General features: G+C 67.6%; 101 protein-coding genes, 1 tRNA gene and 1 other RNA gene (2 of these 103 cut by a window edge). 55 read left to right on the top strand and 48 right to left on the bottom strand.

The genetic code is table 11. The features are described 5' to 3' along the window. The 8 genes from C7416_RS10215 to groL all read left to right on the top strand — a co-directional run. Positions 1-239, top strand: the 3' end of a protein-coding gene (locus C7416_RS10215; protein ID WP_111518763.1) for a branched-chain amino acid ABC transporter permease. The gene continues 751 nt to the left of window position 1, outside the view; only the last 239 of its 990 coding nucleotides appear in the window; its start codon lies off the left edge, out of view; the stop codon is at positions 237-239. Continuing rightward, the gene (locus C7416_RS10220; RefSeq protein WP_111518765.1) at positions 236-1,042 is read left to right on the top strand and encodes an ABC transporter ATP-binding protein; all 807 of its coding nucleotides are present in this window, start codon (positions 236-238) and stop codon (positions 1,040-1,042) included. The genes C7416_RS10215 and C7416_RS10220 overlap by 4 nt, the downstream gene beginning before the upstream one ends. A 2-nt stretch (positions 1,043-1,044) precedes the next feature. Then, on the top strand, positions 1,045-1,764 hold the full coding sequence (locus C7416_RS10225; RefSeq protein WP_111518767.1) for an ABC transporter ATP-binding protein: 720 nt from the start codon (positions 1,045-1,047) through the stop codon (positions 1,762-1,764). Further along, complete coding sequence (locus tag C7416_RS10230; RefSeq protein ID WP_240988146.1) at positions 1,757-2,212, top strand: nuclear transport factor 2 family protein; 456 nt, start codon at positions 1,757-1,759, stop codon at positions 2,210-2,212. Before C7416_RS10225 ends, C7416_RS10230 begins: the two co-directional genes overlap by 8 nt. Before the next feature lie 11 nt (positions 2,213-2,223). Continuing rightward, positions 2,224-2,529, top strand: a complete 306-nt coding sequence (locus C7416_RS10235) for a YciI family protein (RefSeq protein ID WP_111518769.1) — start codon at positions 2,224-2,226, stop codon at positions 2,527-2,529. A gap of 104 nt (positions 2,530-2,633) precedes the next feature. Continuing rightward, on the top strand, positions 2,634-3,260 hold the full coding sequence (gene ycaC / locus C7416_RS10240; protein WP_111518771.1) for an isochorismate family cysteine hydrolase YcaC: 627 nt from the start codon (positions 2,634-2,636) through the stop codon (positions 3,258-3,260). A 362-nt stretch (positions 3,261-3,622) separates the two neighbouring features. Then, positions 3,623-3,913 (top strand): co-chaperone GroES, encoded by a 291-nt coding sequence (gene groES / locus C7416_RS10245; RefSeq protein WP_008644494.1) that lies wholly within the window; start codon positions 3,623-3,625, stop codon positions 3,911-3,913. A 47-nt stretch (positions 3,914-3,960) separates the two neighbouring features. Next, complete coding sequence (groL, locus tag C7416_RS10250; protein WP_012352004.1) at positions 3,961-5,604, top strand: chaperonin GroEL; 1,644 nt, start codon at positions 3,961-3,963, stop codon at positions 5,602-5,604. Between the two features lie 117 nt (positions 5,605-5,721). Here the strand turns inward: groL and C7416_RS10255 are convergent, their stop codons facing one another. The 16 genes from C7416_RS10255 to C7416_RS10330 all read right to left on the bottom strand — a co-directional run bounded on the left by C7416_RS10255 (position 5,722) and on the right by C7416_RS10330 (position 22,242). Continuing rightward, on the bottom strand, positions 5,722-6,495 hold the full coding sequence (locus C7416_RS10255) for a metallophosphoesterase (RefSeq protein WP_111518773.1): 774 nt from the start codon (positions 6,493-6,495) through the stop codon (positions 5,722-5,724). Positions 6,496-6,706: 211 nt separating this feature from the next. After that, positions 6,707-7,681 carry a type II secretion system F family protein gene (locus C7416_RS10260; RefSeq protein WP_062797207.1) on the bottom strand — a complete coding sequence of 325 codons (975 nt, stop codon included), beginning with the start codon at positions 7,679-7,681 and terminating at the stop codon, positions 6,707-6,709. A gap of 74 nt (positions 7,682-7,755) precedes the next feature. Next, on the bottom strand, positions 7,756-8,733 hold the full coding sequence (locus tag C7416_RS10265; protein ID WP_111518775.1) for a type II secretion system F family protein: 978 nt from the start codon (positions 8,731-8,733) through the stop codon (positions 7,756-7,758). A gap of 45 nt (positions 8,734-8,778) precedes the next feature. Beyond that, the gene (locus C7416_RS10270; RefSeq protein ID WP_062797211.1) at positions 8,779-10,149 is read right to left on the bottom strand and encodes a TadA family conjugal transfer-associated ATPase; all 1,371 of its coding nucleotides are present in this window, start codon (positions 10,147-10,149) and stop codon (positions 8,779-8,781) included. A gap of 59 nt (positions 10,150-10,208) precedes the next feature. Continuing rightward, positions 10,209-11,402, bottom strand: a complete 1,194-nt coding sequence (locus C7416_RS10275) for a CpaE/TadZ family protein (protein WP_111519055.1) — start codon at positions 11,400-11,402, stop codon at positions 10,209-10,211. Positions 11,403-11,425: 23 nt separating this feature from the next. Beyond that, complete coding sequence (locus tag C7416_RS10280) at positions 11,426-11,884, bottom strand: TadE/TadG family type IV pilus assembly protein (protein WP_111518777.1); 459 nt, start codon at positions 11,882-11,884, stop codon at positions 11,426-11,428. After that, a complete protein-coding gene (locus tag C7416_RS10285) occupies positions 11,881-12,390 on the bottom strand; it encodes a TadE/TadG family type IV pilus assembly protein (RefSeq protein WP_062797215.1) in 510 nt (169 codons plus the stop codon). The genes C7416_RS10280 and C7416_RS10285 overlap by 4 nt, the downstream gene beginning before the upstream one ends. A 9-nt stretch (positions 12,391-12,399) precedes the next feature. Further along, a complete protein-coding gene (locus C7416_RS10290) occupies positions 12,400-13,656 on the bottom strand; it encodes a pilus assembly protein TadG-related protein (RefSeq protein WP_111518779.1) in 1,257 nt (418 codons plus the stop codon). Positions 13,657-13,679: 23 nt separating this feature from the next. After that, positions 13,680-14,015 carry a hypothetical protein gene (locus C7416_RS10295; protein WP_111518781.1) on the bottom strand — a complete coding sequence of 112 codons (336 nt, stop codon included), beginning with the start codon at positions 14,013-14,015 and terminating at the stop codon, positions 13,680-13,682. Between the two features lie 34 nt (positions 14,016-14,049). Then, the gene (locus C7416_RS10300) at positions 14,050-15,933 is read right to left on the bottom strand and encodes a type II and III secretion system protein family protein (protein WP_111518783.1); all 1,884 of its coding nucleotides are present in this window, start codon (positions 15,931-15,933) and stop codon (positions 14,050-14,052) included. 66 nt (positions 15,934-15,999) lie between these two features. Beyond that, positions 16,000-16,839: a Flp pilus assembly protein CpaB gene (cpaB, locus tag C7416_RS10305; protein ID WP_111518785.1), complete on the bottom strand. Its 840-nt coding sequence runs from the start codon at positions 16,837-16,839 to the stop codon at positions 16,000-16,002. A 44-nt stretch (positions 16,840-16,883) separates the two neighbouring features. Further along, positions 16,884-18,302, bottom strand: a complete 1,419-nt coding sequence (locus C7416_RS10310; protein ID WP_111518794.1) for a P-loop NTPase family protein — start codon at positions 18,300-18,302, stop codon at positions 16,884-16,886. A gap of 77 nt (positions 18,303-18,379) precedes the next feature. Beyond that, positions 18,380-18,913, bottom strand: coding sequence for an A24 family peptidase (locus tag C7416_RS10315; RefSeq protein WP_111518796.1), 534 nt, complete (start codon positions 18,911-18,913; stop codon positions 18,380-18,382). A gap of 56 nt (positions 18,914-18,969) precedes the next feature. Further along, entirely contained in the window at positions 18,970-19,143 is a 174-nt protein-coding gene (locus tag C7416_RS10320; RefSeq protein WP_111518798.1) for a Flp family type IVb pilin, read from the bottom strand. A 92-nt stretch (positions 19,144-19,235) separates the two neighbouring features. Further along, complete coding sequence (locus tag C7416_RS10325) at positions 19,236-19,424, bottom strand: Flp family type IVb pilin (protein ID WP_111518802.1); 189 nt, start codon at positions 19,422-19,424, stop codon at positions 19,236-19,238. Positions 19,425-20,772: 1,348 nt separating this feature from the next. Beyond that, a complete protein-coding gene (locus tag C7416_RS10330) occupies positions 20,773-22,242 on the bottom strand; it encodes a hypothetical protein (protein WP_111518804.1) in 1,470 nt (489 codons plus the stop codon). A gap of 769 nt (positions 22,243-23,011) precedes the next feature. On the opposite strand from C7416_RS10330, the gene C7416_RS10335 reads away from it, so the two are divergent. Further along, positions 23,012-24,034: a glycosyltransferase family 2 protein gene (locus C7416_RS10335; protein WP_111518806.1), complete on the top strand. Its 1,023-nt coding sequence runs from the start codon at positions 23,012-23,014 to the stop codon at positions 24,032-24,034. A gap of 28 nt (positions 24,035-24,062) precedes the next feature. Here the strand turns inward: C7416_RS10335 and C7416_RS10340 are convergent, their stop codons facing one another. From C7416_RS10340 to C7416_RS10355, 4 genes are all read right to left on the bottom strand, one after another. Further along, positions 24,063-24,452, bottom strand: a complete 390-nt coding sequence (locus C7416_RS10340; RefSeq protein ID WP_111518808.1) for a GtrA family protein — start codon at positions 24,450-24,452, stop codon at positions 24,063-24,065. Further along, positions 24,449-25,183 carry a class I SAM-dependent methyltransferase gene (locus tag C7416_RS10345; protein WP_111518810.1) on the bottom strand — a complete coding sequence of 245 codons (735 nt, stop codon included), beginning with the start codon at positions 25,181-25,183 and terminating at the stop codon, positions 24,449-24,451. The genes C7416_RS10340 and C7416_RS10345 overlap by 4 nt, the downstream gene beginning before the upstream one ends. Positions 25,184-25,214: 31 nt before the next feature. Beyond that, entirely contained in the window at positions 25,215-26,591 is a 1,377-nt protein-coding gene (locus tag C7416_RS10350; protein WP_111518812.1) for a sigma-54 dependent transcriptional regulator, read from the bottom strand. 1,119 nt (positions 26,592-27,710) lie between these two features. Continuing rightward, the gene (locus C7416_RS10355; RefSeq protein ID WP_111518814.1) at positions 27,711-28,691 is read right to left on the bottom strand and encodes a LysR substrate-binding domain-containing protein; all 981 of its coding nucleotides are present in this window, start codon (positions 28,689-28,691) and stop codon (positions 27,711-27,713) included. 81 nt (positions 28,692-28,772) lie between these two features. Between C7416_RS10355 and C7416_RS10360 the strand changes: the two genes are divergently transcribed. Beyond that, positions 28,773-30,071 carry an MFS transporter gene (locus C7416_RS10360; protein ID WP_111519056.1) on the top strand — a complete coding sequence of 433 codons (1,299 nt, stop codon included), beginning with the start codon at positions 28,773-28,775 and terminating at the stop codon, positions 30,069-30,071. A gap of 18 nt (positions 30,072-30,089) precedes the next feature. Here C7416_RS10360 and C7416_RS10365 read toward each other — a convergent pair whose 3' ends face one another. The 4 genes from C7416_RS10365 to hemL form a co-directional block, all read right to left on the bottom strand. After that, positions 30,090-30,593, bottom strand: a complete 504-nt coding sequence (locus tag C7416_RS10365; protein ID WP_111518816.1) for a TPM domain-containing protein — start codon at positions 30,591-30,593, stop codon at positions 30,090-30,092. A gap of 20 nt (positions 30,594-30,613) precedes the next feature. After that, positions 30,614-31,477, bottom strand: coding sequence for a TPM domain-containing protein (locus C7416_RS10370; RefSeq protein ID WP_111518818.1), 864 nt, complete (start codon positions 31,475-31,477; stop codon positions 30,614-30,616). A 13-nt stretch (positions 31,478-31,490) separates the two neighbouring features. Then, positions 31,491-32,117, bottom strand: coding sequence for a LemA family protein (locus C7416_RS10375; RefSeq protein ID WP_025582727.1), 627 nt, complete (start codon positions 32,115-32,117; stop codon positions 31,491-31,493). Between the two features lie 101 nt (positions 32,118-32,218). Beyond that, on the bottom strand, positions 32,219-33,511 hold the full coding sequence (gene hemL / locus C7416_RS10380; protein ID WP_111518820.1) for a glutamate-1-semialdehyde 2,1-aminomutase: 1,293 nt from the start codon (positions 33,509-33,511) through the stop codon (positions 32,219-32,221). 243 nt (positions 33,512-33,754) lie between these two features. On the opposite strand from hemL, the gene C7416_RS10385 reads away from it, so the two are divergent. From C7416_RS10385 to C7416_RS10410, 6 genes are all read left to right on the top strand, one after another. Further along, positions 33,755-33,925: a rubredoxin gene (locus C7416_RS10385; RefSeq protein ID WP_010813017.1), complete on the top strand. Its 171-nt coding sequence runs from the start codon at positions 33,755-33,757 to the stop codon at positions 33,923-33,925. Positions 33,926-34,263: 338 nt separating this feature from the next. Beyond that, a complete protein-coding gene (locus C7416_RS10390) occupies positions 34,264-34,791 on the top strand; it encodes a response regulator (protein WP_111518822.1) in 528 nt (175 codons plus the stop codon). A 38-nt stretch (positions 34,792-34,829) separates the two neighbouring features. Continuing rightward, a complete protein-coding gene (locus tag C7416_RS10395; protein WP_012352035.1) occupies positions 34,830-35,201 on the top strand; it encodes a response regulator in 372 nt (123 codons plus the stop codon). A 63-nt stretch (positions 35,202-35,264) separates the two neighbouring features. Next, on the top strand, positions 35,265-35,828 hold the full coding sequence (locus C7416_RS10400; RefSeq protein WP_111518824.1) for a chemotaxis protein CheW: 564 nt from the start codon (positions 35,265-35,267) through the stop codon (positions 35,826-35,828). Between the two features lie 111 nt (positions 35,829-35,939). Next, positions 35,940-38,162 carry a methyl-accepting chemotaxis protein gene (locus C7416_RS10405; RefSeq protein WP_111518826.1) on the top strand — a complete coding sequence of 741 codons (2,223 nt, stop codon included), beginning with the start codon at positions 35,940-35,942 and terminating at the stop codon, positions 38,160-38,162. A 127-nt stretch (positions 38,163-38,289) separates the two neighbouring features. Beyond that, positions 38,290-44,229: a hybrid sensor histidine kinase/response regulator gene (locus C7416_RS10410; RefSeq protein WP_111518828.1), complete on the top strand. Its 5,940-nt coding sequence runs from the start codon at positions 38,290-38,292 to the stop codon at positions 44,227-44,229. 208 nt (positions 44,230-44,437) lie between these two features. Here the strand turns inward: C7416_RS10410 and C7416_RS29400 are convergent, their stop codons facing one another. From C7416_RS29400 to C7416_RS10435, 5 genes are all read right to left on the bottom strand, one after another. Next, a complete protein-coding gene (locus tag C7416_RS29400) occupies positions 44,438-44,869 on the bottom strand; it encodes a hypothetical protein (RefSeq protein ID WP_373424996.1) in 432 nt (143 codons plus the stop codon). A 560-nt stretch (positions 44,870-45,429) separates the two neighbouring features. After that, positions 45,430-46,737, bottom strand: a complete 1,308-nt coding sequence (locus C7416_RS10420) for an MFS transporter (RefSeq protein ID WP_111518832.1) — start codon at positions 46,735-46,737, stop codon at positions 45,430-45,432. A gap of 89 nt (positions 46,738-46,826) precedes the next feature. After that, a complete protein-coding gene (locus C7416_RS10425) occupies positions 46,827-47,585 on the bottom strand; it encodes an SDR family oxidoreductase (RefSeq protein ID WP_111518834.1) in 759 nt (252 codons plus the stop codon). Positions 47,586-47,630: 45 nt separating this feature from the next. Beyond that, positions 47,631-47,873, bottom strand: coding sequence for a hypothetical protein (locus tag C7416_RS10430; RefSeq protein ID WP_010813008.1), 243 nt, complete (start codon positions 47,871-47,873; stop codon positions 47,631-47,633). Beyond that, entirely contained in the window at positions 47,866-49,302 is a 1,437-nt protein-coding gene (locus C7416_RS10435) for an aldehyde dehydrogenase family protein (protein ID WP_111518836.1), read from the bottom strand. The genes C7416_RS10430 and C7416_RS10435 overlap by 8 nt, the downstream gene beginning before the upstream one ends. Before the next feature lie 225 nt (positions 49,303-49,527). Between C7416_RS10435 and ppa the strand changes: the two genes are divergently transcribed. Then, positions 49,528-50,055, top strand: coding sequence for an inorganic diphosphatase (gene ppa / locus C7416_RS10440; protein WP_012352043.1), 528 nt, complete (start codon positions 49,528-49,530; stop codon positions 50,053-50,055). 124 nt (positions 50,056-50,179) lie between these two features. Beyond that, the gene (locus C7416_RS10445; protein ID WP_111518838.1) at positions 50,180-50,752 is read left to right on the top strand and encodes a cytochrome b; all 573 of its coding nucleotides are present in this window, start codon (positions 50,180-50,182) and stop codon (positions 50,750-50,752) included. A 12-nt stretch (positions 50,753-50,764) separates the two neighbouring features. Here C7416_RS10445 and C7416_RS10450 read toward each other — a convergent pair whose 3' ends face one another. Then, on the bottom strand, positions 50,765-52,006 hold the full coding sequence (locus C7416_RS10450) for a GNAT family N-acetyltransferase (protein WP_111518840.1): 1,242 nt from the start codon (positions 52,004-52,006) through the stop codon (positions 50,765-50,767). A 182-nt stretch (positions 52,007-52,188) separates the two neighbouring features. Here C7416_RS10450 and C7416_RS10455 point away from each other — a divergent pair, with 182 nt between their 5' ends. Continuing rightward, positions 52,189-54,237 carry an NAD(+) synthase gene (locus tag C7416_RS10455; protein ID WP_111518842.1) on the top strand — a complete coding sequence of 683 codons (2,049 nt, stop codon included), beginning with the start codon at positions 52,189-52,191 and terminating at the stop codon, positions 54,235-54,237. Between the two features lie 247 nt (positions 54,238-54,484). Further along, positions 54,485-54,823 carry a P-II family nitrogen regulator gene (glnK, locus tag C7416_RS10460; protein WP_006162803.1) on the top strand — a complete coding sequence of 113 codons (339 nt, stop codon included), beginning with the start codon at positions 54,485-54,487 and terminating at the stop codon, positions 54,821-54,823. Positions 54,824-54,896: 73 nt separating this feature from the next. Here the strand turns inward: glnK and C7416_RS10465 are convergent, their stop codons facing one another. The 3 genes from C7416_RS10465 to trxB all read right to left on the bottom strand — a co-directional run bounded on the left by C7416_RS10465 (position 54,897) and on the right by trxB (position 57,317). After that, a complete protein-coding gene (locus tag C7416_RS10465; RefSeq protein WP_111518844.1) occupies positions 54,897-55,538 on the bottom strand; it encodes a trimeric intracellular cation channel family protein in 642 nt (213 codons plus the stop codon). 12 nt (positions 55,539-55,550) lie between these two features. Then, on the bottom strand, positions 55,551-56,225 hold the full coding sequence (locus C7416_RS10470; protein ID WP_092308121.1) for a Smr/MutS family protein: 675 nt from the start codon (positions 56,223-56,225) through the stop codon (positions 55,551-55,553). A 126-nt stretch (positions 56,226-56,351) separates the two neighbouring features. Further along, on the bottom strand, positions 56,352-57,317 hold the full coding sequence (gene trxB / locus C7416_RS10475) for a thioredoxin-disulfide reductase (protein ID WP_111519057.1): 966 nt from the start codon (positions 57,315-57,317) through the stop codon (positions 56,352-56,354). Positions 57,318-57,551: 234 nt separating this feature from the next. On the opposite strand from trxB, the gene C7416_RS10480 reads away from it, so the two are divergent. Continuing rightward, complete coding sequence (locus tag C7416_RS10480) at positions 57,552-59,888, top strand: DNA translocase FtsK (RefSeq protein WP_111518846.1); 2,337 nt, start codon at positions 57,552-57,554, stop codon at positions 59,886-59,888. A 49-nt stretch (positions 59,889-59,937) separates the two neighbouring features. On the opposite strand, the gene C7416_RS10485 is transcribed toward C7416_RS10480, so the two are convergent. Next, complete coding sequence (locus tag C7416_RS10485; protein WP_111518848.1) at positions 59,938-60,405, bottom strand: hypothetical protein; 468 nt, start codon at positions 60,403-60,405, stop codon at positions 59,938-59,940. 339 nt (positions 60,406-60,744) lie between these two features. On the opposite strand from C7416_RS10485, the gene lolA reads away from it, so the two are divergent. Both lolA and C7416_RS10495 read left to right on the top strand, forming a co-directional pair. Then, the gene (gene lolA, locus C7416_RS10490; protein ID WP_012352052.1) at positions 60,745-61,380 is read left to right on the top strand and encodes an outer membrane lipoprotein chaperone LolA; all 636 of its coding nucleotides are present in this window, start codon (positions 60,745-60,747) and stop codon (positions 61,378-61,380) included. An 8-nt stretch (positions 61,381-61,388) separates the two neighbouring features. Then, on the top strand, positions 61,389-61,826 hold the full coding sequence (locus C7416_RS10495; protein ID WP_111518850.1) for a hypothetical protein: 438 nt from the start codon (positions 61,389-61,391) through the stop codon (positions 61,824-61,826). A gap of 49 nt (positions 61,827-61,875) precedes the next feature. Here the strand turns inward: C7416_RS10495 and C7416_RS10500 are convergent, their stop codons facing one another. Then, positions 61,876-62,976: an NAD(P)-dependent alcohol dehydrogenase gene (locus C7416_RS10500; protein WP_111518852.1), complete on the bottom strand. Its 1,101-nt coding sequence runs from the start codon at positions 62,974-62,976 to the stop codon at positions 61,876-61,878. Positions 62,977-63,221: 245 nt separating this feature from the next. On the opposite strand from C7416_RS10500, the gene C7416_RS10505 reads away from it, so the two are divergent. Continuing rightward, complete coding sequence (locus tag C7416_RS10505) at positions 63,222-63,575, top strand: hypothetical protein (protein WP_111518854.1); 354 nt, start codon at positions 63,222-63,224, stop codon at positions 63,573-63,575. 184 nt (positions 63,576-63,759) lie between these two features. Then, positions 63,760-64,797, top strand: a complete 1,038-nt coding sequence (locus tag C7416_RS10510; protein ID WP_111518856.1) for a Fe(3+) ABC transporter substrate-binding protein — start codon at positions 63,760-63,762, stop codon at positions 64,795-64,797. 96 nt (positions 64,798-64,893) lie between these two features. Here C7416_RS10510 and C7416_RS10515 read toward each other — a convergent pair whose 3' ends face one another. Both C7416_RS10515 and C7416_RS10520 read right to left on the bottom strand, forming a co-directional pair. Continuing rightward, the gene (locus C7416_RS10515; protein ID WP_111518858.1) at positions 64,894-65,565 is read right to left on the bottom strand and encodes a hypothetical protein; all 672 of its coding nucleotides are present in this window, start codon (positions 65,563-65,565) and stop codon (positions 64,894-64,896) included. 105 nt (positions 65,566-65,670) lie between these two features. Continuing rightward, positions 65,671-67,314, bottom strand: coding sequence for an ABC transporter permease (locus tag C7416_RS10520; RefSeq protein WP_111518860.1), 1,644 nt, complete (start codon positions 67,312-67,314; stop codon positions 65,671-65,673). 153 nt (positions 67,315-67,467) lie between these two features. On the opposite strand from C7416_RS10520, the gene C7416_RS10525 reads away from it, so the two are divergent. The 6 genes from C7416_RS10525 (at position 67,468) to C7416_RS10550 (ending at position 73,849) form a co-directional block, all read left to right on the top strand. Next, positions 67,468-68,601, top strand: a complete 1,134-nt coding sequence (locus C7416_RS10525) for an ABC transporter ATP-binding protein (RefSeq protein ID WP_111518862.1) — start codon at positions 67,468-67,470, stop codon at positions 68,599-68,601. 64 nt (positions 68,602-68,665) lie between these two features. Further along, entirely contained in the window at positions 68,666-70,048 is a 1,383-nt protein-coding gene (locus tag C7416_RS10530; RefSeq protein WP_111518864.1) for a replication-associated recombination protein A, read from the top strand. Between the two features lie 75 nt (positions 70,049-70,123). Next, positions 70,124-71,428: a serine--tRNA ligase gene (gene serS / locus C7416_RS10535; RefSeq protein WP_111518866.1), complete on the top strand. Its 1,305-nt coding sequence runs from the start codon at positions 70,124-70,126 to the stop codon at positions 71,426-71,428. A gap of 101 nt (positions 71,429-71,529) precedes the next feature. Continuing rightward, positions 71,530-71,619, top strand: a tRNA-Ser gene (locus tag C7416_RS10540). A 198-nt stretch (positions 71,620-71,817) separates the two neighbouring features. Continuing rightward, positions 71,818-72,726 (top strand): DUF1653 domain-containing protein, encoded by a 909-nt coding sequence (locus C7416_RS10545; RefSeq protein WP_181461197.1) that lies wholly within the window; start codon positions 71,818-71,820, stop codon positions 72,724-72,726. Beyond that, complete coding sequence (locus tag C7416_RS10550) at positions 72,719-73,849, top strand: phosphatase PAP2 family protein (protein ID WP_116327991.1); 1,131 nt, start codon at positions 72,719-72,721, stop codon at positions 73,847-73,849. The genes C7416_RS10545 and C7416_RS10550 overlap by 8 nt, the downstream gene beginning before the upstream one ends. Here the strand turns inward: C7416_RS10550 and paeA are convergent. Together paeA and C7416_RS10560 are read right to left on the bottom strand one after the other, a co-directional pair. After that, positions 73,731-75,050 carry a polyamine export protein PaeA gene (paeA, locus tag C7416_RS10555; protein ID WP_111518870.1) on the bottom strand — a complete coding sequence of 440 codons (1,320 nt, stop codon included), beginning with the start codon at positions 75,048-75,050 and terminating at the stop codon, positions 73,731-73,733. The two genes, C7416_RS10550 and paeA, sit on opposite strands and share 119 nt — an antisense overlap. 83 nt (positions 75,051-75,133) lie before the next feature. Then, positions 75,134-76,099: a LysR family transcriptional regulator gene (locus tag C7416_RS10560; protein ID WP_111518872.1), complete on the bottom strand. Its 966-nt coding sequence runs from the start codon at positions 76,097-76,099 to the stop codon at positions 75,134-75,136. 157 nt (positions 76,100-76,256) lie between these two features. On the opposite strand from C7416_RS10560, the gene C7416_RS10565 reads away from it, so the two are divergent. From C7416_RS10565 to C7416_RS10580, 4 genes are all read left to right on the top strand, one after another. Next, entirely contained in the window at positions 76,257-77,540 is a 1,284-nt protein-coding gene (locus tag C7416_RS10565; RefSeq protein WP_111518874.1) for a D-amino acid dehydrogenase, read from the top strand. A gap of 105 nt (positions 77,541-77,645) precedes the next feature. Beyond that, a complete protein-coding gene (locus tag C7416_RS10570; protein WP_111519058.1) occupies positions 77,646-78,557 on the top strand; it encodes a glutamate/aspartate ABC transporter substrate-binding protein in 912 nt (303 codons plus the stop codon). 194 nt (positions 78,558-78,751) lie between these two features. After that, complete coding sequence (locus C7416_RS10575) at positions 78,752-79,573, top strand: transporter substrate-binding domain-containing protein (protein WP_111518876.1); 822 nt, start codon at positions 78,752-78,754, stop codon at positions 79,571-79,573. Between the two features lie 105 nt (positions 79,574-79,678). Next, entirely contained in the window at positions 79,679-80,338 is a 660-nt protein-coding gene (locus C7416_RS10580) for an amino acid ABC transporter permease (RefSeq protein ID WP_111518878.1), read from the top strand. A gap of 231 nt (positions 80,339-80,569) precedes the next feature. Here C7416_RS10580 and cphA (C7416_RS10585) read toward each other — a convergent pair whose 3' ends face one another. Beyond that, on the bottom strand, positions 80,570-83,140 hold the full coding sequence (gene cphA / locus C7416_RS10585) for a cyanophycin synthetase (protein ID WP_111518880.1): 2,571 nt from the start codon (positions 83,138-83,140) through the stop codon (positions 80,570-80,572). Positions 83,141-83,183: 43 nt separating this feature from the next. Then, positions 83,184-85,817: a cyanophycin synthetase gene (gene cphA / locus C7416_RS10590; protein WP_111518882.1), complete on the bottom strand. Its 2,634-nt coding sequence runs from the start codon at positions 85,815-85,817 to the stop codon at positions 83,184-83,186. A 239-nt stretch (positions 85,818-86,056) separates the two neighbouring features. Between cphA (C7416_RS10590) and C7416_RS10595 the strand changes: the two genes are divergently transcribed. Both C7416_RS10595 and C7416_RS10600 read left to right on the top strand, forming a co-directional pair. Continuing rightward, complete coding sequence (locus tag C7416_RS10595) at positions 86,057-88,351, top strand: cyanophycin metabolism-associated ABC transporter (protein WP_111518884.1); 2,295 nt, start codon at positions 86,057-86,059, stop codon at positions 88,349-88,351. Beyond that, complete coding sequence (locus C7416_RS10600) at positions 88,341-88,835, top strand: cyanophycin metabolism-associated DUF1854 family protein (RefSeq protein WP_111518886.1); 495 nt, start codon at positions 88,341-88,343, stop codon at positions 88,833-88,835. Before C7416_RS10595 ends, C7416_RS10600 begins: the two co-directional genes overlap by 11 nt. A gap of 15 nt (positions 88,836-88,850) precedes the next feature. On the opposite strand, the gene C7416_RS10605 is transcribed toward C7416_RS10600, so the two are convergent. The 6 genes from C7416_RS10605 to ompA form a co-directional block, all read right to left on the bottom strand. After that, positions 88,851-89,252, bottom strand: a complete 402-nt coding sequence (locus tag C7416_RS10605) for a hypothetical protein (protein WP_062802065.1) — start codon at positions 89,250-89,252, stop codon at positions 88,851-88,853. Between the two features lie 99 nt (positions 89,253-89,351). Beyond that, positions 89,352-90,449: a fimbrial protein gene (locus C7416_RS10610; RefSeq protein ID WP_181461199.1), complete on the bottom strand. Its 1,098-nt coding sequence runs from the start codon at positions 90,447-90,449 to the stop codon at positions 89,352-89,354. Between the two features lie 331 nt (positions 90,450-90,780). Next, positions 90,781-91,139: a transfer-messenger RNA gene (ssrA, locus tag C7416_RS10615) on the bottom strand. Between the two features lie 85 nt (positions 91,140-91,224). Continuing rightward, a complete protein-coding gene (gene gph / locus C7416_RS10620; protein WP_111518888.1) occupies positions 91,225-91,899 on the bottom strand; it encodes a phosphoglycolate phosphatase in 675 nt (224 codons plus the stop codon). Then, positions 91,896-92,654: a bifunctional 2-polyprenyl-6-hydroxyphenol methylase/3-demethylubiquinol 3-O-methyltransferase UbiG gene (ubiG, locus tag C7416_RS10625; RefSeq protein ID WP_111518890.1), complete on the bottom strand. Its 759-nt coding sequence runs from the start codon at positions 92,652-92,654 to the stop codon at positions 91,896-91,898. The genes gph and ubiG overlap by 4 nt, the downstream gene beginning before the upstream one ends. Positions 92,655-92,769: 115 nt before the next feature. Continuing rightward, positions 92,770-93,423, bottom strand: coding sequence for an outer membrane protein OmpA (gene ompA, locus C7416_RS10630; protein ID WP_012352078.1), 654 nt, complete (start codon positions 93,421-93,423; stop codon positions 92,770-92,772). A gap of 433 nt (positions 93,424-93,856) precedes the next feature. On the opposite strand from ompA, the gene gyrA reads away from it, so the two are divergent. The 7 genes from gyrA to aroA all read left to right on the top strand — a co-directional run bounded on the left by gyrA (position 93,857) and on the right by aroA (position 103,306). After that, a complete protein-coding gene (gyrA, locus tag C7416_RS10635; RefSeq protein WP_111518892.1) occupies positions 93,857-96,553 on the top strand; it encodes a DNA gyrase subunit A in 2,697 nt (898 codons plus the stop codon). A gap of 94 nt (positions 96,554-96,647) precedes the next feature. Further along, entirely contained in the window at positions 96,648-97,211 is a 564-nt protein-coding gene (locus C7416_RS10640; RefSeq protein ID WP_092308167.1) for a DUF2059 domain-containing protein, read from the top strand. Positions 97,212-97,371: 160 nt separating this feature from the next. Then, positions 97,372-98,529 carry a 3-phosphoserine/phosphohydroxythreonine transaminase gene (gene serC / locus C7416_RS10645; protein ID WP_111518894.1) on the top strand — a complete coding sequence of 386 codons (1,158 nt, stop codon included), beginning with the start codon at positions 97,372-97,374 and terminating at the stop codon, positions 98,527-98,529. 105 nt (positions 98,530-98,634) lie between these two features. Continuing rightward, positions 98,635-99,798 (top strand): prephenate dehydratase, encoded by a 1,164-nt coding sequence (pheA, locus tag C7416_RS10650; RefSeq protein WP_111518896.1) that lies wholly within the window; start codon positions 98,635-98,637, stop codon positions 99,796-99,798. Positions 99,799-99,825: 27 nt separating this feature from the next. Then, positions 99,826-100,956: a histidinol-phosphate transaminase gene (gene hisC, locus C7416_RS10655; RefSeq protein WP_111518898.1), complete on the top strand. Its 1,131-nt coding sequence runs from the start codon at positions 99,826-99,828 to the stop codon at positions 100,954-100,956. A gap of 96 nt (positions 100,957-101,052) precedes the next feature. Then, positions 101,053-101,952, top strand: a complete 900-nt coding sequence (locus C7416_RS10660; RefSeq protein ID WP_111519060.1) for a prephenate dehydrogenase — start codon at positions 101,053-101,055, stop codon at positions 101,950-101,952. 49 nt (positions 101,953-102,001) lie between these two features. Beyond that, complete coding sequence (gene aroA / locus C7416_RS10665) at positions 102,002-103,306, top strand: 3-phosphoshikimate 1-carboxyvinyltransferase (RefSeq protein ID WP_111518900.1); 1,305 nt, start codon at positions 102,002-102,004, stop codon at positions 103,304-103,306. Here the strand turns inward: aroA and C7416_RS10670 are convergent. Next, the gene (locus C7416_RS10670) at positions 103,296-103,550 is read right to left on the bottom strand and encodes a DUF2061 domain-containing protein (protein ID WP_111518902.1); all 255 of its coding nucleotides are present in this window, start codon (positions 103,548-103,550) and stop codon (positions 103,296-103,298) included. The genes aroA and C7416_RS10670 overlap by 11 nt on opposite strands. A 124-nt stretch (positions 103,551-103,674) precedes the next feature. Between C7416_RS10670 and cmk the strand changes: the two genes are divergently transcribed. The 11 genes from cmk to cysM all read left to right on the top strand — a co-directional run. Beyond that, the gene (gene cmk / locus C7416_RS10675) at positions 103,675-104,343 is read left to right on the top strand and encodes a (d)CMP kinase (protein ID WP_111518904.1); all 669 of its coding nucleotides are present in this window, start codon (positions 103,675-103,677) and stop codon (positions 104,341-104,343) included. A gap of 165 nt (positions 104,344-104,508) precedes the next feature. Then, positions 104,509-106,203, top strand: a complete 1,695-nt coding sequence (gene rpsA, locus C7416_RS10680) for a 30S ribosomal protein S1 (protein WP_012352088.1) — start codon at positions 104,509-104,511, stop codon at positions 106,201-106,203. A gap of 30 nt (positions 106,204-106,233) precedes the next feature. Beyond that, the gene (locus C7416_RS10685; RefSeq protein ID WP_111518906.1) at positions 106,234-106,653 is read left to right on the top strand and encodes an integration host factor subunit beta; all 420 of its coding nucleotides are present in this window, start codon (positions 106,234-106,236) and stop codon (positions 106,651-106,653) included. A 281-nt stretch (positions 106,654-106,934) separates the two neighbouring features. Continuing rightward, a complete protein-coding gene (locus C7416_RS10690; protein WP_111518908.1) occupies positions 106,935-107,285 on the top strand; it encodes a lipopolysaccharide assembly protein LapA domain-containing protein in 351 nt (116 codons plus the stop codon). 3 nt (positions 107,286-107,288) lie between these two features. Beyond that, positions 107,289-108,518, top strand: a complete 1,230-nt coding sequence (lapB, locus tag C7416_RS10695) for a lipopolysaccharide assembly protein LapB (protein WP_111518910.1) — start codon at positions 107,289-107,291, stop codon at positions 108,516-108,518. A gap of 36 nt (positions 108,519-108,554) precedes the next feature. After that, entirely contained in the window at positions 108,555-109,946 is a 1,392-nt protein-coding gene (locus tag C7416_RS10700; RefSeq protein WP_111518912.1) for a UDP-glucose dehydrogenase family protein, read from the top strand. Between the two features lie 81 nt (positions 109,947-110,027). Beyond that, on the top strand, positions 110,028-110,975 hold the full coding sequence (gene rfaE1 / locus C7416_RS10705; RefSeq protein WP_111518914.1) for a D-glycero-beta-D-manno-heptose-7-phosphate kinase: 948 nt from the start codon (positions 110,028-110,030) through the stop codon (positions 110,973-110,975). A 27-nt stretch (positions 110,976-111,002) separates the two neighbouring features. Then, a complete protein-coding gene (rfaD, locus tag C7416_RS10710; protein ID WP_111518916.1) occupies positions 111,003-111,998 on the top strand; it encodes an ADP-glyceromanno-heptose 6-epimerase in 996 nt (331 codons plus the stop codon). 164 nt (positions 111,999-112,162) lie between these two features. Next, positions 112,163-112,570 (top strand): ComEA family DNA-binding protein, encoded by a 408-nt coding sequence (locus C7416_RS10715; protein ID WP_111518918.1) that lies wholly within the window; start codon positions 112,163-112,165, stop codon positions 112,568-112,570. 237 nt (positions 112,571-112,807) lie between these two features. Next, the gene (locus tag C7416_RS10720) at positions 112,808-114,109 is read left to right on the top strand and encodes a solute carrier family 23 protein (protein WP_111518920.1); all 1,302 of its coding nucleotides are present in this window, start codon (positions 112,808-112,810) and stop codon (positions 114,107-114,109) included. 134 nt (positions 114,110-114,243) lie between these two features. Further along, a protein-coding gene (gene cysM, locus C7416_RS10725) for a cysteine synthase CysM (protein WP_111518922.1) crosses the window boundary here: on the top strand, positions 114,244-114,355 show its beginning. 791 nt of this gene lie beyond the right edge of the window; 112 of the gene's 903 nt are visible here — the first part of the coding sequence; it begins with the start codon at positions 114,244-114,246; its stop codon lies off the right edge, out of view.

Consider the following 114,355-nt stretch of genomic DNA (forward strand, 5'->3'; position numbering starts at 1 on the left):
TGGTGGCAGGCGCGCGCTCCACCTACGGCGTGGTGATTGGCGCATTGTTTGTGTCGCTGGTCCCGGAGCTGCTTAGCGGACTGGGAGACTTCCACCAGGTGCTGTTTGGCGCGGCGCTGGTGCTGGTGGTCACGTTGATGCCCGGCGGGATCATGGGTGGGCTCGCGGGCGTGATTAGCCGCATGCATCGCCGCACCGTCGGCCGCACGCAGAACCCCGCATTGAAGGAGGTCCGATGAATTCCGCCATCGCTGAATTCGGCGCCAGTGCCGCGGGCGCGGCACAAGCGCAAGCCCTGCTGCGGGTCGAAGCGGTCGCGCACAGCTTTGGCGGGCTTGACGTGCTGCGCAATGTTGCGTTCGATGTGCCGGCCGGCAGCATCGTCGGCCTGATCGGCCCCAACGGCAGTGGCAAGACCACCTGCTTCAACATCATCTCCGGCTTTCTGCGCCCCAAGGGCGGCAAGGTGCTGCTGGCAGGGCGCGACATCACCGCCGACAGCGTGCAGCAGCGCAGCCGCGCCGGACTGGTGCGCACATTCCAGACGCCGCAGGTGTTCGAGCACATGACGGTGCTGGAAAACCTGATGGCCGGCTGCCACAAGGCCACGCGCTCGGGCGTGGTGCATGCGATGCTGCGCTCGCCGCTGTCGCGCCGCGAACTGCAGGCGATGCACGAGGCCGCGCTGGCATGCGCACGGAAGTTCGGCCTGGAAGGCCTGCTGCAGCACCGCGCCGGCGCGCTGCCCGCGGGCCAGCGGCGCATCGTGGAACTGGCGCGCGCCTGCATCGGCGAACCCAGCCTGCTGTTGCTGGATGAACCGTCCTCGGGGCTGAACAGCGAGGAAATCGAATTGCTGCGCGCGTGGATCCTGCGCCTGAACGGCGAAGGCATGACCATCCTGCTGGTGTCGCACGACATGGGGCTGATGACGATCTGCGGCAGCGCCCACGTGCTGTATTACGGGGAAATCATCGCCAGCGGCACGCTGCAAGCCGTGCAGGCCGACCCGCGCGTGCGCGAAGCCTATATGGGAGTCTGACCATGCTGAAAGTGAAAGGCCTGCACGCCGGCTACAGCCCGGTGCCAGTGCTGCATGACATCAACATCGAGGTCGGGCCGGGCGAGGCGGTGGCCGTGGTCGGTGCCAATGGCGCGGGCAAGACGGCGCTGGTGCGCACGCTGTCCGGGCTGGTGCGGCCGATGGCGGGCAGCATCGTCAAGGATGGGGTGGAAATCGGCCACGTGCCGGGGCATCGCCGCTTCGAGCATGGCATTGCCGTGGTGCTGGAGAACCGCAACCTGTTCGGCGAGCTGTCGGTGCGTGACAACCTGCGGCTTGCCGAGCAAGCCGGCAGGCGCGCGCGTGGCGGCGCGATGCGCTTCACGCACGACGAAGTCTGCGAACTGTTCCCGCTGCTGCGCGAGCGCGGCAGCGGCCAGGTTGGCCTGCTCTCGGGCGGGCAGCAGCAGATGGTGGCGATCGCCCGCGCGCTGCTGCTGCAGCCCGACCTGCTGATCATGGACGAGCTGACCACGGGCCTGGCGCCGCGCATTGTCAAGGAAATCCTGGCCGTGCTCAACCGGCTGCGCGAGCGCGGGCTGAGCATCGTGCTGGTGGAACAGAGCGTGGCGATTGCCGCGGAGATGACCGACCGCGCCTACGTGCTTTCGGTGGGACGGGTTATCCACGAAGTGCGGCGCGGAGAGTGGCAGGCGCTGCTGAACGACAAGACGCTGGTGAAGGCGTATCTGCATGGCTGAGGGCACCGACATGGGCAAGACGGACACGACGACCGGAGGGTATATGGAAGATCTCGCTGCGCTCAGGCAGGCGGATGCCGCGCGATACCGCGCAATGCTCGCCGGCGATATCGCGGGGCTGGAAGACCTGCTTGCGGATGAACTCAGCTACACGCACTCCTCGGCGTTGCGCGAAGACAAGCAGGCATACCTGGCATCGCTGCGCAGCGGGCGGGTGCGCTACCTGCGGGCCTCGGTACAGGAGGTGGGGCAGGAAATCTACAACGACATCGCCGTGATGCAGGGCAAGGCCCTGCTGGTTGCCGTGGTCGACGGCGTGGAACGCACGCTGGACAACCGCTTCCTCAGCGTGTGGAAGCGGCGGGAGGGCGCGTGGCAGATGCTGGCGTGGGCCTCGACGCCGATCCCCGCGCCGGCTGCTGCGGCCCCAGGCCAGGCATTTCAATAGGTATATGGGATATGGACTTCATCATTCATTGCCTTGACCACGCCGATGCCTTGCAGCGCCGGCTCGACAGCTACGACGCCCATCGCGCCTACCTGGCAACCGCAGAGGTCCGGTGCGTAATGTGCGGGCCGTTGATGTCCGACGACGGCGCGCGCATGATCGGCAGCTTGTTCCTTGTGCGTGCGCAGGACAAACAGCAGGTCATCGACTTCAACCGGGCCGATCCCTTCCAGCAGGCGGGCGTGTGGAAAGAGATCCATATCCATCCGTTCCTGCTGCGGGTGGACAACCACCCAGGCGCACAGCGCCCGCTTTAGTTCACCGGTAGTGAGCAGGCAGCCGTGCATGGATTGCAGCGCCATGCAGAAGATTTCACCACGCGTGTCCAACCGAACCGGACGCGCATTCACAGGAGCGGAAGATGAGCAAGACCTACAAGCGTTTGGACAAGAGCCAGGCAGCGGTGCTGATGGTGGATCATCAGGCCGGCCTGCTGTCGCTGGTGCGCGACATCGAGCCGGACAAGTTCAAGAACAACGTGCTCGCCATGGCGGATCTGGCCAGGTATTTCGAGCTGCCGACGATCCTGACCACCAGCTTCGAGGACGGACCCAACGGGCCGCTGGTGCCGGAGCTCAAGGCCATGTTCCCCGATGCGCCGTTTATTCCGCGCCCCGGGCAGATCAATGCGTGGGACAACGAGGATTTCGTCAAGGCGGTCAAGGCAACCGGCAAGAAGCAACTGCTGATCGCCGGGGTGGTGACCGAGGTCTGCGTGGCGTTTCCGGCATTGTCGGCGATCGAAGAGGGCTACGATGTGTTCGTGGTGACCGATGCATCCGGGACCTTCAATGAGGTGACGCGGGAATCCGCGTGGCACCGCATGGCCGAGGCCGGCGCCCAGCTGATGACGTGGTTCGGCGTTGCCTGCGAGCTTCATCGCGACTGGCGCAACGACATCGAGGGGCTGGGGACCTTGTTCTCCAACCATATTCCCGACTATCGGAACCTGATTACGGCGTACACCACCGTGAAGGGCGGCAAATAAACATCGCGGCAGCGCGGGGCCACCCGGCACCGCGCTGGCCGTCGGCCTGGCAACCAGGAATATTCTGCAGGCGATGCGGGGCGAGTTCCGATTCGTGCCGCATCGTCGACGTTATCGCGATGATCCAAGGCATCGCTTCCGGCGCAATCCTTAGCCCCGGCTCTCCATGTGCGCTGCGCCCGTCCCCCGGGAAAACCCGCATCCAGCGCCTGTCTTGAAATGCCCCTACCCCGTCCCTATAATTAGCACTCGTCAGGGGTGAGTGCTAACAGCCTCTGCGACACCTGAACATTTCTGACGGCCGTCGCCTCGGTAGCCGGCCGATTTGTGATCAAAAACTCACTTTGTATCTAGGAGTCCGTATGAATCTGCGTCCTCTGCACGACCGCGTGATCGTGAAGCGTCTGGACAACGAAACCAAGACCGCGTCCGGTATCGTGATTCCCGACAACGCTGCCGAGAAGCCCGATCAAGGCGAAGTGCTGGCAATCGGTCCCGGCAAGAAGGATGACAAGGGCAACAACATCGCCCTGGACGTCAAGGTCGGCGATCGCGTGCTGTTCGGCAAGTATGCCGGCCAGGGCGTGAAGGTGGATGGCCAGGAACTGCTGGTCATGCGCGAAGAAGACATCATGGCCGTGGTCAACAAGTAATCCGTTACTTGTAGCCCCACCCGTACAGATTTCAGGAGATTCAGAACATGGCAGCAAAAGACGTAGTGTTCGGCGACGCCGCCCGTGCCAAGATGGTCGAAGGCGTGAACATCCTCGCCAACGCCGTTAAAGTGACGCTGGGCCCGAAGGGCCGCAACGTGGTGCTGGAGCGCAGCTTCGGCGGCCCGACCGTGACCAAGGACGGCGTGTCCGTGGCCAAGGAAATCGAGCTGAAGGACAAGCTGCAGAACATGGGCGCGCAGATGGTCAAGGAAGTGGCTTCCAAGACCAGCGACAACGCCGGTGACGGTACCACCACCGCAACCGTGCTGGCCCAGTCGATCGTGCGCGAAGGCATGAAGTTCGTCGCCGCCGGCATGAACCCGATGGACCTGAAGCGCGGCATCGACAAGGCTGTCGGCGCCGCCGTGGAAGAGCTGAAGAAGATCAGCAAGCCCACCACCACCAGCAAGGAAATCGCCCAGGTTGGCGCGATCTCGGCCAACAGCGACGCCTCGATCGGCGAGCGCATCGCCGAAGCCATGGACAAGGTCGGCAAGGAAGGCGTGATCACCGTCGAAGACGGCAAGTCGCTGGCCGACGAGCTGGAAGTCGTGGAAGGCATGCAGTTCGACCGCGGCTACCTGTCGCCGTACTTCATCAACAACCCGGAAAAGCAGGTTGTTGCCCTGGACAACCCGTTCGTGCTGCTGTTCGACAAGAAGATCAGCAACATCCGCGACCTGCTGCCGGTGCTGGAGCAAGTGGCCAAGGCCGGCCGTCCGCTGCTGATCATCGCTGAAGACGTCGAGGGCGAAGCCCTGGCGACCCTGGTGGTCAACAACATCCGTGGCATCCTGAAGACCGCCGCCGTCAAGGCCCCGGGCTTCGGCGACCGCCGCAAGGCCATGCTGGAAGACATCGCCATCCTGACCGGCGGCACCGTCATCGCCGAGGAAGTCGGCCTGACGCTGGAAAAGGCCACCCTGAACGACCTGGGCCAGGCCAAGCGCATCGAGATCGGCAAGGAAAACACCATCATCATCGATGGCGCCGGTGACGCTGCTGGCATCGAAGGCCGCGTGAAGCAGATCCGCGCCCAGATCGAAGAAGCGACCTCGGACTACGACCGCGAGAAGCTGCAAGAGCGCGTGGCCAAGCTGGCCGGCGGTGTTGCCGTGATCAAGGTTGGCGCTGCCACCGAAGTCGAAATGAAGGAAAAGAAGGCCCGCGTGGAAGACGCCCTGCACGCCACCCGCGCTGCGGTGGAAGAAGGCATCGTCCCCGGCGGTGGTGTGGCCCTGCTGCGCGCCCGCGCTGCGATCTCGGCTCTGCAAGGCGACAACGCCGACCAGAACGCCGGTATCAAGATCGTGCTGCGTGCGATGGAAGAGCCGCTGCGCCAGATCGTGCTGAACGCCGGTGAAGAAGCTTCGGTGGTCGTTGCCAAGGTCATCGAAGGCAAGGGCAACTATGGCTACAACGCCGCTTCGGGCGAGTACGGCGACCTGGTCGAAATGGGCGTGCTGGACCCGACCAAGGTCACCCGCACCGCACTGCAGAACGCCGCTTCGGTGGCTTCGCTGATGCTGACCACCGACTGCGCCGTGGCCGAAACGCCGAAGGAAGAGTCGGCTCCGGCAATGCCGGGCGGCATGGGCGGCATGGGCGGCATGGAAGGCATGATGTAATCCATCCCCCAGCCCACTGCCCGTGAGGGCAGGCTGCGATGAAAAAACCCCCGCGGGCGCGAGTCCGCGGGGGTTTTTGTTTGGAGGGCCGGCGCGGTTGCGCGGGGGGGCGTTGCGTCAGACTTCGACCACGCAGCACCAGTCGAAGGACTTGTTCTCCAGCTCGCCGGTACGGCGGCTGACATAGCCGCGCGGATTGCACACCACGCGCGAGTTGTCGACGCAGTAGTCGAAGCTGGTGTGGGTATGGCCGTGGATCCACAGGTCTGCCTGCGCCACCAGGTCGGGGCGGCGGGACAGGAAGCCGCCGGAGACCAGGTCGTGCGAGAAGCGCGGGTCCAGGCTGCCGAGGTCCGGGCCGTGGTGCGTGACCACGACGGTCTTGCCGGCGTAAGGCAGCGCGAGTTGCGCCTGCAGCCAGTCAGACGCGGCCAGGTGGCGCGCCAGGGCATCCTGTGGCGTGAACTGGCGCATGTGGCCGTCGTCGCCGCGGATCTCGATCAGCCGGTGGTCGTACATCGCTTTCGCGCATGCCTGCATCGCCTCGTCGCGTCGGTCGGTGCCGAACAGCGTGTAGTCGGTCCACCACGTCGTGCCTATGATGCGCGCGCCGTCGAACTCCGCCACCTCGCCATTGAGCAGGCGCACTTGGGGATGCGCTGCCGCGGCCTCGGCCATCTGCTGGTCGACGGTGTCGAAATTGCTCTCGTAGTACTCGTGGTTGCCCGGCACATAGACCACCGGCTGGCTGAACGTGCCGACGGCCCAGTCGATGCCGTCGCGGCCGTTGGCGATGTCGCCGGCCAGTATCACGAGGTCGGCGTCGCATGCCGGTACGGACTGCGGCAGGTTGTGTTCGATGTGGAGGTCGCTCAGGATGCGTAGCTTCATCGGGACTCCAGGCGGGTAGGGCGCGCGCTGGGTGGCCACGGCGCCTGCAGGGGGATTGCCTGCATTCTTCAGAAGCCAGCCCGTCCGGTCAAGCCCCGGTATTCGCCCGGCAAAGCAAAAAAGCCCGGAACCTGGGTTCCGGGCAAGTGACTGTCTTGCCGGCATTGCACCGGGAGACAGCCGGGGGAAACTGTCGCGGTTTCCCGGGGGGTTATCCTCCTTGTCCCGCCATGGTTGGCAGCAGCACGCGATAGATCTGGATGAAGGCCGGCCCGAGCAACACCAGCAGCAAGGACGGGAAGATGGTGAAGATCAGCGGGAACAGCAGCTTCAGCGCAATCTTGGCGGCCTGCTCCTCGGCACGCATGCGGCGCTTGGTGCGCAGCATGTCGGACAGCACGCGCAGCGACTCGCCCAGGCTGGTGCCGAAGCGGTCGGCCTGGACCAGCATCGACGCAAACTTGTCGACGTCCTCGACGCCGGTGCGCAGCGACAGGTTGGTTAGCGCCTTTTCCTTCGAAAAACCCGAGCGCAGTTCCAGCAGCATCAGCTGGAGTTCATCGGCCAGTACCGGGCAGCGCAGGGCCAGCTCGTCGGCCACACGCATCAGCGCCGCGTCCAGGCCGAGGCCGGCTTCGACGCAGACGGTCAGCAGGTCGATCACGTCGGGGAATTCTTCGAAGACGGTGCGCTGGCGCTGGGACACTTTGCGGGCGAGGACTAGATTCGGCAGGTAATAGCCAATCGCGCCCAGCACCGCCAACAGCACGAACATCAGCTGCTGGCTTTGCTGGCCGGGCTGGCTGCTGACGGCCAGCAGTCCAAGCATCGGCAGGCCGACGGCCAGTACCGTCTTGGCGCCGAAGTACAGCGGCGCCGCGCTTGCACTGCGCCAGCCGGCATTCATGAAACGCACGCGCAGCTGTGAATTCTCCCAGCCTTCCTTGGGCAGCGACAGCCGCGATACCGGCTGCGCCCACTTCACCAGCTGTTCGATCAGTGCCTGCTGGCGACCCGAGTCGGGCTGGAATGGCCCGGCCTGGCCGGCGATCTGCTCGGCCCGACCACGCAGCCGGTGGGGCGCAAGTACATAGAGCACGCCGAACACCGTGCCGAACGCGGCCACGAAGATCAGCACGAGCACGATCATCTGGTCGCCCTGGAACCCCTGGAAAATCTCTTGCATGATGGACTCCCGTCAGTATGGCTGTCCAAGCCCTGCTTCTTATGGCACTGCGCCGAGGCAATCGCAATTGGATCTCAGACCCGGATCCGGATGATCTTGCGCATCCACAGCACGCCGAAGCTCATCGACACCAGCGCTCCGCCGATCATGCGCAAGCCCAGCGGATCTTCCCACAGCACATTCATGAAGCCCGGATTGACCACCAGGATCAGGCCGGCGGTGCAGAAGGGCAGCAGTCCCAGCACCCATGCCGACATCTTGCCTTCGGCCGACAGCACACGGATCTTGTCGAACAGCTTCAGGCGTTCGCGCACCATGGTGCCGATCGTGTCGAGGATCTCGGCGAGGTTGCCGCCGCTTTCGCGCTGGATCAGTACCGCGATGACAAAGTAGCGCAGGTCGGCCACCGGCACGCGCATGGCCAGGTTGGTCATGGCCTCGTCGAGCGCCACGCCGTAGTTGATTTCCTCGAAGGTGGTGCGGAACTCCGGCCCGATTGGTGCTTTCATTTCCTGCCCGACCATGCTGAGCGCTCCGCTGAACGAGTGTCCGGCGCGCAGTGCGCGGCTGATCATGTCGACTGCATCGGGCAGTTGCGCCTCAAGCTGCTTGAGCCGTTTGGCACGCAGGCGCATGACATGCAACAGCGGCAGCATGGCGGTCAGCACCGCTCCCAACAGCACAAGTGAAGCAGGCAGGGGTAGCAGCGGAATCAGCGCGACCGTGCACAGCACCACCATTGCGCAATATCCCAGCAACTGCGCCACTGACCATGTACTGCCGGACTGCTCGAGCCAGCGGTCGAGCGCTCCGATGCGCGGCACCCGCATCAGCCACTGCTGCACCCGCGGCGAGTCGGCCAGCAGGCGCTTCTTCAGGATCGAGAGCTGCTCGGCACCGACGTGCCCGCCGGCCGAAAGCGCCCGCAGCCGCGCTTCGATACGCTTGGCCGCGGGCCCGTGGGCATTGTTCCACCACAGGTAGATGCCCTCGACGCAGAGCACCACGGCGACGAACAGCAGGATGCCGAAGGCGTAGAAGATCGTGCTCATGTGTAGCTCCCCCGTATGGATCGTATTGGTATGTGCCCTGGGCGGTCAGACTTCGTAGCGCTTGGCGGGGTCGTAGGTATCGTCAGGCAGTCCCACGCCGAACACGCGCAGCCGCTCGGCAAACTTGGGATACACCCCGGTGGCGCGGAAGTTGCCTCGCACGGTGCCGTCCTTGTCCACCCCGGTGCGCTGGAACGTGAAGATCTCCTGCATGTTGATGATGTCGCCCTCCATGCCGGTGATCTCCTGGATGCTGATGATCTTGCGGCGGCCATCGGTCATGCGCGCGGCCTGCACGATCACCGTGATGGCCGAGGCGATTTGCTGCCGCATGGCCTTGGCCGGCATGGTCAGGCCCGCCATGCTGACCATGTTTTCCAGCCGCGTCAGCGCATCGCGCGGAGTGTTGGCGTGGATGGTGGTGAGCGAGCCTTCATGGCCGGTGTTCATCGCGTTGAGCATGTCCAGCGCCTCGCCGCCGCGCACTTCGCCCAGGATGATGCGGTCCGGGCGCATGCGCAGTGCGTTGCGCACCAGCGCGCGCTGCGTGATCTCGCCCTTGCCTTCGATATTGGGTGGGCGCGTTTCCAGGCGCAGCACATGGGGCTGGCGCAGCTGCAGTTCCGCGGCGTCTTCGATCGTGACCACGCGCTCGTCTTCCGGGATAAAGCCGGACAGGATGTTCAGCAGCGTGGTCTTGCCGCTGCCAGTGCCGCCCGACACCAGCACGTTGACCTTGGCCTGCGACAGCGCCTGCAGCAGTTGCGCCATCGGCGGCGTCAGGCTGCGCAGGTTGACCAGGTCGGCCACCTGCAGCGGGTTCACGGCAAAGCGGCGGATCGACAGCAGCGGCCCGTCGATGGCCGAGGGCGGAATGATGGCGTTGACGCGCGAGCCGTCCGGCAGGCGCGCGTCGACCATCGGGCTGGTTTCATCGATGCGGCGCCCGACGCGCGACACGATTTTTTCGATCACCTTCATCAGGTGTGCGTCGTCATAGAACAGGACGTCGGTAAGCTCCAGCTTGCCGCGTCGTTCCACGTAGGTCTGGCGCGCGGTGTTGACCAGGATGTCCGACACCGTCGGATCCTTCAGCAGCGGCTCGAGCGGGCCGAAGCCGAACATCTCGTCGTAGATCTCGACTGTCAGCTGGCGGCGCTCATTGTCGTTGAGCAGCACCTTCTGTTCGTCGACGATCAGGTTGACCAGCGCGGTGATCTCCTGGCGCACCTGCTCCTGCGGATAGCGTGCCAGGCGCTCCAGCTCGACGCGGTCGAGCACCGTTTCGTGCACGTCGCGCTTGAGCTGGTGGTAGCCGCCCGATACGGAGGCTGCCGAGGTCGCAAACTGGATCGCAGCGTGACCGTTGACGGTGAAGGCTGGCTCGGCATTGGCCAGTTGTTCTCGGATCGACATGATGGACTCCTCGTTAGCGTGCGCGGATGACCGTGGCCGGTCGGCTGCAAGCGGTGAAATCAGGTGCTCTTCGCGCGCAGCATCAGGCGGCGCAGCGGCGATGCGGTTTCGGTACGGCTGCGCCGCTCGGCCTCGGCCGGCGTGCACAGCTGCGTGGCCATTGCCTGCAGCGCGCGCGTCATGGCGCTGCGCCGGCTCAGCTTGGCCACCGGCTCGCCGTGGCTGATGGCCTCGTCCACCGCGGCCGGGTCGTCAGGCAGCGTGAACGCGGCCTTCATGCCGAAGATCTCTTCCATGGTCGCGCGCGGCATCTCGTGCTTGCGGCCGGTGCGGTTGAGCACCAGGCGAACCTTGTCGGCGGGGTAGTGCAGGGCGCTCAGGATATCGAGCAGCCTGCGTCCCGGACGGCCGAAGGAGATGGCGGGTTCAGCCACCACGCAGATGCGGTCGCTGTGGTCCAGCACACCGATCGACAGCGGGTCGATGCTCTGGCCCAGGTCGAAGATCACGAAGTCGTAGGCTGGCTGCACCACCGAGAGGATCCACTCGAGCTTGTCCTTCTGGATCTGGCTGGCCTTGACCGGGTCGGACGCGCCCGCCAGCATGTCGAAGTTGTTGTCGACATGCACCAGGCAGGCCTCGAGGAAGGCGCTGTCCATGCGGTCGATCTGGCTGCAGATCTCGGGCAGCGTCGAGGGCGGGATCTTGTCGCTGACGATATAGGTCAGGTCGCCGAAGTGCCGGTTCAGGTCGACCACCAGCACGCGCTTGCCCAGATGCCGCGCCAGCGCGTCGCCCAGGTTGGCTGCGATGAAGCTGGTGCCGGAGCCGCCTTTGCACGAGATCACGGAAATCACCTGCCCGTTGTCCTGAGCGCGCGGCACGTGCGTGGCTTCGACGCGCCTGAGCGCCTCGGCCAGCTGCGCCTTGTCCAGCGGCCATGGCAGGACGTCGCGGATACCGGCGCGCATCGCCTTGATCAGCACCTCCGAACTGGGCGCCGGCGTGACCAGGATGCACGGCAACTCGGGATGCTGCTGGCGCAGCAGCTCGACCGCCTGCATCTGCTGGGCGCCGATGACGGGCAGCTCCAGTATCAGCAGGTCGGCCATGCGCAGCCGGCTGGCATGCACGGGAAAGCGGCCCAGTCCCTCCTGCAGCGTCAGGACCTGGAAGTTGCCCACCGCGGCGCTGACCCGGTGGATCTCGGCCAGCCGGTCGGCGTCTTCGGAAACGATCAGAATTCTGAGCATGGTGTGCTCCTGGTTCATGCGCGCTAGTTGCAGATCTTGCCGCCGGTGGAAGAGTCGAGGCTCTCCCGCGGCAGCGTGGTCGAGAACGGGGGCAGCGACACCGTGATCGGCACCACCGGAATAAAGGTCTTGACTGTGACGTCGGCGACGCTGACGGTGACAGAGCGGCAAGAACTGCGCGCCGAATCGTCGTCGGCGTCGCAACCGCTGGGCTCGAAGGCGACCTGGATATTGCTGGCCTTCAGCAAAGGCATCAGATGCGTCATCCGGTCCTTGATGGCGGTGTCGGTGACGTCGCACACCACCGCGATGCGGGCACCCAGCCGGGTGGCTTCGCCGGCGGTGTTCCAGTAGAACAGCACGCGCGAGAACTCGGCAATGCCGATCAGCAGCATGAAGAAGATGCTGGCGACCAGGGCGAATTCGATCGCGGCCGCGCCGCTCTGGCGCGAACGTAAGCGCGGGGTGCGGATCGGGTTCATAGCACCTGCCTCATTACCGTTGCGATATCGGAGAACGCCAGCGCCCCCACATTGAGGTAGCTCTGCATGGGCGAGTAGGTGAAGCCCGAGATCTTCACCTCCACCAGGTTGATGGTCCCCGCCGGCGTGCCGGAACTGCCGCCGCCTTCGTAGATGGCGACATTGGCAAACTGCTTGCCGGCGCAACCGGTGGAGTCGACGCGGTCGCAGACCACCACCATGGAAGTGCTGAGGCCTTTCACCAGTACCGTGCCCCCGCAAGTGGTCTTGCCATACACGGCGACACATTTCGCCTGCTCCACCGGGTAATTCGGCTCGCTGGGCGCGTATTGCGACAGGAAGCGCGCCGCGTCGCGCGTGGCCTTGGCCAGGGCGTTGTACTGGTAGATGGCGCGCCCGAACTCGGCCACGCCGGTCACCAGCATCAGCAAGGGCACCAGCACCAGCGCGAACTCCACGGCGACCGCGCCGCGTCGCTTGCACCTGCGTTGCGAGCATCGCTTCATGATCGGCTCCTATTGCACCAGCACCGGCACGCGCGGGCCATTGCCCGTGCTGGAACCGGGTACCCCCTGGGTTGCGCAGGGGCTGGTCGGGTCCTTCGAATCGCCGAGGTACTCGATGTAGGTCACGTCCTTTGCGCTGGGTTCCTGCATCGGCTGCACCAGCAGCATGCAGGCCCAGGAGGCCACCGTGGCCTGCTTGGACGAGGCCAGCTCGTTGCAGTCCACTACCGGCACCTGTACCAGCCTGCGGTCGGCGCCAGCCTGGTGGACCTGCCTGGTCGACGGTGTGCCCTTGGTGACCAGTCCGGCGTTGGCATCGGTCTGGTAAGGCTCGTTGGCGGCGCGCTTCTGGATGAAATCGGGGTAGGCGTTGCCGCCGTTCGGCGGGTTCCATGAATTGACGCTGTAGGCATAGCCGGCAAAGTCGGGCGCACCATGCTCCGGTCCCTTGTAAGAGCCGGTATAGAGCCCAAAGCGGGTATTCCATGCGGGTATCAGCGCGGAGATGCTGCCCGGCTGGCCGACCTTGGACCCCACCACCGACATGTCGCATTGTCCGGAGCCGGCAAGGAGGTCCGCCAGCTCGGAGGCACCGCCTCCCGGGGGCGACAGGTCGGCCCAGCCAAAGCTGCCCGGGCCGTATGGATCCTTCTCGTCCTTCGATCTGATCCAGTCGCCGCGGTTGTAGGCGGTCCTGACCGGGTTCGCCGTTTGCGGCGTGCAGATGTAGACCGGGATGGCACAGGCAGTCTGTGCGCTGGTGGTGGTGGCGACCGCCATGGCATTGACAGTGCTGGGCTGGATATTCATCCCCGGCAACGCATTGAGAACCTGGATGAACCAGTGGGCAATCCCTGTGCGCTCGGCCGTGCATTTGACGTACTTGATCTTGTCGAGCGCGTAGGGAACCTTGTCCTTGGTATAGAAGGTGTTGTCAGGGGTATCGCTGTACGAGACGTTGAGGTTCTCGAACATCTCTACCGCCTTGCCCTGGAACAGGGCAGCGTTGCTCGAGCCGGTGGTCAGGCCCGCCGCCTCTGACACCAGCAACGGCGTGGCGCCGGTGACGTCGCGCGCCGCCGCCAGCGCGCAGGCATCGACGCTGTTCTGCAGCTCGCTCTTGGTCACATAAAGCTTGCCCAGGTCGAGCGCCAGCCCGACAAAGCCGATCAGCACGGCCAGCGACAGCCCCACGATGATGGCCACTGCGCCACGCTGGCGCCTGCGCCGCGTCAGCGTGGGTCGTGCGAAGCCCGATGTAGACATGATCGCCTCCCCGGTTCCGGTGCTCAGCGGCCGCCGCCGCCCATGCCGATGCCGCCATAGCCGCCGGCGCCGAAGTCGATGGTCATCGACGGCGATCCACCTTGCTGGCCCTTCGACAGCGATCGGTCGAAGTTCTTCATCGCCGCCACGGCGGTCTTGCCGTCGGTGCCGGTGACGGTAGGCAGGCCTGCCGGCGCGTCGGGATTGATGATCTGCATTTGCGTGACGGTGGCCAATGCCACGCCGCGCTGGCCGTCCCATACCGGCGTGGAGGTCATGCACGCCGACAGGCCGAGGCAGGCCAGGCCGCCCAGCACCACCAGGGTGGTGCCGCGCGAAAACTTCGGGGTCTTGTTCATGGTCGTTCTCCTGTTCTGCGGTGGGCGCGGCGGGTCAGTTGCCGCCCGATGACGTGCGGCCGGTGGTGGCCGCGGCCGCGGCCCTGGCTTGCGCCAGCCGGGCGGCGGTCGCCTCGATGCGGGCAATGCGCGCGGCGGTGTCTTCGGCGGGCGCCGGCGCTACCGCGATGCTGCGCGCAGGGGCCGCCGGCGCGGGCAGGGGCGGGCGAGGGCTGGCTGCGGCCAATGCTTGCGGTGCCGCCGGCGCCGGTTCGTCCAGCGGCCTGCCGGTCGGCATGGCCGAGACCGCGGTGGCCGGCGCCCCTTCGCTGCGCGGTGCTGCCGGCGGTGCGGCGGGTACTGCGGCCGGCGCGGCGGGCTGCGACGGTGCCGGGGCCGGTTGGGTCGGACGCTTGCCGTCGCCTTCCATATTGCCCATGAAGTACAGCGACAGCGGGTTGGGCGTGGAGAAGCTGTCGGTCGGCAGCGGGTAGTTGCTGGTCTGCATCGGCTTGACCAGGCGCGGCGTGATGATGAACACCAGCTCGGACAGGTCCTGCTGGTATTGCGTGCTGCGGAACAGCGTGCCCAGCACCGGCACTTCGCCGGCACCCGGCAGCGCCTTGAGCGAGCCGCGCGCGCTGTCGGTCAGCAAGCCGCCGATGGCGAAGCTCTCGCCGTCGCGCATCTGCACCGTGGTGGAGGCGCGGCGGGTGGTGATCACCGGCAGCACGGTCTGGCCGGTCAGGGTGCCGCCACGGATGGTGGCGCCGGTCGGCGACAGCTCGGATACTTCCGGCGCGACCTTCAGGTGGATGCGGCCATTGGCCAGCACCGTGGGCGTGAACTTCAGGCCCACGCCGAACTCTTCTTCCTGCAGCGTGACGGTGCCGGCCCCGTTCAGCACGTTGGCCTGCGCCACCGGGATATAGATCTTGCCGCCCGCCAGGAAGCTGGCTTCCTGCCCGCTGATGGTGACCAGGTTCGGCTCGGCCAGGATTTTGACCAGGCTGTCGTTCTTCTGTGCATCGATGGCGAACTCGAACGGCAAGTTGTTGGCCTTGCTGCCGAAAAAGGCTGCCGACGCGCCAGTCAGCAGCGACGTCACCAGGCCACCGGTCCAGGAGCCGAAGCCGCCCTGCAGGTTCACTGCGGAACCGAGCTGGTTCAGCAGCGTCTTGGACACCTCGGCCACCTTCACTTCCAGCATCACCTGCTGCGGGGTATCGACCGACAACATGTTCAGCACGTTGCCCTTCTTGTTGCCGCCGTTGCCGTTGCCCTCGCCATTGTGCGCAGCGTTGGCGTAAGCCTGGGCAATTTCCATCGCCTGCTGCGCCGCCTGCGCGTTGGTGACACTGCCGGTCAGCACCAGGTTGTCCGCGGCGGTGGTCACGCGGATGCCGGGCTCGCCGGGCAGCAACTGGCCGAGCGAGGTCTGCAGCCCGCCGGCATCGGCGTTGACCACCACGTTGATGATGCTGCAGCTGCCGCTGCGGCCCTGTACGATCATGTTGGTGGTTCCCACCGTACGGCCCAGCACATAGAGCGTCTGCGGCGACACCATGGTGGCCTGCACCACGCCCGGGTTGCCCAGGGTACGGTTGCGTACCGGCTCCTGCAGCGTGATCAGCTGCGACTTGCCGACCGCCACAATCACGCTGGATTCACTGCGGATGGCGCCGGTGCAGTTGGGGCCGCGCGCCTCCGCCGAAGTCGCGGCCGGGGCCTGCGCGGCCGGCGCGGCGGCGCCGGGCGTCATGCTGATGGTCATCTGCATCGGGCCCTGCGGCGCCTTGGCGGCTGCCGGTGCGGTGGCCCGGGTAACGTTGCCTGCCTCGACGGCGGCCTGCGCCGCGGCGGCCAGAGGCGTGCAGAGGAAGGCGGCCAGCACCAGGATGCGGGTGCTGCCTGCGACGTCGGATCGTGTCTGGTTCATTTTGAATCTCCCCCCGGAGAGGCTGTGTTGCAGCTCAGGATTCGGTGGATGCCATGGTGCCGGCGCTCAGAAGCACTCGACGCCGCCCTGCATGCCTGCCAGCACGCCGATGCAGTTGCCGCGCGCGGGGGCTTTCGCCACGGTGCGCGTCTTGACCACGGTGCGTGTCTCGGTCTTGGTCACGACCTTGGGCGGTGCCTCCGGTGCCTTGCCCAGCAGCGTGCCCTTGGTGGCGCCACCGGTGCTGATGTCGGCCACGTCCATCTGGTTGCGCAGCACCAGCGAGAGCGTGCCCACGCTGCGCGCCACGTCGAGCTTCTCGGCCTGGTCAGGCGAGACTTCGAGCGTCACGGCGTTGACCACCTTGGGCTGGGTTTCGTCGCGGCTGACTTGCTGTGCGACCGCCAGCACCAGGATTTTCTCGAGCACGATCTTCGAGATGCTGCTGTTCTGGTTGGTCTTCGCTTCTTCGTTGGTGTTGACGATCACGTCGACGTAGTTACCCGGCAGCGCGAAGCCGGCCACGCCGACCACGTCGTTGACGCGGACCGTGATGGCGCGCTTGCCGTCGTTGATCACCGCGGACAGGCCGCCCTTGGTGCCGACAGGCGCCAGCTTGGCGTCGAGAATGGGTTCTCCGCGCTGCAGGCTGGTGCGGACCACGCGTCCTTCCAGAGCCTTCAGATCGGTGAATGCGCCTGGAGGCACGCTGCCCGCGGGCCAGCTGACCATGCGCAGCTGGCCGCCGTTGAGCGGCTGGCCCAGATTGAGGTCGTTGGCCGCCACCACCACCTGTTTGACTGAGCCGGACGACTGCTGAACCAGCCATCGCGACGCCGATACCACTGCGGCCACGCCGGCGACCAGGGCGATCAGCAGCATCAGGATTGCGCGTGTGTTCTTCATGATGACTCTCCCCTACAGTTGTCCCGAGTATTCGGTAGTGCAATTCAGCTTGCGGCGCGGTGATCGTCCGCCCATCGGTGGGCGCCACCCGGATGCGGCGTCGGTTCGGCCGAGGTGCGCAGTCCGTAGTAGTTCTGCCACGCCGACAGCAGGTCGGCCTCGGTCACGTGCGTGGCTTTGCCGTGGTAGCGCACGCCGGAATCCACCAGGCGCAGCAGGTCGCGCGGAATGCAGGCCAGCAGCGGGGTATCGCTGGCGTAGTGCAGGCTGTCGACCAGGAAATCGAAGACCGCGTCGGGGCTGGTCAGCCCGAAATCGGCGGCGGTGCGGTGATACACCTCGCGGTAATCGTCCACCGACAAGGGGCCCACATAGAGCTTGCTGCCCAGCCGGCGCAGGAAGGCATCGTCGCCCAGCGCCCCCGGCTCGAGATTGGTCGAGAACACCGGCCAGACATCGAACGGCACCGAGAAGCGCACGCCGGTGTGCAGCGAGAACATGTCGACGGACCGGTCCAGCGGCACGATCCAGCGGTTGAGCAGGTCGGCCACCCCCACCAGCTGCCGGCCCAGGTCATCGACGATATAGATGCCGTTGTTGGCCTTCATGTGCGGGGGCGCCTGGTAGAAGCCCGACGTGCGGTCATAGCGCAGATCCAGCATCGACAGCGTCAGCTCGCCGCCCGACAACACCACCGGGCGGTGGCACAGCGTCCAGCGGCGGTCCAGCGAGCGGTGCGCCAGCGATGCCTCGCTGTCGTTGAAGGGGACATGGACCAGCGGGTCGAACACCTGGATGATCTCGCCGCCCACGGTGATGGCGTGTGGCACCGGCACCGCGCCGGGCAGCAGCGTACCCAGCCGTTGTGCCAGGTAGGTCTTGCCGCTGCCAGCCGGGCCGTAGATCATCAGCGCGCGGCAAGTGTTCAGCGCCATGCCGATCGAATCCAGCAGCTGGACCGGAATCACCAGGTCGTGGAAGGCCGCGGTGACATCCGCCTTGGTCACGCTGGCGTGGCTGACCGAGTGGTGCTTGACCGCATCGACGTAGGCATCCAGCGTGACCGGCGCCGTGCCGACATAGCTGCAACGCGCTGCGGCTTCGCCTGCGCGGACATAGCCGGCATCGGTCAGGCGGAAGCGCACATCGAGGTCGCTGGCGCCGCGGTGCGCGATTTCCAGCAGGCGCTCGCGCACGGCGACCGCCGCGATTTCATTGACCACCAGTGCCGGCAGCTTGAGCGTGTCGGTCAGCACCGCCAGCGTGACGGTGCGGTGCTGGTAGGCGGCCTTCATCAGCAGCCCGAGCAACTGCGCGAGCTCGAGTCCGGTATCGGCAATCGTGCGCGGCAGCACGTGCCACGGCGGCAACGGCGGGGTGGCAGGCTCGCCATGGAGATTCCTGCCGGTCGCCACGGGCTCGAGCAGCCGTGGTGCGCGACCTGTGTCGTGATGCTCGTTCATTGCCGTCCCCCGTTCCCTGGTCAGTTCGTTTTCTTGCTGAAGGCTCCCGCTGCCCGCGCTGCGCCGCCTCGCTTGCGTCATGTGCCTGCAAAGAGCATGGTCAGCGTTCCCGCGGCAATCGCTACGCCGTAGGGCATGGACCCGGCGGACGCCCCGGCCTGTGGTGGCGCGGATTGCGAGCCAGGCGCCACGACGGCTTTGAGCATATGTCCCACGCGGGCGAGGGTGGCGCGCCCGTGTCCGGTCGCGAACACCTGTACCAGTGCCCATAGGCCGCCAATCACGAAGGTTGCCAGCGCGATCTTCAGCGCCATGCCGGCGCCCAGCCAGGCACCTACGGCAGCCATCAGCTTGACGTCGCCGGCGGCCATGCCGCGCAGCAGGTAGAAGGGCAGGAACAGCATCAGGCCCACCATCCAGCCCGACAGCCACGCCAGCGCGCCGGCACCCAGTCCGTGCACGGCTGCCATCACGGGCAGCGCGGCAATCCACGCGCCGAAGGTCAGCCAGTTGGGAATGCGCCGCCGGTTCAGGTCGATCGCCGCGGCGGCGAGCACGATGCCGATCGTGACGGGGCCGATGAAGGGCGCGAGGGCGGTGGCGGCTTGCATGGTGGTGGGCGGGCAGCTTGGTTGTGTTCGGGTATGGACGGATCGGATCCGGCTACTCAGGGCATCCTGGCGGCAATCTGCTCGTACATGCCTTGCACGGTTTCGCCGAGCGCGGACACGGAGCCGACGATTGCCATGGCGATCAGGCTGCCAAGCAACGCGTATTCGATGGACGTGACACCGCGGTCGTCGCGCAGAAAGCCGGTTGAGCTGGCGAGGAGCTTCGACATTTGCGTCTCCGGTGTCGGTGTTGTTGGTTCGCTTTGGAAGTGTCTGCCGCATGGCCGCCCGGAACCGGACAGCCATGCGGACCCGCCAGCTATCAGGCGGGCAGGGCGTTGGTCAGCGTGTCGCCGATGAAGTCGAAGATGATGTTCAGGTTGGTGCCGATCAGGCGGACCGAAACGATGATGACAACGGCGATGAGCGCGGCAATCAGGCCGTATTCGATGGCGGTCACGCCGTCTTCGTCACGGATGAATTGCTTGAACATGGTGGTCAGGTTTTGCATGACAGACTCCTTTGGGTTGGGAACAAGCACTGCAGGACTACGGAACTGCGATAGGGCTCTGGATGGCGCCGGATATCAGCGCCTGGAAACCCGGCAGCAGGGCGGGGCGCAGATTGCGCAGGCATGGAACGGCCACCGGCCGGGACCGCCGTGCTCGATGCGCGGGTTGCGTGATTGCAGCCGGCGTAGCGCCGACGCATGCATGCAACGCGCGGCGTGCTGTACGTGGCCCGAGCGAGCCATGCAACGGAATGGCGCGCTGCCAGTGCCCCTGGCGGCAGCAGCGTGGGCGGCATTCCGGTGTGACATCGCAGGTTGGCGCACGACTGGCATGGTGAAGCTCCCCGTATCGTTCTGGTCTGATGCCGGCGAACGTTGCGCCGGCACTGCGGTAATCAGGACTGCGGTACCGCATGCCTGGCATAGGCAAGCGGCGGGCCAGCCCGGCGCAAACCGTTGTGCCACAAGGGTTTGCGGATAGCGGCCCACAGTCTTCGCGGGGCTGGCAGGCTTGCGGGCGGCATTCCGGCGAGACTTCGTTGCTGGGCGGAAACGCGGCATTGGCAAGCCATTCCCGAGGGCGCTACGAACGCCCCAGATCGCGCAACGTGTCCACGTGCGCCGGACTAATGCGATCGGCTCGGCAACTTCATCCAAAAGCATGAGGCGGCGATCGCGCCGGGGGGCGGCATGCGTCACAAGCCGTAGTCTTCCTGCCTGGCCTGGCCCCATGCGACGGTGCCGGCCAGACTGACGGATGAGGACGTCTCTTGAAGGGACCGCGTTTCCGGATCGAAACGTTGCGAATCGGAGCCGGGATTAGAGAGAGCTGGTGGAGTTCCCGGGCATGTCCTCGAAGCCCTTGTGTGGCAAGGCTTCAAGCCTTGCGCGGCCGCGTGATTCAGCTTGGAAACACGGGGCGGGGGACGGTGCTTCTGCGCTGCAATGCCGAGCCTGCACGCACGCGGCCGCCATCACACGCAGGGGAAACGCAGAGGAAGAAGCAGCACGGCAAGACGCGCGTTCGTGCAGCCTTCGCGCCTTGGAGAGATGTGCCGGAAGCCGATGGAGTCGGGTTTTTTCCCGGGCACGAGGGTTGGCCGCGAGAAAGGGAAGCGCGAAGCGCGGGGAGGCGCGCGGGCGGCGCACAGCTGGTGCGCTACTGGGCGGTCGGGACTGCAGGATACAGATGGCGGCGCACGTACCCAGCGGATGGCACGGGGCTTGTTATGCGCGCGCGTGTCGCTGGCAGAGATGCCTTCGTGCGCGGCGCGGCATGGCGCGCGGTATGCGGCGGACGGCGCGCGTATCCGGCTAGCCGGATACGCGCACGAGCGTGCTGGGGGCCCTATCGTCCGAGGACATAGGCGACGGCGACGTCATCCTCGTGGACCTTTCGCCAGCCCGGCAAGCCATCGATCCACTTCAATGCAGGACTCCCGGGTTCAAGAACCGCCCAGCGGATGCGGTATTCCTCGAACATGTCCTGAAGTGCTTTGGCGTCGCCGGAATGGGCTTTCATATACCGGCGCACGAAGTCGTCGCCGTAGAGGTCGGCGCGGCCGTCGATAAGCGGCGCAATGCCGGAGAAGATCAGGTAGCCGCCGAAGTTGTAGCTGTTGAAGACCGGCCCGCCGCCGCCTGCCGCCATGGCCGCATTGATGGCTTCACGGGGCTGTATGCGCCGATGGTCGTGCTGGATGCCCTTGGCAAGCAGCACGATGCTGGTCATGAACAGTGCCACGCACAACGCCGTCAGGGTCCGAAGCAGTGGTGGCGACAGCTGCAGCTTTATCTCCGGACGGATCGCCGCGCGCAGCTGGGGCCCGACGCTTGGCATCAGTAACAGCGGGGCCAGCAGTCCTAGCAATTCGGCATAGCGGGCCGCGGTCAGGGTAAGGTGGACCAGCCCGAAGCACATCACGATCCGCATCGCCGGCAGCCGGAAGCCGAAGTAGAGCGCGCCAAACAGCACAATGCCGAGCCACAGCTCGACCGGCTGGACCAGGCGGAAATCGGGCGGTTTCCATTCACCGATCACGCTGAGCGTATAGCTCATGCCAGAGACATGGAAAGGAAAGAGCAGGCCATCCACGCCGTGTGGCGTGAGCAGGCCCGCCACGACCGTCAGTGCAAGGAAGGGGGCCCACTCCCTGGCGCTGCGGAGCGGCAGCTTTTCGGTGAGGATGGCTTCGATGGCCAGCGCGGCCGCCAGCCCGATGCCGAGCAGGAAACTGCCATGCAGGTTGGCCCACGCCAGCATAACGACCAGCAGCCACAGGCTCGGCCGCCTGTTTTGCTCGCGCGCCAGCACCAGCTGCGCGGTCCAGATCACCATCAGCGGCCAGGCCATGGCGTGAGGGCGGGCCACGAGGTGTTGGGCGAGCGTCAGGAAGGTGAGGAGGGTGGCGCTGAACGCGTGCAGGGGTTCGATATAGCGCAGCAGGAAACGCAACTGCACGGTCAGCGCGAGGGCCGTCGCCAGCGCGGTGACCAGCACCGGCCCGGCCCAGCCGAGCCAGGCATGGGAGGCGGCAAGGATGACTTCGGCCAGCCATTCATGGGGCACCCACTTGGCGCCATGGAAAGAGAACGAGAACGGATCGGTGGCCGGCACTGCCCGGTTGGCAAGGATCCATTTGCCGGCGGCGATGTGCCACAACGTATCGGCATCCACCAGCAGGCGCGCACCGGCGAACGAGAGGATCGAGAACACGCTGATTCCGTACAGCGCCGGCCAGAACCAGCGCTGCCTGGCGCACTGCTGAAGCACGCTGTCCGTGCCGGTTGCCCCGCCCCACGTGGTATTGGTTTTCATGGCGTCTCGCTGTGGCTCTGGTGATGGCCCGTTCTCGTCAATCCGGCACGCACTTCCCCAATGCGGCCCGCGGGCGCGTGGCCTGGTTGCAAGGAGTGCGCCATTGCCGGATATGCCTTGGTTTTACAGGGTTTTTCAGACCTTGCATGCGGGGCTGGCCCCGCTTGACGGCGATGGATCGGGGGCGTCGTTTCCGCTTCGAATCGTGCTTAATTTCCTGTTGTGCGACAGCCGGTGAACGGAGACGGTGAGGTGGCGCGGGCTCTGCGCCGTAAGGATGAGCCGGAGCGCGCCGTACACCGTGCCTTTGGTGGATCCGACCACGAAAACATGCGGCTTCGCCATGGCCAATCGGGCTTCCCCGGGCTCGGGTCGGCGGGCGCACGGCGTTTCAGTAGAGAAACGCGGGCAAAAGGCGATGCAATGGGAGGCTTCGCTCGAGACCCACGGGAAGCTAAGCGCCAGGCGGGCGCGCAGCCGAAGCGGGTGGTGATTCAACCGGGAAACGCTTGCGCGAGGCGGATTTGCGCCCTTGGCCTGGGACCTCGGCGGTGCTTGTATATCGCTGGTGGCCTGACCAGAATGAAGCCAGTGCGTCGCTGCGTTGCCGCTGCATTTGCCGCAGCAACGCTACCGACAGCAGGCCACGGCAGGACAGCATCGCACGACTCGCAATGCCATCCGCCAGCCGCGCCGATAACAAGACCATGCGCAGGACCGCGCGATCACGACGGCGGCCACCTGCGCCACGCCGTCCGGGGAGCGCATCATGTCGGGTCCATACGAAAGCAGGCTGCTGTCTCTGGTAGTGCCCTGCTACAACGAATCCGAGAGCATCGACAAATTCTTCGCCAGCGTGATCCCAGTACTCGAATCCCTCGACGCCCTCCGCTTCGAGATCGTGCTGGTGAACGACGGCAGCACCGACGACACGCTGGAGCAACTGATTGCCCATTCGCACCGCGACCCGCGCGTGCGCGTGGTGGACCTGACGCGCAACTTCGGCAAGGAGGCGGCCCTGACCGCTGGCCTGGACGAGGCCCTGGGCGATGCGGTGATTCCCATCGATGCCGACCTGCAGGACCCGCCTGCGCTGATCCCCGAACTGGTCGGACGCTGGCGCGAAGGGGCCGAGGTGGTGCTGGCGCAGCGCAGCAGCCGCGCCTGCGATTCGTGGATAAAGCGCGTGACGGCAGGTGCCTACTACCGCGTCCATAACCGACTGTCGGACCAGAAGCTGCCGGTCAATGTAGGCGATTTCCGGCTGATGGACCGGGTCGTGGTCAACGCCCTCAAGCAGATGCCCGAGCGCCGGCGCTTCATGAAAGGCCTGTTCGCCTGGGTCGGCTACCGCACCGTGATCGTGCCGTACGAGCGCGAGCCCCGCAGCGCCGGGCATTCCAAGTTCTCGGGCTGGCGCCTGTGGAACTTCGCGCTCGAGGGCATCACCAGCTTCAGCACCATGCCGCTGCGCAGCTGGACCTATATCGGCGTGGCGATCGCGCTGGGGGCGTTCGGCTACGGCGCCTTTATCGTGGCGCGCACGCTGGTCCTGGGCATCGATGTGCCGGGCTATGCGTCGCTGCTGTCGGCGCTGCTGTTTCTCGGCGGGATCCAGCTGATCGGCCTGGGGGTGGTCGGAGAGTATGTCGGCCGCATCTACGACGAGGCCAAGGGCCGGCCGATCTATCTGGTGCGGCGCCGCTACCAGGAGACCGGGCAAAGCCGGAGCATGGCGTCGGGACGGCGCGTGATCCGCATCGATCGCGGGCAAGTCAGTAGCGGCCGCTGAAGCTCGATGCCACCGGACCTGCGGCGAATCAATCGCGGTAGGTCCAGACCCGGTGCAGCAGGTAGGTGAACACCGGCACGGTCAGCACCACACCCGCCAGCCCGGCCCAATAGCTGGCGCCGAGCCGTTGCGCGGTCCATGAGATACCCACGGTCAGCGCCAGGCCCAGCAGCGAGACGCCCGCAAAGCGTCGCAGGGTGCGGTGGCGCAAGCGCGAAGAAAAACTCCACAGGGTATTGAGCAGGTACGAGCACGCCGTCGCGCAGACGAAGGCGACGCAGTTGGCCGCCACGGGCGAAGCATCGAGCGCGTTGATCAGCGTTGCCGTGATGGCGACATGCACGCCGGTCGAGGTGGCGCCGGAAAACAGGAACCGCGTGAATTGGCGCAGCCCTGGCGCGGTGCCGCTGGGGTTCATGCTGCGCGCAGCAGCGCCATCAGCGAAATGCCGAACGGCAGCGAGCCGCGCGCAAGCCAGTGGCGCTCCGCGCGGAACACGCGGTGCAGCACGTGGTTGACCGGCGCGGCCGGAAGGCCGGCGCCGGTCGCGTGGCGGCTGCCACGCAGGCGGTCGCCCATGCGCGCGGCAACGGCCAGCGGGAACAGCATCGTGTTGAAATACGACGTCCGCTCCACGTGCAGGCCGCAGCGGCTGGCCAGCGCGTGCAGCGAACGCTTGCTGTAGCGGCGCTGGTGATGCAGGAAGACGTCGTGCGCACTCCATAGCCACTGGTAGGCGGGCACGGTGATGAAGACCGCGCCGCCCGCCTTCAGCAGCCTGGCCGCGCAGTCGAGCGAGCCGGCATCGTCGGCGATATGCTCGAGGCAGTCGAGCAGGCAGACCAGGTCGAAGCTGCGCTCGGCGAACGGCATCTGGTCGGGGCACTTGCCGTGGCGCAGGTCGTAGGCGTCGCCAGTCTTCTCTCGTGCCAGGCGCAGCGCAGTGTCGTCCATTTCCACCGCGCTGACCCTGCCGAACTGCGACAGCATCGCCAGGTTGCCGCCGGTGCCCGCGCCGATCTCGAGGATAGCCGCGTGGCGCGGCAAGGCCAGGCCGGAGAGGATGGTGGCGACAATCTCGCGCCGGCCACGGAACCACCAGTGGCTGGCCTCGGTGTCGGCCATTTCGAGGTAGGCGTCAGGGGACATGTGGCGATCCTTCAGTGGAAGCGTCGTGGTGCTAGCCCTGCACGCAGATCAATCCCAGGTCTCCCTTCTTCACCTGCAGCTTGTAGTCGCGCATCAGCCGGAACAGCGTCACCCGCGAGATCCCAAGCTCCGCGGCCACGTCGATCAGCCGTTCATGGTGCCGCTGCAGCGCTTCGACGATGGCGTTCTGCTCGGCGGCCTCGCGGATCGCGGCCAGCGTGAGCGGGCGGTCCTCGGCGGGCGCGGCCAGTTCCAGGTCTTCGGGCTGGATCACGCCGTCTTCGCACATCGCGGCGGCGTGGCGGATGCGGTTGATCAGCTCGCGCACGTTGCCGGGCCAGTTGTGCAGCTGGATCGCGCGCAGCGCCAGCGGCGAGAATCCGCGGATGCGCGCCGGCGACTGCTTGCGCACCGTGTCCAGCACGTGTTCGGCGATCAGCAGGATGTCGCTGCCGCGCTCGCGCAGCGGGGGCTGGCGCACGCGCAGCACGCACAGCCGATGGTACAGGTCGCCGCGGAAGCGCTCGGCGGCGATCGCGGCTTCCAGGTCGACGTGGGTGGCGGAGATGATGCGCACATCGACCTCGACCGATTCGGTGCCGCCGAGCCGCTCGATGCGCCCGGTCTCCAGGAAGCGCAGCAGGCTGGTCTGGCTTTCGATCGGCATGTCGCCGATTTCATCGAGGAACAGCGTGCCGCCCTGCGCCATCTCGATGCGGCCGGGCTTGCGCTTGGTGGCGCCGGTGAAGGCGCCGCGCTCGTAGCCGAACAGTTCCGACATCAGCAGCGTGGGCGGGATCGCCGCGCAGTTGACCGCGATGAACGGGCGCGAGGCCCGCGCCGAGGCGCGGTGGATGGCCTGCGCGGCGAGTTCCTTGCCGGTGCCGGACTCGCCCGAGATCAGCACCGGCGTGTCCCAGCGCGACACCTTCTCGATGCCGCGGAACAGCGACTGCATCGCCGGGCAGCTGCCGATCATGCCATCGGGGCGGGCCGTGCGCGGGGCCTCATGCTGGGCGCCGGGACGCAGGCGGGCCATGCCGAGTGCGTGGCCCAGGGCCTCCGCCAGGCGCGGGTGCTCGAGCGGGGCGGTGTGGTAGTCGACGAAATACAGGCCGAGCAGCCGGCGCGCGGTCTCGCTCAGTGCGTGCTGGCCGGCGACGATGCCGATCCAGCCGATATGCCGCTGCGCCAGCCAGGGCTCGAAGGCTTCCAGTTCGGCATCGCCGAAACCGCCTTGCAGGTCCAGCAGCGCGGCCAGCGGCTGGTTACCGGGAGGCAGGGCCTGAAGGTCCTGCAGGTTGGACGCGAAGCTGATTTTCCAGCCGCGCTGGGCGAACAGCCGGCACAGCGTGGCGTCATGGTGCTGCGACAGGTACAGCAGCGGGCGGTTGGCGTACGCGCTCATGAGATTTCCCCGGATTCTTGTTTTTGCGGAACTGGCGGCCGGCATGGCCGGCCGCTCGTCCCGTTGGCTCTAAGGCTTGCGCCGGCGCATCGTGGCGATGCGGCGCGGCACGCTCCCCAATTTCTGTTGTTTCACCCCGTTCTTGTCCGGGCGCACCGGCATGCCGGCTTGCCACGGGATTCAGGTGGCACGGACCGCTTGCTTGCGCTTGCGGCCCGTGCGCCTGAATGACCTCCGCTTTATCTTGTCGACCCCCATGTCATGGCGGGTGCCGATGCGGGCCAGTTCCTGCCGCGTGGCCCCCGCTTACAGCGCCAGTCCAATTCCCGCCCTGGGTTGCGGGGTCGTCCTGAAACTGATCCTCGGCGAACGCGTGCCAGTATGTTTGCCGCTTTCGTTTCAGACTTCCCCTTTGTTCCGGGCTTCTGTTCGCGCCGACATATCTGCGACGAATGTGCCATGACTGGCTAAGTCATTGAAACGAAAGGAAACATGCTGTTGTGAAGCGCGCAGCGCCGGATCGGCGCGTGCGAAAACGTTCCGCTCTTGTTACGCATGGAGCCATCCGCGTGTTGCGTCGCAAAAAGTTTCGGGATGGCAAAGGGATGTTTTGGGCACCGGATCGCAACTTCCAGTGGCCCAGCAGGCATTTTCGCCGTGCAGTGCCCCCTGATTGTGGGAGTGCAAAATTTGAAACGCCCGCCATGCAGGGCTCCCAAACTGCACCTCACCGCCCTCTAAAACAGTTTCATTTCCGATACAAGGATTTGAAGTGCATACATCTTCCGCTGACAGGGGGCGACATTGCGGTCCTCAGCCTTTTGGTGCCGGGCCCGCGCCGGCAGCAGCGGCGGGATGGAGACAATGGGCGCGTTGACAAGCCTTCGGAGGAATCGCGGCTGGGCGGCTCACCCGCTTCTCATCTGTTTGGATGGGGCGTGCAAGTTTTTCAGGGCGGCGAGCACGCTGAACCGAATGGTTGCATCCGTGAAACTCGCCCGTCGTGCCGATGCCCTGGATTTGCCGGCGGCGGTGGGACCTGCGCAGGCGGCAAGCCCTTGATTTGCCAGGGCTAGACGAAAATGATTCGTATTGCCAACTTAGGCGCGCCAAACAATTTCACGGATGAAACTGCCGGGCATTGCCGGCGACGACGGCAGGCGTGGGCGCGCCTTCCAGCCGCACCTGTTCCTGCAGCCAGGCATGGAACTGCTGGATGGCCTTTTCGCGCGGGTTGCCTTCGCGCCAGGTCACCCAGTAATGCAGGCTCGACGGGATCCGGGTGGGGCCGATCTGCACCAGCTCGCCGCTGGCCAGGTAGTCGTGCGCCAGCTGCGCGCGTGCCGTCGCCACGCCCAGGCCGGCCACGGCGGACTGCAGCATCAGGCCGGCGTCCTGGAAGATCGGGCCGCGTTCCGGTTCGTCGCCGGGCAGGCCGGCGGCTTCCAGCCAGTCGCGCCAAGGGCGCAGGGCAAAGCGCAGCATCGGCAGGCGCGGCACGTCGGCCAGCGTAAAGCCCGGGTAGCGCGCCAGCAGCGCCGGGCTGGCCACCGCGATCACGTGGTCTTCGATCAGGTTGTGGCATTCGAAGCCGGGCAGGTCGATGCGCTGGTGCCAGATGCCGACATCGACGCTGTACGGGTCCGGCGGCGTGATCTCCGCATGCAGCCGCAGGTGCAGGTCCAGCGACGGCACCTGGGCGTGCAGGCTGGGCAGGCGCCGGATCAGCCAGGCATTGGCAAGGTCGGCCATCACGCTGACCTGCAGCCGGATTACCGGCGGTGCGGCGCTGTTGCCGGCCTCGCGCAGCGCGCTTTCGATGTCGTCGAGCGCGCCACGCACCTGTTCGGCCAGGCGCGCGCCCACGCTGGTGGGCGCCATCTGGCTGCCGCTGCGCTGGAACAGCTTGGTGCCCAGGCTGGTTTCGAGCGCGCGGACATGGTGGCTGATGGCGCTGTGGGTCAGCGCCAGCTCCTCGGCGGCGCGCGAGAAGCTCCGGTGGCGCGCGGCGGCCTCCAGTGCTCGCAGCGCTTGCAGCGGCGGCAGATGGACGGGGTGTCGGGCGGGACGTTGGGCGGGTCTGGCGGGGGCTTTGGCCATGGCCGTCAAATTCTACTCACAATTGCCGCGGGTATCTTTCGTTGGCTTTGCACCGGGATGGGGAAGACAATGCATGCCATCATGACGACTTCGACTTCCAACTTGTCTTCCGTGCCCTCGCAGCCCTCGCAAACGCAACCGGCCGCCGGTGCGGCGGCCAGCGCGCGCTGGCGCGTGCTCGCGGTGTTTTCGCTGGGCTTCCTGGTGTCCTATGTGTTCCGCGGCGTCAACCTGGGCTTCGCGCCGCACCTGACGCGCGAGCTCGGCCTCAATGCCGGCGACCTGGGCCTGCTTACCAGCTTCTATTTCCTTGGCTTTGCCTGCGCCCAGTTGCCGGCGGGCATCCTGCTGGACCGCTACGGCCCGCGCCGCACCGAGGCCGCGATGCTGCTGGTGGCGGTGGCCGGCTCGCTGGTGTTCGCACTCGCGCCCGGCATGGCCGGGCTGGCCGCGGGCCGGCTCCTGATCGGCGTGGGCGTGTCGGTGTGCCTGGGCGCCGCCATCCAGGCGCTGTCGATGTGGTTCCCGCTGTCGCGCATGCCCTTGCTGAACGGCGTGGTGATGGCCATCGGCGGACTCGGCGCGGTGCTGGTGGGCTCGCCGCTGTCGTGGCTGCTGTCGCTGACCGACTGGCGCACCGTCAGCATCGGCCTGGCCGGCGTGTCGCTGGCGATGGCGGCGCTGCTGTGGTTCAGCGCGCCCGACAAGCCCCGCGTCGGCAAGGAAAGCCTGCGCGAGCAGCTGCGCGGCACACGCCAGATCCTCGGCAGCGAGCGCTTCTGGCGCGTGGTGCCGCTGACGCTGCTCAACCAGGGCGTATTCCTGGCGGTGCAGACCCTGTGGGTGGGCGCCTTCCTGCGCGATGTGTCCGGTTACGACGCGGGTACCAGCGCGCGGCTGGTATCGGTGATTGGCTTTGCCATGATGGCAGGCTGCGTCGGCTCGGGCTGGGCCGCGCGCCACCTGGAACGCCTGGGCGTAAGCCTCTATGCCTTTGCCGGCGCCGGCATGACCGGCTTTATCGTGGTCCAGCTGCTGTTGATGGCGCAGGTGCCATTGCCGGCGGTGCTGCTGTGGGCCGCCTATGGCGTGTTCGGCTCGAGCGGCATCCTGACCTATGCGGTGCTGGCGCGCAGCTTTCCCGATGCGCTGATCGGGCGCGCTACCACGGCGCTGACGCTCACCGTGTTCCTGTCGACCTTTGCCTGCCAGGTAGGCATCGGCTTCGTGCTCGATCTGTGGCCGGCGACCGGCGGCCATTACCCCGCGGCGGCGCACCTGGTGGCGTGGGCGGCGCTGGTGACGCTGCAGGTGCTGGCGGCGGTGTGGTATGCGATCGGCGGGCGGCGCGCGCGCCGCGAGGCCGCGGCCGCCCGCTGAGCCGGGACGGCAGGGTAGCTACAAAAACACCGGCCGATCGTCCAGCTCGTTCGGGTTATGCCCGCCGTCCGACGGGAAGTGGGTTGCCAGCAGGCCATGGATACGCGCCACCGTGACAAGCACCGGCCGCACCGACAGGTCCTGCTTGAGCCCGTGTGCCAGTTCATCGCACAGTTCGCGCCAGGTGGCGGGCCCCACGCTGGCGTCGATGCCGCGGTCGGCCAGCAGTTCGACGGCGTGGTCGGCCAGGTTGATGTAGAGCAGCACGCCGGTCTTGTCCGCGGTGTTCCAGACTTCGAGCGCGCCGAACAGGAAGCGCGCGCGCTCGCGCGGCGTGACGCCGGCCCAGGCGTCGCCGACCGGCAGGCTGGCCTCGATCACCACGCGGATCTCGCCGCGGTGGCTGGATTCGCCGGCGTGCACGGCGTGGTGCAGTTGCTGCTGCGCTTCCGGCGGAAAGTGCCTGCGCGCGGTGCCGGCGGTGGTGGCGATATGGTGCAGGGCGCGTTTGAGATGCGGCATGGTCGTCGTTCCTCGTGCTGTCACCAGTTGCCGGACGCGCCGCCGCCGTCGAAGCCGCCGCCGCCTCCGCCGCCAAAGCCACCGCCAAAGCCACCGCTGTCACCTCCGCCGAAGCCGCCACCCCAGCCGCCGCTGCGCCGGCCCCAGTCCTGCCCGATGGTGTAGCCGCCCAGGCCGCCGAGGCCGCCGGCGATTACGTCGCGGCCGCGCCGGGTGGTGACGATCTGCGGCCCGCGCCGGCGCAGGATGGCGCTCAGGAAGAAGAACACGATGATCGCCAGCGGCAGCAGCGCCGGCAGCCATTCATCCAGCGCCGAGGCTTGCTGCGCCTTGCGCTGCGGCGCCGCCAGGCCCTCCTTGTCGATGGTGGCCTGGATCGCCGAGATGCCGGCCGCGAGCCCGCCGTAGAAGTCGTTCTGGCGGAAGTGGGGCGCCATCACGTCCTGCAGGATGCGCTTGGACATGGCGTCGGTCAGCGAGCCTTGCACGCCGCGGCCCACCTCCAGCCGCATCTTGCGCAGGCCGGGCGGGTTGTCCTTGGCGATCAGCACGATCACGCCATCGTCGATGCCCTGGCGCCCGGCGCGCCAGGCGTCGGCCACGCGGATGCTGTAGGCGTCGATCGGCTCCGGATCGGTGGTGGGCACCATCAGCACGAAGATCTGGCTGCCGCGCTGCTGCTCGTATTCGGCCAGCACGTTTTCCAGCGCGCCGCGCTGCTGCGGCGTCAGCGTGCCGGTCAGGTCGGTGACGCGCTGGGTCAGCGGCGGCACCGCGACAAAGCCGTCGGCCGCCAGCGCCGGGCCGACCAGCAGGGCCGCCAGCCACAGCAGGGCGGCGGCCAGCCAGCCGTGCCCGGCCAAGCATCGCCTTGGGTGGCGCATCGCTGCCATCCCGTCAGAACTTGACCGCGGGCGGCGTCGAGATGGCCTTCTCGTTTTCCACGGTGAACGAAGGCTTGACCGGGTACTTGAAGATCATCGCCGTCAGGTTGGTCGGGAAGCTGCGCGCCAGCACGTTGTACTGCTGCACGGCGGCGATATAGCGCTGGCGTGCCACGGTGATGCGGTTCTCGGTGCCCTCGAGCTGCGATTGCAGGTCGCGGAACGAGGCATCGGCCTTGAGCTGCGGGTAGTTTTCGGACACCGCCAGCAGGCGCGACAGCGCGCCGGACAGTTCGCCCTGCGCCTGCTGGAAGCGCTTGAAGGCTTCGGGGTCGTTCAGGGTTTCAGGCGAGACCTGGATGCTGGTGGCGGCGGCGCGCGCCTTGGTCACGGCTTCCAGCGTTTCGCGCTCGTGCGAGGCGTAGCCCTTGACGGTATTGACCAGGTTGGGGATCAGGTCGGCGCGGCGCTGGTACTGGTTGATGACTTCGCCCCAGGCCGCCTTGACCGCCTCGTCCTTGGCCTGGAAGTCGTTGTAGCCGCAGGCCGACAGCAGGCTGGCCATGACCGCCAGCACCAGCCAGCGCAACACGGACAGCGGCGAGCGGGTGGACAGCGAAGGGGACGAGGATGCGCGCATCGGAGGCTCCGGCGATTGGACGAACTCCAAGTGTAGCGCACCGCCCTTGTCGTCACGCGTGGGCCGCCGGCGCCACCTGGCGCCGGTCGACACGTGTGAGCTCAGGCAGCCGCGAAGGCCTTGCGCGCGGCCTCGAAGGTGGCGTCCAGGATGGCGTCGTCGTGCTGCGCGGAGACAAAGCCGGCTTCGAACGCCGACGGCGCGAGATAGACGCCGTGGTCCAGCATGGCATGGAAGAAGCGGTTGAAGCGCGCGGTGTCGCTCTGCGTGACTTCAGCGAAGCTGCCGGGCACGCCGTCGCGGAAATAGAGGCCGAACATGCCGCCGACCGCATCCGCGGCGAACGGCACGCCCGCGGCCCGGGCGGCTTCTGCCAGGCCATCGGCCAGCTTGCGCGTCTGCGCGGCCAGGCGGTCATAGAAGCCGGGCGCCTGGATCAGCCTGAGCGTGGTCAGGCCTGCCGCCACCGCCAGGGGGTTGCCCGACAGCGTGCCGGCCTGGTACACGCCGCCCAGCGGCGCCAGGCTGGCCATGATGTCGCGCCGTCCGCCGAAGGCCGCCGCCGGCATGCCACCGCCGATGACCTTGCCCAGGCAGGTCATGTCGGGGCGGATGCCGTAGTGCGCCTGCGCGCCGCCCAGCGCCACGCGGAAGCCGGTCATGACTTCGTCGAAGATCAGCACCGCGCCATCGCGGCTGCACAGCTCGCGCATGGCCTGCAGGAAGGCAGCGCTGGCGCGCACCAGGTTCATGTTGCCGGCCACCGGCTCGACGATGACCGCGGCGATCTCACCGGCATGCTTGGCGAAGGCCTGTTCCAGCTGCTCGACGTTGTTGTACTCCAGCACCATGGTGTGGCGCGTCACGTCGGCCGGCACGCCGGCCGACGACGGCGCGTTGCGGGTGGTGTCGGCAAAGGTCAGCAGGCCGGAGCCGGCCTTGACCAGCAGACTGTCGGCGTGGCCGTGATAGCAGCCTTCGAACTTGATGATCAGGTCGCGGCCGGTGAAGCCGCGCGCCAGGCGCAGCGCGCTCATGGTGGCTTCGGTGCCGGACGAGACCAGGCGCACCTGCTCGATCGACGGCACCAGCTTGCAGATTTCCTCGGCCATGGTGATCTCGGCCTCGGTCGGGGCGCCGAACGAGAAGCTGTGCGCGGCGGTTTCCTGGACCGCGCGCACCACCTCCGGATGGGCATGGCCGACGATCATCGGGCCCCACGAGCCGATGTAGTCGATATAGCGCTGGCCGTCCGCGTCCCACATATACGGGCCCTCGGCGCGCGTGATGAAGCGCGGCGTGCCGCCTACCGAACGGAAGGCGCGCACGGGCGAATTGACGCCGCCGGGAATGGTCTGCTGGGCGCGGTCGAAAAGCTGCTGATTACGGGACATGGCGTTGAGGTGAGGACAGGGCTGCAGGGATCGTGCTCGGCGGGCCTTGGGGCGTGGGCGTTGACATGCGGCAAAAACAGCGGAAGTTCGCTGCAATTGCCCGCCAATCGTGCGCTAACAAGGCGCTAACGGGTGCGAACACGGCGGAACTGGCCCGATTCCGGCCCTCGCGCGGCTGGCGCCGGCGGCACGGTTTCGGTACCATCTGCGCTGGATTTTAATGGAGAGTGGCCAGAGCCTGTTATGGAATACAAGACTTGGATGTGCCTGATCTGCGGCTGGATCTACGACGAAGCCGCAGGCGCGCCGGAAGACGGCATCGCCCCCGGCACCCGCTGGGAAGACGTGCCGATCAACTGGACCTGCCCGGAATGCGGCGCGCGCAAAGAAGATTTCGAGATGGTCGCGATCTGAGCGGCCACTATTCAGAAGAACAACGACACGGCCGGCGTGCCCGTCGCGCCGATGCGACAGAACGCCGCGCGGGGCTGGCCGCTCCGGATTGACGGCCCCCCGGCGTCTTGTCACACTCTGTTGCAAAAATGACTGGCTGTCCCTCCGCCCGCGGCGGGGAGGACGGCGGGCAGATGCGGGGATCACGCATCGCCACTGCCGGGCTCAGCCCGGCCTTGGAAGGGAAATAAAAAGAATTTCGGGGGTCCGTCGGGGCGCGCATGGGTCGCGCTGCTCCGCACGGGTGTTCTCTGGTGCTTGCCGGCGCTCCGCCAGGAGCCGCTGGTCGCGGGAACAACATGCGGGTCGCTCATTTAGAAGAAAACCAGCGGGTCAATACCGCCGGCGCCCACGGTGTGGCGCCTGGCGTTGCTGTTCCGGGTACCGCGCCGGACATCAGGCAGGACCTCAGGCCCGGAATCGTTCCACCGCCGCGCCGCAAGGTGCTGGTGATCGACGATTCCAGCACCATCCGCCGTACCGCGGAAATCTTCCTGGCGCAGGCCGGGTACCAGGTGATGCTGGCCGAGGACGGCTTCGAGGCGCTCGCCAAGGTGGGCGAGCTGCACCCCGACCTGGTCTTCTGCGACATCCTGATGCCCCGGCTGGACGGTTACCAGACCTGTTCGCTGATCAAGAAGAGTCCGCGTTTCCACGCCATCCCCGTGATCATGCTGTCCTCGCGCGACGGCGTGTTCGACCGCTCGCGCGGCCGCCTGGTCGGCGCGCATGACCACCTGGCCAAGCCATTTACCCGCGATGCGCTGCTGCGGGCCGTGCAGGCCTGCCTGCCATGCCAGCCCGCGGGCGAGGCGTTGCCCGCCTGAACGGCAGGCAGGCCGCATACGAATCGAAGGAAAACCTCATGACCGCCATTCACAAGATCCTGATCGTCGACGACTCCCCGACCGAAGCGCTGTTCATGTCCGACCTGCTCGGCAAGCGCGGCTTCAAGGTCGCGGTCGCCAGCAACAGCGAGCAGGCCTTCGCCCGCCTGCAGGCCGAAGCCTTCGACCTGATCCTGATGGACGTGGTGATGCCCGGCCAGAACGGCTACCAGGCCACCCGCGCGATCAAGCGCGACGACCGCTTCAAGGACATCCCCGTGATCATGTGCACCAGCAAGGGCCTGGATACCGACCGCATCTGGGGCATGCGCCAGGGCGCGTCGGACTACATCGTCAAGCCGGTCGACGGCGAAGAGTTGCTGGGCAAGATCGCCGCGCTGGCGCACTGAGCCCACACGCGCCGCCCGCGCCGCCCGCACGGCAAGCCACTGCCACCTGTTCCGGGGACCGCCATGAACGCGCCACGCCAAGACCTCCGCGCCCGCCACACCCGCCTGCAGGACTACCAGGCGATGCTGGCCCGGCGCCTGCGCGAGGCGCGCAGCCTGCCGGCCGCCGACAGCTACCTGGCACTGCAGGTGGGCACGCGCCACTGGCTGCTGCCGCTGGCCGATGCCGGCGAGGTGCTGGATATGCGGCAGCCCAGCCCGGTGCCGCTGACGCAGCCGTGGTACAGCGGCCTGGTCAACGCGCGCGGCAGCTTGCTGGGGGTGATCGACTTCAGCCTGTTCTGCGGCGGCGCGCCGACGCCGCTGCAGCCGGGCAGCAAGATCGTGGTGCTGTCGCGCGACGCGGAACGCGCCTGCGCGATCCTGGCCACGCGCGTGGCCGGCCTGCGCCATGCCGCCGACCTGGGTTTGCCGCACGGCGACGCCGCTGCCGCTCGCCCCGATCCGGCGCCGGCGTGGGAGGGACAGCGCTATGCCGACCGCGAGGGGCGCGACTGGCAGGTGCTGGACGTACGCGCGCTGCTGGACGCGCCCGCCTTCCTGCAGGCGGGCAAGGTCGCCGCCTGACGCGCGCGGGCAGGTCACGCCAGGCCCAGACAATGACGGCGCGCAGGCTACCGCCTGCCGCACCCGGCACGAGCCGCCGGGGATGACAACGATAAAACGGAAGAGGGTGCCATGGGTTTCAAGAATTTCAGCCTGGGCCGGCGCACGCCGGCAGCCGACGCTGCCACCAGCCTCGCCGGTGCTCCGGACGGGCCTGACGTAGCCTATGCCGGAGGCCCCGAACCCGCGCCCGTGCCGCCCGCCGCCGCGGGGCTGGGCGCGACCCCGCTGGAGCACCTCGGCCGCTGGCTGGGCCGCATGCCGTTCGCCTCGCAGCAGCGGCTGCTGACCGTGGGCGTGGTGGTGTCGCTGGTGGCGCTGCTGGGCTCGGTGTACCTGGATAACCGCATCGCCAACAATGCCGCCGCGCAGATCGAGGTGGCCGGCGACATGCTGATGCACTCGCAGCGCCTGGGCAAGGCGGTGCCGGTCGCGCTGCTGGGCAATGGGCAGGCCTTTACCCAGCTGCGCCAGTCCCGCGACGCGCTCTCGGGCGACCTGAAGGCGCTGCAGCAGGGCAGCGACGAAAAGCGCGTGCGCGCCACCACCGGCGCGGCCGAGCCGCTGCTGCAGGCCGCCATGCAGTCCTGGCTGCGTTCCGAGAAAAGCGCCGCCGACGTGCTGGCGCAGCAGCCGGTGCTGACCACCATCGGCCAGACCCTGCAGATCTTCAACGCCTCCAACCCCGAACTGCTCGAAGCGGCCGAACAGGTGGCGGCGATCAAGCTGCAGTCCGGCGCCAATGCGCGCGAGGTGGCGGCCTCGGCGCAGCTGGTGATGCTGACCCAGCGCCTGGGCAAGAACCTGAACGAGTTCCTGGCCGGCGAAGGCGTCAACCCCGAGACCGCGTTCCTGCTGGGCAAGGACACCAACACCTTCCGCGAGACCCTGGACGGCCTGCTCAACGGCAGCGAGGCGCTGCGGCTGTCCGCCGCCACCGACGAGGAGACGCGCGGCTACCTGCAGCAGCTGTCGCAGCGCTTCGAGGCGGTGCAGAAGACCACCCAGACCATCCTGCAGAACCTGCCCGGCCTGATCGCCGCCAAGCGCGCGCAGCAGCAGATCTTCAACGACAACGAGGCGCTGCGCGCCGAACTGTCGGCGCTTCAGCGCGCGTATGCGGAGTCGGCGCGGAGCCGCCCGTTGACGCTGGGCGCGACCGTGGTGTCGGCGGCGCTGACGCTGCTGTGCCTGGTCGGCCTGGCCGCGCTGTACCTGCGCGATTCGCGCATGCGCGCGCTCGAAGCCGAGGCGCGCGAGCGCGAGGCCGAGGCCCGCCGGCTCGACGAAAAGCGCAACAACGACAACACCCAGAAGGCGATTCTGCAGCTGATGAACGAGCTGCAGGACATCGCCGACGGCGACCTGACGCGCCAGGCCACCGTGACCGAAGACATCACCGGCGCGATCGCCGACTCGGTCAACTACACCGTGGAAGAACTGCGCGAGCTGGTCGGCCGGGTGCAGCAGACCGCGGGCGAGGTGACGCACGCGTCGGGGCAGGTGCAGGCCACCTCGACCGAACTGGTGTCGACCACCGAAGAGCAGTCGCGCCAGATCCGCCAGACCGGCGAGTCGGTAGTGGAGATGGCCGACCGCATCACGCAGGTATCGCGCGGCGCGGCCGAATCCGCCAACGTGGCGCGCGCCTCGCTGTCCGCCGCGGAACAGGGCCAGCAGGCAGTGCAGAACGCGATTGCCGGCATGAACGACATCCGCGAGCAGATCCAGGAAACTTCCAAGCGCATCAAGCGGCTGGGCGAGTCGTCGCAGGAGATCGGTGAAATCGTCGAGCTGATCTCGGACATTACCGAGCAGACCAACGTGCTGGCGCTGAACGCCGCCATCCAGGCGGCGTCGGCGGGCGAGGCCGGACGCGGCTTCTCGGTGGTGGCCGAAGAAGTGCAGCGGCTGGCCGAACGCTCCGGCGAGGCCACCAAGCAGATCGGCGCGCTGATCCGCACCATCCAGACCGATACCCAGGATGCGGTGCACGCGATGGAGCGCAGCACCCAGGGCGTGGTCGAAGGCGCGCGCCTGTCGGACCACGCCGGTGCCGCGCTGGTCGAGATCGGGCGCGTGTCGCGCCAGCTGGCCGAGCTGATCGAGCAGATCTCGCAGTCCACCTCGCACGAGGCCGACCTGGCCACCACCGTGGCGCGCCATATCGAACGCATCCTGCAGGTCACCGAGCAGACCACTACCGGCACGCGCCAGACCGCGCAGTCGGTGCGCCAGCTGACGCTGCTGAGCGAGGAGCTGCGCAACTCGGTGTCGCGCTTCAAGATCGCCTGAGTGGCCGGATGACGCCTGCGACCGCTTCCGCGCACCGCGGCCCCGCGCCTTATGCCAACTCCGCGCCCGCCGCCCGTCGCGGCGGGCGGACTGCGGCTGCCGTGCCGGCGCCGCACTGGAAGCCGTCATGTCCCTGAATTTCCCGATCCCGCGCGACGCAGCCGCATCCGGCACGCCGGCCGGCCCCGACGCCCTGCCTGAACCCGAACCCGCACCATTGCCGGCCAGCGCGCAGCCGTCGCCCGACAGCGGCGGCGCGCGTGACCTGTCCGGCCTGGCGTGGCTGGCGCCCAGCCTGCGCAGCGCGCTCGAAGACGCCGCCGCGGAGCTTGGCCACTATGTCGATGAAGTACGCCAGGCGCCCGAGGCGCTGGGCGCGCGCGATACCACCTCGCTGCGGCTGGCCGGCCAGCATCTGCACCAGGCTGCCGGCGCGGTGCATATCGTCGGGCTGCGCGGGACCGATCCGTATTGCCAGGCGCTGCGCCGGCTGCTCGATGCCATCGACGCCGGCACCGTTGCCGCCGGCCCCGAGGCGCTGGCGGTATTCCGTGCCGGCGTGCAGGCGCTGGCCGAATATGTCGACGACCTGATGGCGGGCGACGACGAGGCCCCGCTGCGCCTGTTCCAGCCCTATGCCGCCGTGCTTGCCCGGCTGGGCGAGGAACGCGTGCATCCCGCCGACCTGTGGCTCGACGAGCTGCAGATGCTGCCCGGCATGCTGCTGCCGCCGAAGGGGCCGGCCGCGGTCACGCGCGCGCGCCAGCAGTTCGAATCGGCGCTGCTCAAGGCGCTGCGCCTGCCGACGCCATGCACCGACGCGGCGCTGCTGCGCGAAGCCTGGCTGCCGCTGCACACGGCGCTGGAAGAACTGCGCGCCAACGAGCAGGAAGCGCGCCGCGCCGCCGACCATCCCGACCGCGGCGTCTGGCACGTGCTCGGGCTGGTGTGCCGCGCGCTGGCGCTGGGCCTGCTGCCGTCGGACCTGCTGGCCAAGCGCTTTGCCGGCCGCGCCAACCTGCTGCTGCGCCAGTACCAGCAGGGCCATGTGCGCGTGCCGCAGGCGCTGCTGAACGACGCGGTGTTCCTGCTGGTCTGCACCGGGCTGGCCGGGGGCGGCGAGGGCAACGATGCCGACGCGGCGGCGCTGCGCGCCGACATCGCGCGCACGCTGGCGGCGTTCCGCCTCGATGCCGCCCATGCGCAGGCCCATGCCGATTTCCGGCTGCGCTACTACGGCTGGCTCGACCCGATCGACACGCGCAACCTGCAGCAAGCCGCGGCCGGGCTGGAACGCGCTGCCGCCGCGGACCAGGCCGCGTGGGAGATCGCGCTGGCCGCACTGGCCGAGGCAGCGCAGCCGCTGGCGCAGCCTGCGCTGCAGCGCTGCCTGGCGCAGGCCGCGATGCCGGGGCCCGAACGCGGCGCTGGCGATGCGCTCGGCGCCGCCGGCATCGCGCTGTTCCTGTCGCGTGCGCTGGCGCTGCCGTGGCGCGTGCACGGACAATCCGCCCATCCGGCCGCGGCATTCTTCGCCGCGCAGTGCGACGCGCTCGCCGCCTGCCTGGCGGACCCTGCCGCTGCTGCGCCGGCCTGGCTGGCGCGCATGGTCGACGAGGCGCGCGCCCAGGCGCAGCGCAGCGAAGCCGTGGCGCAACTGCGCGCGCAACTCGACAGCGGCGAATCGTGGCTCGACAGCTATGACCGCAATGCGGCGCGCGCCGATGGTGCCGCGCACCTGCGCGACGCGCGCCAGGCCTTTGCCGCGCTGGCGGTAACACTGGCGCAGCTGCGGGCTTCGTCGGCGCTGCCAGGTGCGCTCGCCGGCGAGGCCGCGCAGGCCGGGGCGGCCGTGGAGGCCGTCAGGACCCGCCTTGCCGATGAGGGCGAGCTTGCCGACGCCGGCGCGCGCGCGGCGCTGCTGCGCACGGTGGCGGCGGAACTGGGTGTGGTCCATGCGTTCGCCGATGCGCTCGAATTCGGCCGTGCCCGCCACGCCGAGGCATTGCCGGAGGTTGCTGCCGAGGATGATGCGCACGCGCCGCAGGATCCGCTCGACGCGGCGCGCGCCGCCGCCGACGAAGCGCTGCGTGGCGGCGCCGTTGCCGACGCGCCGGCGGTGCAGCGGCTGCGGGCCGCGCTGCAGGCGCTGGCCGACCAGGCCGCGATCGACGACGATGCCGCGCTGCGCCGCCAGGCCGCCGATGCCGTCACGCAGTGCAACGCCTGGCTTGCCGGCAGCGACGACGCCGGCGCGCGCATGGTGATGGCACTCGCCGCGATTCCCGCGGAGCCCGCGCCGGTGCCGGCCGGCGCGACCATGCCGTACGCGCCGCCCACGCCGTCCATGCCCGCCGCCGGCGACCACGCCGCCATCGATGCCGAGCTGCTCGACATCTTCCTCAACGAGGCCGACGAGGTGCTGGGCGGCATCGCCGGCGACCTTGGCGCCGGCGTCGAGGCGCTGCGCGATGCCGACATGCTCAGCCGGGTGCGGCGCGCGTTCCACACGCTCAAGGGCTCCAGCCGCATGGTCGGCCTGCATCGCTACGGCGAGGCGGCATGGGCAGTGGAGCAGGTGATGAACCTGTGGCTGGCCGAGGCGCGCGAGCCCGCGCCGGCGCTGCTGGCGCTGCTGCGCCGCGCGCATGCCGAGCTGTCGGCATGGGTGGCGCGGCTGCACGGCGACGCCGCGGCGTGGCACGACATCGCGCCGCTGGTGGCAGCCGCCGAGGCGGTGCGCGATGCCGGCACCGCCGCTGACACGGCGCAGGCCGCGCCCGACGTGGTTGCAGAGGATGCGCCGAACGAGCATCCGGACGCAGCCGCAACGGACGTCGATACTGATGCGCCAGCCGACACTGGTACGCCCGACGACAACGTAATCCCGTTCCGCCTGGCCGGCGGCCTGTCGGACGAGGACGACCACTACAAGGTCATCGGCCCGGTGCGCATCGGCCTGGCGCTGTACAACGTCTATTTGCAGGAGGCCGACGGCCTGCTGCGCCAGTTCGCCACCGATATCTCCGAATGGCGGCACGAAGCCCATCCGTGCCCGAGCGAGCTGGCGCTGCGCGTCGCCCACACGCTGCAGGGCAGCGCGTCGACCGTGGGCCTGGAGCCGGTGCGCGAGATCGCCGAGGCGCTGGAGGCATTGCTGCTGCAGCTGGGCGCGCATCCGGTGGCGATGCATGCCGGTGATTTCCGCCTGCTGGAGCAGGCCGCCGAGCGCATGCGCGGCATGCTGCACCAGTTTGCCGCCGGCATCTGGCCGCAGGCCGATGCCGCGTTGCGCCGCAGCCTGGTCGAGTTCGGCGAGCGCGCCCTGCTGCGCCCGCGCGTGGCGCTGCCCGCGCCGCCGCCGGCGGAGACCGATGATGCGATGGCGCAGTCGATGGCGCAGGTATTCGGCCGGCTGCCGCCCGCGGCACAGTCCGCACCCGACGTGACGCCGGCAGACCAAGCCGTGGCAGCGCCTGCGGCGCAGACTGTCCCCGCGCAGGATGCGGTGGTGATCGCGCTGCCGACGGCGCCGCGCGCGCCCGAGGCGCCGGCCGCCGACGCTGGCATCGCACCGGATCCAGCGCTGGTGCAGATCTTCCTGGAAGAGGCGCAGGGCTCGCTGCCCGAGCTGGGCAAGCTGTTGCGCGGCTGGGAGGCCGCGCCCGACGACGCGCGCCATGGCGGGCTGGTGCTGCGCGCACTGCATACGCTCAAGGGCAGCGCGCGCATGGCCGGCGCGATGGCGCTGGGGCAGGCCGCGCACGAAATGGAGACGCTGCTCGACGGCACGCTGCGCGCGCAGGGGCAGCAGCCGGTTGCGCCGAAGGTGTTCGCGCGGCTCTACGCCTGGTACGACCGCATCCTGGCGCATGCCGAGGCCTTGCAGGCCGGCCGCCTGCTGCCGGCCGACGATGCCGATGTGGTCAACGGGCTGGCCGATCCACAGCAGGTGGCAGACGCCGCCGTGGCTCAGCCTGAAGACCCCGAACCTGCCGGCGCATCCACCGCAGCGGCGTCTGTGCCCGAACTGCCCGCGGTGCCGGGGCCGTCCGACGTGATGGTGCCGATGCCGCCGGCCGCTCCGCTGGCACCGCTCGCACCGCTGGCATCGGCCGAGCCGCAGCGCGCGCTGGTGCGCGTGCAGGCGCGCGCGCTCGACACGCTGATCAACGAGGCCGGCGAGGTCGGTGCCACGCGTGCGCGCCTGGACAGCGAGCTGGAGTCGATGCGCGCCTACCTGGGCGAACTGAACGACAACGTCGCGCGCTTGCGCGGGCAGCTGCGCGAGATCGAGATCCAGGCCGAATCGCAGATGGCGTCGCGCATTGCCGATGCGCAGCACAAGCAGGAATTCGATCCGCTCGAGTTCGACCGCTTTACGCGCTTCCAGGAACTGACGCGGATGATGGCCGAGTCGGTCAACGACGTCGCCACCGTCGAGCAGAACCTGCAGCGCGGCTTCGACCGCGCCGCCGGCGACCTGGCCGCGCAGGCGCGGCTGACGCGCGGGCTGCAGCGCGGCCTGATGCAGGCACGCATGGTGCAGTTCGACGCGCTGGCCGAGCGGCTTTACCGCGTGGCGCGGCAGGCCGCGGCCGAGACCGGCAAGGAAGTGCGGCTGCTGATCAAGGGCGGCACGGTGGAGATCGACCGCTCGGTGCTGGACCGCATGGCCGGCCCGATCGAGCACCTGATCCGCAACGCGGTGGCGCACGGCATCGAGCCCGCCGCGCAGCGCCGCGCCGCGGGCAAGCCCGCCACCGGCGCGCTGACGCTGGAAGTGCAGCAGGAAGGCAACGAGGTGGTGCTGCATTTCATCGACGACGGCGGCGGGCTGGACCTGGCGCGCATCCGCGCCCGCGCGGTCGAGCGCCGGCTGCTGGCGCCGGACGACGATGCCAGCGAGGCGCGCCTGACCGAGATGATCTTCGCTCCCGGCTTTTCCACCGCGGAAGCGGTGTCCGAACTGGCCGGCCGCGGCGTGGGCATGGACGTGGTGCGCGCCGAAACCGTGGCGCTCGGCGGTCGCATTACGCTGGCGTCGCAGCCGGGGCTGGGCACCACCTTCACCGTGCACCTGCCGCTGACCACCGCCATCACGCAGGTGCTGGTGATCGCACTGGGCGCGCGCCGCTATGCGGTGCCCAGCGGCATGATCGACCAGGTGCAGCAACTGCGCGCGCCGGCGCTGCTGGATGCGTACAACCACGGCCGCCTGACGGTGGCCGGCGCCGAGGTACCGTTCTTCTACTTCGGCGCGCTGCTGGAACAGGGCGAGGCCGCGCCCGCGGGGCGCAAGTACTCGCCGGTGGTGGTGGTGCGTAGCGGCGCCGAGCGCGTCGCCGTGCATGTCGACGACGTGGTCGGCAACCGCGAAGTGGTGGTCAAGCACATCGGCCCGCACCTGGCGCGACTGGAGGGCATCGCCGGCGCGACCACGCTCGGCGACGGCGAGATCGTGCTGATCTACAACCCGGTGGTGCTGGCGCAGCGTTTCGTGCGCGAGCGCGGCCGCTCGCTGCCGCTCGATCCGCCGGCACTGCCGCAATCGACGCAACAGCCGGCCGTCGCGCCGCAACCAGGCGCGGTCGCGGAACTGGCGCGCGACGGCACCGCCGAGCCAGTGGCCGGCCTGGCGGCGCAGCCTACCGTGATGGTGGTCGACGATTCACTGACCGTGCGCAAGGCCACCCAGCGCCTGCTGGGCCGCGCCGGCTACCACGTGGTGCTGGCGCGCGACGGCGTCGACGCGCTCAAGCAGCTGCAAGACGTGATGCCGGACGCGATGCTGGTCGATATCGAGATGCCGCACATGGACGGCTTCGACCTGACCCGCAACGTGCGCTCCGACGCGCGCACCGCGCACCTGCCGCTGGTGATGATCACCTCGCGCACCGCCGACAAGCACCGCCGCTACGCCGAGGAAATCGGCGTCAACGTGTACCTGGGCAAGCCGTATAACGAGGATGAACTGCTGGGGACGCTGCACCGCTTGCTGGGTGAGCGCGCGGCGGGGACGGCGGGGTCGGTGGCGCAGATGCTGGGGGATGGGCAGGGGGGGTGAGGGCGGATTTTATGGCCTCTCGCAGTTTCATCCGCCGCTTGTTTGCTCCCCTCTCCCGTAAGCGGGAGAGGGGTCGGGGGAGAGGGCATGCCCTGGCATACCGACGCCCTTTACTTCGTCGACGCACCGGCCCTCTCCCCAACCCTCTCCCGCAAGCGGGAGAGGGAGTACCCAAGAGGTCATGCAAAGCGCAACGGTACTTGCCCCACTACCACCGCATCTGCGCATTCTTGCTGTTGGTGCTGACCGTCATGTTCTTGGTCCGGCCCTGATAGGTCGCACGTACGTTGTACGTGCCCGACGGCGCCTTCAGCAGGCAGCGCGGCCCGTCGGCGACAAAGCTCGCCACTTCCTTGCCGCCGCGCATCAGCTTGACGTCGACATCCGACAGGTACTCGCCGCGCGTGCCCTGTGTGAACAGCAGGCTCATGTTGTACTTGCGCGCCTGCGATTGCAGCGCGACCTGCTCGTCCTCGGCCACGCCGCCGCAGATATAGGCGACCGGGCCGGCCTGGCGCTGCACCATCGCGTCACGCGGGGGCGGCGGGGGCGGCGCGGTCAGGGGCGGCCGGGGCTGCGACGGGGCGGCCACCGGCGGCGGCGCGGGCACCGCGGGCGGCGTGCCGGTGGGCGCGGGCATCGGTGAAGCGGTTGGCGGCGGCGCCGCCGTGGCTGGCGCCGTTATGCCGGGCGCGGGCTGGGTGGCAGGCGGCATGGTGGCCGCTGGCGGCACTGTGGTGGAGGGCGGCACGGTCGTGGCGGGCGGCGTGGCGACGCCCGGCGTCGGTGCCATGGTGCCTGGCGCGGGGGCCGGTGCAGCAGTCGCTGGCGCGGCCGGCGTTACCGGCGCGGGGTTGGCATCGACCACGGGTGCCTGCGCATGACTGGCGGCGGGCACCAGGGCCAGCAGCGCGACCACGCCGGCGCTGAGCGCGAGCACCAGGCGCTTCACGCGCGAGCGGCGCGCCAGGCGCGCTTCGATGACTTTCAGCGAACGGGTAGGGGCAAACGGGAGCAATTGCGGCATCGTGGCCTCCTTGGCAAACTTGGGAATCAGATGCCCCGGAGGACCCCGTCGGGATCACTCCGGGTGTCTCTTTTCCATGCTAGGGCCCAGGAATAGGCGACACTGCCGGGCGTGGTCCTACATCCGCGTCAGCCGACGGCGCATTCGCGCCGGCAAGCGGCGCGCGCGCGACTTCACTTCCGGCTCACCAGCCGCTTCGGTACCGACAGCGTCAGCGCCGCGCCGACCACCAGGCACGCGGCCAGCAGGTACATGCCGGAATCGGTGCTATGGGTCAGGTCCTTGAGCCAGCCCACCGCATACGGGCTGAGAAAGCCGGCGAGGTTGCCGAGCGAGTTGATCAGCGCAATGCCCGCGGCCGCGCCGGTGCCGGCCAGGAACGCCGTGGGCAGGCTCCAGAACAGCGGCAGCGTGGTCAGGATGCCGATCGTCGCCAGCGTCAGCGCCACCATCGCCAGCGTGGTGTCGCCGTGCCATTGCACCGATAGCAGCAGCCCGACAGCGCCGGCCAGCGCCGGCACCGCGATATGCCAGCGGCGCTCGCCGCTGCGGTCGGCGCTGTAGGCCACCAGCACCATGCCGACCACCGCGCAGCCATAGGGAATGGCGGTCAGCAGGCCGATATCGAGCGCGCCCTTGACGCCGGTCTGCTTGATGATGGTCGGCAGCCAGAAGCTGACGCCGTACAGGCCCATGACGAAGCAGAAGTAGATCGCGCTCATCAGCCAGACGCGCGGGCTGGCAAACACGGTGCGGATCGGCGGGTCTTCCTTGTGCGCGTTCTCGCTGGCGATATTGCGCTCCAGCAGCGCCTTTTCCTCGGCCGACAGCCATTTGGCGTGGGCAATGCGGTCATCCAGGTAGGCCAGCACCCACAGCCCCACCAGGATCGACGGAATACCTTCCAGCAGGAACATCCACTGCCAGCCGGCCCAGCCGTTGTGGCCGTCGAAGGACTGCATGATCCAGCCCGACAGCGGCCCGCCGATCACGCCCGACAGCGCGATCGCGGTCATGAAGAAGGTGGTGGTGCGCCCGCGCCGGTTGGCCGGGTACCAGTAGGTCAGGTACAGGATGATGCCGGGGAAGAACCCGGCCTCGGCAATGCCCAGCAGGAAGCGCAGCACGTAGAACATGGTCGGCGTGGTGACGAACATCATCGCCGCCGAGATCGCGCCCCAGGTGATCATGATGCGCGCGATCCAGATGCGCGCGCCCACCTTGTGCAGGATCACGTTGCTGGGCACTTCGAACAGGAAGTAGCCGATGAAGAAGATGCCGGCGCCGAGGCCGTAGACGGTCTCGCTGAACTGCAGGTCGTTCAGCATCTGCAGCTTGGCGAAGCCCACGTTGACGCGGTCCAGGTAGGCCACCACGTAGCACAGCAGCAGGAAGGGCACCAGGCGCCAGCTGACCTTGCGGTAGGTGGCGTCTTCGAAGGCGGCGTCGCTGACGCCGGGGTTTACTGCGGTCGTTGTCATGCTGTCTCCTGAGGAAATGCGTTTCTGTGTGACGCGTTCTTACAGCTACGGTACGACTGAGCAAGCAGAAAGCCGAAAGCGGCGGAGCTTCAAACGCAGCGGCCGCCGTCCACTTCGATGCAGGTGCCGGTGATGAAGGCGGCTTCGTCCGAGGCCAGGTACAGGCAGGCGTTGGCCACGTCCTGCGGCGTCGACATGCGGCCCATCGGGATGGTGGCGAGGAAGCGGGCGCGGTTCTCGGGCGTGTCGGGCATGCCCATGAATTCCTCGAGCAGCGCGGTGGCGCCAATCACCGGGTTGACGCAGTTGACGCGGATATTGTCCGGGCCCAGCTCCGCGGCCATGGCCTTGCTGGCGGTGATCACCGCGCCCTTGCTGCCGTTGTACCAGACCAGCCCCGGCCGCGGCCGGATGCCGGCGGTGGAGGCGATATTGACGAACACGCCGCCGCCGCGCCGGCGGAAATGCGGGATGAACGCGCGCGCCGACCAGTAGATGCTCTTGACGTTGACGGCGTAGACGCGGTCGAACTCGTCTTCGGTGACTTCCAGGATGGGCTTGTTGCGATGGGTGGTGCCGGCGTTGTTGACCACGATATGCACATCGCCGAAGACGGCAAGGGCGGCTTCGCGCATGGCCTCGGTGTCGGCTTCGCGCGAGACATCGGCGCGCACCGCGCGGGCGCGCCCGCCGGCGTCGCGGATCGCCGCGGCGACACGCTCGGCGGCATCCTCGCGCAGGTCGGCCACCACCACGTTGGCGCCTTCGCGCGCGAAGGTATGGGCAATGCCTTCACCGAAGCCGGAACCGCCGCCGGTGACGATCGCTACCTTGTTGGCCAGTCTCATGGCTTGTCTCCTCAGTGTTTTGGTGATGTTCGGTTCAGGGCGGGGTTAATGCGAAAACGGCCCGCGCCCCCTCAGGGCATTCGCCACCATCATCAGCGCCAGCAGGAACGGCAGCGCCACATACAGGCACCAGTGCACGCGGTCGCCGACCACGTCGCCCCACTTGCGCTTGAACACCTGCAGCCGCGGCATGCCGGAAGGATTGGTGGCGCGCTTGTTCCGCACATGCCAGGCCATCCAGAAAAAGAAGATGGCGAAGGCGACCGACAGGAAATTGATGTTACCCATGTTGAATGGCGATGGTTTTCAGGGTGGTGAATCCGTACAGGGCCTCGAAGCCCTTTTCGCGGCCGTAGCCGGACTGGCCGCTGCCGCCGAAGGGCAGCTCCACGCCGCCGCCGGCGCCGTAGTTGTTGATAAAGACCTGGCCCGCGCGCAGCTTGTGCGCCAGGCGCAGCTGGCGCCCGCCGTCGCGGGTCCAGACCCCGGCGACCAGCCCGTAGGGCGTGCCGTTGGCCAGCGCGATGGCTTCGGCCTCGGTGTCGAACGGCATCGCCGCCAGCAGCGGGCCGAACACTTCTTCCTGCGCCAGCCGGTGCGCGGGCGGCACGTCGCGGAACAGCATCGGCACCTGGTAGTAGCCGGCCTCGGGCGCCTCGGCCACGATCTGGCCCTGCGCCATCACCGCCACGCCGGCGTGCTGCGCGTCCGAGACGAAGTCCCACACGCGCTGCTGCTGCTTGCGGCTGATCAGCGGGCCGCATTCCAGGTCGAGTTCCGATGGGCCCACGCGCAGCGATTCGAATACCGATGCCAGCCGGTCCAGCAGCAGGTCGTAGACCGGGCGCTCCACCAGCAGGCGGCTACCGGCCGAGCAGGTCTGGCCGGCGTTCTGCACGATGCCGTTGACCACCACCGGCACCAGCGCGTCGAGGTCGGCATCGGCAAATACGATCTGCGGCGACTTGCCGCCCAGTTCCAGCGTCACCGGCACGTGGTTCTCGGCGGCCAGCTGCGACACCAGCTTGCCGGTCTGCGGCGAGCCGGTGAAGGAGATGTGCTGGATGCCGGGATGGCGCGCCAAGGCGGCGCCGGCCTCGTGGCCATAGCCTGTGATGATGTTGAGCGCGCCTTCGGGCAGGCCGGCCTCGGCGGCGATCTCGGCCACGCGCAGCAGCGACAGGCAGGCATCCTCGGCCGGCTTGACCACACAGGCGTTACCGGCGGCCAGCGCGGCGCCGACGCTGCGCCCGAAGATCTGCAGCGGGTAGTTCCACGGGATGATGTGGCCGGTCACGCCGTGCGGCTCGCGCACCGTCAGCACGGTGTAGCCGGGGTTGTAGGGAATGGTCTGGCCGTGCAGCTTGTCGACCGCGCCGGCGTAGAACTCGAAGTAGCGCGCCACCGCGCGGGCGTCGGCGCGCGCCTGGCGCAGCGGCTTGCCGGTGTCGCGGGCCTCGAGCGCGGCCAGTTCTTCCTCGTGGGCGATCAGCGCCACGGCGACGCGGTTGAGCAGGCGCACCCGCTCGGCCGGGGCCATCTGGCCCCAGGCGCCGTCGGCGGCCTGGCGCGCCGCATGGACGGCGACGTTGATATCGGTGGCGTTGCCGCGCGCAATCTCGGCGAAGGGCTCGCCGTTGGAGGGATCGAAGACCTTGATGCGCAGGCCGTTGTCGGGCGCGATCAGGCGGTTGGCGACGAAGTGCTGGGCGTGCATGGGTGGCTCCGGGGCAGCATAGGGCAGCGTTGGGGCAGCATAAGGGCTGCGGCTATTCAGTGTCGGCTGAAGAATGCGCCATTATCGCCGACGCCGGCGTCGCTGCAACGCGTTGCAGCGGGCTGGCGAAGCCAGCACGGGCGACGGCTTGTCAGCAACCGGTCAGGCGCGAGCCGCTATAATGCCCGCCATCCGACAACACAGCGCAGGCATCTGGAGAACCGCATGAGCTTCAACCTCGTATCCCCGGGCAAGGACATCCCCAACGATTTCAACGTCATCATCGAGATCTCGGCCCAGAGCGATCCGGTGAAGTACGAGGCCGACAAGGAAACCGGCCTGCTGTTCGTCGACCGCTTCATCGGCACCGGCATGCGTTACCCGGCCAACTACGGCTACATCCCGCAGACGCTGTCGGGCGATGGCGACCCGGTCGACGTGCTGGTGCTGTCGCCGTTCCCGATCCTGGCCGGCGCCGTGGTGCGCTGCCGCGCACTCGGCATGCTGAAGATGACCGACGAGTCCGGCGTCGACGCCAAGCTGGTCGCCGTGCCGGTCGACAAGCTGTCGCCGGCCACCGCCTACATGAAGGGCCTGTCCGACGTGCCGCAAAACCTGCTGGACCAGATCAAGCACTTCTTTGAGCACTACAAGGCACTGGAAGCCGGCAAGTGGGTCAAGGTCGAAGGCTGGGCCGGCATCGAGGAAGCCCACAAGGAAATCACCGACGGCGTGGCCAACTACAAGAAGTAAGCTGAACGCCCGCTGAACCGACCCCGCTCCGGCGGGGTTTTTTATTGCCGGGCGCTTGATGCGCGTTAGCACCCGGCAAAGTGGCCCGGGCTACGCTAGGCGGGTACTGACAAGAGGAGTCCCCATGCATCCCATCTCCGAAATCCAGCCTTTGCCGCAGACCCTGCCGTCGTCGCGCCGCTATGACCGGCTGGCGGTGTGCTTCCATTGGACGGTGTTCGTGCTGGTGGCACTGGCCTATGCCGCGATCGAGCTGAAGGGCAGCTTCGCCAGGGGCACGCCGCCGCGCGCGCTGGCCATGGCGGTGCATGAATGGGCCGGCGCGCTGGTGCTGGTGCTGGCGGTACCGCGGCTGCTGTGGCGGCTGGTGCGCGGCGCCCCGGCGCCGGAGCCGGGCGCGCGCTGGATGCAGCTGGCCGGCGCGGCCATGCACTGGGTGCTGTACCTGTTCATCCTGGCCCAGCCGCTGCTGGGGCTGCTGGCGATGAATGCCGGCGGCCATCTGCTGGCGCTCCCTGCGCTGGGCATCGAGGTGCCGGCACTGGTCGCGCCCGATCCGGCGCTGAAGGACACCGTCAAGGACTTCCACGAAACCCTGGGCACAGCGTTCTACCTGGTCATCGGCCTGCATGCGATGGCATCGCTGTTCCATCACTACATGCTGGGCGACAACACGCTGCGGCGCATGTGGCGCTGAGCTGCGCAGGCGTCAGGCACGCGCGAACGGATTGCGCTCGCCCAGCTCGTCCAGGTAGGCGTCGATGCCCTGGCGCTCGCGTGCGAGGAAGCGCTCGACGGCATCGGCGAAGGCCGGGTGCGCCAGCCAGTGGGCCGAACGCGTGGCCACCGGCAGGAAGCCGCGCGCCATCTTGTGCTCGCCCTGCGCGCCGCCCTCGAAGGTGCCGATGCCATGCTCGATGCAGAACTCGAGCGGCTGGTAGTACGCGGTCTCGAAATGCAGGCAGGGGTGGTATTCCAGCGCGCCCCAGTAGCGCCCGTAGAGCGTGCTGACTTCCGGCGCCGCGTCATAGACCAGCAGCGAGCTGGCGATGGGCCGGCCCGCGCGCTCGGCAATCACCAGCAGCAGGTGCTGCGGCATGGCGGCGCCGATGCGGCGGAAGAAGTCCAGGTTCAGGTAGGGCGTGGAATGGTGCTCGCGGTAGGTCTGGCGATAGCAGCGGTTGAAGAACTTCCACGCCTCGTCGTCGATCTCGGCGCCGCGCAGGCGGCGGAAGGTGATGCCGGCCTGCGCCACCTGGCGGCGCTCGGCGCGGATGTTCTTGCGCTTCTTCTGCGACAGCGTGGCGAGGAAGTCGTCGAAGCTGCCGTAGCCGTCATTGGTCCAATGGAATTGCACGCCGTGCCGCATCAGCATGCCGGCCTGCGCCATCAGCGCGGCCTCGGCCTCGTCCGGGAACAGGATGTGCAGCGACGACATCTGGCTGTCGGCGGCCAGCGCCAGCGCCACCTGCAGCAGCAGCCGGCGCGCCTCGGCGTCTTCGGCCAGCAGCCGCGCGCCGCGTACCGGCGTGAACGGGATCGCCGCCAGCCACTTGGGGTAGTACTCGATGCCGTTGCGCGCGTAGGCGTCGGCCCAGGCCCAGTCGAACACATACTCGCCATAGGAATGCGCCTTGGCGTACAGCGGCATGGCGGCGGCCAGCCGTTGGGGGCGGCCGGCCGAGGGCGGCGCCCATAGGGTCAGGAAGCGCGGATGCCATCCGGTGTCCGGGCAGGCGCTGCCGCTGGCGTGCAGTGCATGCAGGAAGGCGTGCTTGAGGAAGGGCGTGGCGTCGGCGTGGCGGGCCACCAGGGCGTCCCAGGCGGCGGCATCGACCTGGCCCAGGTCGGAGACGATCTCGGTACGGTATTGCGCGGCGGCAGCGCCGGCTCGGTCGAGCGATTCCCGTGCCGGCTCGCCCTGGCCGGGCACGCATGGTTCAGACTGCATTGCACCAGTTCCCTCTGTGGACCGGTCGAGTCTACCGGAAACCCCGCGCCGGGGTCGGCGTCGTAAAATGGAGCATCCTGGTCAATAGTGCTTTCCCCGGCATCCACGGATGCTGCGGGCGACCCGCACGCTTGCGGCTGGTCCAACGGGCCGCCGCACGACTCCCATCACCAAGGCCCGATATGAAAAACCTGTTTTTCAACCTGTATTCGCACGGCTTTGCGCGCGTCGCGGTGGGCGTGCCGGTCTGCCGCGTGGCCGACCCTGCCTTCAACGCCAACGAGACCATTGCCCTGGCGACGCAGGCGGCGCAGCGCGGTGCCGTGCTGGTCGCGTTCCCGGAGCTGGGGCTGTCCGCCTACACCTGCGACGACCTGTTCCACCAGCGCGCGCTGCTGGATGCCTGCCAGGCGGCGCTGGCCACCATCGTCGAGGCCTCGCGCAAGCTGCCCGCGGCACTGGTGGTGGGCATGCCGTTGCGGGTCGAGCACCAGCTGTTCAACTGCGCCGTGGTGGTGGCGCGTGGACGCATCCAGGGCGTGGTACCCAAGACCTACCTGCCCAACTACTGGGAGTTCTACGAGGCGCGCCAGTTCAGCGCCGCCGACAACGCCGCGGTCGATTCGATCGAGCTGCTGGGCCAGCAGGTGCCGTTCGGCGCCGGCCTGCTGTTCGACATCGAGGACATCCCCGACTTCCGCTTCCACGCCGAAATCTGCGAAGACGTGTGGGTGCCGATCCCGCCGTCGTCGTTCGCGGCGCTGGCCGGGGCCACGGTGCTGGTCAACCTGTCGGCATCGAATATCGTGGTGGGCAAGTCGGGCTACCGGCACCAGCTGGTGTCGCAGCAGTCGGCGCGCTGCCTGGCGGCGTATCTGTACACCTCGGCCGGCAAGGGCGAGTCGTCCACCGACCTGGCCTGGGACGGCCAGGCGCTGATCTGCGAGAACGGCGAGCTGCTGGCCGAGTCCGAGCGCTTTGCCGATACCTCGCACCTGCTGTTCGCCGATATCGACGTCGAGCGGCTGTCGCGCGAGCGCATGCACCAGGTCACCTTCGGCCACTCGGTGCGGCGGCACAAGGCCGAGGTGGACCGGTTCCGCGTGGTCCGCTTCCCGCTCGACCTGACGCTGGAAAAGTCGCTGCCGCTGGAGCGCAACGTGGCGCGCTTCCCGTACGTGCCGGCCGATCCGCGCCAGCGCGACGAACGCTGCATGGAGGTCTACAACATCCAGGTGCAGGCGCTGGTGCAGCGGCTGTCGGCGAGCAAGATCAGCAAGGTGGTGATCGGCGTCTCGGGCGGACTCGATTCCACCCATGCGCTGCTGGTCTGTGCGAAGGCAATGGACCGGCTGGGCCTGCCGCGCGCCAATATCCTCGCGTACACCATGCCCGGCTTTGCCACCAGCGGCCGCACGCTGCAGCAGGCGCGCCAGCTGATGCAGGTGGTGGGCTGCAGCGCGACCGAGATCGATATCCGGCCGTCGTGCCTGGCAATGCTGAAGGACCTGGGCCACCCCTATGCCGCCGGCGAGAAGGTCTACGACGTGACCTTCGAGAACGTGCAGGCGGGCGAGCGCACCAACCACCTGTTCCGGCTGGCCAACTACAACCATGCCATCGTGATCGGCACCGGCGACCTGAGCGAGCTGGCGCTTGGCTGGTGCACCTATGGCGTGGGCGATCACATGTCGCACTACAACGTCAATGCCAGCGTGCCCAAGACGCTGATCTCGCACCTGGTGCGCTGGGTCGCCGAGACCGGGCAGGTGGGCGAGGGCGGCACCGACGTGCTGCTGGCCGTGCTCGACACCGACATCAGCCCCGAGCTGATTCCCGGCGACAGCAACCACGGCCCCGAGCAGAAGACCGAGAGCACCATCGGCCCGTACGAACTGCAGGACTTCAATCTCTACTACACGCTGCGCTTTGGCTTTGCCCCGTCCAAGATCGCCTTCCTGGCGCAGCATGCCTGGGGCGACCGCGAGCGCGGCATCTGGCCCAACGGCCCGCACGTGGTGCGCAACCAGTACGGCCTGCCCGACATCAAGCGCAACCTGGCGATCTTCCTGGACCGCTTCTTCCGCACCAGCCAGTTCAAGCGCTCGTGCGTGCCGAATGCGCCCAAGGTCGGCTCGGGTGGCTCGCTGTCGCCGCGCGGCGACTGGCGCGCGCCCAGCGACTCGGAGTCGGTGGTGTGGCTGGCCGATCTGGAGAAAGTGCCGGACTAAGCGCGGGGCCCGGTTGCCGTAGCGCTGGAGTGCCGGTCTATGCACAGGTTCTCCAGTGGCTTTCCACAGGTTTATCCACAGGCGCAGACGGCCCCCGGATGCGCGCCAGCCCACGCAACCGCCGCGCCGGCTGTGGCGCTGGCGGAAATGCAAGCGCGCAAGGGCTGTTAAAATGCCCTCCGGAGATCGCCGCGTCCGCGGCGATGCGCCGCCAGGCGCGTGAACAAACGATAAACAGGGGCCAGTCATGAAGCAGATTACCGCCATCATCAAACCGTTCAAGCTCGACGAGGTGCGTGAAGCCCTGGCTGACGTCGGCGTGACCGGGCTGACGGTGACCGAAGTAAAGGGATTTGGCCGCCAGAAAGGGCATACCGAGCTGTACCGCGGCGCCGAGTACGTGGTCGACTTCCTGCCCAAGATCAAGATCGAAGTGGTGGTGGCCGAGAACCAGCTCGATACCGTGCTGGACGCCATCGTCAAGGCCGCCCACACCGGCAAGATCGGCGACGGCAAGATCTTCGTCACCGAGATCGAGCGCGTGATCCGCATCCGCACCGGCGAGCAGGACGAAGCCGCGGTCTGAGTCATCGTCCGGCTCAAGCGACACGCCGCCCTGCAGGGCGGCGTTTTCATTGGTGGTACGCCCCGGCCGACGCTCAGCTGGGCAGCTTCCAGCCATAGCGCACCGATGCCAGGCGCATGGCGATGATCGCCAGCGCGCCGGTCAGCAGCGCTGCCTCCTGCTGCACCTCGGCCCAGGTCAGGCCGATATAGATCCAGCAGCCGATGAACGAGCAGGTGGCGTAGGGCGAGCGGTCGCGCAGGATCATCGGCACTTCATTGCACAGCACGTCACGCACCACGCCGCCGAACACGGCCGAGATGATGCCCATCATGACCGCCACGGTCGGCGTCATCTGGGCCACCAGCGCCAGCGAGGCGCCGGTCACCGAGAACAGCCCCAGCCCGATGGCGTCGGCCACGATCATGGCCCGGTCCGAGGCCACCCGGCTGACCACGCGCAGCACGAACGACGCGCCGAACGACATCGCGAAGATCAGCAGCACATAGCCTTCATGGTCGACCCAGTAGAACGGGCGCCGGTCGAGCAGCACGTCGCGCACGGTGCCGCCGCCGAAGGCGGTGGCAAAGGCCACCACGAAGGTGCCGACCACGTCCAGGCGCTGCTTGCGTGCGTCGACCACCCCCGAGACCGCGAAGGCGAGCACGCCGATCACCTCCATGATGTGGAGGATCAGGGGCAGCCGCCCCATCAGCAACTCGAGCGGAACGTGCATCCGGGCGCGGCGTCAGGCGCGCGGCTGGCGCAACAGCACCATCAGCGCGCCGGCGCCGCCTTCGGCCTCGCGCGCCTGCACGAAGGCCAGCACTTCTTCTTTCTGCACCAGCCAGCTGCGCACCTTGCCCTTGAGCACCGGCAGCTTGTCAGGCGAGCCCAGGCCCTTGCCGTGGATCACGCGCACGCAGCGCACGCCGTTGCGCACCGAGCGGCGCAGGAACTCGGCCAGCGCCTCGCGCGCCTCGTCGCTGCGCAGCCCGTGCAGGTCGACCTTGTCCTGCGGCACCCATTCGCCGCGGCGCAGCTTGCGCACTACGTCCATGCCGATGCCGGGCCGTCGGAACGACAGCGTCTCGTCGGTCTCGAGCAGGCTTTCGACATCGAACTCGTCCGACAGCGACGCCTGCAGCACCGCCTGGTCGTTGCGCTGCGACTGCACCGGCACGGGCGCGGGCTTGCTGGGGGGATGGTGGGCGCGGTTGCGGTCGCGCAACTGGCTGACCTGGCCCACGCTGGTGCGGAACACATCGGCTTCGGCGCGGGCGCGCTCGGCCGCCTGCTCGGCGGCGAGGCGCTCGGCTTCGCGGCGCTCGGTATCGGCCTTGAGGGTGTCGCGCAGCCTGGCAAGGTCATTCAGGCCGAGGCGTTGGGGCGGTCGGTCGGGTTTGCGGGCGCCGTGCGTCATTGAAAAAAATCTCCGGAGGCTCGGCGCCGATTATATCGACTGGTGGGGCGACTGGCGGGGCCGCGGGCGGGACCGCGCCCGTGTGACGCGCCGGCGGCGGTGATGAGCCGCCGGCGGAGGGGTTGCTTACTTCAGGGCTTCGACGAAGCGCTGCGCGTCCAGCGCGGCCATGCAGCCGGTGCCGGCGCTGGTGATGGCCTGGCGGTAGACGTGGTCCTGCACATCGCCGGCGGCGAACACGCCCGGCACGCTGGTGGCGGTGGCATCGCCCTGCAGTCCCGACTTGGTCACCAGGTAGCCGTTTTCCATGGCCAGCTGGCCGGTGAACAGGTCGGTGTTGGGCTTGTGGCCGATGGCGATGAAGACGCCGGCCAGCTTCAGGTCTTCGGTCTGGCCGGTCTTGGTGCCGCGCACGCGGATGCCGGTCACGCCGGACTCGTCGCCCAGCACTTCGTCCAGCACGCTGTCGTAGCGGATCACCACGCGGCCTTCCTTCTCGCGCTGCAGCAGGCGGTCGACCAGGATCGGCTCGGCGCGGAAGCTGTCGCGGCGGTGGATCACGGTGACCTTGCTGGCGATATGCGACAGGTACAGCGCTTCTTCGACGGCGGTATTGCCGCCGCCGACCACGGCCACTTCCTGGTTCTTGTAGAAGAAGCCGTCGCAGGTGGCGCAGGCCGACACGCCGCGGCCCATGAACGATTCTTCCGACGGCAGGCCCAGGTACTGGGCCGAGGCGCCGGTGGCGATGATCAGCGCGTCGCAGGTGTACTCGCCGGCGTCGCCGATCAGCGTGAAGGGTCGGGCCGGCTGGCCGTGCTCGTCGACCAGCTTGGCGGTGTGGATGTGATCGAAGATGATTTCGGTCTTGAATTCCTCGGCATGCGCCAGCAGGCGCTGCATCAGTTCGGGACCCTGCACGCCCTTGGCATCGCCCGGCCAGTTCTCGACGTCGGTGGTGGTCATCAGCTGGCCGCCCTGGGCCAGGCCGGTGATCAGCACCGGTTCCAGGTTGGCGCGGGCCGCGTAGACCGCGGCGGTGTAGCCGGCGGGACCGGAACCGAGAATCAGCACTTTTGCGTGTTTTGCCATGATGCGTTCCTGTGGCCGGTGCGGCATGGTGCTCACCGGCATTGCTCGAAAGCGACATTATAAGAGGAGCCGCATTTGCTCACTGTTGCAAATTCCAATGGGTGCGATAGTCTCGGGCCACGTTAAAATGGCCGCCACGATGCCTGTCCGTCACCCGGCGAACGAACCCCGGCCGCCGGCGGCATCGGTCCGAAACCGATCCGGAATCCCCTAACACGCGAGTTTCAACCAGGCATGGCCCGAGCTACCACGACCACCCGCACCGATCCCTCAGCCTTGCCATCCCGCATCGGCAAACTGCTGGGCGAGGTCCGCTGGTTCCTGTTGCTGGCCGTCACGCTCGGTTTCCTGTGCGTGCTGGCCAGCTACAGCAAGACCGATCCGGGCTGGTCGCATGCCAACCAGGTCGCCGACATCCATAACCTGGGCGGCCGCGTCGGCGCCTGGGTGGCGGATGTGCTGTTCTTCATCTTCGGCTTCTCCGCCTACTGGCTGGCGGTGCTGCTGGTGCGCCGCTGCTGGCGCGGCTGGCGCACGCTGACCGCCGAGCTGCCCGAGCGCACCGACCACAGCCTGCACCGACAGGGCGTCACCGTCAGCTGGATCGGCTTCGTGCTGACGCTGTTCTCCAGCATGGGCCTGGAGGCGATCCGCATGTACCCGCTGCGCGCCGCGCTGCCGCGCGCGCCCGGCGGGGTGCTGGGCGACCTGCTCGGGGGCTGGCTGCAGGTGGCGCTGGGCTTTACCGGCGCGACCCTGCTGCTGTTGCTGCTGCTGGCGATCGGGCTGTCGCTGTTCTTCCATTTCTCGTGGCTGAGCGTGGCCGAGCAGATCGGCGGCTTTGTCGAGACCCTGTTCCTGGGCTTCAAGGCCCGCCGCGAGAGCAAGCAGGACCGCATCATCGGCGAGGCCGCCAAGACCGAGCGCAAGGAAACCGTCGAGGTGCAGCGCGTGCGCATCGAAGAGGCGGCGCCGGTGCAGATCGTGCGCCCGCAGGCGGTGCCCAAGCACGAGCGCGTCGAGCGCGAGAAGCAGCAGCCGCTGTTCGCCGATATCCAGGATTCGGACCTGCCGCCGCTGTCGCTGCTGGACCCGATCCCGCCGCACCAGGAGACCGTCAGCGCCGAGACGCTGGAGTTCACTTCGCGCCTGATTGAGAAAAAGCTCAAGGACTTCGGCGTCGAGGTCAAGGTGGTGGCGGCCTACCCGGGCCCGGTCATCACTCGTTACGAGATCGAGCCCGCCACCGGGGTCAAGGGCAGCCAGGTGGTGAACCTGGCGCGCGACCTGGCGCGTTCGCTGTCGCTGGTGTCGATCCGCGTGGTCGAGACCATCCCCGGCAAGAATTACATGGGGCTGGAGCTGCCCAACCCCAAGCGCCAGACCGTGCGCCTGTCGGAAATCCTGGGCTCGCAGGTCTACAACGAGAGCGCGTCCAGCTTGACCATGGCGCTGGGCAAGGACATTGCCGGCAAGCCGATGGTGGCCGACCTGGCGCGCATGCCGCACTGCATGGTGGCCGGCACCACCGGCTCGGGCAAGTCGGTGGGCATCAACGCGATGATCCTGTCGCTGCTGTACAAGGCCAAGCCCGAAAGCGTGCGCCTGATCCTGATCGACCCGAAGATGCTTGAAATGAGCGTCTACGAGGGCATCCCGCACCTGCTGTGCCCGGTGGTGACCGACATGCGCCAGGCCGGCAACGCGCTGAACTGGGCCGTCGGCGAGATGGAGCGCCGCTACAAGCTGATGAGCAAGCTGGGCGTGCGCAACCTGGCCGGCTACAACAAGAAGATCGACGAGGCCGCGGCGAAGGAAGAGAAGATCCCGAACCCGTTCAGCCTGACCCCCGACGCACCGGAACCGCTGGAAAAGCTGCCCACCATCGTCATCGTCATCGACGAGCTGGCCGACCTGATGATGGTGGTCGGCAAGAAGGTGGAAGAACTGATCGCCCGCATCGCGCAGAAGGCGCGCGCCGCCGGCCTGCACCTGGTGCTGGCCACGCAGCGCCCGTCGGTGGACGTGATCACCGGCCTGATCAAGGCTAACGTGCCGACCCGGATCGCGTTCCAGGTCAGCAGCAAGATCGACTCGCGCACCATCCTCGACCAGCAGGGCGCCGAAACCCTGCTGGGCATGGGCGACATGCTCTACCTTGCGCCCGGCACCGGCCTGCCGGTGCGCGTGCACGGCGCCTTTGTCTCGGACGACGAAGTCCACCGGGTGGTGGAAAAGCTCAAGGAATCCGGCGAGGCCAACTACATCGAGGGCATCCTCGAAGGTGGTCTGACCGATGACGGCGGCGGTGGCGACGGCTTTGGCGGCGGCGCCGGCATCGGCGGTGGTGGCGGCGAAGCCGATCCGCTGTACGATCAGGCGGTCGAGGTGGTGCTGAAGAACCGGCGCGCGTCGATCTCGCTGGTGCAGCGCCACCTGCGCATCGGCTACAACCGCGCCGCGCGGCTGCTCGAGGACATGGAGAAGGCCGGGCTGGTCTCGGCCATGTCGGGCAACGGCAACCGCGACATCCTGGTGCAGGGTGGCGGCGCCGCGCGGGATGATGAGTGACTAGCAGCGGCGGGCATCCCGGCTAGCCGTAGATTGCCGAGCCTGTATGCTAGCGGCGCTTGAGCACCAAATCGAGCTTCGCGTTGATGTTCTCGAGCTTCGCATTGACGTTGTCGACCTTCGCGTTGACGCTCCCTAATTTGGCGTTGACGTTTTCAAACTCCTTTTCGACCCGCACCTCCAGGCGGTCGATGCGTGCATCGACAGCATCGAGGCGACCCGTGAGGCGGCGATCCATCTCCGTTATCCCGGAGGCGAGCGGACCAGTGGCCTTGTCGATCTTGTCCTGGGTGCTCTCATTCAGCCACGACATCACGGAAAAGACGAACGCTACCCCGGCCAGAATGCCCGTGACTACCATGGCAGGATTTACTGGCTTGGCAGCGTTCTTTTCCTGCCGGGCTTCGAGTTCAATCCTGACCTGGCGCGTGGCGATCCTCTTCATCTCGTCGCGGTCAAGGCGCCGGGCGTCGTGCCGGAATGGCTGACGCCCGGCCGTAGGTTTGGTGGTGGTCATATTGCCGGCCCAGTGTGTTTGGCCGCCTCCCGGCGAAGCAACAGGCAAGAGGCAGCGTGGCGAGTGCTCTACGTGCATGCTTGGCATTGTCTTCCACGGCAGGTAAGGATGTGTTTCGTCTCGATACGAATTTCGCCTGACTCGCCCCTTTACCGCAAATTGCGAGTTTTCGTGCCCGAACCGGCGCAGTTCGCGCACCATCTGCCGTAATATCCGGTTACCCGCGGCGCGGAATCCCGCACCAGTTGCCTGCTCTAACCAGACGTTGACCATACAGCGCGCTGCCAGAGCAGGCGCCGCACCGTGGCAACGCATTCGATAACAACCAGGATCCAGATCATGCGCAACCGCATCCTCGTGTCGGCCTGCGCCGCGCTGGCGATGTTCGCCATGCAGGCGCCGGCCCATGCCGCCGCCACCGACCAGTTGCAAAGCTTCGTGACCGGCGTGAAGAGCGCGCGCGGTGAATTCACGCAGCGCCAGGTCAAGGGGCAGGGCGCCAACGTCAAGGTGACCGGCACGTCCAGCGGCACTTTCGTGTTCTCGCGCCCGGGCAAGTTCACCTGGCGCTATACCAAGCCCTACGAGCAGCTGCTGCAGGCCGATGGGCAGACCCTGTACATCTATGACAAGGACCTGAACCAGGTCACCGAGCGCAAGCTCGACGGCGCGCTGGGCTCCAGCCCGGCAGCGATCCTGTTCGGCAGCAACGACCTCGACAAGAACTTCGTGGTCAGGAACGGGCCGACGCGCGATGGCGTGGAATGGCTGGAGCTGACGCCCAAGGCCAAGGATACGCAGTTCGAGCGCATCGGCATCGGCTTCAAGGCCGGCAATCTCGAGGCGATGGAGCTGCGCGACGCGTTCGGCAACACCACGCTGCTGACCTTCACCGGCATGCAGAAGAACCCGCCGCTGGCGGCCGATGCGTTCCGGTTCACGGTGCCCAAGGGCGCCGACGTGATGAAGCAATGAGGGCCGCCATGATCGATGCGCACGAAGGGTCGGCAGGATCGGGCAGCACGTATCGTCGCGGTGGCGCTGCGTTGCTCGCCAGCGCTGGTGTGCTCGCGCTGGCGGCGTGCGCCAGCAGCGGCGGTGGCGCCAGCAAGTTCGATGTCGATGCCTTCCTGCGCGCGCCGGACTCGGCGTTGCCCGAAGTGGTTGGCAATCCGGCCTTCCTCGCGGCGACCCGCGTGCCCGCCAACGAATGCGCGGTGATGCTGCAATCGACCAGCACCGGCGTGCTGGAAGACCTGCCGCCGAGCAGCAACGCGCGCGGCCCGGCCTGGCTGCTGCATCCGAAGGACAAGCCCGGCCAGGTATGGCTGGTGGTAAGCGAGGCCGGCGGCGAACGTACCTGCCACGGCCCGCTGCCCGCCGACGCGATGAAGACCCTGGCCAACCGCGCCAGAGGCTGAGCCGGACGCGAGCCGGCGCTGGCTGCGGCTCAGTGCGGCTCAGTGCGGTTCAGTGCGGCTTGATGGCGATCTTCAGCACGCCGTCGCGCTGGTTGGCGAACAGATCGTACGCCGCGACGATATCCTCCAGCGGGTAGTGGTGGGTCACCAGCAGGCCCAGGTCGACGCGGCCCGACTCGATCACGTTGACCAGCCGGCGCATGCGTTCCTTGCCGCCGGGGCACAGCGCCGTGTTGATCTTGTGGTCGCCCAGGCCGGCGGCAAACGCCGACAGCGGGATGGTCAGGTCGCTGGAATACACCCCCAGGCTGGACAGCGTGCCGCCGGGCTTGAGCACGCGCAGCGCCTGCTCGAACGTCGCCTGGGTGCCGAGCGCCTCGATCGAGGCATCGACGCCGCGGCCGCCGGTCAGCTTCATGATTTCATCCACCACGTCGCAGTTGCGGAAATTCAGCACGACGTCCGCGCCCATCTTGCGCGCGATCTCGAGCCGGTGGTCGTTGCCGTCGATGGCGATGATGGTGGTCGCGCCGCAGAGCCGGGCACCGGCGGTCGCGCACAGGCCGATCGGTCCCTGCGCGAACACCGCGACGGTGTCGCCGATGCGGATGTTGGCATTCTCCGCACCCTTGAAGCCCGTCGACATGATGTCGGGGCACATCAGCACCTGCTCGTCGGTGAGCCCGTCGGGGATCGGCGCGAGGTTGGCCTGCGCATCGGGCACCAGCACATATTCCGCCTGCGTGCCGTCGATCAGGTTGCCGAAGCGCCAGCCCGCGGTGGCCTTGTAGCCATGGCAGCCGCACAGCCCCTGCGGCACCAGGTAGCTGCCGTCCTGCGAGGCCACGCCATCCTGCGCCGCGTAGGAATTGAAGTTGGGGCAGATCGCGCCGGCAATGACGCGCTGGCCTTCACGGTAGCCGGCCACCGCGCTGCCCAGCTTCTCGATCACGCCGACCGGCTCGTGGCCCACCGTCAGGCCCCGGGCGACCGGGTATTCACCCTTGAGGATATGCACGTCGGTGCCACAGATCGTGGTGGTGGTGATGCGGACCAGCGCATCGTTGGGGCCGACATCGGGGATGGGCTTGTCGGCCAGTTCGATCCGGCCGGGCTCGACAAAGATGGCGGCTTTCATCATTGCGGTCATGCATTTCTCCCAGTGAGTACGGTGGGGCGAATGGGCCCGGCCATCGCCGGGCCTGCCTGATTCCTTGATAACACCCATCGGTTATAGGCTGGTTTATCCAGGTCAAGCGCGGACCAGACAGCGCAAACGTCGTCGCCGCGCCAATCCGGCAAAAGTTTCAGATCCGAGTAAAAAGAAACTGAACCCCATGCGGCGCCATGTGTCCCAGAATCCTCTGACTCGCCAACCCAGACAGGAGCCTCCCAATGATTACGATGCTTGCCATGATGCGCAGCCGGACCCATCAACTGCTGTGGCTGGCCGCGGGCGGCGCGTTGCTGGCCGGCTGCGCGGCCGCCCCGGCTGAGCCAGGGGCGCCGACACCGGCGCCGGGCCCGCAAGGTGCGCTCGGCACGCCGGCGGGCTGCGCGGCCGACAAGCTGGCCGACGACGCACTGGTCGGCAAGCCCGAGGCCGAAGCCATCGGCCTGCTGCAAGGCTGCACGTGGCGACTGGGCGAACGCGACGGCCAGCAGTTCCCCGGCACCATGGACTACAACCCGCAGCGGCGCACGCTGGGGATCAACGCCGGCAAGGTGGTGTGGGTGCGGCGCGGCTGAGGCCGCGTTCATGCCGGTGTTGACTGGTCATCTTGACCCGGCGCAAGCGCCGCCCAACATGACAGAAATGTAATTTGACCGCCTGAACAAGAATCAATATTGTTTTCCGCTAACCGGAATCCAAACACCGGGCGGCCTTGGGGGTGCCCGGCGGCTGCCCAAACCATGCTGGGGAGCCAACCGCGTGAAAACCACCATCCGAACCTTGCTGCCGCGCGCCGCGGCACTGGCCCTGCTGACGCTGCCGCTTGCCGCGGCGGCCCAGGAAAAGGTGCTCAACCTCTACACCGCGCGGCATTACCAGACCGACGAGGCGCTGTACGCCAACTTCACCAAGCAGACCGGCATCAAGATCAACCGCATCGAAGGCCAGGAAGATCCGCTGCTGGAGCGCATTCGCAACGAAGGCGCCAACAGCCCGGCGGACGTGTTCATCACGGTGGATATCGGGCGCCTGTGGCGCGCCCAGCAAGCCGGCGTGTTCGCGCCGGTGAAGTCGAAGGTGCTGGAGTCGCGCATCCCGGCCAACTACCGCGATCCCAATGGCGAGTGGTTCGGCTTCTCGGCACGCGGCCGCGTGATCGCCTACAACAAGGCCGCGGTCAAGGCCGGCGACATTGCCAACTATGAAGACCTGGCCGATCCCAAGTGGAAGGGCAAGGTCTGCACGCGTTCCAGCGGCCATGTCTACAACCTGTCGCTGATCTCCAGCCTGATCGCCCACGACGGCGAGGCCCGCACCGAGCAATGGGCGCGCGGCGTGGCCGCCAACCTGGCCCGCGTGCCCAAGGGCGGTGACACCGACCAGCTGAAGGCGGTTGCCGCGGGCGAGTGCGACGTGGCCATCGCCAACACCTACTACATCGCGCGCCTGCTGAAGTCGGCCAAGCCCGAAGACAAGGCCGTGGCCGAAAAGCTGGGCGTGGTGTGGCCCAACCAGTCGAGCCAGGGCGTGCACATGAACGTCTCCGGCGGCGGCATGCTCAAGCACGCGCCGAACAAGGAAGCGGCGGTCAAGTTCCTGGAATACCTGGCCAGCGACGAGGCGCAGCGCTACTTTGCCGACGGCAACAACGAATGGCCGGTGGTGAAGGGCGTGAAGGTCAGCAACCCCGTGCTCGAAGCCCTGGGCGAGTTCAAGTCCGATGCCATCAACGTGGCCGAGCTGGGCAAGTACCAGCCGCAGGCGCAGAAGCTGGTGGATCGGGCGGGGTTCAAGTAAAGCCGAAGGATGGCTTGACTCTGGTTTTCTCCCTTTCCCGCGCGGGAGAGGGAGAAAACAAGCGATCGCCAAGTTGTCGGCAGTCAGACCTTGCTGTCACAGCAAGAACCGCTTGTTCCCCGTCACCTGCGTCGGTTCAACCTTGCGGAACGTCAGCTTGACGCTGCTGTTGAGCCGCCGCCCTGCCTGCCGCCGCACCAGCGCGCGATGCAGCAGCCCCTTGTGGCCGACCGTGCCTTCGGCATAGGGCTGGTCCGAGGTCGAGCCCAGCGCCATTGCCGCCAGCGCCTGGTTGCGCTCCGCGGCGCTCTTCTCCAGCAGCTTGTCCAGCGCCATGCGCGCCCGCACCTGTGCCGCCAGCGCGGTATCGCCCGGGTTGGCGCGGGCGCGCTCGGCATCCCATGGCAGTTGCACCTTGCCGGCCAGCCGGCGCAGTGCGGCGCGCAGTTCGGCGCCGTCCATGCGGGTCTCCTGCATGATCCATACGGCATCGTGGCGCACCGCCGCCTCGGCATCGGCCATGCGGCGCACCAGCGCCGGCTGCAGCGCGGGCGCGGAAAATTGCCGCGCGCGGCGGACCGCATTGAGGGCGATGCGGCGTACCTGCGGGTTGGCATGGTCGAACAGGTCGTCGATCACGCGCGCGGCGGTGTCGGCCGACCCGATCATCTCGGCCAGCTGTCCGGCCAGCGAGACTTCTTCCACGCCGCTCAGCTTGGTGCGGCTGAGCCGGTTCAACTTGAACAGCAGGATGTGATATCGCAGCATAGGCTCTTGCGCGGCGGGCATGCCGCGGGTCGCGCCCGGGCGGATGCCGGGCCATAAGAGGCTATCGGCGCCAGGCGCGCGCGACTTTAGCGCGACCGTTGCGGCTCAGCGCTGCGCCTGCCGCCGGATCGTGCGCGACAGCACGATCACCGGCAGCAGCCCGACCGCGACGATCACCAGCGAGGCGGTGGCGGCCTCGGTCAGCCGCTCGTCGGCGGCCAGGTTGTAGGCCTGCACCGCCAGCGTGTCGAAATTGAACGGCCGCATCACGAAAGTCGCCGGCAATTCCTTCATCACGTCGACAAAGACGATCAGCGCGGCGGTCAGCAGGCTGCCGCGCAGCATCGGCAAATGCACGCGCCGCAGCGTGGCGCCGGGACCGTGGCCCAGGCTGCGCGCGGCGGCGTCCATGCTGGGTGTGATCTTGCCCAGCCCGGCATTGACGGTCTGCAATGCCACCCCCAGGAAGCGCACCAGCAGCGCATAGACCAGCGCCGCGATGCCGCCGGTCAGCAGCAGCCCCACCGAGACCCCGAACTGCTGCTGCAGCCAGGCCGACAGCGCATTGTCCAGCCGCGCCACCGGCACCAGCACCCCCACCGCGATGACCGAGCCCGGCAGCGCATAGCCCATGCCGCAAATCCGGGTCAGTCCGCGCATCAGCCAGCTGCGCTTGCCGTTGACCGCGCGCGCGGCATAGCCCACCGCCAGCGCGACCGCCACCGCCGCCAGCGCGGTGGCGCTGGCCAGCAGGAAGCTGTTGCGCACCAGGCCGACAAAGCGCGGGCCGAACTGAGCGTCGCCATCGGTAAACGCCATGCGGCACAGCATCAGCGCTGGCACCACGAAGCCCAGCAGCACCGGCACCAGGCATACCGCCAGCGCCAGCCAGCCGCGTGCGCCGTCGAGGGTCCAGGCCGCGGCGCGGCGCTGGTTGCCGAACACCTGCGCGCGGCCGCGGCTGGCGCGCTCCATCAGCAGGATCGCGGCGACGAACAGCAGCATGCAGGCCGACAGCTGCGCCGCGGCGTTCTTGTCGCCCAGCGAGAACCAGGCGCGGTAGATGCCGGTGGAGAAAGTCGGGATGGCGAAATAGGCGACGGTGCCAAAGTCCGCCAGCGTTTCCATCATCGCCAGCGCGGTACCAGCGACGATGCCCGGGCGAGCCAGCGGCAGCACCACGCGCCAGAGCCGGCTCCAGGCGCCATGGCCGAGCAGGCGCGCGGCCTCGAGCGTGTTCTGGGTCTGCTGCAGGAAGGCGGCGCGCGCGGTCAGGTAGACGTACGGGTACAGCACCAGCGAGAACAGTGCGATCGCGCCGCCGAGCGAGCGGATCTCCGGAAACCAGTATTCGCGCGCGCGCCAGCCGGTCAGCTCGCGCAGCCAGCCCTGCACCGGTCCGGCGAACTGCAGCGCGTCGGTGTAGGCGTAGGCGATCACATAGGCCGGCATCGCCATCGGCAGCACCAGCGCCCATTCCATCACGCCGTGGCCGGGGAAGCGGCAGGTCGAGACCAGCCACGCGGTGGTCACGCCAAGCAGCAGCACGCCCGCGGCGACGCCGCACAGCAGCCAGACGGTATTGAGCACGTATTCGGCCAGCACCGTGTCGATCAGGTGGCGCCAGGTGTCGCCGGCGGGCAGCAGCACGGCCGAGGCGATCACCAGCACCGGCACGGCAATCAGCAGCGCCATCGCCACGGTGGCCAGGGTCAGGGGATGGAAGCGGCGGCGGCTGGACAGGAGCATGCGCGGAAACGGTGAGCAAAGTGCCGCCCGCCGGACCTGTGCCTGGCGGCGCGGTGTGCGGGCTGACGCATTCTAGCAATGCCGGCGGCGTCGGCGTGTCGGGCGAGGCCGGGACCCCGGCCGCACGGGCCGGCACGTCCCTATAATGCGCACATGCGAACCGATTCCTATTCACGCCTGCCAGGCACCCAGGCCCGCACCCGGCCGGCTACCCGTGCCGATGCTCCGGATGCGGCCGTGCCCGCTCCGGCTGTCATCGAGGTGGAGCGTATCCGTCACGCTTTCGGCCGCCATGCCGTGGTCAAGGGCCTGTCTTTCTCGGTGGCGCGCGGCCATATCGCCTGCCTGCTGGGGCCCAGCGGCTGCGGCAAGACCACGGTGCTGCGCGCGATCGCGGGCTTCGAGCCGCTGCAGGACGGACGCATCGTGCTGGACGGGCAGACCGTGTCGTCGTCGGGCACGCTGCTGGCGCCGGAGCAACGCCGCATCGGCATGGTGTTCCAGGACTACGCGCTGTTTCCGCACCTGGACGTGGCGGCCAATGTCGGCTTCGGCCTGATCCGCGCCAGCCGGGCCGAGCGCGCGGCGCGGGTCGACGAGGTGTTGCAGCTGGTGGGCCTGGACGGCGCCGGCCGCCAGTACCCGCATGAACTGTCCGGCGGCCAGCAGCAGCGCGTGGCGCTGGCACGCGCGCTGGCGCCGCGCCCGGAACTGCTGCTGCTCGACGAGCCGTTCTCCAACCTCGACGTGGACCTGCGCGAACGCCTGAGCCTGGAAGTGCGCGCGATCCTCAAGGCGCAGGGCACCACCGCCATCCTGGTCACGCACGACCAGTACGAAGCCTTTGCCATGGCCGACGAGATCGGCGTGATGCACGACGGCGTGATCGAGCAATGGGGCAGCGCGCACGACCTGTACCACCGCCCGGCCTCGCGCTTCGTCGCCGGCTTTATCGGCCAGGGCGTGCTGATGGCCGGGCGCATGCATGATGCCGCGCAGATCGAACTGGAACTGGGCCTGCTGCGCCCGGCCGTGCCATTGGACTTGGCGGCCGGCGCGGCGGTCGACGTGCTGGTGCGCCCCGACGACATCATCCACGACGACGCCAGCCCGATGCGCGCCGAGGTCGTGCACAAGGCCTTCCGCGGCGCCGAGATCCTGTACACGCTGCGCCTGGCCAGCGGCGGGCGCGTGCTGGCGCTGGTGCCCTCGCACCACAACCACGCCGTGGGCGAGCGCATCGGCATCCGCGTCGAGATCGAGGACGTGGTGGCGTTCGCCGCCTGAGCGCGCGCCGCCGATGGTCTACACTGTGGCGTTCTGCATCTTGCCCTGACAGGGCCTGACTACCGTGGCGGACACGCTGTTTTCCGAATCTCCCGACCGTTCCCGGCAACCGCTGGCGGAGCGCCTGCGCCCGCGCACCATCGACGAGGTGATCGGCCAGCAGCACCTGCTCGGCGCGGGCAAGCCGCTGCGCGTGGCGTTCGAGTCGGGCGAGCCGCATTCGATGATCCTGTGGGGGCCGCCAGGGGTGGGCAAGACCACGCTGGCGCGGCTGATGGCGGATGCGTTCGACGCGGAATTCATCGCGCTGTCGGCGGTGCTGTCGGGGGTCAAGGATATCCGCGAGGCGGTCGAGCGCGCCGAGCAGTTCCGCGCCCATGGCCGGCGCACGCTGGTGTTCGTCGACGAGGTGCACCGCTTCAACAAGAGCCAGCAGGACGCGTTCCTGCCGCACGTGGAAAGCGGGCTGTTCACCTTTATCGGCGCCACCACTGAGAACCCGTCGTTCGAGGTCAACGGCGCCTTGCTGTCGCGCGCGGCGGTCTACGTGCTCAAGAGCCTGGACGATGCCGAACTGACCCAGCTGGCGCTGCGCGCCTCCGAGGAGCTGGGGGGCATCAGCTGGCAGGACGAAGCGCTGCAGCTGATCGTCGCCTCGGCCGATGGCGACGGACGCAAGCTGCTGAACAACATCGAGATCGTCGCGCGCGCCGCGCGCAATGCCGGCGCCGCGCAGATCGATACCGCGCTGCTGGGCAGTGCGCTGTCCGAGAACCTGCGTCGCTTCGACAAGGGCGGCGATGCCTTCTACGACCAGATCAGCGCGCTGCACAAGTCGGTGCGCGGCTCGGACCCCGACGCCGCGCTGTACTGGTTCTGCCGCATGATCGACGGCGGCGCCGACCCGCGCTACCTGGCGCGCCGCATCGTGCGCATGGCGTGGGAGGATATCGGCCTGGCCGATCCGCGCGCCGCGCGCATCACGCTGGACGCGGCCGAGACCTACGAGCGGCTGGGCTCGCCCGAGGGCGAGCTGGCGCTGGGCCAGGCGCTGATCTACCTGGCGGTCGCACCCAAGTCCAATGCCGGCTACAACGCCTACAACGCCGCGCGCGCCTTCGTCGCCAAGGACAAGTCGCGCGCGGTGCCGGTGCACCTGCGCAACGCGCCGACCCGGCTGATGAAGGAGCTGGGCTACGGCCACGCCTACCGCTACGCGCACGACGAGCCCGAGGCCTATGCCGCCGGCGAGCATTACTTCCCGGATGACCTCAAGGCGCAGGGCTGGTACCAGCCGGTGCCGCGCGGGCTGGAAGGCAAGATTGCCGAGAAGCTGCGCCACCTGCGCGAGCTGGACCAGGCCTGGCATCGCGAACAGCGCGCCGCGAAGGCGAAGGATGGCGCGAAGGACGGCGCGAAGGGCGGCAAGTCAGGCGAACCGGTTTGACGGCTTGCTAACGGCTGTGCAGTAAAATGGCGGGTCCGCCGGCATGTCGCTGGCCCTGCACTCCACCTTAGCAACATGCTCGACATCCAGCTGTTCCGCAAAGACATCGACGCCGTGGCGCAACGCCTTGCCACGCGCGGCTTCCAACTCGACGTGGCGGCGTTCCAGGCACTCGAGGCCGAACGCAAGCAACTGCAGACCCAGACCGAGGAACTGCAGGCGCGCCGCAACAGCCTGTCCAAGCAGATCGGCATGCTCAAGGGCAAGGGCGAGGATGCCTCGGCCGTGATGGCGGAAGTGGGCGGCATCGGCGACACGCTCAAGGCCTCGGCGGCGCGGCTGGACGAGATCCAGGCGCACCTGGCCGAGCTGATGCTGTCGATCCCGAACCTGCCGCACGACAGCGTGCCGGTGGGCAACGACGAAACCCAGAACGTCGAGGTGCGCCGCGTCGGCGAGCCGCGCCAGTTCGACTTTGCCGTGCGCGACCACGTCGACGTGGGCGAAAAGCTGGGGCTGGATTTCGACACCGCGGTCAAGGTCACCGGTTCGCGCTTCTCGATGCTGCGCGGCGGCATGGCGCGCCTGCACCGCGCGCTGGTGCAGCTGATGCTCGACACCCATACGCACGAGCACGGCTACACCGAGATGTATGTGCCGTACATCGTCAATGCCGCGTCGATGCGCGGCACCGGCCAGCTGCCCAAGTTCGAGGAAGACCTGTTCAAGGTGCCGCGCAAGGTCGGCAGCGAGGAAGGCGAGCGCATCGAGAACTTCTACCTGATCCCCACCGCCGAGGTGCCGCTGACCAATATCGTGCGCGACGCCATCGTCGCCGGCGAGAAGCTGCCGCTGCGCTTCGTCGCGCATACGCCGTGCTTCCGCTCCGAAGCCGGTTCGTACGGCAAGGACACCCGCGGCATGATCCGCCAGCACCAGTTCGACAAGGTCGAGCTGGTCCAGGTGGTGCCCGCCGACCAGTCCTTCGACGCGCTCGAGCAGCTGACCGGCCACGCCGAGGCGATCCTGAAGAAGCTGGAACTGCCGTTCCGCACCATCGTGCTGTGCACCGGGGACATGGGCTTCGGCAGCACCAAGACCTACGACCTGGAAGTGTGGATTCCCGCGCAGAACACCTATCGCGAGATCAGCTCGTGCTCCAACATGGGCGATTTCCAGGCGCGCCGGATGCAGGCGCGCATGCGCACGGGGCAGGGCAAGCCGGAACTGGTGCACACGCTGAACGGCTCGGGCCTAGCCGTCGGCCGCACGCTGGTGGCGATCCTGGAAAACTACCAGAACGCCGACGGCTCGGTCACGGTGCCGGCCGCGCTGCAGCCGTACATGGGCGGCACCGCCCGCCTGGAGCCGGAACTGTAAGGCACGGCAATAAGGCGGCGAAAAAATCTGCCGCCAGCCTCTTGCATCGGCTGGCAGAGCGTGGCTATAATCTCGGTTTCGCCACACGGCAACAAGTTACCGGAGAGGTGGCAGAGTGGTCGAATGTACCTGACTCGAAATCAGGCGTACCGGCGACGGTACCGTGGGTTCGAATCCCACCCTCTCCGCCATACAAGAAGCTGACCGGCTCGACCACCGGCAGGCAACAACAGCGTAGTAAAACTCAGGCCGACGCCCACGAAAGTGCGCGTCGGTTTTGTTTTTTCCGCGGCCGGTTTTGTGGTGCGGCCACGCGCCGCCCCACGGCACCCGCCGGACGCGCCTGCGGGTGCACTATCATGGCGATCCGCAACGCAGGATGCCGCACCATGACCCAGCCCCCCGACAAAGCACGCGCCGCACAGGTCTTTCACGGCGATCCGTCCGAACTGCCGGCCGATCCCGACCTGGTCTACGGCATGCCGTACCGGCACTACAAGGGCGGCGCCTATGCGGCGGTAGGCATCGGCCGCTTCGAGGCCGACCTGGCGCCGGTGGTGGTCTACCGCGCCATGCGCGATCCGTCGCTACTGTGGGTGCGCCGCGCCGATGTGTTCAGCGAGCCGGTGGCGACGCCGCAGGGCGAGGTGCCGCGCTTCGCGCCCGACTGGCCCGCGGCGCTGGCCTGCCTGGATTTCCTGCCGCGCCAGGCGGTGCTCGACGTGCTGGCGCTGCACGATTCCCCCTACCGCCGCTACCACGACCGCCGCCATATCCTGGAAATGTTCGAGGCCGCCCATGCGCGCGGCGTGGTGCTGGACCGCGCGCAGGCGCTGGCGGTGCTGTGCCATGACGCGGTCTATGTGCCGGGCTGCGAGCACAACGAAGCCGCGTCGGCCGCCATGATCGAATCCGTTGCGCCAGGCGAAGCCCGCGCGGTGCTGGAGCGTGCCGCGCAGATCGTGCTCGATACGCGCGACCATCGACCCGGCTGCGCGGGCGCCGACACCGTGCTCGATCTCGATCTGCTCAGGCTGGCGGCGCCGCCGGACCGGTTCGACGCCCACAGCCTCGACGTCTTCGCCGAGAACCGCGCCTTGCTGGCCGCGCGCACCGGCTTGCAGGGCGATGCGCTGTGGGCCGAGTTCATGCGCCGCCGCGCGGCATTCCTGGGCCACCTGGCGCAGCGCCCGCGACTGTTCCTGACCGTGGCGTTCGCCGATTGCGAGGCCCCGGCCCGCGCCAATCTCGCCAGAATCGGCGGCAGCGCCGGCACCGCGGAGGCCTCCGGTGGCTGACGCGCCGGCGCGCGCGGGCACCCTGGTGCAGGCCTGGCTTACGCCGGGCACGGCGCTGGGGCTGCTTGCGTTGTTCGCGTTGGTGACGTTGCTGCTGCTGGGGCTGGTGCCGCTGCTGGTGGCGCTGTTGCGGCCCGTAGTGCGCTGGCTTGACCGCTGGCGCGTGTGGGGTGCCGGCGCGCTGTCGGCGCGCGTGGCGGCGCGGCCGCGGCGGCTGGACGCGCTTACGCTGCGCGTGCTCGAGCGTGACATGGCCGAGCTGTTGCTGGTGCTGCTGGCCGGCGCCGTGCTGCTGGCCTGCGGCAGCGCGTTGTTCTGGCTGGCCGGCGAGGTCGCGGAAAACGCGGACGTGGTGCGCCTCGACCAGCAGGTGTACGCGGCCCTGCGCGCCTTGCGCAGCGACTGGCTCGACCTGTCGATGGTGGCTGTGACCGAGCTCGGCGGCGGGCGCATTTCGGTGGCGGTGGGCGTGGCGGTGTTCGCATGGCTGTGCTGGCGCCGGGCCTGGATCGTGTCGCTGTACTGGGCGGCCGCGCTGCTCGGCGCGCGCGCCTGCGTGATGGCGCTCAAGCTGGGCATGGCGCGGGTGCGCCCGGCCAGCATCTACAGCGGCCTCGAGTCGTATTCCTTCCCCAGCGGCCACGCCACCAGCAGCATGGTCACCTACGGCTTCCTGGCCTTCCTGATGTGCCTGCGCCAGCCGCGGCGCGTGCGCATTCCGGTGCTGGCGCTGACCGTGGTGGCGGTGGCGGCGATCGGCGTGTCGCGGCTGTACCTGGGCATGCACTGGCTGTCCGACGTGGCCGCCGGCTATGCGCTCGGGCTGGCGTGGATCGCGCTGCTGGGCACGGCCTACCGCACGCTGCACGGGCCGGCGCCGCGGGGCTCGGTGGCGCCGTCGCGGCTCGGCGTGGTGGCCGCGGTGGCGGTGGTGGCGGCGTTCGGCTACGTCGCGTGGTTCCGGCTGCCGGACACGCTCGAGCGCTACCGACAGGCCGGCGCGGCTACGCTGGCGTCGCCGCCGCTTCCGCCTCGGGTGCTGGCGGCAGGCGCGACACCAGCAACTGGTCGATCTTGTGATGGTCGATGTCCAGCACTTCGAAGCGATAGCCCGCCACGGTGATCGACTCCGACTTCTTTGGGATGCGCTTGAGCGCATAGATCACCAGCCCGGCCGCGGTATCGACGTAATCCTCGCCGGGCAGGGTATCGAGTTCCAGCGCCTTCTTCAGGTCGACCAGCGGCGTCAGGCCATCGACCAGCCACGAGCTGTCGTCGCGCCGCACGATCTGCTCGTCTTCGCTCGAATAGAGGATGTCGCCCATCAGCGCGCCGACGATGTCGTCCAGCGTGACGATGCCCACCACCAGCCCGTATTCGTTCATGACCACGGCAAAGCTCTGGTGCATCTCGCGGAAGCGCGTCAGCGATTCGGACAGGGTCAGCGTATCGGGGATCACCAGCACGTTCTTGTCGTGGTAGCGGCCGATATTGCCCATCACCGCGGCGCTTTCATCGGCCAGCAGCAGTTGCAGGATGTCCTTGGAATCGATATAGCCCTGCACGTCGTCGAGGTCGTGCCCGCACACCGGGTATTGCGCGTGCGGCTGGTTGACCAGCTTGCGGCGCACGCTGTCGGCGGGCTCGTCCAGGCTCAGGTAGACCACCTCGTCGCGCGGCGTCATGATCGCGGTGATGCCCTTGAAGTCGAGCTCGAACACGTTCTCGATCAGATGCAGTTCATGCTTGTGCAGCACGCCGGCCTCGGCGCCGGCATCGACCATCGCGGCGATGTCCTCGGTGGTGATCTGGTCGACCGGCTTGGTCGGCAGGCGCAGCAGCCGCAGCATGGCATCGGCGGCGGCGTTGAAGACCCACACCAGCGGCCTGAGCACGCGCAGCAGCGTCAGCATCGGGTCGATCACCGCCAGCGCGCAGGCCTCGGGAAAGGTCATGGCGATGCGCTTGGGGATCAGGTCGGCGAACTGGATGAACAGCAGCGTCACGATCAGGAACGAGCCGATATTGGCGGCACGCTGCGCGTGCACCACCTGCATGTAGGGCGACAGCGCTTCGAGCAGCAGGTCGGACACATGCTTCTCGCCCAGGATACCGGCCAGGATGGCGACGCTGTTGACCCCGATCTGCACGATGGTGAAGAAGTTGCCGGGCTCTTCCTTGAGCAGCAGCACGCGCGTGGCGCGGCCGTCGCCGCGTTCGGACAGCACTTGCAGCTTGGTGCGGCGGGCAGCGGTCAGCGCGATCTCGGAGATCGAGAAAAAGGCGCTGACAAGGACGAGCAGGATCAGGGTCAGGACGAACATAGGCAGGATTGCGCTGGCAGGTTGTGCCTGCAGGCGGCTTGATGATGGTGCACGGCGCGCGCGGCTGTCAATCTGTGCTGCCGTCAGTCGCGGCGCCTGGCGGGGGCGGCATCGAAGCTTGCCGTCGGCGCTTCCAGCCGCTGTGGCAGCGTCGCCGCCAGCGCTTCGGCGGCCTGCGCGAACTGCGCGCGCAGATCGTCGGCCAGGCTCGAACCGGCGCGATGGCTGGCGCGCAGCATCTGGATCTCGAACGGCAGCACCGGCGCCACGTCATGCAGTGCCACGCGCTCCGCGCTGGCGCTGAGCGCGGTGTACTGGTCCAGCAGCGTCATGCCCAGGCCCGCGTCGACCAGCGCCAGCGCCAGCGAGTAGGTCTGCACTTCCAGCGTCGAGCGCGGCTCCAGCGCGTGCCGCGCCAGGGTCTGGCGCACCAGCAGGCCGAGCGAACTGTTGTCGTCATAGCCGATAAAGGGGCGTTCGATCAGCCGCTGCATCGGCACCACGCGACGGCGCCCGCCGGCGGGCAGGGGCTGCGCGCGCGGCACCGCCAGCAGCATGCGGCCGCTCGCCACGGGTTCGCTCGAGATGGCTTCGTGGCGGGGCGGGGCGAAGGCAAAGCCCAGGTCGATCTGGTTGGCCAGCAGCGCATCGACGATCTCGTCGGTATGGTGCGTCAGCACCTGCACCTGGGTGTCGGGGTGGCGCGCGCAGAAGCTGCGCACCGCCGGCACCAGCAGCGGGTTGGCCAGGCTCGGCGTGGCGGCCACGCGCAGCCGGCCGGCGCCCTTGTGGCGCAGGCTTTCCGAGACCCGGCGCACACGTTCGATCTCGCCATATAGCCTTTCGACATCCCCATACAGCGCGTTGGCCTCGGGCGTGGCCTGCAGCCGTCCGCGCACGCGCTCGAACAGCCGGAAGCCGAGCGAGGCCTCGGCATGCTGCAGCACGCGCGTGACCACCGGCTGCGACACGTGCAGCAGGCGCGCGGCCTCGCTGACGGTGCCGGTCAGCATCACGGCTCGGAACACTTCGATCTGGCGCAGGCGCATGGCATGTGGGGCGTTGTGGAAGGGCGTGGTGGAAAGGGCGTGGCAAGGCGGCGATCGGCCCCATAGCCTGAAGACATATTCTGGCACGTATTCGCATTGGGCAAGCCGGCGCGGTTGCACTACGCTCTGCCTGATGGATGCAAGCAAAGGAATGGCAATGCAGGTGGTGATCGTGGGCGCGGGCGTGGTGGGGATGACGACGGCATGGCGCCTGGCCGAGGACGGCCACCAGGTGACGGTGCTCGAGCGCCACGACGGGCCCGGCGAGGAAACCAGCTTTGCCAATGGCGGGCAGCTCAGCTACAGCTACGTGGCGCCGCTGGCTGGGCCGGGGGTGATGGCCAAGGTGCCGGGCTGGCTGCTGCGGCGCGATTCGCCGATGCGTTTCCGCCCGGCGGCGGACCCGGCGCAGTGGCGCTGGCTGGCCGCCTTCATGTCCGCCTGCAACGCCGCCACCAGCGAGGCGACCACGCGCAAGCTGCTGCGGCTGGGCTTTTATTCACGCGATCTGATGCAGGCCTTCGTGGCCCGGCACCAGCATGACGACGGCGGCGCCGGCTTTCATTTTGCGCGGCGCGGCAAGCTGGTGGTGCACCGCGACGCGGCGGCGTTCGATTCGGCGTGCCGGCTGCTGGACTACCAGGCCAGCCTGGGCTGCGAGCAGCAGGCGCTGGACCGCGATGCCTGCGTGGCGCTGGAACCGGCGCTGGCCGGCATCCGCGACGACATCGCCGGCGCCATCCATACCCCGAGCGAAGAGGTGGGCGACTGCCATCGCTTCTGCCTGTCGCTGGCACGCTTGCTGCAAGATGGCACGTACGCGGGGGTGTCGCTGCGTTTTGGCACCGTGGTGCAAGGGCTGGTGCAGCAGGGCGGGCGCGTCACCGGGGTGCGCACGCCGGCCGGGGTGGTGCCCGCCGACGTGGTGATCATGTCGGGCGGCATCGGCAGCGTGCCGCTGCTGCGTCCGCTCGGGGTACGGCCGATGCTGTGGCCGCTCAAGGGCTACAGCATCACGGTGCCGCTGGCCGGCGGCGCGCCCGCGCCACATATCAGCGTGACGGATTTTGCCAACAAGATCGTTTATGCCCGGATCGGCAATACACTGCGGGTGGCAGGCATGGCCGACCTGGTGCGCGGCGGCACTCACATCGACCCGGAACGGGTCGGCACGCTGGTGGCCCAGACCCGCGAGCTGTTTCCCGGCATCGTGCCGGAGCAGCCGCTGGCGCAGTTGCAGCCGTGGGCCGGACTGCGACCGGCCACGCCGGACGGCCTGCCGCTGGTGGGGCCGTCGCGGGTGTCGGGGCTGTGGCTCAACCTGGGCCACGGTGCGCTGGGGTTTACGCTGGCGATGGGCAGTGCCGGCCTGCTGGCCGACCGCCTGGCGGGGCGCCGTCCCGCCATCGACGCAGAAGATTTCGACGCCGCGCGCGCCTAGCGCCGAGGCCGAGCATGGGTTGTTGCCGTACCGGTAAGCCTGCAGTACCTGAAGCTGTCCATGAAACATGCCTCAATGACCAAGCCCCACTACAAGGAGCGCCACATGCAAACGCTGCACCCCCACCGATTTGCCACCCGCCGCGCACTTGCGGCAGCCACGCTGCTGCTCGCCGCCGGCGCCGCCCATGCCGCCGACGGCGACACGCTGAAGAAGATCAAGGACAGCGGTGTGATCTCGCTCGGCTACCGCGAATCGTCGATCCCGTTCTCGTACACCGACGGCAAGGAGGTCATGGGCTACTCGCACGAGATCCTGCTGCAGATCGTCGACAAGGTGAAGAGCGAGCTGAAGATGCCCAACCTGCAGGTGCGCCTGACGCCGATCACCTCGCAGAACCGCATCCCGCTGGTGCAGAACGGCACCATCGACATCGAATGCGGCAGCACCACCAACAACCTCGAGCGGCAGAAGCAGGTCGCATTCTCCAACAGCCTGTTCGTCTACGGCATCAAGATGCTGACCAAGAAGGATTCGGGCGTGAAGGAGTTTGCCGACCTGAAGGACCGCAACGTGGTCACCACGGCAGGCACCACCGGCGAGCGCCTGCTGGTCAAGATGAACGGCGAGAAGGCCATGAACATGAACCTGATCAGCACCAAGGACCACGGCCAGTCCTTCCTGATCCTGGAAACCGGCCGTGCCGCGGCGTTCGTGATGGACGAGCCGCTGCTGTACGGCGAGCGCACCAAGGCCAAGAACGCCGCCGACTGGGTGGTGGTGGGCGCCCCGCTGCAGACCGAGAACTACGCCTGCATGTTCCGCAAGGACGATCCCTCGTTCAAGAAGCTGGCCGACGGCGTGATCGCCGACCTGCAGACCAGCGGCCGCGCCGAGAAGCTGTACAACAAGTGGTTCATGGCACCGATCCCGCCGCGCGGCATCAACATGAACTACCCGCTGTCGGCCGACATGAAGGCGCTGTTCGCGGCGCCCAACGACAAGGCCTACCAGTAGGGCAGGGCAGGCCGCGGGAGCGGAACCGGGCCCCGCGGTTATTTAGCCATGATGAATCGATATTTAGCATTCGATAGTGTTTGCGGTAGTGTTGAGCCCGATATAGGCTCATAGCAGCACAACAGCCGGCGGCGCTCCAAAAGAGGCCGGCCGGCGCTGCCCCACACTGCTTATCCGCATCGACTGGAGAACATATGCGATCGCTTCGTACTGGCTGGTTCAAATCCCTGCTGGCCGCTTCCCTGGTGGCCGGCGCCGGCCTGGCGGCCACCGCGGCCCATGCCGCCGACCTGCTCGACACCGTCAAGCAGGCCGGCGTGCTGAAGATCGGGCTGGAGGGCACCTATCCCCCGTTCGGCTTCCGTGGCGCAAAGAACGAGCTGGAAGGCTTCGACGTCGACGTGGCGCGGGCGGTGGCGGGCAAGCTCGGCGTCAAGCCGGAATTTGTCACCACCGAATGGAGCGGCATCATCGCCGGCCTGCAGGCGGGCAAGTTCGACGTGATCGTCAACCAGGTCAACGTCACGCCGCAGCGCCAGCAGGTGCTGGATTTCTCCACGCCCTACGTCTACTCGGATGCGCAGCTGATCCAGCGCAAGGATGACAAGCGCCAGTTCAAGTCGCTGGAAGACCTGAAGGGCCACAAGCTGGGCGTCAGCCTGGGCAGCAACTACAACGACCTGGCCAAGTCGGTGGCCGGCATCGAGGTCAAGACCTATCCCGGCGCACCCGAGTACCTGCGCGACCTGGCGGCGCAGCGCGTCGACGCCGCGCTGAACGACCGGCTGATGGTGGCGTATCTGGTCAAGACCGCCAACCTGCCGCTGCGGCCGGGCGCGATCGTGGCCGGCGCGACCACGCAGGTGGCGATCCCGTTCCGCAAGGACAATCCCAAGTTCGCGCAGGCGATCAACCATGCGCTGGAAGACCTGGCCAAGGACGGCACGCTGGGCAAGCTGTCGGTGAAGTGGTTCGGCACCGATGTGACGAAGCCCGCCGGCAAGCCGGTCAAGTAAGCCGGCCGGCAGGCGTTATCATGTCGCGGCGCGGCGGCCTGCAGGGCTGCCGCGCCGCTTTGCTTTGTGCCCTTCTATTGCTGATCCTTATCCCTCCGTCACGCCATGCCCGCTCTCCAGCTCGTCATCGACTCCCTGCCCGTGCTGCTGCAGGGCACGCTGCTGACCATCAAGTTTGCGCTGTGGTCGATGGTGTTCGGGCTGATGCTGGGCACGGTGGTGGCGCTGATGGGCATCAGCCATAGCCGTGCGCTCAAGGCGGTGGCGCGGGGCTATGTCAGCGTCATGCGCGGCACGCCGCTGCTGGTGCAGATCTTCGTGGTCTATTACGGCCTGCCCGGCATCGGCATCGCGCTGGAGCCGACGCCGGCGGGCGTGCTGACGCTGAGCCTGAATGTCGGCGCGTATTTGTCGGAGAGCATGCGCGGCGCCATCCTGGGCGTGGCGCGCGGGCAGTGGCTGGCCGCCTACAGCCTGGGCCTGACGCCGGCGCAGGCGCTGCGCTACGTGGTAGGCCCGCAGGCGCTGCGGCTGGCAGTGCCGAGCCTGTCGAACAGCCTGATCAGCCTGATCAAGGATACCTCGCTGGTATCGGTGATCACCGTCACCGAACTGCTGCGCACCGCGCAGGAGGTGATCGCCGCCACGTACCAGCCGTTGCCGCTGTACCTGGCGGTGGCGGCGATCTACTGGGTGCTGAGCACGGGGTTGTCCGGGCTGCAGCACAGGCTGGAGCGGAGGTTGTCGTTGCCGGGGAGGCATTGAGACTAGGCGGTACTTATGCAAAAAAGCCAGTTCCATTGAACTGGCTTTTTTGTTGCTGACCACGCTAAGTGTTGGCTCCCCTCTCCCATTTATGGGAGAGGGGCGGGGGAGAGGGCAGGAGCTTCCACGAAGTGATACGCCGCGATGCTTGCGTGCGCCGGCCCTCTCCCCCAACCCCTCTCCCGCAAGCGGGAGAGGGGAGCTTGCTGCGAGCGTTATTGGGCAGGTCGTTCAGCCCTGCGCGATGCGCCCGGCGATATGCCCCAGCGCCTCTTCCACCTGGTCCACCAGGATCAGGCACAGGTCGCCCGGCTGCAGGTGCGACAGCGCGGTATCGATGGCCAGGAACTCGCCGCGGATTTCCTCGACCTGGCTGGTGCGTTGCGCGCCCTGCAGGCCTTCGCGCAGCAGCGCCAGCACCTCGCCGTCGGCGCGCCCGCGCTGGCACTGGTCCTGGTACAGCACGACCTCGTCGAACGCGCCGCCCAGGATCTGGGTCTGGCGGCGGATGTCGTCGTCGCGCCGGTCGCCCGCGCCGCTGATCACCACCACCCGCCGCCTGGCCGGGATGGACTCGATCGCGTTGCACAGCGCCAGGATCGCATCCGGGTTGTGGCCGTAGTCGGCGATCAGCGTGGCGCCGCGGTAGTCGAACACATTGAAGCGTCCGGGCGCGGTCTGCGCATCGTTGACGAAGGTGGCCAGCCCGCGGCGGATCACCGACCAGTCGATGCCCAGCGCCCACGCCGCCGCGATCGACGACATCGCATTCTCGACCTGGAAGCCGATGGTGCCGTTGCGCGTCAGCGGGATCTCCGCCAGCGCGATGCGCACTTCGGCATCGCCCTCGGCGGCGACGATGTCGGCGCCGTCGACGAACACCACGCGCTTGCCCTGCGCGCGGTGCGTGGCCATGGCCGGCTGGTCGGGATCGTGCGCGAAGAAGGTGACGCTGCCGGGGCAGGCGTCGGCCATGCGCACCACCATCGGGTCGGCGGCATTGAGCACGGCCATGCCGTGCGGCGCCACGTTCTGCACGATCACGCTCTTGAGCACCGCCAGGTCTTCCACCGAGTTGATGTAAGACAGGCCCAGGTGGTCGCCTTCGCCGACGTTGGTCACCACCGCCACGTCGCAGCGGTCGAAGGCCAGGCCCTCGCGCAGCAGGCCGCCGCGCGCGGTTTCGAACACGGCGGCGTCGACGTCGGGGTGCAGCAGCACGTTGCGCGCGCTGCGCGGGCCGCTGCAATCGCCGGTGTCGATGCGCTCGCCCTGGATATAGACGCCGTCGGTGCCGGTCATGCCCATGCGCAGGCCGCTGCTGGCCATGATGTGGGTGATCAGCCGCACCGTGGTGGTCTTGCCGTTGGTGCCCGACACCGCCACCACCGGGATGCGGCCGTCGTCGCCGTCGGCAAACATGGTCGAGACGATGGCTTCGCCGACCGCGCGGCCCTTGCCGTACGACGGCTGCAGGTGCATGCGCAGGCCCGGCGCGGCGTTGACCTCGACGATGCCGCCGGCCTGTTCCTCGAACGGCTTGAGCATGGTCTCGCAGACCGCGTCGACGCCGGCGATGTCCAGCCCCACCATCTGGGCCGCCGCCACCGCGCGCGCGGCGATGTCGGGATGGACGTCGTCGGTCACGTCGGTGGCGCTGCCGCCGGTGGACAGGTTGGCGTTGTTGCGCAGTACCACGCGGGTGCCGGCGGCCGGTACGGAATCGGCGGTCAGGTTCTGCTTGGCCAGCGTCGCCAGCGCGATATCGTCGAAGCGGATCTTGGTCAGCGAGGTGGCATGGCCTTCGCCGCGGCGCGGGTCGCGGTTCACTTCGTCGACCAGCTGGCGCACGGTATGCACGCCGTCGCCGATCACCTGCGGCGGATCGCGGCGCGCGGCGGCGACCAGCTGCTTGCCGACCACCAGCAGGCGGAAATCATGGCCCGGGATATAGCGCTCGACGATCACGTCGGAGCTGATGTCCGAGGCGACCTCATAGGCGGTCATCACTTCCTCGCGGGTGCGGATGCGCACCGCCACGCCCTTGCCCTGGTTGCCGTCGCGCGGCTTGACCACCACCGGCGCGTCGATTTCCTGCGCCGCGGCCCAGGCTTCGTCGGCGCTGCGCACCGAGCGGCCCAGCGGCACCGGCACGCCGGCGGCGTGCAGCAGGGTCTTGGTCAGTTCCTTGTCCTGCGCGATCGACTCCGCCACGGCGCTGGTGCGGTCGGTCTCGGCCGCCTGGATGCGGCGCTGCTTGCTGCCCCAGCCGAACTGCACCATCGAGCCCTGCGTCAGGCGCCGGTACGGGATGCCGCGCGCGACCGCGGCGTAGACGATCGAGCCGGTGCTCGGCCCCAGGCGCACGTCCTCGTCCAGCTCGCGCAGGCGGTGCAGCGCGTCGGCGAGGTCGAACGGGGTGTCGTGGCGGGCGGCCTGGCACAGTGCCTCGGCCAGTTCGAAGGCGAGCCGGCCGACTTCCTCCTCGCTGTATTGCACGATCACCTGGTAGATGCCGGGCTCGACCGTCTGCGCGGTGCGGCTGAACGTCACCGGGCAGCCGGCGGCGGCCTGCAGGCGCAGCGCGGTCACTTCCAGCACGTGGGCCAGCGACAGCTCCACCGATTCCTCGTCCGGGCGCAGTGGCCCGATCTCGGGAAAGCGGGCGCGCAGCCGGTCTTCGAAGCCGGGCAGGGCCGACAGCATGTTGGCGGTGTCCTGGCAGGCCACGATCGCCTCGATGGCGGTGTGGCGGCACCACAGGTTCGGGCCCCGCAGGGCCCGGATACGGGAGACTTCCATAGAACGGTTTCCGTGTCTTCTATGCGCGGTTGGGCTGGGTGCGTCAGGCGCGGCGGGCAGGCTGGCCCATCCAGTGGTGCACCAGGTCGACGGTGGCGCCGGTGGCGGCCTCGTCGCACTGCAGCACCAGCAGGTCGCCCGGCACCAGCTGGTTGAGGGCGGCTTCGATGGCGCTGGCGCGAGTGCCTTCGTCGATGATCTTGGTCACGCGCCGGCCTTCGTACAGGCCCTGCTTGAGCAGCGCGCGCGCCTCGGCGTCGGGCAGGGCGCGCTTGACGCTGCGGTCCTCGCACAGGAACACGCGGTCGAAATGCTGGCCCAGGACCTTGCCCTGGCGCACCAGGTCGTCGTCGCGGCGCTGCACGCCGGCGCCGTAGACCACCATGCGGCGCTCGGCCGGGAAGCGGTCCAGCGCGGTCGCCAGCGCTTCCAGCGCGGGGGCGTTGTGGGCGTCGTCGACCACCACTGTGGCGCCGTTGCGCTCGAACAGCGTGAAGCGGCCCGGCACGTCGACCTGGCCGACGTCGAAGGTCACCACGCCGGCGCGGATCAGGTCATTGGAAATGCCCAGCGCCCAGCCGGCGGCAACCGCGGCCAGCACGTTCTCGATCTGGAAGGCGACACGGCCGGCGTAGGTCAGCGGTACCGCGGCCACGTCGACCAGTGCGGTCTCGCTGTTGCCGGTGGCCAGCACGATCTTGCCTTCGCGCACGTACACCGCGCGCTTGCCCGCGGCGCGGTGCGACATGATCGCCGGCAGCTCCGGGGTCAGGCCGAAGAAGATCACGTCGCCGTCGCACAGCCCGGCCATCTCGACCAGGCGCTCGTCGCGCGCGTTGAGCACGGCGGCGCCGTTCTGCAGCACCACGTCGACCTGGGTGCGCAGCACGTTGTACATGCGGTCTTCGTCCTCGACGTAATAGTCGCCGAGATGGTCGGGCTGGTCGAAGTTGGTGACCACGCCGACCTGGCAGCGGTCATAGGGCAGGCCCTCGGACAGGATGCTGCCGCTGTCGTTCTCGAACACGGCGGCCTCGACCGCGCGGTTCATCAGGATGCGGTGGCCGGCTTCCCAGTTGGCGCGGTCGCCGCTTTCGACCTGGCGGCGGTCGAGGAACAGGCCGTCGCTGCAGGCGAGGCCGGTATGCTTGCCCGACAGCTGCAGCAGGCGTGCCACCAGGCGCGCCACCACGGTCTTGCCGTTGGTGCCGGTCACGCCCACCACCGGGATGCGGCCCTGGTCGTCTTCCGACTCGGGGAACAGGTGGTTGACGATGGCGCGCCCCACCGGGCGCGGCGTGCCCTCGGCCGGCTTGATATGCATCAGCAGGCCGGGGCCGGCGTTGACTTCGACGATGGCGCCGCGCTGTTCGTGCAGCGGGCGCGAGATGTCCTCGGCCACCAGGTCGACGCCGGCGATATCCAGCCCCACCACGCGCGCGGCCAGCGCGGCATGCGCGGCGACGCTGGGGTGCACGCGGTCGGTCACGTCGAAGGCGACGTTGCCGTTGCGCTGGATCAGCACGGTGCGGCCTTCCGGCGGCACCGAACTGCCGTCCATGCCCTGGCGCTTCAGCTCCAGCCGCGCGGCGGAGTCGAGCCGCACGCGGTTGAGCGGGTGGTCCTCGGTGCTGCCGCGGCGCGGATCGGAATTGATCTGCAGCTCGATCAGCTCGTCGATGGTGGACTTGCCATCGCCGACCACGCTGGCGGTCTCGCCCATGGCCGCGGCCACCAGGCGGCCGCCCACCACCAGCAGGCGGTGCTCGTTGCCGGGGATGAAGCGCTCGACGATGACGCCGCTGCCTTCGTCGATGGCCACGCCGTAGGCGGTTTCCACTTCCTCGCGCGTCATCAGGTTGGTGAACACGCCGCGGCCATGGTTGCCGTCATAGGGCTTCACCACCACCGGCACGCCGATGTCCTCGGCGGCATCCCAGGCGTCCTCCGGCGATTCGACCAGGCGGCCTTCCGGCACCGGCACACCGCAGGATTCCAGCAGGCTCTTGGTCAGGTCCTTGTCGCGCGAGATGCTTTCGGCGATGGCACTGGTGCGGTCGGTCTCGGCGGTCCAGATGCGGCGCTGGCGCGCGCCGTAGCCCAGCTGCACCAGGTTGCCGTCCGACAGGCGGATCGCCGGGATGTCGCGGTCGTCCGCGGCATCGACGATGCAGGCGGTGCTGGGGCCCAGGCAATGCTTGTCGACCAGGCGGCGCAGATGCTCCACCGTGGCCGCGACGTCGTAGGGGCGGTCCTCGATCGCGGCCATGACCAGGTCGCGCGCGCCGAACAGGGCGGCGCGGGTAACTTCCTCGTGCCAGGCGCGCACGATCACCTTGTAGACGCCGCGCACCGGCGTTTCGCGCGCCTTGCCGAAGCCGCCCGGCATGCCCGCCAGGTTTTGCAGCTCAAGCGTCACGTGTTCCAGGATATGGCCCGGCCAGGTGCCTTCCTTCAGCCGCTGCAGGAAGCCGCCGCGCTCGCCGATGCTGCAGCGATGCTCGATCAGCGACGGCAGCCAGGCCGACAGGCGCTCGTAGAACCCCGGAATCGTGTTGGAGGGAAAGTCCTCCAGTTCCCCGATATCGACCCATGCCTCCAGAACGGGCCGATATGTCCACATATTCGGGCCGCGCAGCGACATGACATCGAAAATCTCAATGTCCTTCTTTTTCATTGAATTAGCTTGAGGCAGTGGGCGGAACGCCCGAGAAATGGAAGCCTAACCTTTCAGTAACGTTACAGCACGGAGCGGGTTGACTTTCTTGGTGTAAAAGTGATTGTGCAATGCATCAGGGCTACCCGCGCGTTCGTCGTTATGTATACTGCGGGCGAATTCGCGGGCCGCCAGCGCGTGCCCGGTCTAAATTTGTTTCAAGTTATGTCCGCAATCCCTGGACGCACGCCGCGCCATCCATGACCCAGTCCTCCCTGCCTGTCCCTACCGCCACCGCCGCCGATGAACCCTGGCGGACTGAAGCCGGATCGTGGCTCCGACCCGGCGAGACTGTCCTGGCCGGACTGGCACTGGACCTCGACGCGAGGCTGCATTTTACCCAAGGGTGGCTGGTTGTGACCGACCAGCGCATCGTTGCCCGTGCACCCGGCGAAAAAAATGTGCGGGAATGGAACATCGCCCCGGCGCTGCGCCTCTCGCATACCGACCACGCGGGGGTGGGCACGCTGGAACTGACCGGCCCGGCCGGCCGGCTCGCCACCTGGCGATATACGCTTGGTTACAATCCCGCCGCTTTGCGGCTGGCGGACCAGTTCGAGGCCCAGCGCGACGCCGCCGCTTCGCGCCCGGCCACCGTGGCCGGCGAGGTGTTGTGCCCGACCTGCAAGGCGCCGCTGCCGCCGGACGAGGAACAGTGCCCGCAATGCAGCCGCGAGCTGGAAACACCGCCGTCGACCTGGGCGCTGTTGCGGCTCTGGCGCTTTGCCCGTCCATACCGCTGGCAACTGCTGGGCGGCTTCATCCTGACGCTGCTGTCGACCGCCGCCACGCTGGTGCCGCCGTACCTGACCATGCCGCTGATGGATCGGGTGCTGATCCCGTTCCAGAACGGCGTTCCGATCGACTATGGGCTGGTGCGGCTTTACCTGGCGGGGCTGCTCGGGGCCGCGCTGGTGGCGTGGTCGCTGGGATGGGCGCGAACTTACCTGCTGGCGCGGGTATCGGAGCGCATCGGCGCGGATTTGCGCACGACAACGTATGAACATTTGCTGAAGCTGTCGCTGGAGTATTTCGGCGGCAAGCGCACCGGCGACCTGATGGCGCGCATCGGCTCGGAAAGCGACCGCATCTGCGTGTTCCTGTCTCTGCATCTGCTGGACTTCGCCACCGACGTGCTGATGATCCTGATGACGGCAGTGATCCTGGTCTCGATCAACCCGTGGCTCGCGCTGGTGACGCTGGTGCCGTTGCCGTTTATCGCCTGGATGATCCACCTGGTGCGCGACCGCCTGCGCCACGGCTTCGAGAAGATCGACAGGATCTGGTCGGAGATCACCAACGTGCTCGCCGACACCATTCCCGGCATCCGCGTGGTCAAGGCGTTCGCCCAGGAAAAGCGCGAAGTCACGCGCTTCCGCGAGGCCAACAAGCACAACCTGGCGATCAACGACCGCGTCAACGCGGTCTGGTCGCTGTTCACGCCGACGGTGACGCTGCTGACCGAGATCGGGCTGCTGATCGTGTGGGTGTTCGGCATCTGGCAGGTGTCGCACAGTGCCATCACGGTGGGCGTGCTGGTGGCGTTCCTGACCTATATCAGCCGCTTCTATACGCGGCTGGATTCGATGAGCCGGATCGTCTCGGTAACGCAGAAGGCCGCCGCCGGCGCCAAGCGCATCTTCGACATCCTCGACCATGTGTCGAGCGTGCCGGAGCCGGCGCGGCCAGCCCGCCTGGACCGGGTCGAAGGCGCCATCGACATGAGCGACCTGGGTTTCCGCTATGGCAACCGCGCGGTGATCCGCGGGCTGAACCTGTCGATCGCTCCGGGCGAGATGATCGGGCTGGTCGGCCATAGCGGCTCGGGCAAGAGCACGCTGGTCAACCTGATCTGCCGCTTCTACGATGTCTCGGAAGGCGCGATCCGCGTTGACGGTATCGATATCCGCTCGCTGCCGGTATCGGAGTACCGCCGCCATATCGGCCTGGTGCTGCAGGAGCCGTTCCTGTTCTTCGGCACGATTGCCGACAATATCGCCTACGGCAAGCCGGACGCCACGCGCGACGAGATCATTGCCGCGGCGCGCGCCGCGCATGCACACGAGTTCATCCTGCGGCTGCCGCACGGCTACGACTCGCTGGTCGGTGAGCGCGGCCAGGCGCTGTCCGGCGGCGAGCGCCAACGCATCTCCATTGCACGCGCGCTGCTGATCAACCCGCGCATCCTGATCATGGACGAGGCTACCTCGTCGGTCGATACCGCGACGGAGAAGGAAATCCAGAAGGCGCTCGACAACCTGGTGCAGGGCCGCACCACCATTGCCATCGCGCACCGCCTGTCGACGCTGCGCAAGGCCGACCGGCTGGTGGTGATGGACCGCGGCCAGATCGTCGAAGTGGGCAGCCACGACGAACTGCTGCTGCGCGAAGGCGCGTACTACAAGCTCTACCAGGCGCAGGCGCGCAATGTCGATACCGAAGACGACGACGCCGAAGAGCCCATCCAGATTCCCGAGACCGCCCATGCCCAATGACATCGCCGCCGCCGCGCCGGCCCCCGTGTTCACGCTGGACCGCAATCCGTTCGGCCGCCTGGTACTGATTACCGAGGACGGTACCGTCCATGAGGGCGTGGTGCCGGTGCGCGCGTTCCCGATCTCGGCGCCGCAGGGCGGCATCGGCATGATGAGCGCCGACGGGCACGAGGTGGTTTGGATTCCGCGGCTGGAAGACCTGCCGTTCGCCGAGCGCGAGATGATCGAGGCGGAGCTGGCCTCGCGCGAGTTCATGCCGGAAATCGAGCGCATTGTCAGTGTGTCGACCTACGCCACGCCCAGCGTGTGGACGGTCAAGACCGACCGCGGCCAGACCGACCTGGTGCTGCGCGGCGAAGAAGCGATCCGGCGCCTGGCCGGCAGCACGCTGCTGATCTCGGACACGCACGGCATCCACTACCTGATCCGCGACCTGATGGCGCTGGACAAGCACAGCCGCAAGATACTTGACCGCTTCCTCTGAGGGGCGGCCGGGAGGTCAGTGCAGCAGCTCGGACGAATCGTCCTCGTCGTCCCAGTCGTCGTGCATCACCGGCACGTCGGGTGCCATGTCGAACACCATCGAGTGATAGCGCACGCTGAACCACTCCCGAAACATCTTCAGCGACAGTTCCTCGGGCCATGCCGAGTCGTCGAACCATTCGCCGAGCATGAATTCGAAGAAATCCTGCCAGCGCTTTTCGACCCAGTGGACGGCGTTCTCGTGCGTGTCGGCCAGCTCCTCGGGCAGCAGGAACACGCTCTGGTCTTCGCGCACCTGCTCCAGCGTGAGGCCGGCCACGGGCTGGGGATCGACCGCCTGGATCCAGTCCAGGAACGGCTGTTCCGGCACCAGGGCGATCATGGAGCGGTTGATGGTGAAGCGGGGATGGTCGGACATCGCGAAAGCCTTGAAGGACTGCAGCGGGCTATTGTAGTCCTTCGGTTCCGGGATGTAGCGATGAACCATGCCTCCGCTACATCACTGCCGCGCTGGCCCTTATTGGTAGTCCAGCGTAAACACCATCGAACTGCTGACGTTACCCGGCGACGGGTTGCCGCCAAGGCGGGCATAGCGGGCGCCAAATCGATAGGTGGCCGGTACGTTCGCCTGGATGCTCCCCATCGCATTGCGCACCTGCAGGGGTACCGGCGCCGTGCCGCTGGCATTCATGATCTGCACGCCCGTGCCGCTCGCCGCATCGGCAGCGCCGGCGTTGCTGAGGCCGAGGATGCCGGCCGCGGGCGACATCACCGGCGTGCCGGCGGCGCCGTCCAGCGTCATGCCGACGATGGCTGCACTGTTGCAGCTCAGTTGGACGGCGAACGGCGTGTTGCCGCCGGAGCCTTGCGTCGCAAGCGTCCTAGCGCTGATCGCAGGCAGGCTCACCGTGGTGGGCGCGACGACATTGCAGGCGATCTCGCGCGTTGCGATGGTGCCGGAAAAGCCGATGTAGTTGTCGCGGTTACCCGTGCCGCCCAGCGCGCCTTCCAACGACCCGTTATAGACGCCGAAACCGAAGCGGGTCTGGGCGGGGTCGAGATTGCCGGGCAAAATCGGCCCGGTCTTGACGAACTCGATGGTGACCGACACGGAATAGGTCATGTCGGCATTGAGGTAGCCCAGGTTGGCCGCACGGGTGTCGCACCAGACCCCTGCAGCATTGGTCATCGGCTGGCCCGCGGCATTGCGCAGGCGGATGCCGACGCCCGGGACGCCGGTGGAATAGACCCCTGGCTTCACTTCGATACCGGACCCGTAGTAGCACGAGACGATCGGGGCGCCAGGCACCACCCAGGGCAGCACGTTGGCGCAGCTGCCGCTGAACTGGTATTGGCGCACCGTTCCGGGAATCGTGCTGCCTTCTTCAAGGTTGACCGCGATGGCCATGCTGTTGAGGGTCTGGTCATAAGGCAGCGATGGCGTGGCAGTGCACTTCGCATGGGCCAGGTGCGGTGCCGCGAAGCACGCCACCACGAGCAGCCAGCGGCGCAGGAAACGGAAGAGTTGGGGTCGGTTCATAGCAGGGTCAGGAATGCGGCTGGCCTCGCGCAGCTCCCGCAGCGCGCGAACCAGGCCAATGACTACCAGCGGCATGCCGGTCAAAGTTCCTTGCTACGATAGGACTCGCACACTGGTGAAGCGATAAGGCTCGGCCTATTTTGGGGTCGGAAAATTTCCCGTCCCTCGCCGTCGCACCAAAAGAAAAAGCCCCCGGCCGGGTGGACGAGGGCTCGAAGTGGCAGCGGGCGAATCGCGGATCGCCCGCATCGCATCATGGGCCTGCATGGCGCGCCCGGCATCCCCAAATCTGGGGATGTTGTTTTTTCCCGGCGCATGCCACTGGCGCGGCTGGACAAAGAAAAACCCGCGCAGCCTGAGCTGTCGCGGGTTTCTGGTCCTGCTGGTACTGCATCGGACTGAATACTGGTGGAGCCGGCGGGAATCGAACCCGCGTCCGCAAGCCCTCCACAGAGAGTTCTACATACTTAGTTCTGTCATTTGATTTAACCGGCGCAGCGCGGACGAACACGCTCTACGACGGCGAGTCACTAGGTTTTCGTCCCCGGCTTCGTGACCCTTCCGGAGCTTATCTGACGTAAATGACCTCGCGTGGTCTTGCGACCCTAGCCCGTCAGCGAGCCAGTGCGAGGACGGCGGCCCTTAGGCTGCCAGTGCGTAACGTTCGTCGTTAGCAGTTATTGCATTCCCATTGATTAACGAGGTGACGGGTCCTCGGTATGCCCTCCACTGCTTTGTAACCCACGTCGAAACCAGGTCGGCCCCAGTGAGGAAGCTGGATTGTACCCGGTTGGACGCAAGCTGTCTTGGGGAGTTCCAGGCCGTGTCCCCGGATACTGCCAGCGCACTTTCAGACGATCGCGGCGGGCACCAGCAGCGGGATCAGCTCAGACGGGTGGCGGATCAGGTGGTCCGCGCCCCAGGCCTCGGGCGGGTCGCCGTCGCCGCAGTAGCCATAGGCGGCGGTCACTGTGATCATGCCTGCGGCCTTGCCGGCCTGGATGTCGCGCAGGTCGTCGCCGACATAGACGCAGCGGCTCGGGTCGACCCCGGCACTGGCGGCGGCATGCAGCAGCGGGGCGGGGTGGGGCTTGGCGTGCGGCGTGGTGTCGCCGCTGACCACGGCGCTGGCGCGGGGCGCCAGGCCGATCGCGGCAACCAGCGGCACCGTGAAGCGCGCGATCTTGTTGGTCACGATGCCCCACGGGATGCCCGCTGCCTCGAGCGCGGCCAGCACCTGCGGCATGCCGTCGAACAGGCGCGTGTGCACCGCGATGTCGGCCTCGTAGTAATCCAGGAAGATATCGCGCAGGGCCGGAAATTCGGCGTCCTCCGGGCGCAAGCCGAACGCGGCGCCCAGCAGTCCGCGCGCGCCATGCGAGGCCACGGGGCGCAGCTTGTCATAGGCCACCGGCGGGCGCCCGCGTTCGACCACCAGCCGGTTCGCCGCCGCAGCCAGGTCCGGCGCGGTGTCGGCCAGGGTGCCGTCGAGGTCGAAGAAAACCCCTGCGATTGCCGCGCTCATGCCGCCACCCGGCGGAACGCCATCAGGTAGTTCACGTCCGTGTCCCGGCCCAGCGAATAGACCTGCGACAGCGGGTTGTAGGTCATGCCGCGCATCTCGACCAGGTCCAGGCCGGCCTGGCGCGCGAAGCGGGCCAGTTCGGAGGGCGTGATGAACTTTTCGTAGTCGTGGGTGCCGCGCGGCAGCATGTTGAGCACGTATTCGGCGCCGACGATGGCCAGCAGGTATGCCTTCAGGTTGCGGTTGATGGTCGAGAAGAACACATGGCCACCCGGACGGACCAGCGTCACGCACGCGTGCACGACGGATGCCGGGTCCGGCACGTGTTCCAGCATCTCCATGCAAGTGACCACATCCACGCTGGCCGGCTCGCGCGCGGCCAGCGCTTCGGCGGCGATCTCCTCGTAGGTCACGGCAACGCCGGACTCAAGGCTGTGCAAGTCCGCCACCTTCAGCGCCTTGCTGGAGAGATCGATGCCGCGCACGGTCGCGCCGAGGCGCGCCATGCTCTCGGACAGGATGCCGCCGCCGCAGCCCACGTCGACCACCCGCTTGCCCGCCAGCGCGGCGATGCCATCGATCCAGCCCAGGCGCAGCGGATTCAGCTCATGCAGCGGCTTGAACTCGCTTTGCGGATCCCACCAGTGGTGGGCCAGTTCGCTGAACTTGTCGATTTCCTTGGGGTCGGCATTCCGGCGCGGCGGGTGCTGGCTGGCGGCGTCGGCTGCGGGGAGGGTGTGCGATTGCAACGTCATCGTATGCGGGTCCGGCGGCGCTGGCCGCGGCGGGTGGAGGAAGGGACAGTCCGGGCAACTGTACCAAAAAAAAAGCCCAGCTTGCGCTGGGCTTCTTGGATCGGAAGGGTTCCGATTAACGTGCGCTGCGGGTGCCGACCACTTCGACTTCCACGCGGCGGTTCGGCTGCTGGCAGGCGATCTGCGACTTGCGGTTGCCCTTGCACGACTTCGGATCAACCTTCAGCTGGCGCTTGCCCTTGCCTTCGGTGTAGACGCGGTTGGCTTCGACGCCCTTGCTCACCAGGTAAGCCTTGACCGATTCAGCGCGGCGGATCGACAGGCGATCGTTGTACTTGTCCGAGCCGAACGAGTCGGTGTGGCCAACGGCGATGATGACTTCCAGGGTGATGCCTTGCAGCTTCGAGACCAGGTCGTCCAGCTTGGCCTTGCCTTCGGGCTTCAGCACAGCCTTGTCGAAGTCGAACAGCGTGTCAGCAGCGAAAGTGACCTTCTCGCTGGAGACAACCGGCGGAGCCACCGGAGCCGGGGCCGGGGCTGCTACGGCCGGGGCCAGGGCGCCGTCGCACAGGGCGTTGGCCGTAGCCGGGGTCCAGGAGCTGTCGCGCCAGCAGAGCTCGTTCGTGCCATTCTTCCACACGTACTCGCTCGTACCGTTGCCCCAGTTGTCGTTCACTGCCTTCTTTTCATAAGGGACGGACTGAGCTTGAGCGGATGCAGCCATTACTGCGGTAGCTGCAACGAGCGCGAGCTTGGCAAATTTTTTCATATTTCTCCTCTCAGGATGAGATCACCGCAGGGTTACTGCGAGCAAATGGACGAAAACAAGTCATACATTCTTCGGAGTATAACATTCTCGATGTGGCGGATGCTCCACTTCGAACAATGTCTGGCTCTTCGCTGGGGAATTGTGCCACAAGGGTCGTTTCCTAAGAAGTAAATATATTCGATTCGCCGCATGGGTTTTGGGCCTGTGGTGTTTGTGCAACATGGGTCTTGTATCGCCCGCAAAGCCTTGTGGCATCAGGGATTCCGGGTTTCGGCACTGACCTCCGCGGGCTGCTGCGGGGCCTGTCCGGGGAGCCCCGGGCAGGGGGTGCCGGCATGTTAGAATGGCACGTTGCCCAGCCGTCAGGCGCCCACCGGCGCCGCGTGCCAAAGGCCTGTCATTTGCTTAAACCTGCCGCATAAACCACGCCGCAATGGATCCATTCGCAAAAGAAACCCTTCCGGTCTCCCTAGAAGAGGAAATGCGCCGCTCCTACCTCGATTACGCCATGAGCGTGATCGTCGGGCGCGCGCTTCCCGATGTCCGGGATGGCCTGAAACCGGTGCACCGGCGCGTGCTGTATGCGATGCACGAGCTCAACAACGACTGGAATCGCGCCTACAAGAAGTCGGCCCGTATCGTCGGGGATGTGATCGGTAAGTACCACCCGCACGGCGATACCGCAGTCTACGACACCATCGTGCGCATGGCGCAGGACTTCTCGCTGCGCTACATGCTGGTCGACGGCCAGGGGAATTTCGGTTCCGTTGACGGGGATAACGCGGCGGCCATGCGTTATACCGAAATCCGGCTGTCGAAAATCGCCCACGAGATGCTGCACGACATCGACAAGGAAACCGTCGATTTCGACAGCAACTACGACGGCTCTGAAAAAGAGCCCTCGATTCTCCCGGCGCGTATTCCCAATCTGCTAATCAATGGTTCGTCGGGTATTGCAGTGGGCATGGCAACCAATATCCCGCCGCATAACCTGAATGAAATCGTCGACGGCTGCCTGCACCTGCTGCGCAACCCGCAGGCGACGGTGGACGAGCTGATTGAATTGATTCCGGCTCCGGATTTTCCGACCGCCGGCATTATCTATGGCATTCAGGGCGTCCGCGAAGGCTACCGCACCGGCCGAGGCCGCGTGGTGATGCGCGCCAAGACGCACTTCGAGGATATCGACCGGGGCCAGCGCCAGGCCATCATCGTCGACGAGCTGCCGTACCAGGTCAACAAGCGCACCCTGCTGGAGCGTATTGCCGAGCTGGTCACCGAGAAGAAGATCGAAGGCATCTCGGACATCCGCGACGAATCGGACAAGTCCGGCATGCGGGTGGTGATCGAGCTCAAGCGCAACGAGGTGCCCGAGGTCGTCCTCAACAACCTATATAAGAACACCCAGCTGCAGGACACCTTCGGCATGAACATGGTGGCGCTGGTCGACCGCCAGCCGCGCCTGCTGAACCTGCGCCAGATGCTGGAGTACTTCCTGGCGCACCGCCGCGAGGTCGTCACCCGCCGTACGGTGTTCGAACTGCGCAAGGCGCGCGAGCGGGGCCACGTGCTGGAAGGCCTGGCAGTGGCGCTGGCCAACATCGACGAGTTCATCGCCATCATCAAGGCGGCCCCGACGCCCCCGATCGCCAAGCAGGAACTGATGAGCAAGGCGTGGGATTCCGCGCTGGTCCGCGAAATGCTGGCCCGCGCTGAGGGTGAAACCCCGGGCGGGCGGGCGTCGTACCGGCCCGATGGGCTGCCGGCGGTGTTCGGCATGCAGACCGACGGCCTTTACAGGCTGTCGGACGGCCAGGCGCAGGAAATTCTGCAAATGCGCCTGCAACGCCTCACCGGGCTCGAACAGGACAAGATCGTCCAGGAATATCGCGACATCATGGCGGAAATCGCCGACCTGCTCGATATCCTGGCGCGCCCCGAGCGGATTACTACCATCATCATCGACGAACTGACGGCGATCCGCGCCGAATTCGGCGATGAGCGCCGTTCGCAAATCGAACTGAACGCGACCGAGCTGGATACCGAGGACCTGATCACCCCGCAGGACATGGTGGTCACGCTTTCGCACAGCGGCTATATGAAGAGCCAGCCGATTTCCGAATACCGCGCGCAGAAACGTGGCGGCCGGGGCAAGCAAGCGGCGGCGACCAAGGAAGACGACTGGATCGACACGCTGTTCGTGGCCAATACCCACGACTACATCCTGTGCTTCTCCAACCGCGGCAGGCTGTACTGGCTGAAGGTCTACGAGGTGCCGCAGGGCTCGCGCAACTCGCGCGGGCGGCCGATCGTCAACATGTTCCCGTTGTCGGAAGGCGAGAAGATCAACGTCATCCTGCCGGTGCGGCAGTTCGACGCCGAGCACTTCATCTTCATGACGACCGCGCGCGGTACCGTCAAGAAGACGGCGCTGACCGAATTCTCCAACCCGCGCAAGGCCGGCATCATCGCGGTCGACCTCGACGAAGGCGACTACCTGATCGGTGCGGCAGTGACCGACGGCCAGCACGACGTGATGCTGTTCTCGGACGCCGGCAAGGCCGTGCGCTTCGACGAGAACGATGTGCGTCCGATGGGCCGCCAGGCGCGCGGCGTGCGCGGCATGAACCTCGAAGATGGCCAGGCCGTGATCGCAATGCTGGTGGCGCCGGCCGAGACCGCTGAAGAGTCCGCGGATGCGGGTGTGCGCGGCAGCGTGCTGACCGCGACCGAGAACGGCTACGGCAAGCGTACCCCCATCGCGGAGTACACTCGACATGGCCGTGGCACCAAGGGCATGATTGCGATCCAGACGAGCGAGCGCAACGGCCGTGTGGTGGCTGCCGCACTGGTTTCGCCCGAGGACGAGATCATGCTGATCACCACCGGCGGCGTTCTGATCCGTACCCGTGTGGCTGAAATCCGCGAAATGGGCCGCGCCACCCAGGGTGTCACGCTGATCAACGTGGACGAGGGCACCAAGCTGTCCGGATTGCAGCGCATCGTCGAAAGCGATGCCGACAACGGCGGCAATGGCGAGGAGCCGGACGAGGCCGAGGGTGCGGAAGGCACCGAGCGCGCCGAGGGTGCTGAAGGTGCCGCAGGTGCGGATGCCGACGCGAATCCTTAAGACCAAACGTAAATTGTTGCAACAATAGGACGCCAGCCGGAACTCGCCTCGCGGCTGTCCGGACTAAAACGGACGTATTTACCAGGGAGTCACAATGCTCAAAACCTATCGACGTATCGCTGTTCTGGCTGCTTTTGTTCCGACCTTCATGATGGCGCAGCATGCCCACGCACAGGACGCGGAAAAGACGGCAGCCATCAAGGAACTGCTTTCCGTCATGCAGGCAGACCAGGCTGTGAAGGGCCAGGCGGAGAACTGGCAGCAAGGCGCCAAGCAGGAAGCGCCGCTGGTCCTCGAGCAGGTGCTGGTCGAAAACAAGACGCTGAGCGACAAGCAGAAGCAGGCCGCGGTTGAAAAGCTGAAGAAGAACGGCGCGGTGCAGCGCGTCGTGGACGGCGCCGGCACGGCGTTTACCACCGACGGCTTCCGCAAGGACGCCATCCAGGCGCACTACGATGCCTTCGGCAAGTACTACACCACGCAGGAACTGAAGGACCTGACCACCTTCCTGAAGTCGCCGACCGGCCAGAAGTTCATGGCCAACCAGGGCAAGGCAACGCAGGAAATCTGGGGCTCGATGATGCAGAAGTACGGCCCGCAGGTCGGCAAGTCGATGCGCGACGCCGCCGAGAAGGAAATCACCGCCGCTTCGAAGTGATGCCGGCGTGATCCGCAACGGATCCGCCCGCCACCCGTCCGACACTGTTCTGGCGGGCGCGGCAGCCCGGGGCTGACCCCGGGCGCCCAACGGGGCGCGGGTTTGAGGGATAATGGCTGCTTGGGTAACACCGGCAGCCATTTTTCCATCCCCCCGTCTCATGAACGATCCCCAGAATCCCGCTCTTGCCGGCATGATGCAGCGTGCATTGGCCGAACGCGTCTACAACTTCTCGCCCGGCCCGGCGGCGCTGCCCGCCGAAGTGCTGCAGCAGGCTGCCGAGGAGATGCTGTCCTGGCGCGGGACCGGGGTCTCGGTGATGGAGATGAGCCACCGCAGCCGCGAGTTCGAAGGCATCCATGGCCAGGCCATCGCCGACCTGCGTGAGCTGCTGCATATTCCCGCCAACTACCGCGTGCTGTTCCTGCAGGGCGGTGCCATCGGCGAAAACGGCATCGTTCCGCTGAACCTGATGCGCCTGCGCCATGCCGACGCGCCCAAGGCCGACTTCGTCGTCACCGGCACCTGGTCGGTCAAGACCGAGCAGGAGGCCCGCCGCTACGGCGCGGTCAATATCGCCGCCAGCAGCGAGGCGCAGAAATACCACCGCATTCCGGACGTGGCCGACTGGAAGCTGTCGGACGACGCGGGCTACGTGCACCTGTGCACCAACGAGACCATCGTCGGCGTGGAGTTCCAGGACATCCCGGATATCGGCCAGGTCAAGGGCGACCGCGTGGTGGTGGCGGATGCCTCCAGCCACATCCTGTCGCGCCCGATCGACTGGTCGCGCGTGCAGGTGGTCTATGGCGGCGCGCAGAAGAATATCGGTCCGGCCGGCGTCACCATCGTGATCGTGCGCGAAGACCTGATCGGCCATGCCCATCCGCTGTGCCCGTCGGCGTTCAACTGGCGCCTCGTGGCCGAGCACAACTCGATGTACAACACCCCGCCGACCTATGCGATCTATATCGCCGGCCTGGTGTTCCAGTGGCTCAAGCGCCAGGGCGGCGTGCCCGCGATCGAACAGCGCAATATCGCCAAGGCGTCGGCGCTGTACGACTACCTCGACCAGAGCGATTTCTATCGCAACGAAATCCATCCCAGCTGCCGCTCGCGCATGAACGTACCGTTCTTCCTGGGCGATGAATCGCGCAACGAGGCCTTCCTGCAGCAGGCTCGCGCCAACGGCCTGGTGCAGCTGAAGGGGCACAAGACCGTGGGCGGCATGCGCGCCAGCATCTACAACGCCATGCCGCTCGAAGGCGTGATGGCGTTGATCGAATTCATGCGCGAGTTCGAGCGGACCTCCGCCTGACGCGCATTCCCGCTGTCGGGTCCGCGCATGCCAGCCACGGCATGCCGGCCTGCGCGGGCAGTTTTCCTGGCCGCCGCGCCCGGCGGCCCACCGGATTGATACAACATGACAAGCCAAGACCGCACCCCCGCGCGCGAGGAGACGCCGCCCAATGCGCCGCAGAACGGCGACAGCCACCTGAGCGATGCCGAGCGCAAGCTGTCGGTCGAACTGGGCCCGCTGCGCGAGCAGATCGATACCGTCGACCGCGAGCTGCTGGCGATGCTGAACCGCCGCGCCAGGCTCGCGCTCGAGGTGGGCGAGGTCAAGAAGAAATACGGCGCGCCGGTGTTCCGCCCGGAGCGCGAGCTGCAGGTAATCCGCAAGGTGCAGGGGGCCAATCCGGGCCCGCTGCTGGGCGAAAGCGTGGCGGCAATCTGGCGCGAGGTCATGTCCGCCTGCCGCGGCCTGGAGAAGCCGCTGGAAGTGGCGTTCCTGGGGCCGGCCGGCACGTTCTCCGAGCAGGCGCTGTACGCGCATTTCGGCCACGAGGTCTCGGGCGTGCCTTGCCCCAGCATCGACGAGGTGTTCCGCGCGGTCGAGGCGGGCACGGTCGAATACGGCGTGGTGCCGGTCGAGAATTCCACCGAGGGCGCGGTGTCGCGCACGCTCGACCTGTTCCTGCAGACCTCGCTGAAGATCAGCGGCGAGATCGCGCTCAAGGTGCACCACAACCTGATGGCGTCGACGCCCGACATGAAGGGCGTCACGGTGGTGCGCGCGCATGCGCAGGCGCTGGCGCAGTGCCAGCACTGGCTGACCGCCAACTATCCGCACCTCGAGCGCCAGGCGGTGTCGAGCAATGCCGAAGCGGCGCGCATGGCCAGCGAAGACCCGACCGTGGCCGCGATCGCCGGCGAGTCCGCCGCCAACCGCTACCACCTGCACCTGGTGCGCACGCATATCCAGGACGATCCGCACAACCGCACGCGCTTTGCCGTGATCGGCCGCTATGAGACCGAGCCCTCGGGCAGCGACCAGACCTCGCTGATCCTGTCGGTGCCGAACAAGGCCGGCGCGGTGTACCAGCTGCTGGCGCCGCTGGCCGCGAACGGCGTGTCGATGTGCCGCTTCGAATCGCGCCCGGCGCGCAGCGGCGCGTGGGAATACTACTTCTACGTCGACGTGGAAGGGCACCAGCATGAGCCGGCGGTGGCGCGCGCGATCGACGAGCTGCGCCGCAACGCGGCCTACCTGAAGGTGCTGGGCTCGTATCCGTCGAGCAAGTAAGGCAGCCGGAACGCACAAGGAGACAAGATGGCAGAGCAGGGCAAGCAGGGCGGCGCAGCGGGTTTCGGGCCGGATTATGTGCGGGCGATTTCGCCATACGTGGCGGGCAAGCCGATCGCCGAAGTCGCGCGCGAGTTCGGCCTGGACGAGGCCGGCATCGTCAAGCTCGCCTCCAACGAGAACCCGCTGGGCATGCCGGAATCGGCGCGCACCGCGGTGGCCGCGGCCGTGGCGGAGCTGGGCCGCTATCCCGATGCCAACGGCTTTGCGCTGAAGGGCGCGCTGTCGGCGCGCTTCGGCGTGCCCGCCGACTGGCTGACGCTGGGCAACGGCAGCAACGACATCCTGGAACTGGCCGCGCATGCGCTGGTGGAGCCGGGCCAGTCGATCATTTATGCCGAGTACTCGTTCGCGGTGTACGCGCTGGCCACGCAGGAGATCGGCGCCCGCGCCATCGAAGTGCCGGCACGCGACTACGGCCACGACCTCGACGCGATGGCCGCGGCGATTGCGCCGGATACGCGCCTGGTCTTTATCGCCAACCCCAACAACCCGACCGGCACTTTCCTGCCGGCGGCGCAGATCGAGGCGTTCCTGCAGCGCGTGCCGCGCCATGTCGTGGTGGTGCTGGACGAGGCCTACAACGAGTACCTCGATGCCGACCAGCAATACGACGCGATTGCCTGGGTGCGCCGCTACCCCAACCTGATGGTGTCGCGCACGTTCTCCAAGGCCTATGGCCTGGCGGGCCTGCGCATCGGCTACGCGGTGGCGCAGCCGGAACTGACCGACCTGCTGAACCGCATCCGCCAGCCGTTCAATGTCAACAGCGTGGCGCAGGCCGCGGCCATCGCCGCGCTGGCCGATACCGACTTCCTGCGCCGCAGCGCCGAGCTGAACCGCGACGGCAAGCGGCAGCTGACGCAGGCGTTCGAGCGGCTCGGCCTGGAATACGTGCCGTCGTCCGGCAATTTCGTGCTGGTGCGTGTGGGCGACGATGACGGCGCCGGCGCGCGCGTGAACCTGGCGTTGCTCCGGCAGGGCGTGATCGTGCGGCCGGTGGGCAACTACAACCTGCCGCGCTGGCTGCGCGTGACCATCGGCTTGCCGGAAGAGAACGCGGCGTTTATCGCGGCGCTGGAGCGGGCGCTGGCGTGAGGCCGGCCGCCGCAAACGCCGCTGGTCCTACTGCCGATTGAGCCCATTGATTGACCTCGGTCTGAACCGAACTACCGCCGCTTGCGGCCTGTGATTGTGAGTGCATTGCATTTTTCCCGTGTTGTCATTGTCGGCGTCGGCCTGATCGGCGGCTCGCTCGCGCTGGCGCTCAAGCGTGCCGGCGTGGTGGGCACGGTGGTGGGGGTCGGGCGCTCGGCCGCGTCGCTGCAGAAGGCGCTGGACCTGGGCGTGATCGACGAGGCCGCGACGCTTGCCGATGCCGCGCGCGGGGCCAGCGTGATCGTGCTGTGCGCGCCGGTGGCGCAGAACTTCGCGCTGCTGCATGCGCTGGAACCGCACCTGCAGCCGGGCACCATCGTTACCGATGCCGGCAGCACCAAGTCCGACGTGATCATCGCCGCCAAGACCGCGCTGGGAGACAAGGCCGCGCAGTTCGTGCCGGCCCACCCGATCGCCGGGCGCGAGCTCAACGGCGTCGAGGCTGCGCTGCCGGATCTGTACGACGGCAAGAAGACCGTGCTTTGTCCGCTGCAGGAAAACGCGCGCGCCGATGTGGCCGCGGTGCGCGCCATGTGGGAAAGCGCCGGCGCGCATTGCCACGTGATGTCGGCGGTCCAGCACGACGCGGTGTTTGCCGCGGTCAGCCATCTGCCTCACGTGCTGTCGTACGCGCTGGTGGCGCAGGTGGCCAACGCCGAAGATGCGACGCTGAAGCTGGACTTTGCCGGCGGCGGTTTCCGCGACTTCACGCGGATCGCAGCCTCGTCGCCCGAGATGTGGCGCGACATCTGCGTTGCCAACCGCGAGGCGCTGCTGCGCGAACTGAATACGTACCAGTCGGTGCTGGCGCACCTGAAGACGCTGATCGAGAAAGGCGACGGCGACGCGCTCGAGCGCATCTTCACGCGCGCCAGCAAGACCCGCCTGGCCTGGGGTGCCGAGCGTGCCGCGGGCAACAACCATATCGAACCCTGATGGCCCTGGCCCATCGCCTGAATGCGGCGCCCCGGCGCCCACGACATCCATGGAACACCTGACGCTAGGCCCACTGACCCGCGCCCACGGCACCGTCCGGCTGCCGGGCTCGAAGAGCATCTCCAACCGCGTGCTGCTGCTGGCCGCGCTGGCCAACGGCGAGACCCGCGTGCGCGACCTGCTCGATTCCGACGACACGCGCGTGATGCTGCAGGCGCTGCAAACGCTGGGCGTGGCCTGGCGGCAGGATGGCGCCGACTACATCGTCACCGGCGCCGGCGGCAACTTCCCCAACAAGTCGGCCGAGCTGTTCATGGGCAACGCCGGCACCGCGATCCGTCCGCTGACCGCCGCGCTGGCGCTGCAGGGCGGCAGCTACAAGCTGTCCGGCGTGCCGCGCATGCACGAGCGGCCGATCGGCGACCTCGTCGATGGCCTGCGCCAGGTTGGCGCGGTGATCGACTACCTTGGCACCGAAGGTTTCCCGCCGCTGCATATCCAGCCGGCCAGCCTGTGCATCGACGCGCCGATCCGCGTGCGTGGCGATGTTTCCAGCCAGTTCCTGACCGCGCTGCTGATGAGCCTGCCGCTGGCGCAGTCCGCCAGCGGCCGCATCGAGATCGAAGTAGTGGGCGAGCTGATCTCCAAGCCGTATATCGAGATCACGCTGAACCTGCTGGCGCGCTTCGGCATCGAGGTGGAGCGGCAGGGCTGGGAGCGTTTCATCCTGCCCGCGGGAGCGGCTTACCGCTCGCCGGGAGAGATCTTTGTCGAGGGCGACGCGTCGTCGGCCTCGTATTTCCTCGCCGCCGGCGCGATCGGCGGTGGTCCCGTGCGCGTCGAAGGCGTCGGCATGGCCAGCATCCAGGGCGATGTGCGCTTTGCCGATGCGCTAAACCGCATGGGCGCCAACGTGATGGCGGGCGACAACTGGATCGAGGTGCGCGGCACCGAGCGTGACGACGGGCGCCTGCACGGCATCGAGCTGGACTGCAACCATATCCCCGACGCGGCGATGACGCTGGCGGTGGCGGCACTGTTTGCCGAAGGCACCACCACGCTGACCAATATCGCCAGCTGGCGCGTCAAGGAAACCGACCGCATCACCGCGATGGCGACCGAGTTGCGCAAGCTGGGAGCCGTGGTGGAGGAAGGCGCCGACTACCTGAGCGTGACGCCACCGCAGCCATGGCAGACCCCGCCCGACGGCATTGGCACCTATGATGACCATCGCATGGCGATGTGTTTCTCGCTGGCAGCGTTCGGCCCGTTGCCGGTGCGGATCAACGATCCGGGCTGCGTGGCGAAGACGTTCCCGGACTATTTCAGCGTATTTGCCGGGGTCACGCGCTGACCAGGCCGGCATCGGCGCCGTTGCCGGCGGCGGCTGAGGCGCTGTCGCGGGTGGCCGGCGCCTGGCGGTGCTGGCGCTTGTCCCGCTTGTCCCAGTACTTGTCGAAAAAGTAGTGGGCCACGGTATTGATGGCCGGTTCGATAAAGGTGACGGCACCGCTCACGGCCAGGCTGCCGGTCAGCGCATAGGTCACGCTGAACGCGATGCCGAGGTGCATGATGCCGAACGTCAGGGTTTTTGCCATGGTAGATTGCCTCGCGACCAATACTGAGGGATGCGCTGCTTGTTTGCGGCGCGATGCCATGGATCAAATAATAATGATTCTCAATAGAATTAACAATCAATCGTTTCACTGGGTTCCATAAGCAATGACTATCGTCAACGTCATCACCATTGACGGACCGACCGCCTCCGGCAAGGGCACGGTTGCGCACAAGGTTGCCGACGCGGTGGGCTTCCACCTGCTCGACAGCGGTGCGCTGTACCGGCTGGTAGCGCTGGCCAGTGACCGCGCGGGTGTTGACCTGGCCGACATGGACGCCCTGGCGCGGATCGCTTCGCGCCTCGATGTGAAGTTCGGGCCGGACCGCGTGTGGCTGCAAGGCGAGGAGGTGAGCCTGGCGATCCGCGCCGAGGCGATCGGCAACCGCGCCTCGGCCATCGCCGTGCACCAGCCGGTGCGCGACGCGCTGACCCAGCTGCAGCGCAGCTTCCGCAAGCTGCCCGGGCTGGTGGCGGACGGCCGCGACATGGGCACCGTGATCTTCCCGGACGCCCAGCTCAAGGTGTTCCTGACCGCGAGCGTCGAGGCACGTGCGCGCAGGCGCTATAAACAATTGATTGATAAGGGAATTTCTGCTAATATCGAAGACCTTTTGCGTGACCTCGAGGCGCGCGACGCGCGGGATCGCACCCGCGCCGCCGCGCCGCTGCGTCCCGCCGAGGATGCAAAGCTGCTCGATACCTCCGACATGACGGTGGATCAGGCAGTGGCGCAGGTGCTGGAGTGGTTTGCCGCTGTGCGGCCCGATGCATGACATGCAGCGGGCGCATCCGTAGAAGCGGCGCGCCCCTTCCGTACCCGATGGCGTCAGTCCGGGCCTGTGCCCTGGCTGGCTTTTGTCAAACCTGACCCCGCTGCCCTGGCAGACTGAGCGCGATCGTCGCGCCGGCCAGCGTATTGCGGATTTCACCTTACGTTTATGTCCGACCTGCAAACTAACGAATCCTTTGCCGCACTGTTCGAGGAATCGATCGCCCGCTCCAATATGAAGGCTGGCGAAGTGATCTCCGCTGAAGTCGTGCGCATCGACCACAACTTCGTGGTCGTCAACGCCGGCCTCAAGTCCGAGGCATTTGTGCCGGTGGAGGAGTTCCTGAACGACCAGGGCGAACTCGAAGTGCAGGCCGGCGACTACGTCTCCGTGGCCATCGACGCACTCGAGAACGGCTATGGCGACACCATCCTCTCGCGCGACAAGGCCAAGCGCCTGGCCTCGTGGCTGAACCTCGAGAAGGCCCTGGAAGACGGCGAAATCATCTCGGGTACCGTGACCGGCAAGGTCAAGGGCGGCCTGACGGTGATGGTCAACGGCATCCGCGCGTTCCTGCCGGGTTCGCTGGTTGACGTGCGTCCGATCAAGGACACCACCCCGTACGAAGGCAAGACCTTGGAATTCAAGGTCATCAAGCTGGACCGCAAGCGCAACAACGTTGTGCTGTCGCGCCGCGCCGTGGTCGAAGCCACGCTGGGCGAAGAGCGCCAGAAGCTGATGGAAACCCTGAAGGAAGGCGCCATCGTCAACGGTATCGTCAAGAACATCACCGACTACGGTGCGTTCGTTGACCTGGGCGGCATCGACGGCCTGCTGCACATCACCGACCTGGCCTGGCGCCGTGTCCGCCACCCGAGCGAAGTGCTGTCGGTTGGCCAGGAAATCACCGCCAAGATCCTCAAGTTCGACCAGGAAAAGAACCGCGTCTCGCTGGGCGTGAAGCAGCTGGGCGAAGATCCGTGGGTCGGCATCTCGCGCCGCTACCCGCAAGGCACCCGCCTGTTCGGCAAGGTGACCAACCTGACCGACTACGGCGCGTTCGTCGAGATCGAAGCCGGCATCGAAGGCCTGGTGCACGTGTCGGAAATGGACTGGACCAACAAGAACGTTGCCCCGTCCAAGGTGGTCCAGCTGGGCGACGAAGTCGAAGTCATGGTGCTGGATATCGACGAAGACAAGCGTCGTATCAGCCTGGGCATGAAGCAGTGCAAGGCCAACCCGTGGGACGATTTCTCGCGCAACCACAAGAAGGGCGACAAGCTGAGCGGCCAGATCAAGTCGATCACCGACTTCGGCGTGTTCATCGGCCTGCCTGGTGGCATCGACGGCCTGGTGCACCTGTCCGACCTGTCCTGGCAAGAGTCCGGCGAAGAGGCCGTGCGCAAGTACAAGAAGGGCGACGAAGTCGAAGCCGTGGTGCTGGGCATCGACGTCGACAAGGAACGCATCTCGCTGGGCATCAAGCAGCTGTCGGGCGATCCGTTCAACAACTTCATCTCGGCCAACGACAAGGGTTCGCTGGTTCAGGGCACGATCAAGGCCGTTGACGCCAAGGGTGCCGTGGTCCAGCTGGCCGACGACGTCGAAGGCTACCTGCGCGCCTCGGAAATCTCCGCCGACCGCGTGGAAGATGCCCGCAACGTGCTGAAGGAAGGCGAGCAGATCACCGCCCTGGTGGTGAATGTCGACCGCAAGTCGCGCAACATCAACCTGTCGATCAAGGCCAAGGACAGCGCAGAGCAGCAGGAAGCGATGCAGAAGTTCCAGGCCGACACCGGCACGGCTGGCACGACCAACCTCGGCGCCCTGCTGAAGGCCAAGCTCGGCCAGGACAACCAGTAATCGCAGGCCCCCGCGCTTGCGCGTATGCCCATGACCAAGTCGGAGCTTGTCGAAAAACTGGCTGCCCGCTTCCCCCAGCTGCTGCTGCGGGATGCGGACATCTCGGTGAAAACGATACTCGACGCGATGTCCGAAGCGTTGGCCGACGGCCACCGCATCGAGATCCGCGGATTCGGCAGTTTTGGTCTGAACCGGCGTCCGCCTCGCGTGGGGCGCAATCCCAAGTCCGGCGAACGGGTGCTGGTACCTGAAAAACGGGTGCCGCACTTCAAGGCGGGCAAGGAATTGCGCGAACGGGTTGACCGCAGCCAGCCGGTGCCTGCAGGCGCCAACGGCAACGGCCATTCCGGCGGCACGGCGCAAGCCCTGCCGGGCAAGGCAGGCCAGGGCGCGGCATCCGCCGCGCCGACGGGGTTGCACGAGAGCGGACTGGATTTCATCCGCTCCTGACTTCGACTGGCACTGCCTGCTACTGAGTTGTAAAAAAGCGCCCCTTGGGGCGCTTTTTTTTGGCCGATGCGGGCCGGGGCGGCGCGCTGCAGCGCCTGCAAGGCAGGGCGCCGACAGCTGCGAGGCGCGCGCCGGCACGCCGTTACCGCCACGTTACCGAATCCGTGAAGTGATTCCGTTACAATGCCGGGGTCTTTGCCGGGCCTTGCACAGGGCGTCCTGCCAGCCGCAGGCTTTGTGCTTGCCCGCCTCAACGCCATGCCGCCTCGCCGCCTACCCGCATGAAACTGTTTGCCTGGATCGTCCGCATCGTCGTATTCGTGCTGCTGTTCGTGCTGGCCCTGCGCAATACCGCAGAAGCCTCGCTGCAGCTGTTCTTCAATGCCGTCTGGCATGCGCCGCTGATCCTGATCCTGTTTGCCGCCTTCGCGCTGGGCGCGGTGGCGGCGCTGGCCTCGGTGGCGCCGGGGCTGATGCGCCAGCGCGTGGAACTGGCCAGGCTGCGGCGCGCGGCCGCGGACGCACGGGCGTCGACGGCGGCGCCATCGGCGGCAGCGGCGGCAGCGGCGAGCGCCGCCCCGGTGCCGCGCGACGCCAAGTCTCCCTATAACGTAGTCGGCCCGAAAGTCTGATCCATGATGTTCGAAACCTGGTGGCTGTTGGTGCTGCCACTTGTCTTTGGCCTTGGCTGGATGGCGGCGCGCTTCGACGTGCGCCAGATGATCAGCGAGCAGGGGGCCTTGCCGCGCTCCTACTTCAAGGGACTCAATTTCCTGCTCAACGAGCAGCCTGACAAGGCCATCGATGCCTTTGTCGAAGTCGCCCGGCTGGACCCGGAAACCACCGAGCTGCACTTTGCGCTGGGCGCGCTGTTCCGGCGCCGCGGCGAAACCGAGCGCGCCATCCGCGTGCACCAGAACCTGGCCACGCGCCCCGACCTGCCCGAGCCCGAACGCGAGCACGCGCTGTTCGAGCTGGGCGAAGACTACCTGCGCGCGGGCCTGCTCGACCGTGCCGAGGAATCGCTGCGCCGGCTGATGTCCGGGCCTTACGCGGCGTCGGCCAAGCGCGTGCTGCTCGAGCTCTACGAGGTCGAAAAGGAGTGGCAGAAGGCGATCGATGCAGCGCGTGAGCTGCAGACGCTGGAGCAGAAGAGCTACAGCCTGCAGATCGCGCAGTTCTGCTGCGAGCTGGCGCAGGACGCGCTGCAGCGCAAGCGCCCCGAAGACGCGGTGAAATGGCTGAACCAGGCCGTGGCCGAGAATCCCGCCAACGTGCGCGCGCCGATCCTGCTGGGCGACGTCGCCGCGGCGGCGGGCGATGCGAGCACGGCGCTGGGCCACTGGCTTGGGATCGAGCAGCAGGACGCCTCCTTCCTGCCGCTGGTGGCCGAGCGCGTGGTCAAGGCCTATGCCGCGCTGAACGAGCAGGGCGTGGCGCTGGAATGGCTGCGCGGCCTGCTCAAGGGCAAGCTCGCGCCCGAGGTGCTCGACACCGCCTACAAGGCCGAACTGGAAGTGAACGGCCCCGAAGCCGCGGCGCGCCTGATGCGCGACCAGCTGCGCCGCCAGCCCACGCTGCTGGCGCTGACCAAGTATTTCGAGGCGCAGGCGGCAGCGGCCGCCGCGCCCGCCCCGCAGGCCGCGGTGGTCGAGGCCGCGACTGGCCAGGCCGAAGGCGCCGAGGATGGCGACGAGGCCAGGGAAACCACCGCCATCCGCGACCTGCTGCAACTGCGCACGCGCAACCTGGCGCGCTATACCTGCCGCGAATGCGGGTTCCGTGCGCGGCTGTTCTATTGGCAATGCCCTGGTTGCAACCGCTGGGAGACTTATGCCCCGCGGCGATCCGAAACGCTGGGCTGATTCCCGGTGGCCGTGCAACGGATGTGAATTGAAGCTATGAAAGTCACCATTATCGGCAGCGGCTACGTCGGTCTCGTCACCGGCGCTTGCCTGGCGGAGCAGGGCAACGACGTGTTCTGCCTGGACCTGGACGAGCAGAAGATCGCGCTGCTCAACGCGGGCGGCGTGCCGATCTACGAGCCGGGCCTGCAGGAACTGATCCAGCGCAACCGCGAGGCCGGCCGCCTGACCTTTTCCACCGACGTGGCAGCCAGCGTCGAGCATGCCGACGTGCAGTTCATCGCGGTGGGCACGCCGCCGGACGAGGACGGCTCGGCCGACCTCAAGTACGTGCTGGCGGCGGCGCGCAATATCGGCCGCCACATGACCGGCTTCAAGGTGGTGGTCGACAAGTCGACCGTGCCGGTGGGCACCGGCGACCGCGTTACCGCCGCGATCCGCGAGGAACTGGCCGCGCGCGGGCTGGAAGACCTGCAGTTCTCGGTGGTGTCGAACCCCGAGTTCCTGAAGGAGGGCGCCGCGGTCGAAGACTTCATGCGCCCCGACCGCATCGTGCTGGGTTGCAATGCCGACGCCGCCGGCCGCCATGCGCAGGCCACCATGCGGCAGCTGTACGCGCCGTTCAACCGCCATCATGAGCGCACCTTCTACATGGATGTGCGCTCGGCCGAGTTCACCAAGTACGCGGCCAATTCGATGCTGGCCACGCGCATCTCGTTCATGAACGAGCTTGCCAACCTGGCCGACGAAGTCGGCGCCGATATCGAGCTGGTGCGCATGGGCATCGGCTCGGACCCGCGCATCGGCTACAGTTTCCTGTATGCCGGCGCCGGCTATGGCGGATCGTGCTTCCCCAAGGACGTGCAGGCGCTGATGCGCACCGCCGCCGACCATGGCAAGCCGATGCGCGTGCTGGAGGCGGTGGAAGCCGTCAATGGCGCGCAGAAGCGCGTGCTCGGCGAGAAGATCGTGCGCCGCTTCGGTGACGACCTGAGCGGTCGCGTATTCGCGGTCTGGGGCCTCGCTTTCAAACCGAATACCGACGACATGCGCGAGGCGCCGTCGCGCGTGCTGGCACGCGAGCTGGTGTCGCGTGGCGCGTCGCTGCGGGTGCATGATCCGGTCTCGATGGCCGAGGCGCGCCGGGTGCTGGAGGCCGACCTGGCGGACGTGCCGGGCGGCGCGGCGCGCGTGAGCTTCCACCAGCACCAGATGGATGCGCTCGACGGCGCCGACGCGCTGGCGATCGTGACCGAATGGAAGGTGTTCCGCAGCCCCGACTTCGGTCAGATCAAGCGGCGGCTGAAGTCGCCGGTGATCTTCGATGGACGCAATCTGTATGAGCCCGAGGCGATGCGCGAGACCGGCGTGGAATACCACGCCATCGGCCGCCCGACCCGCAAGGCTGCGCCGGCGGCGAACGAATAAGGCGCCGGCGGGTCAACGGACTCATCAACCGATAAGCTAACGCGGCGGCGGCTGCCGCCACGTTTATTGCCAAGGATCTTCATGAACAAGACCGTCATTCCGCAGGAGCAGATCCGGCAGTCCCATATCCTGGTGGTCGGCGACATGATGCTGGACCGCTATTGGTTCGGCGACGTCGAGCGCATTTCGCCCGAAGCGCCGGTGCCGGTGGTGCAGGTCAAGCGCAGCGACGAGCGCCTGGGCGGCGCCGCCAATGTGGCCCGCAACGCCGCGGCGCTGGGCGCACGCGTGGGCATGCTGGGCGTGGTCGGCGACGACGAGCCGGCGCGCACGCTCGAGGCGCTGCTGGCCGAGAGCCAGGTGCAGCCCTACCTGCACCGCGATGCCAAGATCAACACCACCATCAAGCTGCGCGTGGTGGCGCACCAGCAGCAACTGCTGCGCGTCGATTTCGAGAACACGCCGGCGCACGAAGTGCTGCTCGCGGTACAGGACAAGTTCCAGGGCCTGGTCAACGATTACCAGGTGCTGGTGCTGTCCGACTACGGCAAGGGCGGGCTGACCCATGTCACGCGCATGATCGACGCCGGCCGCGCGGCCGGCCGCAAGGTACTGGTCGACCCCAAGGGTGACGACTACTCGCGCTACCGCGGCGCCACGCTGATCACTCCCAACCGCGCCGAGATGCGCGCGGTGGTCGGCGCCTGGAAGACCGAGGCCGACCTGACCATCCGCGCGCAGAACCTGCGCCGCGCGCTGCAGCTCGAAGCGCTGCTGCTGACGCGCTCGGAAGAGGGTATGACGCTCTATACCGAAGCCGAAGTGCTGCACGTCTCCGCGCAGGCGCGCGAGGTCTATGATGTATCCGGTGCCGGCGACACCGTGATCGCCACGCTCGCCACCATGATGGGTGCCGGCGTGCCGCTCAAGGAAGCCGTGCAGCATGCCAATCGCGCCGGCGGCATCGTGGTCGGCAAGCTGGGCACCGCCGTCGTCACTTATCCCGAATTGTTCGGCGCCGCTGCCTGAGGCGCGGCGCCCCATCCTGATCCGACCATGACCATCATCGTCACCGGCGCCGCGGGTTTTATCGGCAGCAATCTCGTCAAGGGCCTGAACGAACGCGGCGAGACCAACGTCATCGCCGTCGACAACCTGACCCGCGCCGACAAGTTCCACAACCTGGTCGACTGCGAGATCTCCGATTACCTCGACAAGCAGGACTTCCTCGCGCGCTTTGCCCGCGGCGAGTTCGGCAAGGTCCGCGCGGTATTCCATGAAGGCGCGTGCTCCGACACCATGGAGACCGACGGCCGCTATATGATGGAGAACAACTACCGCTACACGCTGTCGCTGATGGAGAGCTGCCTGGAGCAGGGCGCGCAGTTCCTGTACGCATCGTCGGCGGCGACCTACGGCGCCTCGCAGGTGTTCCGCGAAGACCGCGAGTTCGAGCGTCCGCTCAACGTGTACGGCTACTCCAAGTTCCTGTTCGACCAGATCGTGCGGCGCCGGCTGCCGTCGGCGCTGTCGCAGATCGTCGGCTTCCGCTACTTCAACGTGTACGGTCCGCGCGAAACGCACAAGGGCCGCATGGCCTCGGTGGCGTTCCACAATTTCAACCAGTTCCGCGCCGACGGCACGGTCAAGCTGTTCGGCGAATACGGCGGCTATGGCCCGGGCATGCAGAGCCGCGACTTCATCTCGGTCGAGGACGTGGTCAAGGTCAACCTGTTCTTCTTCGACCATCCGGAGAAGTCCGGCATCTTCAACCTGGGCACCGGCCGCGCCCAGCCGTTCAACGACATCGCCGCGACCGTGGTCAACACGCTGCGCGAGGCCGAAGGCAAGCCGCCGCTGTCGCTGGACGACCTGGTGCAGGAAGGGCTGGTCGAGTACGTCAAGTTTCCCGACGCGCTGCGCGGCAAGTACCAGTGCTTTACGCAGTCCGATGTGTCCAAGCTGCGCGGCGCCGGCTACGGCGAGCGCTTCCTGACCGTCGAGGAAGGCGTGGCGCGCTACTGCCGTTGGCTGCTCGAGCGCAACGGCTGAACCCGCATCGTTCCTGCCTCACGCCGGCCGACACGCTTTTGTGCGGCCGGTGTCAACTTTTGTTGCCGCATGCGCCGCCCTCGCGGCGCGCCCCTATCCTGACCTGACCTCGCCGCCCCGGCGGGGGTGGTACCTCAGACCATCCACAGGAAAGGAGAGCCCTTATGGCCATGCACTGGATCCGGCAACTTGCCCGGCGTTTTTCCCTGATCTCCCTCGCGGCAACCTTGTGCCTGCTTGCCGGCGGCACCGCGCGTGCCGCGGTCGACGTCAACACCGCCGACGAGGCGGCGCTGACCTCGGTCAAGGGCGTGGGGCCGGCCACGGCCCGCCACATCGTCGAAGAGCGCAACAAGCGCGGGCCGTACAAGGACGCCGCCGACCTGGCCGAGCGCGTCAGCGGCATCGGGCCCAAGTCGGTGGCCAAGCTGCAGGACGCCGGCCTGACCATCGCCGGCAAGGGCGCGTCATCCGCGGCGCCCACCGCGGCGCCTTCCGCTGCGCCGGCGGCCACGCCGGCGCCCGCCAAGGGGGCAAAGGCGACGGCCGCACCGGCAAAGCCGGCCCGCTAGCATCGCCACTGCTACCCTGTGCCCGGTCGTGCTGCGGCCGGGTGCGTTGTGGCTGGTATGCGTTGTGCTAAAGCTTGCCGGCTTCGCAGCCCCCGTGGCGGCGGAGTATCATGCGGACGCCGCGCAGGCAGGACCTGCCGCGCGGCTGCCGAACGGCAATCCACAACCTAACAAGCAGGCACAAGCGCGGCGGCCGCCGATCCGGTGGCCAGCCCGGACCACAGGGAGCAAGACAATATGGCGAATGGCGAGGACGCGGGATTCCTGCCGCAATGGCGGCTCAAGACCGAGGGTGTGATCGGGCCCGATGAGCGGCTGCCCGCGGGGCAGACACTGCTGGCCGGGATCCAGCACGTGGTGGCGATGTTCGGCTCGACCGCCATCGCGCCGATCCTGATGGGCTTCAACCCGAATATCGCCATCCTGTTTTCCGGCATCGGCACGCTGATCTTCTTCCTGTGCGTGCGCGGCCGGGTGCCCAGCTACCTGGGCTCCAGCTTTGCCTTCATTGCGGTGGTGATCGCCGCCACCGGCTATGCCGGCAGCGGCCCCAACCTCAATATCCCGGTGGCGCTGGGCGGCATCATTGCCGCCGGTGCGCTGTACACCGTGATCGGCCTGGTGGTGCAGGCGGCCGGCTACGCCTGGGTGGAAAAGCTGATGCCGCCGGTGGTGACCGGCGCCATCGTCGCGGCGATCGGGCTGAACCTGGCACCGGTGGCGGTCAAGGCGGTCAGCGGCGCGGCGCTCGATACCTGGGTGGGGTTGCTGACCGTGGTCGCGGTGGGGCTGGTGGCGGTGCGCGCGCCCGGCATGGTCGGGCGCCTGCCGGTGTTGATCGGCGGCCTGGCCGGCTACGTTGCCTACTACCTGGGCACCAATGTGATGGGGCTGGGCAAGCCGATCGATTTCTCCGGCGTGGCCGCCGCCAGCTGGTTCGGCCTGCCGGCGTTCACCGCGCCGACGTTCGAGCTGGGCGCGATGCTGCTGATCGCGCCGGTGGCGATCGTGCTGGTGGCCGAGAACCTCGGCCATATCAAGGCCATCGGCGTGATGACCGGTCGCAACCTGGACCCGTACATCGGCCGCGCCTTTATCGGCGACGGCATCGCCACCATGCTGTCGGCCAGCGGCGGCGGCACCGGCGTGACCACTTATGCCGAGAATATGGGGGTGATGGCGGTCACCAAGATCTATTCGACGCTGATCTTCGTGGTGGCGGCCGCGGTGGCCATCCTGCTGGGCTTCTCGCCAAAGTTCGGCGCGCTGATCCTGACCATCCCGGGGCCGGTGATCGGCGGCCTGACCATCGTCGTGTTCGGCCTGATCGCGGCCACCGCGGGCCGCATCTGGGTGCAGAATCACGTGGATTTCTCCAGCTCGCGCAACCTGATCACGGTGGGCGCCACGCTGACGGTGGCGGCCGGCGACCTGACGCTGAAGCTGGGCGGCATGACCCTGGGCGGCATCGGCACCGCCACCTTCGGCTGCATCCTGCTGTACCACCTGCTGGGCGAAGGCAACCGCGAAGAGGCCTGAGCCACGACCGATGCCGGCAGGCGGGGCAAATCCCGCCTGCCGGCGAGGGGATAGGGGTCTGGATTACAATGGCCGGCGAACTGGAATCCCCCGGCATCCCCCCGATTCCCCCGATTGCGACCTTCCTTCGCCCCATGGCCTACAAGACAATTGAAGACACCATCGGCAATACGCCGCTGGTCAGACTGCAGCGCATCCCCGGCGCCGCCAACGACGCGCGCGGCAATGTGATCCTCGGCAAGCTCG

Origin of the sequence: Cupriavidus phytorum (assembly GCF_003254285.1) — a bacterium.
Lineage (GTDB): Bacteria > Pseudomonadota > Gammaproteobacteria > Burkholderiales > Burkholderiaceae > Cupriavidus > Cupriavidus phytorum.

Coding starts and splice junctions, on each gene's coding strand:
- trxB (WP_111519057.1), bottom strand. CDS start 57,317: ATGGCAAAACACGCAAAAGTGCTGATTCTCGGTTCCGGTCCCGCCGGC.
- C7416_RS10605 (WP_062802065.1), bottom strand. CDS start 89,252: ATGTCCGACCATCCCCGCTTCACCATCAACCGCTCCATGATCGCCCTG.
- C7416_RS10225 (WP_111518767.1), top strand. CDS start 1,045: ATGCTGAAAGTGAAAGGCCTGCACGCCGGCTACAGCCCGGTGCCAGTG.
- C7416_RS10610 (WP_181461199.1), bottom strand. CDS start 90,449: ATGCCGCTGGTAGTCATTGGCCTGGTTCGCGCGCTGCGGGAGCTGCGC.
- C7416_RS10575 (WP_111518876.1), top strand. CDS start 78,752: ATGCGATCGCTTCGTACTGGCTGGTTCAAATCCCTGCTGGCCGCTTCC.
- hemL (WP_111518820.1), bottom strand. CDS start 33,511: ATGTCCCGTAATCAGCAGCTTTTCGACCGCGCCCAGCAGACCATTCCC.
- C7416_RS10315 (WP_111518796.1), bottom strand. CDS start 18,913: ATGCAAGCCGCCACCGCCCTCGCGCCCTTCATCGGCCCCGTCACGATC.
- C7416_RS10300 (WP_111518783.1), bottom strand. CDS start 15,933: ATGAACCAGACACGATCCGACGTCGCAGGCAGCACCCGCATCCTGGTG.
- gyrA (WP_111518892.1), top strand. CDS start 93,857: ATGGATCCATTCGCAAAAGAAACCCTTCCGGTCTCCCTAGAAGAGGAA.
- cmk (WP_111518904.1), top strand. CDS start 103,675: ATGACTATCGTCAACGTCATCACCATTGACGGACCGACCGCCTCCGGC.
- C7416_RS10560 (WP_111518872.1), bottom strand. CDS start 76,099: ATGCGCCTGCGCCAGATCGAAGTGTTCCGAGCCGTGATGCTGACCGGC.
- rfaE1 (WP_111518914.1), top strand. CDS start 110,028: ATGAACAAGACCGTCATTCCGCAGGAGCAGATCCGGCAGTCCCATATC.
- C7416_RS10235 (WP_111518769.1), top strand. CDS start 2,224: ATGGACTTCATCATTCATTGCCTTGACCACGCCGATGCCTTGCAGCGC.
- C7416_RS10365 (WP_111518816.1), bottom strand. CDS start 30,593: ATGCCGCATCTCAAACGCGCCCTGCACCATATCGCCACCACCGCCGGC.
- C7416_RS10485 (WP_111518848.1), bottom strand. CDS start 60,405: ATGACCACCACCAAACCTACGGCCGGGCGTCAGCCATTCCGGCACGAC.
- C7416_RS10420 (WP_111518832.1), bottom strand. CDS start 46,737: ATGACAACGACCGCAGTAAACCCCGGCGTCAGCGACGCCGCCTTCGAA.
- C7416_RS10405 (WP_111518826.1), top strand. CDS start 35,940: ATGGGTTTCAAGAATTTCAGCCTGGGCCGGCGCACGCCGGCAGCCGAC.
- C7416_RS10355 (WP_111518814.1), bottom strand. CDS start 28,691: ATGGCCAAAGCCCCCGCCAGACCCGCCCAACGTCCCGCCCGACACCCC.
- C7416_RS10340 (WP_111518808.1), bottom strand. CDS start 24,452: ATGAACCCCAGCGGCACCGCGCCAGGGCTGCGCCAATTCACGCGGTTC.
- C7416_RS10515 (WP_111518858.1), bottom strand. CDS start 65,565: ATGCTGCGATATCACATCCTGCTGTTCAAGTTGAACCGGCTCAGCCGC.
- C7416_RS10525 (WP_111518862.1), top strand. CDS start 67,468: ATGCGAACCGATTCCTATTCACGCCTGCCAGGCACCCAGGCCCGCACC.
- cpaB (WP_111518785.1), bottom strand. CDS start 16,839: ATGAAGAACACACGCGCAATCCTGATGCTGCTGATCGCCCTGGTCGCC.
- C7416_RS10395 (WP_012352035.1), top strand. CDS start 34,830: ATGACCGCCATTCACAAGATCCTGATCGTCGACGACTCCCCGACCGAA.
- serC (WP_111518894.1), top strand. CDS start 97,372: ATGAACGATCCCCAGAATCCCGCTCTTGCCGGCATGATGCAGCGTGCA.
- rpsA (WP_012352088.1), top strand. CDS start 104,509: ATGTCCGACCTGCAAACTAACGAATCCTTTGCCGCACTGTTCGAGGAA.
- C7416_RS10260 (WP_062797207.1), bottom strand. CDS start 7,681: ATGCAAGAGATTTTCCAGGGGTTCCAGGGCGACCAGATGATCGTGCTC.
- C7416_RS10390 (WP_111518822.1), top strand. CDS start 34,264: ATGCGGGTCGCTCATTTAGAAGAAAACCAGCGGGTCAATACCGCCGGC.
- C7416_RS10715 (WP_111518918.1), top strand. CDS start 112,163: ATGGCCATGCACTGGATCCGGCAACTTGCCCGGCGTTTTTCCCTGATC.
- cphA (WP_111518880.1), bottom strand. CDS start 83,140: ATGGAAGTCTCCCGTATCCGGGCCCTGCGGGGCCCGAACCTGTGGTGC.
- ppa (WP_012352043.1), top strand. CDS start 49,528: ATGAGCTTCAACCTCGTATCCCCGGGCAAGGACATCCCCAACGATTTC.
- pheA (WP_111518896.1), top strand. CDS start 98,635: ATGACAAGCCAAGACCGCACCCCCGCGCGCGAGGAGACGCCGCCCAAT.
- paeA (WP_111518870.1), bottom strand. CDS start 75,050: ATGTTCGTCCTGACCCTGATCCTGCTCGTCCTTGTCAGCGCCTTTTTC.
- C7416_RS10465 (WP_111518844.1), bottom strand. CDS start 55,538: ATGCACGTTCCGCTCGAGTTGCTGATGGGGCGGCTGCCCCTGATCCTC.
- ubiG (WP_111518890.1), bottom strand. CDS start 92,654: ATGACGTTGCAATCGCACACCCTCCCCGCAGCCGACGCCGCCAGCCAG.
- aroA (WP_111518900.1), top strand. CDS start 102,002: ATGGAACACCTGACGCTAGGCCCACTGACCCGCGCCCACGGCACCGTC.
- C7416_RS10290 (WP_111518779.1), bottom strand. CDS start 13,656: ATGTCTACATCGGGCTTCGCACGACCCACGCTGACGCGGCGCAGGCGC.
- lapB (WP_111518910.1), top strand. CDS start 107,289: ATGATGTTCGAAACCTGGTGGCTGTTGGTGCTGCCACTTGTCTTTGGC.
- serS (WP_111518866.1), top strand. CDS start 70,124: ATGCTCGACATCCAGCTGTTCCGCAAAGACATCGACGCCGTGGCGCAA.
- lolA (WP_012352052.1), top strand. CDS start 60,745: ATGCGCAACCGCATCCTCGTGTCGGCCTGCGCCGCGCTGGCGATGTTC.
- C7416_RS10370 (WP_111518818.1), bottom strand. CDS start 31,477: ATGCGCCACCCAAGGCGATGCTTGGCCGGGCACGGCTGGCTGGCCGCC.
- cphA (WP_111518882.1), bottom strand. CDS start 85,817: ATGAAAAAGAAGGACATTGAGATTTTCGATGTCATGTCGCTGCGCGGC.
- C7416_RS10255 (WP_111518773.1), bottom strand. CDS start 6,495: ATGAAGCTACGCATCCTGAGCGACCTCCACATCGAACACAACCTGCCG.
- C7416_RS29400 (WP_373424996.1), bottom strand. CDS start 44,869: ATGCCCGCGCCCACCGGCACGCCGCCCGCGGTGCCCGCGCCGCCGCCG.
- C7416_RS10700 (WP_111518912.1), top strand. CDS start 108,555: ATGAAAGTCACCATTATCGGCAGCGGCTACGTCGGTCTCGTCACCGGC.
- C7416_RS10690 (WP_111518908.1), top strand. CDS start 106,935: ATGAAACTGTTTGCCTGGATCGTCCGCATCGTCGTATTCGTGCTGCTG.
- C7416_RS10265 (WP_111518775.1), bottom strand. CDS start 8,733: ATGAGCACGATCTTCTACGCCTTCGGCATCCTGCTGTTCGTCGCCGTG.
- C7416_RS10270 (WP_062797211.1), bottom strand. CDS start 10,149: ATGTCGATCCGAGAACAACTGGCCAATGCCGAGCCAGCCTTCACCGTC.
- C7416_RS10410 (WP_111518828.1), top strand. CDS start 38,290: ATGTCCCTGAATTTCCCGATCCCGCGCGACGCAGCCGCATCCGGCACG.
- C7416_RS10285 (WP_062797215.1), bottom strand. CDS start 12,390: ATGAAGCGATGCTCGCAACGCAGGTGCAAGCGACGCGGCGCGGTCGCC.
- groL (WP_012352004.1), top strand. CDS start 3,961: ATGGCAGCAAAAGACGTAGTGTTCGGCGACGCCGCCCGTGCCAAGATG.
- C7416_RS10320 (WP_111518798.1), bottom strand. CDS start 19,143: ATGTCGAAGCTCCTCGCCAGCTCAACCGGCTTTCTGCGCGACGACCGC.
- C7416_RS10450 (WP_111518840.1), bottom strand. CDS start 52,006: ATGCAGTCTGAACCATGCGTGCCCGGCCAGGGCGAGCCGGCACGGGAA.
- C7416_RS10520 (WP_111518860.1), bottom strand. CDS start 67,314: ATGCTCCTGTCCAGCCGCCGCCGCTTCCATCCCCTGACCCTGGCCACC.
- C7416_RS10580 (WP_111518878.1), top strand. CDS start 79,679: ATGCCCGCTCTCCAGCTCGTCATCGACTCCCTGCCCGTGCTGCTGCAG.
- C7416_RS10295 (WP_111518781.1), bottom strand. CDS start 14,015: ATGAACAAGACCCCGAAGTTTTCGCGCGGCACCACCCTGGTGGTGCTG.
- C7416_RS10345 (WP_111518810.1), bottom strand. CDS start 25,183: ATGTCCCCTGACGCCTACCTCGAAATGGCCGACACCGAGGCCAGCCAC.
- C7416_RS10385 (WP_010813017.1), top strand. CDS start 33,755: ATGGAATACAAGACTTGGATGTGCCTGATCTGCGGCTGGATCTACGAC.
- C7416_RS10325 (WP_111518802.1), bottom strand. CDS start 19,424: ATGCAAAACCTGACCACCATGTTCAAGCAATTCATCCGTGACGAAGAC.
- gph (WP_111518888.1), bottom strand. CDS start 91,899: ATGAGCGCGGCAATCGCAGGGGTTTTCTTCGACCTCGACGGCACCCTG.
- C7416_RS10455 (WP_111518842.1), top strand. CDS start 52,189: ATGAAAAACCTGTTTTTCAACCTGTATTCGCACGGCTTTGCGCGCGTC.
- C7416_RS10400 (WP_111518824.1), top strand. CDS start 35,265: ATGAACGCGCCACGCCAAGACCTCCGCGCCCGCCACACCCGCCTGCAG.
- C7416_RS10230 (WP_240988146.1), top strand. CDS start 1,757: ATGGCTGAGGGCACCGACATGGGCAAGACGGACACGACGACCGGAGGG.
- C7416_RS10495 (WP_111518850.1), top strand. CDS start 61,389: ATGATCGATGCGCACGAAGGGTCGGCAGGATCGGGCAGCACGTATCGT.
- C7416_RS10500 (WP_111518852.1), bottom strand. CDS start 62,976: ATGACCGCAATGATGAAAGCCGCCATCTTTGTCGAGCCCGGCCGGATC.
- C7416_RS10545 (WP_181461197.1), top strand. CDS start 71,818: ATGACCCAGCCCCCCGACAAAGCACGCGCCGCACAGGTCTTTCACGGC.
- C7416_RS10360 (WP_111519056.1), top strand. CDS start 28,773: ATGACGACTTCGACTTCCAACTTGTCTTCCGTGCCCTCGCAGCCCTCG.
- C7416_RS10720 (WP_111518920.1), top strand. CDS start 112,808: ATGGCGAATGGCGAGGACGCGGGATTCCTGCCGCAATGGCGGCTCAAG.
- C7416_RS10565 (WP_111518874.1), top strand. CDS start 76,257: ATGCAGGTGGTGATCGTGGGCGCGGGCGTGGTGGGGATGACGACGGCA.
- C7416_RS10670 (WP_111518902.1), bottom strand. CDS start 103,550: ATGGCAAAAACCCTGACGTTCGGCATCATGCACCTCGGCATCGCGTTC.
- C7416_RS10310 (WP_111518794.1), bottom strand. CDS start 18,302: ATGAACGAGCATCACGACACAGGTCGCGCACCACGGCTGCTCGAGCCC.
- C7416_RS10430 (WP_010813008.1), bottom strand. CDS start 47,873: ATGGGTAACATCAATTTCCTGTCGGTCGCCTTCGCCATCTTCTTTTTC.
- C7416_RS10335 (WP_111518806.1), top strand. CDS start 23,012: ATGTCGGGTCCATACGAAAGCAGGCTGCTGTCTCTGGTAGTGCCCTGC.
- C7416_RS10275 (WP_111519055.1), bottom strand. CDS start 11,402: ATGCTCAGAATTCTGATCGTTTCCGAAGACGCCGACCGGCTGGCCGAG.
- ompA (WP_012352078.1), bottom strand. CDS start 93,423: ATGAAAAAATTTGCCAAGCTCGCGCTCGTTGCAGCTACCGCAGTAATG.
- C7416_RS10640 (WP_092308167.1), top strand. CDS start 96,648: ATGCTCAAAACCTATCGACGTATCGCTGTTCTGGCTGCTTTTGTTCCG.
- ycaC (WP_111518771.1), top strand. CDS start 2,634: ATGAGCAAGACCTACAAGCGTTTGGACAAGAGCCAGGCAGCGGTGCTG.
- C7416_RS10595 (WP_111518884.1), top strand. CDS start 86,057: ATGACCCAGTCCTCCCTGCCTGTCCCTACCGCCACCGCCGCCGATGAA.
- C7416_RS10435 (WP_111518836.1), bottom strand. CDS start 49,302: ATGCACGCCCAGCACTTCGTCGCCAACCGCCTGATCGCGCCCGACAAC.
- C7416_RS10425 (WP_111518834.1), bottom strand. CDS start 47,585: ATGAGACTGGCCAACAAGGTAGCGATCGTCACCGGCGGCGGTTCCGGC.
- C7416_RS10470 (WP_092308121.1), bottom strand. CDS start 56,225: ATGACGCACGGCGCCCGCAAACCCGACCGACCGCCCCAACGCCTCGGC.
- C7416_RS10685 (WP_111518906.1), top strand. CDS start 106,234: ATGACCAAGTCGGAGCTTGTCGAAAAACTGGCTGCCCGCTTCCCCCAG.
- rfaD (WP_111518916.1), top strand. CDS start 111,003: ATGACCATCATCGTCACCGGCGCCGCGGGTTTTATCGGCAGCAATCTC.
- C7416_RS10330 (WP_111518804.1), bottom strand. CDS start 22,242: ATGAAAACCAATACCACGTGGGGCGGGGCAACCGGCACGGACAGCGTG.
- glnK (WP_006162803.1), top strand. CDS start 54,485: ATGAAGCAGATTACCGCCATCATCAAACCGTTCAAGCTCGACGAGGTG.
- groES (WP_008644494.1), top strand. CDS start 3,623: ATGAATCTGCGTCCTCTGCACGACCGCGTGATCGTGAAGCGTCTGGAC.
- hisC (WP_111518898.1), top strand. CDS start 99,826: ATGGCAGAGCAGGGCAAGCAGGGCGGCGCAGCGGGTTTCGGGCCGGAT.
- C7416_RS10600 (WP_111518886.1), top strand. CDS start 88,341: ATGCCCAATGACATCGCCGCCGCCGCGCCGGCCCCCGTGTTCACGCTG.
- C7416_RS10375 (WP_025582727.1), bottom strand. CDS start 32,117: ATGCGCGCATCCTCGTCCCCTTCGCTGTCCACCCGCTCGCCGCTGTCC.
- C7416_RS10280 (WP_111518777.1), bottom strand. CDS start 11,884: ATGAACCCGATCCGCACCCCGCGCTTACGTTCGCGCCAGAGCGGCGCG.
- C7416_RS10570 (WP_111519058.1), top strand. CDS start 77,646: ATGCAAACGCTGCACCCCCACCGATTTGCCACCCGCCGCGCACTTGCG.
- C7416_RS10350 (WP_111518812.1), bottom strand. CDS start 26,591: ATGAGCGCGTACGCCAACCGCCCGCTGCTGTACCTGTCGCAGCACCAT.
- C7416_RS10220 (WP_111518765.1), top strand. CDS start 236: ATGAATTCCGCCATCGCTGAATTCGGCGCCAGTGCCGCGGGCGCGGCA.
- C7416_RS10505 (WP_111518854.1), top strand. CDS start 63,222: ATGATTACGATGCTTGCCATGATGCGCAGCCGGACCCATCAACTGCTG.
- C7416_RS10445 (WP_111518838.1), top strand. CDS start 50,180: ATGCATCCCATCTCCGAAATCCAGCCTTTGCCGCAGACCCTGCCGTCG.
- C7416_RS10480 (WP_111518846.1), top strand. CDS start 57,552: ATGGCCCGAGCTACCACGACCACCCGCACCGATCCCTCAGCCTTGCCA.